Source organism: Pseudooceanicola sp. HF7 (assembly GCF_011806405.1).
Lineage (GTDB): Bacteria > Pseudomonadota > Alphaproteobacteria > Rhodobacterales > Rhodobacteraceae > Pseudooceanicola.
In genome coordinates, this window is sequence record NZ_JAATOW010000022.1 from 1 (window position 1) to 82,638 (window position 82,638).

Here is an 82,638-nt window from a genome sequence, read left to right on the forward strand (position 1 = left end):
GGCCTGCGTGGGGGGCAGAGCCCCCCGGCGCCATCGGACAGGACGTGCCCGGGAAGGCTGTTCAGGGGGGCGGCTGGATCCGTTGCTAAGATCCGCGGCCCAGAGCCGGTACTTGTCAGCAGCGACGGGCCCCCGCGCCTCAGGCCGGCCGAAGAGCGGCGGTCACGTAGTTCACGCTCAGGTCCCGGTCGCTGATCTTCCACTGCCAGGACACCGGGTTGAAGACATAGCCCTTGCGGTCCACCGGCTCCATGCCGGCCTTGCGGATCAGCCCGTAAAGCTCATCCGGCGTGATGAACTTCTGCCAGTCATGGGTGCCCTTGGGCAGCCAGCGCATGACCCATTCCGCTCCGACGATCGCCATGGCGAAGCTCTTGGGGTTGCGGTTGATGGTGGAACACAGGTGCAGCCCGCCGGGCTTGAGCAGGTCATGGCAGGCGGTCAGGTAGGCCTGCGGATCCGCGACATGTTCCACGACCTCCATGTTGAGCACCACGTCGAAGGACTCGCCGTCAGCCGCCATGCCCTCTGCGGTGCCATGGCGGTAATCGATCTCAAGACCGGATTGCTCTGCATGGATGCGGGCGACGGGCAGGTTGCCGGCGGCGGCATCCACCCCCACCACCGTGGCCCCCAGCCGCGCCATGGGTTCGCACAGCAAGCCCCCGCCACAGCCGATATCCAGGATGCGCAGCCCCACGAAGGGGGTCTTGGAGGACAGGTCGCGATCGAACTCCGCCGCGATCTGGCGCGTGATGTAATCCAGCCGCACCGGGTTCATCATGTGCAGCGGTTTGAACTTGCCGGTGGGGTCCCACCATTCGGCGGCCATGGCCTCGAACTTGGCAACCTCGGCCGGATCGATGGTGTTTATGTCGGTTTGCATTCCGCGCTCCTTGCAGTCATGGTGCCCAGTGCCTGTAAGCCGGACCTGTCACATGCGGGGCCCGGTGGACAAGAGGCCGGCACGCTCCGGTCCAAGATATAGGGACGGCGATGGACAAAAACTCGGGCCAAAAGAGCGCAGGGCAAGTCTTGTTTCCCCCGATCGACCCTTTCGATCAGCGGATGCTGGAGGCCGGCGAGGGGCACAGCATCTACGTCGAACAGACCGGCAACCCCGATGGTATCCCCGTCGTGGTGCTGCACGGCGGCCCCGGAGGCGGCTGTTCCCCGGCCATGCGGCGTTATTTCGATCCCGAGCGGTTTCGCGTCATCCTTTTCGATCAGCGGGGCTGCGGGCGTTCGCGTCCCCATGCCTCCGTCACGGACAATACCACCTGGCACCTAGTCCGCGATATAGAACTTATCCGCCAGACCCTGGGGATCGAGCGCTGGGTCGTCTTCGGCGGCAGCTGGGGCGCGACCCTGTCGATGGTCTATGCCCAGGAACACCCCGAACGGGTCACCCACCTGGTGCTGCGCGGCGTCTTCCTGATGACCACGCCGGAACTGCAATGGTTCTACGGCGGTGGCGCCGGGGCCTTCTGGCCCGAGGCCTGGGCCCGTTTCGCAGAGCCGATCCCGCAAGAGGAACGCGACGACATGATCGCGGCCTACCACCGCCGGCTGTTCAGCGGCGACCAGGTGGAAGAGGTGCGCTTTGCCAAGACCTGGTCGGCCTGGGAAAACGCCCTGGCCTCCATGCGCTCCGCCGGGTTCGGGGGCGATCCGCCCGGCCAGTACGCCCGCGCCTTCGCCCGGCTGGAGAACCACTATTTCACCAACCTCGGCTGGCTCGAGGAAGGGCAGATCCTGGCCCGCGTGCCGCGCATCGCCCATATTCCCGGCCATATCGTCCAGGGCCGCTACGACATGATCTGCCCGCCGCGCACCGCCTGGGCGCTCTCCCAGGCCTGGGCCAATTCAGAGCTGCACATGATCGGGGACGCGGGCCATGCGCTGTCCGAGCCCGGGATCTCTGCCAAGCTGGTGGAGATCATGTGCGGCATCGCCGCCGCGGAAGACTGACGGCAGATCACGGTGCCAAATTACGGGCGCCAGATCACGGGCACAGGCCCCATCGAGGGGCCCGCGCCCGTTGTCGGCTGCGCCTCCCGTCCCGGCGGCATGGCCCCGCACGGATTTTCAAACCTGCGCGATCCGCGCCCTCTTGCGCGCGACCGGATGGCCTTGGGCATTTACCGGTCCGGCTTGCCGAAAACAGCCCATTTCCGTGCGCCAGCGCACATTACCAAAGTCCTGCTCTCCCGTGCGCTGCGCACCGACGTGATACCGACGCGATACCGACACGAAACAGACGTGGCACAGACGCCGAAAAAGCCCCGTTTTCGCCCCTGCAAGGATGCACAGCCAAAGCCCCGCGCCGCCCCGCCCAGCCGCCGCGAAGCACCCCCGGCCCCACCGCCAGCGGGCCTGGCAAAGGGTCGGCAAGCCCCCCTTGCCCCCGGGCGCACAACCGGCAAACGACGACCCCCCTTGCGATTCGCTGCAACCCGGCGTATATGCCCTTCAACAGCGGCGCGTCGGCTCCTCGGGAACCGAAGCCCCACCGGAATATCGACGGGCCGCGCGCCCGTTTTTTTGTGCCCGGAGTCCCCATGGACCTCATCGCCAAGACCGCCATTGACCGCCGCCTCGCGGAGATCGTCACCCCTGTCATCGAAGACATGGGGTTCGAGCTTGTCCGCATCAGGCTGCTGGGCGGCAACAGTAACACCAAGACGCTCCAGATCATGGCCGAACGCGCCGAGGGCGGTATTGAAGTCGACGAATGCGCCGACATCTCCAATGCCGTCTCCGCCGTTCTGGACGTGGAGGATCCCGTCACCGATCCCTACAACCTCGAGGTTTCCTCGCCCGGTATCGACAGGCCTTTGACACGGCTGAAGGATTTCGACACCTACGAGGGCTACGATGCCCGGATCGAAACCCAGGAACTGGTCGGTGGCCGCAAGCGCTTCAAGGGCGTGCTGGCCGGGGTCGAGGGGGGCGAGGTCCTGATCAACATCGAGGACCAGGGCGAAGACGTGACCGTCGGGCTGCACTTCGACTGGCTCGCCGATGCCAAGCTTGTCCTGACGGATGAGCTGATCAAGCAGATGCTGAAGGCCCGCAAGGATGCGGGCACACTGAACGAAGACCAATTTGACGAGATCGAGACCGATCCGGGTTCCGAGGAGAACTGAACAATGGCCATCACCTCAGCCAACCAGCTGGAACTGCTGCAGACTGCCGAAGCCGTCGCACGCGAAAAGATGATCGACCCCGGTCTCGTGGTCGAGGCGATGGAAGAAAGCCTCGCCCGGGCCGCCAAGTCGCGCTACGGCTCCGAAATGGACATCCGCGTGGCCATCGACCGCAAGACCGGTCGCGCCACCTTCACCCGCGTCCGCACCGTGGTCGAGGATGAAGAGCTTGAGAACTACCAGGCGGAGATGACCGTCAAGCAGGCCAAGCAATACATGGCCGACCCCCAGATCGGTGACACTTTCGTCGAGGAAGTGCCCCCCGTGGAAATGGGCCGGATCGCCGCCCAGTCCGCCAAGCAGGTCATCCTGCAGAAGGTCCGCGAAGCAGAGCGTGACCGTCAGTATGACGAATTCAAGGACCGCGCCGGCACCATCATCAACGGCGTCGTCAAGCGCGAGGAATACGGCAACGTCATCGTCGACGTGGGCCGTGGCGAAGCCATCCTGCGCCGCAACGAGAAGATCGGCCGCGAGGCATACCGCCCGAACGACCGCATCCGCTGCTACATCAAGGACGTGCGCCGCGAAGCCCGTGGCCCGCAGATCTTCCTGTCGCGCACCGCGCCGGAGTTCATGGCCGAACTGTTCAAGATGGAAGTGCCGGAGATCTACGACGGCATCATCGAGATCAAGGCCGTGGCCCGTGACCCCGGTTCGCGCGCCAAGATCGCCGTGATCAGCTACGACAACTCCATCGACCCCGTCGGCGCCTGCGTCGGTATGCGTGGCTCGCGTGTGCAGGCTGTCGTGAACGAGCTTCAGGGCGAAAAGATCGACATCATTCCCTGGTCCGAAGACGTGCCCACCTTCCTGGTGAACGCGCTGCAACCGGCTGAAGTCTCCAAGGTTGTCCTGGACGAGGAAGCAGAGCGGATCGAGGTCGTCGTGCCCGAAGAGCAGCTCTCGCTGGCCATCGGCCGCCGTGGTCAGAACGTGCGCCTGGCGTCCCAGCTGACCGCGCTCGACATCGACATCATGACCGAGGAAGAAGAGTCCGCACGTCGCCAGAAGGAATTCGAGAGCCGCACCAAGCTCTTCATGGACACGCTCGACGTGGACGAATTCTTCGCGCAACTGCTCGTTTCGGAAGGCTTCACCAACCTCGAGGAAGTGGCCTACGTCGAACAGGACGAGCTTCTGGTCATCGATGGCGTGGATTCCGATACGGCCGACGAACTGCAGGCGCGGGCCCGCGACTTCCTGGAAGCCCAGGCCAAGGCCGCGATCGAACATGCCCGTGAACTGGGTGCCGAAGACAGCCTTATTGACTTCGAGGGTCTCACACCCCAGATGGTAGAGGCACTCGCTGAGGATGGCGTCAAAACCCTTGAGGACTTCGCCACCTGCGCAGACTGGGAACTGGCCGGCGGCTGGACCACGGTCGACGGCGAGCGCGTCAAGGACGATGGCCTGCTCGAGAAATTCGACATGTCCCTCGAAGAGGCGCAGAATCTGATCATGACCGCCCGCGTCCTGCTTGGCTGGGTTGCTCCGGAAGAGCTTGAGCCCGAGGTCGAGGAAGCAGACGACGCTGACGGCGAGGAGGCCGAGGTCTAAGGGCCGCGGTCGGAGGCGCCGGGATGACGCGCGGTGGAAAAGACAAGGACCGCGAAGACGGTCCGGAACGCAAATGTATCGTGACGGGAGAGGTCGCGCCGAAAGGCGGCCTCGTCCGTTTCGTTGTCGGGCCTGATGGTTCCATCGTGCCGGACATTCTTGAGAAACTGCCCGGACGGGGCATCTGGGTCTCTGCCAGCCGCGAGGCGCTTGAGACCGCGGTGAAGAAGAAGCTCTTCACCAAGGCCGCCCGGACCAAGGTGACCGTGCCCGAGGATCTCCCCGGACTGGTCGAACAGCTTCTGGTGCGCCGGGTGACCGATCTCCTGGCGCTGGCCCGCAAATCCGGTGACGCGGTGGCAGGCTTCGAAAAGGTGAAGGACTGGCTGGGCAAGGATGAAGCCGACGTGCTGATCCAGGCCTCTGACGGATCGGGCCGGGGCAAGTCGAAACTGTCCACGCCATACATGGGCAGTTTCATCGGCTGGCTGACCGCGGATGAGCTGGGCTTGGCCTTTGGCCGGGAAACTGTCATACACGCCGCCTTAGGAACTGGCGGTTTGAGCAAACGTGTTGTAGAGGAGGCCGCAAGACTCAAGGGTCTGCGGGTCTGACGACGCAGAGGCGGGAGGGTCCCGCCCGAAAGGAAGAATGAGCCATATGAGCGATAGTGACGGCAAAAAGACATTGGGTGTACGTGGTGGCGGGTCCCGTCCGGGGAACGTGAAGCAGAGCTTCAGCCATGGCCGTACCAAGAATGTCGTGGTTGAGACCAAGCGCAAACGCGTTGTCGTGCCGAAGCAGGGCTCGGGCAAATCCGGTGGCGGCACCGTGGGGGATCCCTCCCGCCGCCCGGCCGGTATCACCGATTCCGAGATGGAGCGCCGCCTGAAGGCCGTGCAGGCCGCCAAGGCCCGTGAGGTCGAAGAGACCGCGCAGCGCGAACGCGAAGAGCGTCAGCGCGAAGAAGAGCGTATGCGCCGCCGTGAAGAGGCGGAGCAGAAGGAACGCGAACAGCGCGAAGCGGAAGAAAAAGCCAAGGCCAAGGCCGAGGAAGAAGAGCGCAAGCGTCGTGAGGAAGCAGAGGCCGCCAAGCGTGCCGCTGCCCAGGCTGCTGCTCCGGCTGCTGCCGTTGCCGAAGAGGCCCCCGCTGCGCGCGGCCCCGGCAAGGCGGCTCCGAAAGCCAAGCCCGGCCCCGAACGCGCCAACGATCGTGATGATCGCTCCGGGCGCAAGAACCGCAGCGACGATGGTCGCCGTTCCGGGAAACTGACGCTAAATCAAGCACTTAACGGTGGTGAAGGCGGTCGTCAGAAATCCATGGCCGCGATGAAGCGGAAGCAGGAGCGTGCGCGCCAGAAAGCGATGGGCGGCCCCGTCCAGCGTGAAAAGGTCGTGCGTGACGTGCAGGTCCCTGACGCGATCACCGTGGGCGAACTGGCCAACCGTATGGCCGAACGTTCCGCTGACGTGGTCAAGGCGCTCATGAACATGGGCATGATGGTCACGCAGAACCAGACCATCGACCAGGACACCGCTGAAGTCATCGTCGAGGAATTTGGCCACCGCATGGTCCGCGTCTCTGACGCCGACGTGGAAGACGTGATCAAGAGCGCCGAAGACAGCGCCGATCAACTGAAGCCGCGTCCCCCGGTCGTCACGATCATGGGCCACGTCGACCACGGCAAGACCTCTCTGCTGGATGCGATCCGCAAGACCAAGGTCGTCTCCGGCGAAGCCGGCGGCATCACCCAGCACATCGGCGCCTACCAGGTGACGACGGACAGCGGCGCTGTCCTGAGCTTCCTGGATACGCCCGGCCACGCGGCCTTCACCTCCATGCGCTCCCGTGGTGCACAGGTGACGGACATCGTGGTGCTGGTTGTCGCGGCCGATGATTCGGTCATGCCGCAGACCATCGAAGCCATCAACCACGCGAAAGCGGCCGGCGTGCCGATGATCGTGGCGATCAACAAGATCGACCGCCCGGCCGCCATGCCCGACAAGGTGCGCGCAGAGCTTCTGCAGCACGAAGTCGTCGTGGAGAAGATGTCCGGTGAAGTGCAGGACGTGGAAGTTTCTGCGATCAACGGCACCGGCCTGGATGAACTGCTGGAAGCCATTGCGCTGCAGGCAGAGATCCTGGAACTGAAAGCCAACCCCGATCGTGCCGCCGAAGGTGCCGTGATCGAGGCGCAGCTTGACGTAGGTCGCGGCCCCGTTGCCACGGTTCTGGTCCAACGCGGTACGCTGCGCCAGGGCGACATCTTCGTCGTGGGCGAGCAGTACGGCAAGGTCCGTGCGCTGGTGAACGACAAGGGCGAACGCGTTCAGGAAGCTGGCCCCTCGGTTCCCGTGGAGGTCCTTGGCCTCAACGGTACGCCGGAAGCCGGTGACGTTCTGAACGTCGTGGAAACCGATGCCCAGGCCCGCGAGATCGCGGAGTACCGTTCCAACCTGGCGCGTGAGAAACGCGCGGCAGCAGGTGCGGCAACGACGCTTGAACAGCTGATGGCCAAGGCCAAGGAAGACAAGAACGTCACGGAGCTGCCGATCATCGTCAAGGCGGACGTGCAGGGTTCTGCGGAAGCCATCGTTCAGGCGATGGAAAAGATCGGCAACGACGAGGTCCGTGTGCGGGTTCTGCACTCCGGTGTGGGCGCGATCACGGAAAGCGACATCGGCCTGGCAGAAGCCTCCGGTGCACCGGTCTTCGGCTTCAACGTCCGGGCCAACGCGCCGGCACGTAACAGCGCCAACCAGAAGGGCGTGGAGATCCGGTATTACTCGGTGATCTATGACCTGGTGGATGACGTGAAAGCCGCGGCCTCCGGTCTGTTGTCCAACGAGATCCGTGAGCACTTCATCGGCTATGCCAACATCAAGGAGGTCTTCAAGGTCTCCAACGTGGGCAAGGTCGCGGGCTGCCTGGTCACCGAAGGTGTGGCACGCCGCTCCGCCGGTGTTCGCCTGCTGCGCGACGATGTCGTGATCCACGAAGGTACGCTGAAGACCCTCAAGCGCTTCAAGGACGAGGTTGCCGAAGTGCAATCCGGCCAGGAATGCGGCATGGCCTTCGAGAACTACGAAGATATCCGCCCCGGCGATGTCATCGAGATCTTCGAACGCGAAGAGGTCACCCGGACGCTCTGATCCGGTCAGTGAAATTGCGAAAGGCCCGGCCATAGTGCCGGGCCTTTTCGTTTGGGGCTGAACGATCTGGCGTGGGGGCAAAGAAAAAGGGCAGCCAAGGCTGCCCCGTTCCCGATTGATCTGGCCCGATTGAGATCAGGCTGCGGCGGTCTGGTTTACCGGCGACCCGGCAAAAAGTTTCTGACCGACACGAACTTCAACTTTTCCGTTCGGGAGCGCACGCACGAACGTGCCCTGAACGGAAACACAGGTACCAAGAGTGATGGTCTTAAGCATGTCGCGCTTCCCCAATGACTGACTGTCTTCAAATATATCCGAGGATTCGTTAACAGAGCATCCAAAAATTACGCTTTCTTCATATTTACGATACGTAAATCGCATAAATACCCGCCGCGCTGCAGAAACCGCGCTGCGGCACAGCAAAAATGCTTGCGTCAAAAATTGGTATACACGCGAAAAATTGGCCATTGATTAGGCAGTTGCCCAATCTTTGTGGATTTCTCAAGGAAATAACCCTGCGGATCCGTATGGGCCGAACCGTTCCCTAATCGCTGGAATCCCAACGGCTTGCGAAGTGATTCGGCCTTACAGCCAGTCGCGGAGGATGGGGATCAGGGGAATATCTGCCGGCGGCATGGGGTAATCACGCAGATCGGCCGGGCGCACCCACTTCAGCACCTGGCCCTCTTGCGCCTGGGGAATGCCCTCCCAGCGGCGGCAGGCGAAGAGCGGCATGAGCAGGTGGAAGTCATCGTAGCCATGGCTGGCGAAGGTCAGCGGCGCGAGGCAGGAGTTCCAGGTCTCGATCCCCAGCTCCTCGTGCAGCTCGCGCACCAGGGCGGTTTCCGGGCTTTCGCCCGGTTCCACCTTGCCGCCGGGAAACTCCCACAGGCCGGCCATGGATTTGCCTTCAGGCCGCTGTGCCAGAAGCACCCGCCCGTCCACGTCGATCAGCGCAACCGCCGAAACCAGCAGAACCTTCACGAGCGGTAATCCGCGTTGATGGAGATGTAGCCATGGGTCAGGTCGCAGGTCCAGACGGTGGCGGTGCCCCCGCCAAGGCCCAGGTCGACAGAGATGTTGATCTCTTGTTCCTTCATGACGGCCGCGCCCTGTTCCTCGCGGTAGTCGGGCGAGACCCAGCCATTCTCGGCCACAAGGATATCGCCGAACCGGATGGTCAGCAGGTCACGATCCGCCGCCGCGCCGCTCTTGCCGATGGCCATGACGACGCGCCCCCAGTTGGGATCCTCGCCAGCGATGGCGGTCTTGATCAGCGGGGAATTGGCGATGGCCATGGCATGGGTGCGCGCGTCCGCATCGGAGGCCGCGCCTGAGACATGGACCTCTACGAACTTGGTGGCACCTTCGCCGTCCTTCACCACCTGGTGGCTCAGGTCCAGCATTACGCCGCGCAGGGCCTCGATAAAGGCGGTGCTTTCCGCCGTGACCTCGACCCCGGAAGCGCCCGTGGCACCCATCAGCAGCGTGTCGGAGGTCGATGTATCGCTGTCCACCGTGATGCAGTTGAAAGTCACGTCAGTCAGTGCGCTCAGCATGGCCTGCAGGGCGCTGCGTTCCACCTTCGCATCGGTGAAGATATAGACCAGCATCGTCGCCATGTCGGGCGCGATCATGCCGGACCCCTTGGCAATCCCAGCGATCTTCACCGTGCCGCCCGGAAGCTCCACCGTGGCGGAAGCGCCCTTGGGGAAGGTGTCCGTTGTCATGATGGCCAGCGCGGCCTCTTCGATCTTGCCGCCGTCCTGCGCCGCGATCAGCTCATCGACCTTGGCGATGATCCGGTCGTGGGGCAGTCTTTCGCCGATCACGCCAGTAGAGCTGGTGAAGACGCGGGTGGCGGGCAGGCCGGTGGCACCTGCCACGGCCTCGCAGATGGCAGAGACCGAGCCGTCGCCGGCTCGGCCTGTGAAGGCATTGGAATTGCCCGAGTTCACGATGATGGCCGCGCCTTCCGAGGCGTCGCCCCCGACTTTCGCCTGGCAGTCCAGCACGTTGGCGGACCGGGTCTTGGACCGGGTGAAAACCCCCGCGACGCTGCTTCCTGCATCAAGCATCGCCAGCATGACGTCACGTCGTCCCTGGTAGCGTACCCCGGCCTCGGCGGTGGCGAAACGCACACCGTCGATCACGGGAAGGTCAGGAAAGGCGGCGGGCGCCAAGGGGGATGTCGGGATCTTGCCGGCCATCAGTGGGTCACTCCAACATGGTCATGGTGTCGAGCACGGAGGGATCGATCGCCTCGGCACCGGATTTGTCCACATCACCATTTGCAGCGAGCTCGTCAATATATTCAGAGGTCACCTGCTCCTGAAGTTGGGCGCGCAGTTCCTCCGCGACATCTTCGAATGCCGGGGCCTGCTTGCGGGTGTCCATCAGCTTGATGACATGCCAGCCGAAGTTGGATTGGACCGGCTCAGAGATTTCGCCGGGCTCCAGGGCGCGCATGGCTTCGTCGAAGGGCTGAACCGTCATGCCTTCGGTCATCCAGCCCAGATCGCCGCCGTTCGGGGCGCTCGGACCGGTGGAATTGTCACGCGCCAGCTTGGCGAAGTCTGTACCGGCTTGATACTGCTCGATAATATCCTTCGCCTCTTCCTCAGTTTCCACAAGGATATGGGCGGCGTTGTATTCTTCCTGGGGCTCGTAGCCATCGCCGTATTGGTCGTTGTATGCCTGTTTCAGCATGTCTTCGGTGATGGTGTTTTCCAGGTGATGGGACAGCGACACGGCTGCCATCAGGGACCGCTGGGAGTTCTCCAGGGTCACCGCGACAGAGGGCGGGACCTCTCCGTCATAAGCCTGTTGCAGAAGCTCCTGGTTCACCAGCTGGTCAAGGAGACCGGGGAAAAGGACGCCCACGGGCATCTGAGCATATTGCTCCGGCAGGGAGGCCCGTGCAGCGATCAGGTTGCCGACCGTGATTTCCGTGTCGCCGACGGTCGCAAGCACGGTGCCCACGTCGACATCGGCCGGGGCCTCTGCGGTTGTTTCGGCGGGTGCGTTGGTCTGGTCCTGGGCAAAGGCAGCGACAGGCAGGGCGGCCGCGACAAGCGCGACACGAGCAAGACGATGCAACATTGATTTTCCTTCCCTTGGCCGCGTTGGGGCGCGGCGTTGACACTTCAGGGTACGCCCACTACATCGCCTTATGGCAAAGGGCCGGGCGGCCCGTTCGGGCCCTGTCTACGGGTCTTGGACCCTCCGCACAAGCTGGCCTGACTCACGATGGCGTCACAAAGCGGAAAGTAGAGCATGCTGGGTATCGGAACACTCGCCAAGAAGGTCTTCGGGACCCCGAACGACCGTAAAGTCAAGGCGACCCGGCCTTTGGTCGAGAAGATCAACGAACTGGAACAGGAGTTCCAGGCGCTCTCTGACGAGGGTCTTCGGGACAAGACGGAAGAGTTCCGCAAGCGCGTGGCAGAGGGCGAAAGCCTTGATGCTATCTTGCCGGAAGCATTCGCAAATTGCCGCGAAGGCGCACGCCGGGCCCTTGGTCTGCGCGCGTTTGACGTGCAGCTGCTGGGCGGGATTTTCCTGCACCAGGGCAACATCGCGGAAATGAAGACGGGTGAGGGCAAGACCCTTGTCGCCACCTTCCCCGCCTACCTCAACGCGCTCTCCGGCAAGGGCGTGCACGTGGTCACCGTGAACGATTACCTGGCCAAGCGGGACGCCGAATGGATGTCCAAGGTCTACGGTTTCCTGGGTCTCAGCACCGGTGTCGTGCACCCCGGCCAGGGCGACGCGGAAAAGCGCGCGGCCTACCAGTGCGACGTCACCTATGCCACCAACAACGAGCTGGGCTTCGACTACCTGCGCGACAACATGAAGTCCGAACTCACGGACCTCTACCAGCGTGAGCACAACTTCGCGATCGTGGATGAGGTCGACTCGATCCTGATCGACGAAGCCCGGACCCCGCTGATCATCTCCGGTCCCGCGCAGGACCGATCAGAGCTTTATACCGCCATCGACAAGCTGATCCCCGAACTGGGCGACGATTGCTTCACGACGGATGAGAAGCAGCGCTCCGTGACCTTCACCGAAGAGGGCAACGAGAAGCTGGAAGAGCTGCTGCATGCCGCCGGTCTGCTGGAAGAGGGCCAGACCCTTTATGACCCGGAAAGCACCACCATCGTGCACCACGTCAACCAGGGCCTCCGCGCGCACAAGCTGTTCCTGAAGGACCAGCATTACATCGTCCGCAACGACGAAGTTGTACTGATCGACGAATTCACCGGGCGCATGATGGCCGGTCGCCGCCTGTCCGAAGGCCTGCACCAGGCCATCGAGGCCAAGGAAGGCGTGAAGATCCAGCCGGAAAACGTGACGCTGGCGCAGGTGACCTTCCAGAACTACTTCCGTCTCTATAACCGCCTGGGCGGCATGACCGGCACTGCGATGACCGAGGCCGAGGAATTCGCAGAGATCTACGGGCTGGGTGTCGTGGAGATCCCCACCAACCGTCCCATCGCCCGGATCGACGAAGACGATGCGATCTACCGGACCCAGCGTGAGAAATACGATGCCATCGTGGAAGAGATCCGCGAAGCGCACGACAAGGGCCAGCCGGTACTCGTGGGGACAACCTCAATCGAGAAATCCGAACAGCTCAGCCAGCTTCTGACCTCGGCAAAGCTGCCGCACAACGTTCTGAACGCCCGCCACCACGAGCAGGAAGCGCAGATCGTCGGCGATGCCGGCAAGCTGGGCGCGATCACCATCGCGACCAACATGGCCGGCCGCGGGACGGACATCAAACTGGGCGGCAACGTCGAGTTCAAGGTAATGGATGCACTGGCCGCCGACCCGGAGGCCAACCCCGATGAACTGCGCGCCCGGATCGAGGCAGAGCACGAGAAGGACGAGCAGGCCGTCAAGGACGCCGGCGGTCTTTTCGTCCTGGCCACCGAACGCCATGAAAGCCGCCGGATCGACAACCAGCTGCGGGGCCGTTCGGGCCGCCAGGGGGATCCGGGGCGCTCCAGTTTCTTCCTGAGCCTGGAAGACGACCTGATGCGCATCTTCGGCTCTGAACGGCTGGACAAGGTCCTGTCCGGTCTGGGCATGAAAGAGGGCGAGGCCATCGTTCACCCCTGGGTGAACAAGTCGCTTGAACGCGCCCAGGCCAAGGTCGAAGGCCGCAACTTCGACATGCGCAAGAACGTGCTGAAATTCGACGACGTGATGAATGACCAGCGGAAACTGGTCTTCTCCCAACGTCGTGAGATCATGGAAGCCGAAGAGATCGCGGAGATCGCGCAGGACATGCGCTACGAGGTGATCCAGGACCTGGTCACCAAGCATATTCCGCCGAAAACCTATGCCGATCAGTGGGATACCGAAGGCCTGCAAGAGGCTTGCCGGGAAACGCTGGGCATCGATGTGCCGGTCGTGGACTGGGCGGCGGAAGAGGGCGTCGATGATGAGACCATCATCGAACGGCTCGAAACCGCCAGCGATGAGGCCATGGCGCGCAAGGCGTCCGCCTTCGGCCCTGAGAACATGCGCACCATCGAAAAGCAGATCCTTCTGCAAAGTATCGATGGCAAATGGCGTGAACACCTTCTGACGCTGGAGCACCTGCGCTCCGTCGTGGGCTTCCGGGGCTATGCGCAGCGCGATCCGCTGAACGAATACAAGAACGAGGCCTTCGCGCTGTTCGAATCCATGCTGGATTCCCTGCGCCAGGACGTGACGCAGACACTGGCCCGTGTCCGCCCGATGACCGAAGAAGAGCGCAACGCCCAGCTTCAGGCCCTTCAGGACCGGATGCAGCAGGAACAGGCGGAAGTTGATGCCGCTTATCACCGTGCCGAAGGCGATGCGCCTGGGCCGGAAGGGGCACTCGAGGGCTTCGATGAGAACGATCCGGCGACCTGGGGCAACCCGGGGCGGAACTCTCTCTGCCCCTGCGGGTCGGGCAAGAAGTTCAAGCATTGTCACGGCGCCATCGCCTGATGTGATGGCAACTTGCTTGGCGGCGGTGGCGGTGCATTGCCGCCCCGCGCGTGCCGGGTTGTAAATCCCTCTGCAGCCGCCAAGACTTGCTGCGGAAGGATCTGACGGGGGCATTCATGTGGTATCTTCGTGCGGCACTGGGTGCCGCACTCTCTTTCTTCTGTGCCACGATTGCCCTTGCGCAGGACGTGACGCTGACCTCCCGCGACGGGTCGGTCGAGGTGGCGGGAAACCTGCTGGGGTTCGATGGTGAATTCTACCGGGTGGTTACGGACTTTGGCGTCCTTACGCTGGATGGCTCAGGCGTGCTTTGTGACGGCCCGGGCTGTCCGAACCTAGAGGATTTCGTGGCGCAGCTGACCATCTCGGGGGCGGCGACCATCGGAACGGTGCTCATGCCCGCGCTGGTCGAAGGCTTTGCGCTGCGCCATGGCTACGGGATCGAGCGCAGCGACCTGTCGGACCAGGAGGTGCTTTATGCACTCAGCGATTCCGAACGGCGCATCGGGGCTTTCACGATCCGCAGCTCCGACACCGATGACGGGTTTCTTGACCTCCTGAATGAGGAAACGGACCTGGTCATGGCCCAGCGGGAGATCCGTGGCGCAGAGCTTCTGGCGGCGCGGCAGGCGGGCTTGGGGGATCTGAACCGGCCTGGCCGTCAAAGGGTTCTGGCGTTGGACGCCGTGGTGCCCATTGTCTGGCCCGGCAACCGGGTCGAACAGATCACCATGCCGCAGTTGGCTGGATTGCTGATCGGGCAGATCACCAACTGGCAAGAGCTGGGCGGCCCGGATGCGCCCATTGCCGTTCATATGCGCAGCCTGTCCTCCGGCCTTGGGCAATCGGTGCAGGACAAGTTCCTGGGCCCGGACCAGAGCATCGCCGAAGGCGTCATCCAGCATGACAGCGATACGGAGCTTCTGCGCGCGGTGCTTGACGATCCATTCGCCATCGGTCTGGCCAGTTCCAGCAGCGTGGGCTCTGCTGTCGGGCTTGGGATCGGCGGGGAATGCGGCTTTGCCCTGACTGCCAGCCGCCGCAATGCCAAGACAGAGGATTACCCCCTGACCGCGCCGCTGTTCCTGTATCAGCCGGCGCGCCGTCTGCCCAAGCTGGCGCGGGAGTTTCTGGCCTATACGGCCTCCCCCCAGGCGCAATACGTGATCCGTCGCGCCGGTTTCACGGACCAGCTGCCCGAAGAGGTCCCGATCACGGATCAGGGGGATCGCTTTGCCAATGCCATCGCCCGCGCCGGGGAAGAGGTGAGCCTGCCCCAGCTTCAGGAAATGGTAGAGACCCTGCGCCCCATGAAGCGCCTGACATTGTCCTTCCGTTTCGCGCCGGGCTCCATCCAGCTGGATGCACAGTCGCGCTCCAACATTCGCCTGCTTGCCGAGGCGCTGGAAAGCGGCCTTTACGATGGGCGAGAGGTCCTGCTTGCCGGGTTCTCCGACGGGGCCGGAACTGCCGAGGTCAACAGGGATATCTCTGCCCGCCGCGCACAGGCGGTGGAGCGGGCCCTTCTGGCGACCATGCAGACCTTCGATTCCGCCCGGATCACGCTGGGGACCACCGCCTTTGGTGAGGCGATGCCGATGGCCTGCGATGACAGTGAATGGGGCCGCGGCGTGAACCGCAGGGTCGAGGTCTGGGTGCGCTAGGGGGCTTTCCCGCCCATTGCCTGAGTAAGCTCCGTTGCGATCCGCGTTACCACCTCTGCACAGCGCAGGACCTTCTCCGGTGTCATCCGTGCTGCCAGCCCAGAGACGGAAATCGCGCAGGCTGGTTCCCCTTCCGGTCCCCAGACCACGGCCGCGACGCAACGCAGGCCGATCACGTATTCCTCGTCATCCAATGCCCAGCCCTGCTGGCGGATGCGCGCCATCTCTGCCTGGACGGCCTCTGGCCGGGTCAGGCTATGGGCCGTGGCCGCGCGGAAACCGTGGCGGCGGATCATGCGATCCACGTCCTCGTCGGACCGTGTGGCCAGGATCGCCTTGCCCATGCCGGAGCACAGCACAGGAACGCGTCCGCCCGGGGGAGAGATCGCGCGCATGATCTCCCGGCTCTCTGCCTGCGAGATGGTGATGACCTCTCCGTCCTCGATGACGCCAAGGTTCGCGGTTTCGCGGGTGGCGTCGCGCAGGCGGCGCAGGAAGGGCACGGCCGGGGCCACCAGGTTGCGCGACAGGACGTAGGCCGCGCCAACCGCATGGGCCTTGCGCCCCACGTGCCAGGTCCCGGTGGCGGCGTCGCATTGCAGGAAACCGCGTTGCTCCAGCGTGGTCAGCAGGCGGTGCGTGGTAGAGGGTGCCAGCCCGGCGCGCCGCGCGACCTCTGACAAGCGCAGGCCATCTGCCTCTGCCGCGACAAGCTCCAGCAGGCGCAGGGCTCTGTCCACCGATTGCACGACCTGCCCATCCGACACCGCCACCCCTTTCCACTTTACGCGTTTCCATTTTGCGGAGTCACCTTTCCACATCGTGGAAATCCATGCAAATGGCGGTCGCCAGGCCTGGGTAAGCGGATATAGTGCGGGCAACAGAATGATGAGAGTTGCCATGACCCAATACGTGACCCGCGCCGGTCTTTCGGTTGCACAAGAGCTGGCCGCGCTGGTGGAAGAACAGGTCCTGCCCGGCCTCGACATCACGGCAGAGGCCTTCTGGGGCGGTTTCGCCCGCCTGCTCAGCACCCTTGCGCCGGAAAACCTGAGGCTGCTGGAAGTCCGTGAGACCATGCAGGCAGAGATCGACGCCTGGCTCACTGCCCGCAAGGGCCAGCCCTGGGATGCGGAGGCCTATCGCGCTTTCCTGGAAAAGATCGGTTACATCGTGCCCGAGGGCCCGGATTTCCAGATCGGCACCGAATCCGTCGACCCGGAGATCGCCACCATCGCGGGGCCGCAGCTTGTGGTGCCGGTGATGAACGCCCGTTTCGCGCTGAACGCCGCCAACGCTCGCTGGGGCTCTCTCTATGACGCGCTTTACGGTACTGATGCCATCCCCGGCGCGCCGGAGGGCAAGGGATATGACCAAGCCCGCGGCAAGCAGGTGATGGCCTGGGCCGCGGAGTTCCTAGACCTGGCCGTGCCGCTGAAAAGCGCCAGCCATGCCGAGGTGACCGCCTACCGCCGCGAGGGCGAGGCGCTGGTGGCCGAAGTCGATGGGGCCCTCCATGGCTTCAAGACTCCGTCGGTCTTCGTGGGCTACACGGAAGAGGGCGATACGGCTTCTTACCTGTTGCAGCAAAACGGGCTGCACATCGTTCTGGAAATCGACCCCTCCCACCCGGTCGGCCGGGACAGTGCCTCTGGCCTGCGGGATGTACGCATGGAAGCGGCCCTGACCGCGATCCAGGATTGCGAGGATTCCGTTGCCGCCGTGGACGCCCAGGACAAGACTGAGGTCTATGCCAACTGGCTGGGCCTGATGAAAGGCGACCTGACGGAGACCTTCGAAAAGGGCGGCCAGTCGATGACCCGCTGCCTGACCCCCGACGTGACCTTCACGGCCCCCGGTGGGGAAGAGATCACCCTGCAGGGCCGGTCCCTTCAGCTGGTGCGCAACGTCGGTCACCTCATGACCACCGATGCGGTGCTGTTCGAGGGCGAAGAAGTGCCCGAAGGGATGCTGGATGCCCTGGTGACCGTTGCCTGCGCGATGCATGATCTGAAAAAGACCGAAGGCCCGCGCAATTCCCGCTGCGGTTCCGTCTACGTGGTGAAGCCCAAGATGCACGGCCCCGAGGAAGTGGCCTTTGCAGAGGCGCTCTATGCCGGGGTGGAGGACATCCTCAAGCTGCCGCGCAACACCGTGAAGCTGGGCGTCATGGACGAGGAACGCCGGACGTCCGTGAACCTCAAGGAATGCATCCGGGCCGTGAAAGACCGGCTGGTCTTCATCAACACCGGCTTCCTCGATCGCACCGGGGACGAGATCCATACCTCCATGCAGGCCGGGGCCTTCATTCCCAAGGGCGAGATGAAAGATGCCGCCTGGCTGACGGCCTATGAGAACGGCAACGTGGATACCGGCCTTGCGCTTGGCCTCAAGGGCAAGGCGCAGATCGGCAAGGGCATGTGGGCCAAGCCCGATGTCATGTCGGAAATGCTGGTGGCCAAGCTTGGTCATCCGATGGCCGGCGCCAACACGGCATGGGTGCCTTCGCCCACCGCGGCCGTGCTGCACGCGACCCATTATCACGAGGTCGACGTGCACGCCCGCCAGGAAGAGCTGAAATCCCGTGCCAAGGCCAGCCTGGACGATCTGCTGACCCCGCCGCTTCTGTCCGGTCGCAACCTGACAGAGGAGGAGGTCGCCAACGATCTGGACAACAATTGCCAGGGCATCCTGGGCTATGTCGTCCGCTGGATCGACCAGGGTGTGGGCTGCTCCAAGGTGCCGGACATTCACGATGTGGGCCTGATGGAAGACCGGGCGACGCTGCGGATCTCCTCTCAGTACCTTGCGAACTGGCTGCTGCACGGGCTGGTGACGCGCGAACAGGTGGAAGACGCCCTGCGCCGCATGGCGGTGAAGGTCGATGGCCAGAACGCCGGCGATCCAAGCTACAGGCCGATGGCGCCCGACTTCGACGGTGTGGCCTTCAAGGCTGCGCATGACCTGATCTTCAAGGGGATTGCCCAGCCATCGGGGTACACGGAGCCGCTGCTTCATGCGCGCCGCCGGGAAGCAAAGGCACTGAACCGCTGAAGACGGTGCAACGGCTGGACAATGCGGATGCGCAGGTCCTCAAAGGGGGCGGAAGCCGGGCTTTCCGCCTTCCCGCCACCCCGTGATCAAAGGTAGCCGTCCGAGCGGAAGCTGAGCTCGCGCGATTTGCCGATGATGATATGATCATGCAGGACGAGGCCGAGCGCATGCGCTGCGGCCTCGATCTGGTGCGTCATGTCGATATCCGCCTGTGAGGGTGTGGGATCGCCCGATGGGTGGTTGTGCACCAGGATCATGGCAGAGGCGTTGACCTGCAGCGCCCGTTTCATGACCTCTCTGGGGTAGACAGGCACGTGATCGATCGTGCCTTCGCCCTGTTCCTCGTCCGCGATCAGAACGTTGCGGCGGTCCAGGTAGAGAACCCGGAACTGCTCTGTCTCACGGTGGGACATGGCGGTGTGGCAGTAATCCAGCAGAGCATCCCATGAGGACAGTACCTGCCGGTCCATGACCTTGGCCCGCGCAAGACGGCGCGCGGCGGCTTCGATCAGCTTCAATTCGCAGACGATGGCATCCCCGACTTCTTCGACCTCCCGCAGGCGGTCGGGCGGGGCGGTGAGCACGCCGTTGAAATCCCCGAACCGGTCCAACAGGCGCCTTGCCAGGGGCTTCATGTCCCGGCGGGCGTTGGCCCGGAACAGTACCAGCTCAAGCATCTCGTAGTCGGGCAGGGCTGTCGCGCCGCCCTGCATGAAGCGGTCCCGCAGGCGCTTGCGGTGGTCGCGGATGTAGGATGGCAGGCGCCCCTGCGGTAGCGGTTCTTCCGGTGCCTCGTCAGCGCCGAAGAGAGACAGGGGGATTTCGCGGAAACCATCGTTCATCCGGCAAGGATGGGATGTCCAGGTTAGCAGACGGTTAACGCGGTTAAGGCGCAATCCGTCGAGTCGGGCACACCGCCAAAAGAAAGGGGCGACCCGAAGGCCGCCCCTGATGGTCTGAAGATGATCAAAAACCGGAACACCGGGACCCGATCACCATGTCATCCCTTCATCGAATCCCAGAAGTTCTTCACCGACTTGAAGAAGCCTTCGCTTTCGGGGTTGTTCTCTTCCGAGAGATCCTCGAACTCGCGCAGGAGCTCCTTCTGGCGCCCGGTAAGGTTTACCGGGGTTTCAACGGCCAGCTCGATGAACATGTCGCCGGAGCCACCGCCGCGCAGGGCCGGCATGCCCTTGCCACGCAGGCGCATCTGGCGGCCGGACTGGCTGCCTTCGGGGATCTTCACCCGGCTGCGGCCACCGTCGATCGTGGGCACTTCGATGTCGCCGCCAAGTGCCGCCGCCGTCATGGAAACAGGCACACGACAGAAGAGGTTCACACCTTCGCGCTCGAAGATCGGATGGGCTGCGACCTCTATGAAGATATAGAGATCGCCGGAGGGACCGCCGCGCATCCCGGCTTCGCCTGCGCCGGAATGGCGGATGCGGGTGCCGGTTTCAACGCCTGCGGGGATGTTCACCGAAAGCGAGCGTTCCCGTTCCACACGGCCCTGGCCATGGCATTCGGAACACGGGTTCTTGATGATCTGCCCAAGGCCCGAACAGGTGGGGCAGGTGCGCTCCACCGTGAAGAAACCCTGCTGAGCGCGAACCTTGCCCATACCCGAACAGGTCGGGCAGGTCGTCGGTTCGGCCCCGCCCTCGGCACCGGAGCCTTCACATTTCGTGCAGGTCACGGAGGTGGGGATGTTGATGGATTTCTTGAGACCGGAGTAGGCCTCTTCCAGCGTCACGCGCATGTTGTAGCGCAGGTCTGCGCCGCGGGTCGCACGCTGGCGACCACCCGGTTGCCGGCCGCCCATGAAATCGCCGAAGAGGTCGTCGAACACGTCCGAGAAGGCAGAGGCGAAATCGCCCTGGCCACCAGCACCGGGGCGCGGGCCACCACCGCCCATGCCGCCTTCAAAGGCCGCATGGCCGTAGCGGTCATAGGCCGCCTTCTTGTCGCCGTCCTTCAGGACTTCGTAAGCCTCGTTGGCTTCCTTGAACTGCTCTTCGGCTTTCGGATTGTCGGCGTTCCGGTCGGGATGCAGCTCTTTAGCCTTCTTGCGATAGGCTTTCTTGATCTCCTCCGCGCTGGCCCCCTTCTGGAGGCCGAGAACGTCGTAGTAATCGCGTTTTGCCACGTCTGGTCACCCTTCCTTGGAACGTGAAGGCCGGCCCGCCCGATGGGAGGACCGGCCCCAGAGGTTCCTAGCGGCGGCTAAGCTTAGCCACGCTTGTTGTCATCCAGGTCCTCGAAATCGGCGTCGACGATATCGTCGTCGTCCGAGGTGCTCTTGGCAGCGTCATCCGCAGCAGAGGGCTCTTCTTCCGAATCGTCGCTCTGTGCCTTGTAGATCGCTTCACCCAGCTTCATGGCCGCTTCGGTCACGTTCTGGATGCCGGAGCGGATCTTCTCGGCATTGTCGGTTTCAAGCTCGTCCTTGAGCGCCGCGATGGCCAGTTCGATCGCCTCGATGGTGGTCGGGTCGACCTTGTCGGAATGCTCTTCCATCGACTTCTCGGTCGAATGGATGAGGCTTTCCGCCTGGTTCTTCGCCTCGACCAGCTCCTTGCGGGCCTTGTCGGCCTCGGCGTTGGCTTCGGCGTCCTTGACCATCTGATCGATGTCCGCGTCGGACAGACCGCCAGAGGCCTGGATCGTGATGGTCTGTTCCTTGTTGGTCGCCTTGTCCTTGGCGCCAACAGACACGATGCCGTTGGCGTCGATGTCGAAGGTCACCTCGATCTGGGGCATGCCACGGGGTGCGGGCGGGATGTCTTCAAGGTTGAATTGGCCGAGCATCTTGTTGTCGGCAGCCATCTCGCGCTCACCCTGGAACACGCGGATCGTCACGGCGTTCTGGTTGTCTTCCGCGGTGGAGAAGACCTGGCTCTTCTTGGTCGGGATCGTCGTGTTGCGGTCGATCAGGCGGGTGAAGACACCACCCAGCGTCTCGATACCCAGCGACAGCGGCGTCACGTCCAGCAGGACCACGTCCTTGACGTCACCTTGCAGAACACCGGCCTGAATGGCGGCGCCAAGGGCAACGACTTCGTCCGGGTTCACGCCCTTGTGGGGCTCTTTGCCGAAGAACTTGGTCACTTCTTCCACGACCTTGGGCATACGGGTCATACCGCCGACCAGGACGACTTCGTCCACTTCGGAGGTGGAGATCCCGGCATCCTTCAGCGCTGCCTGGCAGGGCTTCATGGAGGCTTTGATCAGGTCGCCGACCAGGCTTTCCAGCTTGGCACGGGTCAGTTTCATGACCATGTGCAGCGGCTGGCCGTTGGACCCCATGGAGATGAACGGCTGGTTGATCTCGGTCTGGGAAGAGCTGGAGAGCTCGATCTTGGCCTTTTCAGCGGCTTCCTTCAGACGCTGCAGGGCCATCTTGTCCTGGGTCAGGTCGACGTTGTGCTCTTTCTTGAACTCGCCGGCCAGGTAGTTGACGATCCGCATGTCGAAGTCTTCACCGCCCAGGAACGTGTCCCCGTTGGTGGATTTCACTTCGAACAGGCCGTCGTCGATTTCCAGGATCGTGACGTCGAAGGTACCACCGCCAAGGTCATAGACCGCGATCGTGTGGCTTTCCTGCTTGTCCAAGCCGTAGGCAAGGGCGGCAGCCGTCGGTTCGTTGATGATCCGCAGCACTTCCAGGCCGGCGATCTTGCCGGCGTCCTTGGTTGCCTGACGCTGGGCGTCGTTGAAGTAGGCGGGAACGGTGATGACGGCTTGCGTCACTTCTTCGCCGAGGTAGCTTTCGGCGGTTTCCTTCATCTTCCCGAGGATGAAGGCGGAAATCTGGGAGGGAGAGTACTTTTCGCCCTTGGATTCGACCCATGCGTCGCCGTTGCCACCGTTGATGACGTTGTACGGCAGGTTCTTCTTGTCCTTCGCCAGGTGCTCGTCGTCGAAACGACGGCCGATCAGGCGCTTGACGCCGAAGATCGTGTTGGAGGCGTTGGTCACGGCCTGACGCTTGGCGGCCTGGCCGACAAGGCGTTCGTCTTCCGCGAATGCGACGATGGATGGGGTGGTGCGAGCACCTTCGGAGTTTTCAATGACCTTGGGCTGTGCACCATCCATGATGGCGACGCAGCTGTTGGTGGTGCCGAGGTCGATACCGATCACTTTCGACATGTTTTCTTATCCCTTCTACTTAAGGCGATGTTCCGGGGCGCGGACCCAAAGCGGCATCAGTCCCCGTTCTTCAGCCGACAGCGGAGGCCCACTGCCGCGCTTCTCGGCGTATATAAGGAGGGGGCCTTAGCCCTGCAAGCCGCTCACAAGTGCGGGAGCCGCAAAAAATCCCGGGTTTTTTCGCGAATCTGCGCTCGTGATGCCATTGGGGGCCTCTCCGTGCACCCGGCTAAACTGCGCGGGCTTGGGAAATGGCCGGAATCCGCCGTCTGGAGATTGCGACGCCTGAGCGGGCCTGGACGTGGCGTCGGGCGGGGCCTTTTTACCGTCGCGACGGATGCCGTGGCCGCAAAGCGCCCCTGAGCCGGGACCGAAGCCTGGTGCCGCGGGCTACCCTGGGGGTTTCCGATAAGGGTATGTTGCCCCATCTGGACAAAAGGGACATCCTGCCAGAACCTTCAGCGGGCAATGGATCAAGCCGGACAGGAGGAAGCCGATGCTGCCGGAGCCGCTCGATATCCGTGGTGTGAAACTGTTCAAAGAGGCGCTGGCGCCCGCACAGCAGGCGGCGCTGGTTGAGGATCTGCGGGCTGTCCAGGCGCAGGCCCCGCTGTTTTCGCCCGAAACGCGGTTCGGCAAGAAGATGTCCGTGCGCATGACCTCTGCCGGGAAATACGGCTGGTACACGGACCGGCGAGGCTATCGCTATGAGCCCCGTCACCCGGATGGCCAGCCCTGGCCGCCGATCCCTGAGCCGGTGCTGGACCTCTGGCGCGCGACCACGGGACTGGGACGGGATCCAGATTGCTGCCTGATCAACTACTACGGTGAAGGCGCACGCATGGGGCTGCACCAGGACCGGGATGAGGCCGATTTCAACTGGCCGGTCATGTCCGTCTCCCTGGGGGACGAAGGCCTGTTCCGGATCGGCAACGCGGAGCGCGGCGGCAAGACGGAGTCGATCTGGCTGAAATCCGGCGACGTGCTGCTGCTGACCGGTCCCTCCCGGCTGTTGTTCCACGGCGTGGACCGGATCCGCTTCGGGTCGTCTTCCCTGCTGGCAAGAGGCGGGCGGATCAACCTGACCTGCCGTGTGGTGGATTAACGACGGGCTTCCCAGGAAAGAGAGGCGTGGCGGGTGGTATAGAACTCTGCGATCAGACCAAGGCAGAAGATCCCGATGCCCAAGTAAAGCGCGTAGCTGAGCGACGTGAAATGCGGGTTGTAGTTGATGAAGACGTAGCCGCGCGCCTGGTCGATGATGTGGAACAGCGGGTTCCAGTCGAACATGTCACGCATCTGCGGTTGCAGGTTGTTGGCCAGGAACATCTTGCCAGAGGCGATCATGTTCATGCGGCGATAGACCGTCACGGTGATCGTGGTGAATTCCGGGGCCCAGGGCTTCATCGCCAGGAAGACAAGGCCCACGGCCAGTCCGGTGAACCAGGCGACCAGGAAACACATGAAGGCGCCCACCGGATCCTCGATCATGAAGTGGCGGATCGCCACGTAGTAGAGGAACAGGATCACCAGCAGGGACAGGAACTGGATGTAGAGCGTGGACAGCGCGGCGGACGCGATGGCGATGAAGGGGTTCATCGGCGCGTGCAGCATCATGGGAGAGGCCGGACCCTGCGCGCCTGCCACGGAAGAGACCGTCTTGACGTGCAGAAGGTACAGGAAAACCCCGGACAGCATGAACAGCAGGAAATCACCGCGCACGGCACTGCGACGCAGGCCCAGCAGCTGGTAAAGAAGCAGGAAGATCGCCACAACGATGACGACCTGAATGACGTTGTTCACGATGGACATGATCGCGAACCGGTGCCGTTCTCGCACGTTGTGGGCTGCAGAATGAAAGATCAGATCCGCCATAGAAATGGCCGATTGCAACCGGTTCTGGTTGGTTCTCTGCTGGAACATCTGACCCTGCCCTTGCCTCAGGCGGAAGACTGGGCGGGAAAGCTTGCCGTCCCGTTACCGCCTTGATTTGCATAGCATAGGCCCGATACCGGGCAGGATCAATCGTTGCAACCACGGGCATTGCTGTAGGGGGAGCGCACCGCGTAGACTTCGCCTGTCACCGCGGCATCGGCGTCGCGGGACATGACCGGGGAGGGGTAGGGTGGCCAGGCCATCATTCAGCATCATCGTCGTCAGCCGGGGCAGGCCCGCATCCCTGGTGCATTGCCTGACCTCCCTGGTGCGGCTGGCCTATGCGCCCTATGAAATCATCGTTGTCGCCGATCCTGAGGGGCTGACCGCGCTGGAGGGCCGGGCAGAGTTCGCATTGATCCGGCGCATCCCCTGCGACACGCCAAATATCTCCCGCGCCCGCAATCTGGGTGTCTCCGCCGCCGGCGGAGAGGTGCTGGCCTTCATCGATGACGACGCCGTCGCAGAGCCCGGTTGGCTGGCCCATCTTGCCCGGGCGTTCGAAGTGCCTTCGGTCGCGGCGGCAACGGGCTTTACCCGTGGCCCGGACGGAATTCGCTTTCAGTCCCGCGCGGCAGAGGTGCTTGGCACCGGGCAGGAACGCGCTTTGCAGGTCGATCCCCGGCGGATCACCTTCCTGCATGCTCGTCCGGGCAGGGCGATCAAGACCGAGGGGACGAACATGGCGTTCCGGCGCGGGGTGCTTGAGGCCCTCGGCGGATTCGATCCCGCTTTTGCCTTCTACATGGATGAGACGGACCTGAACCTGCGCCTGTCGCGTCATCACGCGGTGACGGCGATCGCCCCCCTGGCTGAGGTCCACCATGCGCGCGCGCCCGGCCCTTTGCGGGCGGCGGATCGCGCGCCGCTGCACCTGGCACGGGTCGGGGTCAGTACGGCCCGTTTCCTGGCGCGCCATTGCCCGGCCGCGGACTTCGAAAGCGCCTTGGCCGGCCTGCGGGCCGAGCGCAGGCGCGGGCTTCTGGGGCATATGGTCGCCGGGCGGCTTGAGCCGGGGGATGTCCTGCGCCTGCTGTCCCAATTCGACAGTGGCGCGCGTGAGGGTCAGGCCGATCCGCGCCTCCCGGTACCGGGCTGGAGCTGGCTGGCCGAGGTCGCCGCTGAAAAGGCTGCGGTCGCGGGTGAGTTCCGCGCCTATCCGACCCTGCGCACCGCAGAGCCGGTGGTCATTGCCACGCGCAGGCTCTTCCTGCGCCGCAACCTGGCACTGGCCGAGGCGCTGGCCGCGCGTGGGCGGCCCGTGTCCCTCTTTGCCTTTTCGCCGACATGTTTAGCTCATAAGGTGCGCATGACAGAAGCTGGCGTCTGGCTGCAGGAGGGGGGAACTTTCGGCAATAGCCCGCGAACTGACCGCGGCGCGAAATTTTGGCACATGAACGGCAGATTCTCGCACGAATTGGCAAGAATCTCTGAACAGCGGTGGCAGGGCGACGTGGGTTAGGTCATGCTCTTACCGAAGCGGACCGGGACATTTTTCCGGTTTTTTCGGCAAGAGGCTCGTCGCATTCGGGAGCCAAGCTAGCTGTGTTTTAAAATTGTCTAAGCGACACTCCTGATTGAGGGTAATATTGTGAAGAACAAAGTCACCAAAGCCATTTTTCCGGTCGCGGGTCTGGGCACCCGGTTCCTTCCGGCGACGAAGTCCGTCCCGAAAGAGATCATGACGCTGGTGGACCGGCCGTTGATCCAATACGCGATCGACGAAGCGCGCGCTGCAGGCATCAAGGAGTTCATCTTTGTCACCTCGCGCGGCAAGTCGGCACTGGAAGACTACTTCGACCATTCCCCGGTCCTCGAAGAGGAGCTGGAGCGCAAGGGCAAGACAGAGCTTCTGGACGTGCTCAAGCAAACCTACATGGACTCTGGTGCCATCGCCTACATCCGCCAGCACAAGGCCCTTGGCCTGGGCCACGCGGTCTGGTGCGCCCGTCGCCTGATCGGGGATGAGCCCTTTGCGGTGATCCTGCCCGATGACGTCATCGCGGCAGAGAAACCCTGCCTTCAGCAGATGATCGAAGCCTTCGAGGAAAGCCCTGCCTCCATGGTTGCCGCCATGGAAGTGCCGCCCGAGAAGGCCAGCGCCTATGGTGTCCTGGACGTGAAAGAGGACATGGGTTCTGTCGTGTCCGTCAAGGGCATGGTCGAGAAGCCCAAGCCCGGCACGGCACCGTCCAACCTGGCGGTGATCGGTCGTTACGTGCTGCAGAACAGCGTGATGGAAAACCTGGACCAGATGAAAAGCGGTGCCGGCGGAGAGATCCAGCTGACCGATGCGATCGCGGATGAGATCACCGCAGGCCGCCCGGTGCATGGGTTCCGCTTCAAGGGCCAGCGCTTCGACTGCGGGTCCAAGGCCGGTTTCCTTCAGGCAACGGTGTCCTTCGGCCTTGGCCGCCCGGATCTGCGCGAGGAACTGTTGAACTACCTCGAAGACGTCATGCATATCGAGCACGCCGCGCAGTAAGGCTATGAACCCGTCGCCGTCTTGCATTTCCCGGCCCTTTTACAGGTCAGGGAAAGCATGACGGCGATGGGACTTTACTGGCACCACAACGTCGTGGGCGCGCGATCAACCTCGGCAGCGGCATGGGTTTTCCCGCGCAACAGCTGTTAGACCTGCCGCGCGCGATTACAGACAGGACGGTGACTTGCGAAGAGGGCCCGCGCCGTCCGGGAGATGCAACCAAGCTTGCGTCAGGTTCGACCCGTGCAGAGACAGGGCTTGGCTGGACGCCACGACGGTCGACCATGTATCAGATGATCGAAGATGCATGGAAATGGCATAGAACAGGACATTACGAGGGCTGATGCCCCACCCCCTGCGCGGCTTTTGGACGTAACGCGTCTGACCAGCCGGGCGGGGCGCGTCCTGACAGGCATCGACCGGGTAGAGGCCGCCTGGCTGGATGCCCTTCTGGTGGAAAAGACGCCCCTTTTTGGACTTGCGCGTGTTGCGGGGGCCTATGTTCTGCTGGACAAGTTCGGCCTGTCGACCTTGCGCGACCGGCTGGTGGGGGGCGCCCCCTGGGGTCCGGTCCATCCGCTCTTTAGGCTGGCCCGCAAGCTGGCCCCTCTGCAACGCCGCGCGCAATCGGATCTCTGGCGTGCGGCCCGCGCCCGCGTGCCCCGACCGACACTGCCGCTGTTGCTGGGGCGCCTTCCCGCTGGCTTCGTCTACATCAACCTGGGTCATACGAACCTCACGCCACGGGTCCTTGGGGCGGTCCGCAAGCGTCCGGGCGCGCGGGTCACGGTCTTTCTGCATGACACGATCCCACTGGATTTCCCGCACTTCCAGGCAGAAGGCGTGCCTGCGCGGTTCCGCGCCCTGCTGGACACAGCCGCCCAGGCGGACCTGATCCTGTGCAACTCAACGGTCACGGCGGATGATCTGCGCCGCCACATCCCTGCACCGCCGCCGATCCAGGTCGTGCCGCTTGGCGTGACGCGGACACGACCGGATCCCGCAGCGCTGCGGCCCAACCTGCCGCCGGACCGGCCCTATTTTCTGGTCACCGGAACGATCGAGCCGCGCAAGAACCACGCGACCCTGGTCTCCACCTGGGAGTTGTTGGCAAGTCGTCTTCCGCCGGCCGAGATGCCCGTGCTTGTCATCGCGGGTAGTCGCGGCTGGCGGAACACGGATGTCTTCGAACGGCTTGATAGTTCCGCCCTGCGCGGCACGCACATCCTGGAATGCGAGGGGCTCTCAGACGGCGCGCTTGCCGCGCTGACCGAGGGCGCCAGAGCCTGCCTCTTTCCCAGTCTCGCCGAAGGCTACGGGCTTCCCGCTGCGGAAGCTGCTGCTGCGGGCCGCCCGCTGGCCTGTTCGGATCTGCCGGTTCTGCGAGAGATTCTGGGGGATTACCCAGTTTACCTACCCGCTAGGGATGTTTATTGCTGGGCTGCTTACATTGAGAGGATGATTGCGCCGGGGTCGGAAAGTGTTTCTACTTCAGCGCGCTCCGGTCAGTATCGCCCGATGACATGGCAAGGCCATTTCAAGGCGGCGTTAAAGCTAAGCTGATAGGGCGGTCACCCGGAACATCCTGGCCTGGCCAGAATGGGCGTCGAAGAGGTATTGAGTGCGCATTGCTGAGCGATACCGGCTGAGGACCGAGCGTCGGAGGCTCCTGCTGCGCGCTTTGCGCAAGGGCGCCTCCCTGCGCACGGTTGCCGATCGAACCCGCAAGATCACTCAGGGCGATATCCTGTTGTTCTGCACCCTGCGCAATGAACAGGTCCGGCTGCCCTATTTCTTGGAATACTATCGGCAGATGGGAGTTCAGCACTTCCTCTTTGTCGATAACGACAGCGACGACGGATCCCGCGAATACCTCTCTGCCCAGCCCGACTGCAGCGTCTGGCACACGCTGGCGGGCTACAAGCGGTCGCGCTTCGGGATGGACTGGATCACGCGGCTCCAGATTGCCTATGCCCATGGACACTGGTGCCTGACGGTCGATCCGGATGAGTTCTTCGTCTATCCCTTCTGCGACGCGCGGCCGCTTTCTGCGCTGACCGACTGGCTGGACGACAGTTCAATCAAGAGCTTCTCCGCCATGCTGTTGGACATGTATCCCAAGGGGCCCATCGGGGCGCAGCCCTATCGGCCCGGACAGGATCCGCTTGAGATCGCCTCCTGGTTCGATGCCGGGAACTACACGATCGAGCGCAACGGGAAGTATGCCAACCTGTGGATACAGGGCGGCCCGCGCATGCGCATCTTCTTTGCAGATCAGCCGCAAAACGCCCCGGCCCTGAACAAGATTCCATTGGTGAAATGGGATCGGGCCTATGCCTACGTCAGCTCCACACATATGCTTCTGCCAAGGGGCCTCAATCTGGTTTACGACGAATGGGGCGGGGAGAAGGCGAGCGGCGTGCTGCTACATACGAAATTCCTGGACACGTTTTCCGCCAAGGCGGAAGAGGAGCTTGCGCGACGCCAGCACTATGGCGCGAGCCGGGAATACATCGCATATCACCACATGCTGAAGGAGCGCCCAGAGCTGTGGTGCAAGTGGTCCGAGAAATACATCAACTGGCGACAACTTGAGATCCTTGGGCTCATGTCCAAGGGCAACTGGGCATGACGATCGGCATCGTCATGCTGGTGCACACCGCGCTCGACAGGGCAGAGCTGGTGGTGCGACACTGGTCCGCGGGGGGCTGCCCTGTCGTGATCCATTGCGACCGAAAGGTACCCAAGCGCGAATACGAGGACTTCCGCAACAAGCTGTCGGATGTGCCCGGCGTGGCCTTCGCGACACGGCATCGTTGTGAATGGGGGGCATGGGGCATTGTCGCGGCCACCCAGACCGCCTGTGAGATGCTGCTGGCGGAACATGCGGATGTGCAGCACATCTACCTGACCTCCGGCTCCTGCCTGCCCCTGCGCCCCGTGCAGGAGCTGATCGACTACCTGGCGGCCCGGCCCCGCACCGATTTCATCGAAAGTGCCACGACCGCCGATGTCCCCTGGACCGTCGGCGGGCTGGATGCGGAACGGTTCACCCTGCGGTTTCCCTTTTCATGGAAGAAGAACCGCCGGGCGTTTGATGCCTATGTCCGCCTGCAACGCCGGATCCGCTTTCGCCGCCGGATCCCCTTCGGGCTGGTGCCGCACATGGGCAGCCAGTGGTGGTGCCTGTCGCGCCGCACGCTGGAAAAGATCCTCAACGATCCGCGCCGCTCGGTCTACGACCGCTACTTCCGCAAGGTCTGGATCCCGGACGAAAGCTATTTCCAGTCCCTTGCCCGGATCCATTCGATCCAGGTGGAAAGCCGGTCCCTGACGCTGTCGAAGTTCGATTTCCAGGGCAAGCCCTACATCTTCTACGATGACCACCTGCAGCTTCTGCGCCGTTCGGATTGCTTCGTGGCCCGCAAGATCTGGCCGAAGGCAGAGCGGGTCTACCGGGCCTTCCTGACCGATGCGGAAGGGGCCATGAACCGGACCGAACCCAACCCCGGCAAGATCGACCGCATCTTCTCCAAGGCGGTCGAGCGGCGCACCCGTGGACGGCCCGGCCTGTACATGCAAAGCCGTTATCCGAACGACGGGTGGGAAAACGGGCTGACCGGGGCCAAGTACTCTGTCTTCCAGGGGTTCACCGAACTTTTCGTGGAGTTCGAGCTTTGGTTGTCCCGCACAACGGGCTGCCGGGTCCACGGGCATATCTTCGGGCCGGGGAACGCCCAGTTCGCGAATGAGCAGTTCGAAATCAACGGGGCGCTGACCGCCTCTGCCGCGATGCGAGATTATGCGCCGCGTGACTTCCTGACCAACCTCAACTGGAACACCCGGGGCGAACGCCAGTGTTTCCAGTATTCCCCGCGGGCCAACCAGGCCGTGGCCTGGGACATGGCCAAGGACACCAATGCGCAGATCTCCGTCATCTCTGGGGCCTGGGCCGTGCCGCTGTTCCAGACCGGCGGCGATTTCGTGGAAATCCGAAGAGAGGCCGCGCGCCTGCAAAAGGTCGAGAACGAGTTCCTTGCCACCCTGCGCTCCTCTTACGCGAAGGCGCGGATCAAGGTCTGGACCATGGCGGATTTCGTGGAAAACCCCGCTGAACCGCTTCAGAGCGTGATCGACGAAATCGGCAGCCGCTCGGTGCGGCGTCTGTCCGAAATGCCCAAGATGGTGGATCTGACCGGCTTCGGCGAGTTCCTCCAGAACCTCAAGAACCAGGGAATGCATCCCTATCTCATGGGGGATTTCCCCGCCCACCCGATGGCGTCGCCGGTGATCGAGAAACCCCGCAAGCCTTACCTAATCCAGAAGTAAATCCCGATGCCGGACTACGACTATTTCATCGTCTTTGCAGAGATGCGGACAGGCTCCAACTTCCTTGAGGCCAACCTGAACGCGCTCGACGGCGTCGCTTGCCTCGGAGAGGTGTTTAACCCGCATTTCATCGGATACCCGAACCGCAGCGAATGCCTGGGTATCGGGAAGGCTGAGCGGGATGCCGACCCTGCCGTGATGCTGGACGCGCTGCGTGCGGCACCGGGGCTGAACGGCTTTCGCTATTTCCATGACCATGACCCGCGTGTCTTCGAGCTGGTCATGCAGGATCCGCGGTGTGCCAAGGTGGTGCTGATCCGCAATCCGCTGGACAGCTACGTCAGCTGGAAGATCGCGCGGGCCACGGACCAGTGGAAGCTGACCGATGTCCGCCGGCGCCGGGCCGAAAAGGTGACGTTCGACGCGGCAGAGTTCACCCGCTTCCTGACCCGCCTGCAGGATTTCCAGGTACAGCTCACGCGGGGGCTGCAACATGCGGGGCAGGCGGCCTTCCATCTTGCCTACGAGGATCTGCAGGATCTTGAGATGTTCAACGGCCTCGCGGCCTACCTGGGGGCAGAGGCGCGTCTGCCGGCGCTGGACCAGTCGCTGAAGATCCAGAACCCCGGTCCCGTCGATGACAAGGTCACCAACCCCGAGGACATGCAGGCGGCGCTGGCGAAGCTGGATCGTTTCAACCTGAACCGCACCCCGAACTTCGAGCCCCGCCGCGGCCCCCAGGTGCCCAGTTTCGTCGCGGCGTCTGATCTGCCGCTGCTCTACATGCCGATGCGGGGCGGGCCGGAAGACCAGGTTGCCGCATGGCTGGCCTCCATCGGTCCGAAGGGGGGCGAGCCACTGCGCGACTTCTCGCAGAAGGAACTCCGGAAATGGAAGCGGGCCAACCCCGGGCATCGTAGCTTTACCGTGCTGCGCCATCCGTTGGCCCGCGCCCATGCTGTGTTCTGTCAGAAGATCCTGGCGACCGGGCCGGGCACCTTTTCAGAAATCCGCAAGACCCTGATCCAGCGCTACAAGGTCCCGCTTCCCAAGCCGGGCGAGCTTCCCGCCAGCGCGGCAGAGCACCGGGCCGCCTTCCTGGGCTTCCTTGATTTCCTGGGCGCGAACCTGGCCGGGCAGACAGAGATCCGCGTCGATGCCCATTGGGCGACCCAAAGCGCGGTGCTGGAGGGGATGGCCCAGTTTGCCCTGCCCGATGTCCTGGTCCGGGAGGATGACATGCAGAGCGTCCTGCCAGCGCTTTCAACGGCCCTTGGCGGGCTGAACAGCGGGCCCTCTCCGACCGGGCCAGAGCAGCCCTACGCGCTGGCGGATATCTATTCCCCCGAAGTGGAGGCCAAGGCCGCCGAGGTCTACCAGCGCGACTACGTGATGTTCGGCTTCGGCCCCTGGAAGGGCTAGCCGCGATCCAAGAAGCGCTTGAACACGAAAAGGGGCCCCTCAGGGCCCCTTGTTGTCTCATGCGAGCGGCGGTGCCGTCTCAGGCGGCCTTCATGTCCTGTTCGGCAATCAGGATGGCATGAAGGGTCGCGGGGTCCGCATTGGCCCTCAGCTTCTTGCACAGCGTGGAGTCGCGCAGGGTGCGGGACACCAGTGCCAGCGCCTTGAGGTGTTCAACCCCGGCCTCTTCGGGTGCGAAGAGCGCAAAGACGATATCCACCGGCTGCCGGTCGACCGAGGAGAAATCCACGGGCTTTTCCAGCCGCAGGAAGATGCCGGAGACCTGTTCGATCCCCTTCATCCTTGCGTGGGGCAAAGCGACACCATGGCCGACACCCGTCGGACCAAGGCTTTCGCGGTCCAGCAGGGCTTCAACCACCAGATCCTGCTCCAGGTCGTAGGCCGAATGCGCCAGATCCCCGACATCCTGCAAGAGTCGCTTCTTGCTGGATGCCGACGAGATCACCTTGATCGCATCGGGCTTGATAATCTGTGACAGTTTCATACCGCTCTCGACTGTTCTTCGATTGGGATTTCAGTTCCTTGGATCGATCCAGCCAATGTTCCCGTCGTCACGCCGATAGACCACGTTCACCCCGTCCTTGCCTTCATTGCGAAAGACCAGCACAGGCGCCCCGGCGAGCTCCATCTGCATGACGGCCTCTCCGACCGAAAGCGACGGGATCTGTGTTTCCATCTCTGCAACGATAACCGGCTGCAGCGTATCGGGTTCCGATTCCTCGCCTTCCTGATCCGAGGCGAGGATATAAGAGGAGGCTCCCAGAAGTTCAACAGGCTCCGCCCGTGTTTTGTGGTGATCTTTCAACCGACGCTTGTATCGGCGGATCTGCTTCTCCATCTTTTCACAGCTGTCGTCTAGGGCGGCGTAGATCTCGGGGGCGCGTCCCTTGGACTGGGCGGTCAGCCCAGAGGATAGATGCACCGTGGTTTCACAAATGAACTCATGCGCGGACTTGGAAAATGTCACGTTCGCATCGGTCGGCCGTTGGGCGTATTTCTCCATCACGGCATCGAGCTCCGTTCTCACGTGCTCCTGCAGGGCATCACCGATATCGATCTGTTTTCCGGCAATCTGGTAGCGCATTCCGTCTCCTTTCATGACAATTCGGGCGTCTCCCGGCGACTGGTCGCCGGAACGTCAGATCCGAATGCTGCGGAAGTATGACAGGGTCGCAGCATCTTCACGCTCGAAACCGCCGAGGCGGGGAGTGAAAGCTTCATGAGGGTGCCGCGAAACTGTCATGACTCCATTTGATCGGGAGTCGGGCGCAACTGTCAACGAATTCCGGTGCTCAGCCTTTCCAAAGACTAACTTCGCCGATTGTCGGCGGAATACCGCTTTTTGTTTTCATATCAACGGGATAGGCTGTGGCGTCATACCCGCCCTGGGTGAGCTTCCGCTGGGAAACATAAGCGTTACAAGAGCAAGATGTCGCATGACGCAGCCAGCGATCGCGCTGCGGTGTGACGGCGCGGCGGGGGCGGGCCCCTCAGCTGATGCGGAAGTTATCGCCCAGGTAGACGCGGCGGACGTTGTCGTTCATCACCACCTCGTCCGGGGTGCCGGACATCAGCACCTTGCCGTCATGAAGGATATAGGCGCGGTCCACGATGGCCAGGGTCTCGCGGACGTTGTGATCGGTGATCAGCACCCCGATACCGCGCTTCTTCAGATCAGCGACCAGGTGCCGGATATCCGCGACAGAGATCGGATCGACCCCCGCGAAGGGCTCATCCAGCAGCAGGTACTTGGGATCGGCCGCAAGACAGCGCGCGATCTCCACCCGCCGCCGTTCGCCGCCGGACAGGGCAAGGGCAGGCGCGCGCCGCAGGTGTTCGATGGAGAATTCCGACAGCAGCTCTTCCAGGCGCTCGCGGCGCTTGTGGCGGTCCGAATGCGTGATGTCGAGGATCGCGGCGATGTTGTCTTCGACGTTCAGGCCCCGGAAAATCGACATTTCCTGCGGCAGGTAGCCGATTCCCAGCTTCGCGCGGCGGTACATCGGCAGGCCGGTCACATCTGTCCCGTCCAGCTTGACGCGTCCACCTTCGTTCCGCACCAGCCCGGCGATGGCGTAAAAGGTCGTGGTCTTGCCGGAGCCATTGGGCCCCAGCAGCGCAACGACCTCTCCCCGGTCCAGCGTCATGGAGACATCCCGGATCACGACGCGCTTCTTGTAGGCCTTGCGCAGGCCTTCGATCTGCAGGCCATGCGCGCTTTCGGTGACAGAGAGATCCGCCATGGATCAGTCTTTCCCTTGCTGAAGCACGGTGCGCACATTGCCGTCCAGCCGCGCGGTGCCAGAGGTCAGGTCCACCTGCATCCGGTCAGAGGTGACCACGGCCGGACCGCGCAAAAGCATGACATTGCCCCGCATCATGATCGTGCCGCTGACCACGTCGTAATCGGCGGCCTCTGCCTCTGCGGTGTCCTCACCGCTGACCAGCAGGACCTGTCCGGTGGCTTCAAGGCGGCTGATCTGCTCGCCGGCCTCATCGTAGTGAACCTTCACCTGGGTGGCGGAGAGGCGCATCTCGTTCTGGGCGATGCGGACATTGCCGTCGAAAACGGCCGATCCATCGGCCTGATCGACCGAAAGCTGATCCGAGTTGACCTCGATCGGGGCAGAGGTGTCACCCGCCGCGCCAAAGCCAAGCTGCGTCTGGGCAGAGGCAATGGTGGCGACAAGAAGGAGCGGCGCAAGGCGCAGGCTGCGCGCGAAAATCTTCAGGGTCTTCACGGTCACTCCTCGTCGGGCAAGTCATCTTGGATCGCGGCGGGGGCGTTGCCGTCTTCGGACCCCTGTGCGGGTTCATATATCAGGTGCACGCCCTCCGTGAAAAGAAGATAGGCGTTGTCCTCTTCTCCGCGAGAGGTCAGCGCCATCTGTCCGGCGGTGAAGATGCCAAGCGGACCGTTGCCGCGGATCTCGCCTTCGGAACTGGCGCGGATCTCTGTCAGGCCGGCGTTCAGCACCTCTGTCTCGATCCGGTAGCCGGTGGAAGAGGTGATCGTGACGCCGCCGCTCAGGTGGGCATTGTCCACCTTGCGGTCGATCTCTCCGCCATCCGCGCGGAAGGTGATCTGCTGGCCGGAGGTCAGGTCGATCCTGGCCGAAAGCGTCTCTGCCGCCATCTGCTGATCCCCGGTGGGCGTGGCCGTTTCCGCGGTAAAGGCAATCAGGTCCCCGGCTTCCGTCGCCCCGGCGAAAGAGGGCGCGACGATGCGTTCGCTGCGGGCGGCATCCTGCAGGTCGATGGTCGTGAAGGGGATGGTGGAGACCGGGTCCGTGCGCTTGGACAACAGGAACAGGGTCGAGAGGATCCCGATCGCCGCCAGGGGCAGCACCACCTTGAGGATGGAGACAAGGCGGGAGAGGGATCGTTCGCTCAGGGCCATGACGGGTCAGCTATGGGCGAAGATGTCGGTATCCGGCCATCCGGCCAGGTCGAGCTTGGCGCGCGTGGGCAGGAAATCGAAACAGGCCTGGGCGATCTCGGTCCGGCCCTCGCGCTCCAGCCGCTTGTCCAGTGCCTCGCGCAGGCGGTGCAGGTAAAGAACGTCGCTGGCCGCGTAATCAAGCTGGGCGTCGGTCAGTTTCTCAGCGCCCCAGTCGCTCATCTGCTGCTGCTTGGACAGGTCCACGCCGATCAGCTCCTGGGTCAGGTTCTTCAGCCCGTGCCGGTCCGTGTAGGTCCTCACGAGCCGAGAGGCGATCTTGGTGCAATAGACCGGGGCGGCCAGCGCGCCGAAGGCGTTGTACATGGCCGCGATATCGAAGCGCCCGTAGTGGAAAAGCTTCAGGACCTTCGGGTCTTCCAGCATTCGGCACAGGTTCGGCGCCTCTGTCTGGCCCTTCTCGATCTGAACGATATGGGCATTGCCGTCACCGCCGGACATCTGCACCACGCAAAGCCGGTCGCGCTGCGGGTTCAAGCCCATGGTCTCGCAATCGATCGCCACGAATGGACCAAGGTCCAGCCCGTCCGGCAGGTCGTTCTTGTAAAGATGGTTGGTCACGGCCGCGCTTTCCTGCTGTCTTTCCCTGAATTAGTGCCTCCCCGTGCCGGATGCAAATGGCGCGGCACCTGCACAGAGGGAACTGTATCGGGGGAACGGGCGCAGCCCGCATCGAGCGGCCTGCGCCCGTGGGCGTGCAGGGCACGCCCGGCGCAAGGGCCGATGGCGCACCCGAAGCAGGGAAGACTGTGCAGAAAAAGGGCCCCGAAGGGCCCTCTCACGTCTCACCGGATCTGCATCACGCCGCCTGCTTCAGGCGCTTTCGAAAAGCCCTTCGGCCTTCACCTTTTCCATCGCCTCGTCCAGCGACAGGCGGGCCCGTTCGATCAGCAGGTCGATCTCCGCCTTAGTGATCGTCAGCGGCGGAGAGATGATCATCCGGTCGCCCACGTGGCGCATCACCAGGTTGTTGGCAAAGCAGCGTTCGCGGACCATGTAGCCCACCGTGCCGCCGGGGGCCTTGAAGGCCGCGCGGCTGGCCTTGTCCGGGGTCAGCGCGATGGAGCCCATGGCCCCCACGATCTTTGCCTCGCCCACCATCGGATGATCGGCCAGCTCTTCGAACCTGGCTTTCAGGTAGGGGCCGGTGTCCTCCCGCAGGGTGTCGACGATCTTTTCTTCTTCCAGGATGCGCAGGTTTTCCAGCGCCACGGCCGCCGCAACCGGGTGCCCGGAGTAGGTGTAGCCGTGGTTGAACTCGGTCGCGCCGACGACCGCGGCGACCTCGTCCGACAGGATCGAGCCGCCGATGGGCTGATAGCCAGAGGACAGGCCCTTGGCGATGGTCATGATGTCGGGGCGGATGCCCACGGTTTCAGAGCCGAACCAGTTGCCGGTGCGCCCGAAGCCGCAGATGACCTCATCCGCGATCAGCAGGATCTCGTACTTGTCACAGATGCGCTGGATCTCGGGCCAGTAGGTCGCGGGGGGCACGATCACGCCGCCAGCACCCTGGATCGGCTCTGCGATGAAGGCCGCGACCTTGTCCTCGCCCAGCTCCAGGATGGCCTTTTCCAGCTGCTGTGCGCGCTCCAGGCCGAAGTCCTCGGGCGACAAGTCGCCGCCTTCGTTCCACCAGTCGGGCTGGTCGATGTGGTGGATGCCGGGGATCGGCAGACCGCCCTGGGCATGCATCCCCTTCATTCCGCCAAGGGAGCCGGAGCCCACGGAAGAGCCGTGATAGGCGTTCCAGCGCGAGATGATCACCTGTTTCTCGGGCTTGCCCTTTTCCGCCCAGTAGGTGCGCACCAGCCGCAGGTTGGTGTCATTCGCCTCAGACCCGGAAGAGGAATACATCACGTGGTTCAAATCGCCCGGCGCCAGCTCTGCCAGCTTGGCGGACAGCGCGATCACCGGCGTGTGGGTCGTCATGAAGAAGGTGTTATAATAGGGCAGTTCGCGCATCTGGCGGGCGGCGGCCTCGACCAGTTCTTCGCGGCCATAGCCGACGTTGACGCACCACAGGCCCGCCATGGCATCCAGGATATCCTGGCCTTCGCTGTCCTTCAGCCAGACCCCATTGGCAGAGGTGATGACGCGCACGCCACGTTCCTTCAGCTCCGTCTGGGTCGAGAAGGGATGGAAATGGTGCGCCGCGTCCAGAGCCTGAAGCTCTTCCGTGGGCATGTGGTTGGTGATCGTCGCCATTGCGTCATCCTTTCTGTGTCCGGTCGTCGGAAGGCGGGGATAAAGAACCGCGCGCCGGGCGGTAGCCGATTCGACCGGAATCCGCCCCCTGGGGGCGACTTTTCAATCCTGCTCGCAGAATATGATCAAATTATGGGCTGTCAATCGAATCGCGGTGTCATGGCATGATCCGGGCAACGCCGGCGCGATGCGGGTGCCCGATCCCTGCGCTCAGAGAGACTGCGCGATCATGTCCATGCCCTGGTTGAGATCGCCGACCATCGCGGCCGCCGCCATGTCAGCATCCCGGGCCTTCATCGCGCCGATCAGATCCTTGTGCATGTCCGGCAGGTTACGGGTGCCGAACTGGCCGCAGACCACCCGCAGGGAGGGGCCGAAACGCAGCCAGAGTCCTTCGACGATGCCGGCAAGGATGGGGGCATCGGCGACGTGGTTCAGGCGCGCGTGGAAGTGATGGTTCTGTACCAGGTAGTCATGCACGTTGCCGCGCCGGATCGCCTCGTCCAAATGTGTATCTGCCTCTTCCAGCGCGGAAATATCGGCGGTGGTCGCCTTGCGGCAAGCGCGCCGCGCCAGTTCCGGCTCTAGCGCGAGGCGGGCGAATCGCAGCTCTTCCACGTCCTCCGGACCCAGCACCGGGACGGAAATCCGGCGGTTGCCGCGGAACTCCAGCGCACCTTCGGCCATCATCCGCCGCAGGGCTTCGCGCACCGGGGTCATGCCCGCGCCCAGCTCTGCCACGAGGCCCTGGATAGTGATGGCCTGACCCGGTTCGAACTGACCGAACAGCACGCGTTCACGCAATGCGCGATACACAACCTCGTGGGCTGGCAGCCGCGCGGCGGCCTCGCCCTGCGCTTCGGTCTCCTGCACTGCCTGCAAATTCATCATCTCACTCAGCGTCATCCTCGTCATGAGTACATCTTGCACGGTTGAATGCCCCGTGAAAACATCTGGACATTGCCATCGTCCCTGTCTTTTGATCAAATTCAGGTCAATTGAGGCCCAAAGAGCCCAAATTCCAACGGGAGCAAATGATGAAGAAACCAATCCTGTCGCTGACTGCCCTGCTCAGCCTGACCGCCGCCGCGGTTCAGGCGGAAGAGGTCCATGTCTACAACTGGTCCGACTACATCGACGAAGAGCTGCTGACGAAGTTCGAGGAAGAGACCGGCATCGAGCTGATCTACGACGTCTTCGACAGCAACGAGATCCTGGAAACCAAGATGCTGGCCGGCGGCTCCGGCTATGACGTCGTGGTGCCGACCGGCACCTTCCTGCAGCGCCAGATCATGGCGGGCTCCTTCCAGCCGCTCGACATGTCCAAGCTGCCCAACCACGAAAACATGTGGGACGTGATCCAGACCCGCACTGAACCATATGATCCCGGTGGGGAGTATTCCATCAACTACATGTGGGGGACCACCGGCCTTGGCGTGAACGTGGGCAAGGTGACCGAAGTGCTGGGTGAAGATGCGCCCATGACCTCTCTGTCGCTGATCTTCGATCCGGCCAACATGGAAAAACTGGCCTCTTGCGGCGTGCACTTCCTGGATGCGCCGACGGAAATGATCCCGGCCGCGCTGACCTATCTTGGCATGGACCCGGACGCCAAGGATGCCGACAGCCTGGCCAAGGCCGAAGAAGTGCTGATGGCCGTGCGCCCCTACGTGCAGAAGTTCGACAGCTCCGATTACATCAACGCGCTGGCCAACGGCGATGTCTGCGTGGCCTTCGGCTGGTCGGGTGACGTGCTTCAATCGCGTGACCGTGCGGCGGAAGCCGACAACGGGGTCGAGATCGCCTACAACATCCCCGAAGAAGGGGCGCTGATGTGGTTCGACCAGATGGCGATTCCCGTGGATGCCCCGAACCCGGAAGCTGCGCATGTCTTCCTGAACTTCATCATGGATGCGCAGAACATGGCGGCGGCGTCGAACTACGTCTACTACGCCAACGGCAACCTCGCGTCCCAGGAATACCTGATCGAGGACGTGATCGGGGATACCGCGATCTACCCGGATCAATCCACGCTGGATAACCTCTACACGGTGACCCCCTTCGGCCCGAAAGAGCAGCGGACGCTGACGCGTCTGTGGACCAAGATCAAGTCGGGGATCTGATTTCCCCAATCGACGCCCGTGCCGTATCCCGGCGCGGGCGCAACCCGTCGAACAACGGAAAGCCTCATGCCTCAGACCGTATTCGCGCCGTGGGAAGACCCCGGTGAGAAGCCCCTGATCCAATTCAGGAACGTCACCAAAAAGTTCGGCGATTTTACCGCGATCGCGAATATAGACCTGGATATCTACGGCCAGGAGTTCTTTGCCCTGCTCGGGCCATCGGGGTGTGGCAAGACCACGCTGATGCGGATGCTTGCCGGGTTCGAGAAGCCCACCTCCGGCCAGATCCTGCTGGGCGGAGAGGACATCGTCGACACGCCGCCCAACAAGCGCCCGGTGAACATGATGTTCCAGAGCTACGCGCTGTTCCCGCACCTGTCGGTCTGGGACAACATCGCCTTCGGTCTGCGCCGGGAAGGCGCCGACAAGGCCACGATCGAAACCCGCGTGGCCGACATGATCCGCCTGACCCGGCTGGACAAGTTCGCCCGCCGCAAGCCGCACCAGCTGTCCGGCGGCCAGCGCCAGCGCGTGGCGCTTGCCCGGTCGCTGGCCAAGGCGCCCAAGCTGCTTCTGCTGGACGAACCCCTTGGCGCGCTTGACCGCAAGCTGCGCGAGGAAACCCAGTTCGAGCTGATGGACATCCAGGAAAAGACCGGCACCACCTTCGTCATCGTCACCCACGACCAGGAAGAGGCGATGACCGTTGCCTCCCGCGTGGCGGTCATGGACGAAGGGCAGCTTGTGCAGGTCGCCACCCCGGATCGCATCTACGAAACGCCCAATTCCGTCTACGTGGCCGATTTCATCGGGGACGTGAACATCATCGAGGGGGCTGCCTCCCAGACCGGTGACAAGGTGCTTGTCTCCTGGGCCGAGGGGGCCTCTCCGCTGGTCGCCACGACCCAGGCGCTGCTTCAGAAGGACCAGAAGTGCTTCCTGGCCATCCGCCCGGAAAAGATCACCATTTCCGCCGAAGAGCCCGAGGTCGCCAACAAGGTGCAGGGCGAAATCCTGGATATCGGCTACCTTGGCAATATCTCCACCTACCACGTGAAGCTGCCCACGGGCCATGTGATCAAGGCCTCTGCCACCAACACCCGCCGCATCGGTCGCCGCGCCTTTACCTGGGAAGACAAGGTCTGGTTGTCCTGGACCGATACCGCCGCCATCGTGCTGGAGCGCTGATCATGGGAGAGGCTGCTTTTTCCCGTCCAAGCACCCCTGAACGCGCCGTTCCGATCCAGGGGAGGACCGCATGCGCCGCCTGATCCTGATCGCGCTGCCCTACCTGTGGCTGCTGGCGCTGTTCCTGGTGCCCTTCCTGATCGTCATCAAGATCTCTCTTTCGGACGTGGCGCTGGCCCGGCCGCCCTACATGCCGCAGCTTGACCTGTCGGCGGGGCTGGCGGGGATCAAGGCGTTCTTCTCCGAACTCGATTTCGAGAACTTCTTCTTCCTGACCACGGACGAGCTGTACTGGCGCGCTTACCTGTCGTCGCTCAAGATCGCGCTGGTCTCGACCCTGTTCACCCTGGCGATCGGCTTTCCGATTGCCTACGGCATGGCCTCTGCCCCGCGTGAATGGCGCCCGACGCTGATGATGCTGGTGATCCTGCCGTTCTGGACCTCCTTCCTGATCCGCGTCTATTCCTGGATGGGGATCCTGTCGAACACGGGGCTGCTGAACAATTTCCTGATGTGGACAGGGATAATCAACGAACCTCTCCAGATCATGAACACGGAGATCGCGGTCTATATCGGGATCGTCTACACCTACCTGCCCTTCATGATCCTGCCGGTCTATTCGACGCTGGAAAAGCTGGACGATTCCCTGCTGGAAGCGGCCGAGGACCTGGGCTGCACGCGCACCTCTGCCTTCTGGCGGGTGACCGTGCCGCTGTCCAAACCCGGCATCATCGCGGGCTGCTTCCTGGTCTTCATCCCGGCGCTTGGCGAATTCGTCATCCCGTCGCTGCTGGGCGGATCGCAGACGCTGATGATCGGCAAGGTCCTGTGGGAGGAATTCTTCAACAACCGCGACTGGCCCGTGGCCTCGGCCGTGGCCGTGGTGCTGCTGGCGATCCTGATCATTCCGATCATCCTGTTCCAGCGCAATGAGCAGAAACAGCGGGAGGCCGAACAATGAGACGCATGTCCGGTTTCAACCTGGTCTCGCTGACGTTCGGGCTGGCCTTCCTGTACCTGCCGATGGTCATCCTGGTCTTCTACAGCTTCAACGCCTCAAAGCTGGTGACGGTCTGGGCGGGGTTCTCGACCAAGTGGTACGGAGAGCTGTTCCGCAACGAGGCCTTCCTGGATGCGGCCCTTGTGACGCTGAAGGTCGCGGTGATCTCTTCCACGCTGGCAACGGTGCTGGGCACCATGGCGGCCTTCGTGCTGATCCGGCTGGGCCGCTTCCTGGGCCGGACGGTGTTTTCCGGCATGATCTACGCGCCGCTGGTGATGCCGGACGTGATCACCGGCCTGTCGCTGCTGCTGCTCTTCATCGGGCTGGGCGTGGATCGCGGGGTCTTCACCATCGTGCTGGCCCATACGACCTTCTGCATGTGCTATGTCTCTGTCGTCGTGTCCTCGCGCCTGTCCAGCTTCGACACCTCGCTGGAGGAAGCCGCGCTGGACTTGGGCTGCACGCCCTGGCAGGCTTTCCGCCTTGTGACCCTACCGATCATCGCGCCGGCGGTCATTTCCGGTTGGTTGCTGGCCTTCACGCTGTCGCTGGATGACCTGGTGATCTCCAGCTTCGCGGCGGGGCCGTCCTCCACCACCTTGCCGATGAAGATCTTCTCTGCGGTGCGGCTTGGGGTTTCCCCGGAAATCAACGCCTTGTCGACGATCATGATCGGGATCGTGGCTTTCGGGGTGGTGATCTTCTCCATCATGTCGAAACGGGCTACGGTGCGCCAACAGCAGGAAGAAAGGGACGCCTTCCACGGCTGACCTGAGCAATCGAAAGACCCAATTCCGTGACTGATACCCGCACATCCCCCCGCCGCATCTACGGCGATTTCGCCTATACCCGCGGCCCGATCGAACATTGCTACTGGGCAGAGGCGGTGCCGGAAGCGGCGCTGGCCCATGCGCCGGTGCAGGGGCGGGCCGCTTGCCGGGTGGCGGTGGTCGGCGGGGGCTACACCGGGCTCAACGCCGCGCTGGCACTGGCAGAGGCGGGCCAGGACGTGATGCTGCTGGATGCGGAGTTCCCGGGCTTCGGTGCCTCCGGGCGCAACGGGGGGTTCTGCTGCCTTGGCTCGCACCGTGCCAGCGATGCCCGCTTGCGCCGCTTCGGGCCCGATGGCCCGTCAGAGGTGCGCCAGGCCGAAGCCGCCGCCATCGCCCATGTGGAGGCCCTGATTGGGCGCTTCGGCATCGATGTCGACCGCCATTCCGAGGGCGAGGTCGTGCTGGCCCATTCGCCCCGCGCCATGGAGGCCCTGCGCCGCCATGCCGATGAATTTACGCGTGATTTCGGCGCAGAGGCACGGATCATCGAACGCGCGGACCTGGCGGCAGAGGGGCTGTATTCCCCCGGCTGGTACGGGGGGCTGCACACGCCGCTGGGCTTTGCCCTGCACCCGCGCAAGTACCTGGCCGGGCTGGTGGCTGCCGCCCATGGCGCCGGGGCGCGGATCCACGGCGCCAGCCCGGTGCTTTCGCTTTCCCAAGAGGGGGGCAAGCAGGTGCTGGTCACCCCCTCTGCCCGGATCGAGGCCGACCGGGTGATCGTCGCCACCAACGGCTACACGGCAGAGACGCTTCTGCCCTGGCTGCGGGGGCGCTTCCTGCCTGCGCAAAGCTCTGTCCTGACCACCCGGCGGATGACCGAGGATGAGCTGAAGGCGCAGAATTATACTTCGCGGCAAATGGCTTACGAAGATCGCAAGCTGCTGCATTACTTCCACCTGACGCCCGATGGCCGCATGGTCTTTGGCCAGCGCGGGGCGCTTCTGTCATCTGCGGCGAACGAAGCCAAGGTGGCGGCCACGGTGCGTGCCGATTTCGAGGCGGCCTTCCCCGCCTGGCGGCACGTGGAAAGCCCGCATCACTGGTCCGGGATGGTCTGCCTGACGGCGTCTCTGACGCCCTTTTGCGGGCCGGTGCCGGGGATGGAGGGGGTCTTTGCGGGCTTCGGCTACCACGGCAACGGCGTGGCCATGGGCAGCTATACCGGCGCGATCCTGGCGGACCTGGCGCTTGGCCGGGCCCCGCAGGCCCTGCTGCCAAAGGCCTTTGCCGCGCCGCCGCCGCGCTTCCCCTTCGCGCCGCTCCGGCGGGGCTACCTGATGGCGGAATATGCCGGGGCGAAGATCCTGAACAACTGACGAGTCCGGGTTGCAGGGTCCGGGTTGCGGGTCTGGGCCGCAGAGGCGGTTCAGGGCGATTTCGCGGCTTGCGCGCGGGCCCGTTGCAGGCCCAGGTGGCGTTCGCGCAGCAGGATGATGACCCCGGCGGTGATGATGATCGCGGCACCGGCAAGCATTTGAACTGTCGGCACTTCTCCGAAGGCGAAATAGCCGATGAGCAGGGCGAAGATCATCGAGGCATAGTCGAAGGGCGCCACCAGGCTGGCATCCGCGAAGCGGTAGGAGGAGGTCAGGAAGATCTGCCCCACGCCGCCGAGCAGGCCGGCCAGGATGAGGGCTGTTGCCTCCCAGGGGGTGGGCAGGACCCAGCCGAAGGGGATGGTGAAGAGCGACATCACCGTGGCGGTGACGGAGAACCAGAAGACGATCGCCGAAGTTTGCTCTGTTTTCACCATATTGCGGATGTGGACCTGGGCCAGGGCGCCGCAGGTGGCCCCGAAGAGCACCAGGAAGGCGCCGATGGCCTGGGTGGCCTGGACGGGGTCGCCGCCGAAAGTGGTGACACGCGGTTCCAGCACCACGGTCACGCCGAAAAGGCCAAGCGCCACCGCGCCGATGCGTAAGACGCCGACCTTTTCGCCAAGGAACATCGCGGCGAAGACCACCACCAGCAGCGGCATGGTGTAATTGAGCGCCGTGACCTCGGGCAGGGGCAGGAAGGCCAGGGCCGCGAAGCCGCAACCCATTGAGGTGGTTCCGATAAATCCGCGCCAGACATGGGCCATGGGATTGGCCACCTTCATGCCGGTGGAGAGGTCTCCGCGGGCGGCGAGCCAGCCGAAGATGATCGGCAGGGCAAAGATGGAGCGGAAGAAGACCGCCTCTCCCGGGGGGACATGGGGGGTGGAGGCCTTGATGAGGGAACTCATGCCGATGAAGCAGATGACGGCGATGAGCTTGTAGGCGATGCCTTTGAGCGGCTGCATTGAATCCTCGGGCGGCCTGGGGTCGCGGCAGCCTCCGGCATGGATGGACAAAGGTCAATTGCAGGGGCGTGGTTGCAAGGCGCGCCTGTGCGCTCATGCAGAGGGGGAATCCGGGGCAAAAGCACCGTCGGTGCGGCGTCTGTTTCGCGTCGGTATGACGTCGGTATCACGTCGGTGCGCAGCGCGCGGGGGGGTAGGGGTTTGTTATGTGCAGTCTTGCAGAGGTGCGCCTTCGCCGCTTGCCGGGGCAGGAGACCGATCGCAGGCGTGGCGTCCCTTGGCGGGTGGGGGCCTCCGGCGGGAGTTTTTCGGCAAGAAGAAAGGGGAAGGGGAGAGAAAGGGGGCCGGTGGGGGCCCCCTTTCGGGTCTGGATCAGAGGCCGGGGCCCTTGGGGTCGAGGGTGATGGACCAGAGTTCCTGGTCGGCGCGGTCCATCAGGCGGACGGTCATCTGCTGGGTGGCGCCGTCGATGTCGACGATGCCGAAGAACTGCATGCCCGAGGAGGGCGGCAGGTTGACCTGGCCTTCCGGCGGGGCCTTCACGAAGCGCTCTTCCGGGCCGAAGGTGGCATCCAGCTTGTTGGGGCCGAAGGTGCCGGCGTGCAGCGGGCCGGAGACGAATTCCCAGAAGGGGTCGAAGTCCTGGAACTGGGCCTTGTCCGGGTTGTAGTAATGCGCCGCGGTATAGTGGACATCGGCGGTGAACCAGACGGTGTTCTCGATGCCAGCGGTCTTGATGAAGCGCAGCAGCTCCGCGAATTCGAGCTCGCGACCCTTGGGGGCGCCGTTGTCCCCGTTGGAGACGGCTTCGACGCGCATCTCGTCCTTGACCTTGTCCCAGACGACCAGGCCGATGGGCATGTCGCAGGCGATGGCCTTCCAGGTGGCGGTGGACTTGGCCAGTTCCCGTTTCAGCCATTCCAGCTGGGCGGCGCCCAGGATCTGGCTTTCGGGCGTGATCTGGTCCTGCATGCCATCGGTGTTCGGGCCGCGGTAGCTGCGCAGGTCGAGGAAGAAGATGTCCAGCATCGGGCCGTAGGACATCTTGCGATAGATCCGGCCGGGCTCTGCCGGGGTGTAGGAGATCGGCGTCATCTCATGGAAGGCGCGGGCGGAGCGGGCGGCCAGGGTCCAGACGTTCCGTTCGGTATAGGCATCCGGCAGGATCTCGTTGGCGGCCCAGTTGTTGGTCACCTCGTGATCGTCCCATTGGTAGAAGGTGGGCACGGCGGCGTTCATGGCCAGCACGTGTTCGTCCAGCATGTTGTATTTCCACTGGCCGCGGAATTCGTCCAGGGTTTCGGCGACCTTTGATTTCTCTTCGGTCAGGATCCGGTTCTTCCAGGTCATGCCATCGGCTGCGGTCACCTCTTCGGTGTGCAGCGGGCCGTCGGCATAGATCGTGTCGCCGGAGTGGATGAAGAAGTCCGGCTCATGCTGGGTCATGGTGGCATAGGTGCGCATGCCCTCGTCATCGATGCCGTAGCCCTGGCCCACGGTGTCGCCGGACCAGACGAAGCGCACGTCGCGGCGCCCGGCGGGAGCGGTGCGGAACTTGCCCGTGATCGGTTCGGAGACCGCGTTGGTGTCGGTCAGGTCGGTGGCGATGAAGCGGTAGAAGACCTCCTGGTCCGCGGGCAACCCCTCGACCAGGCGCTTGATCGTGAAATCGCCGGTGGGATCGGCATAGAGCGGGGCCAGGGCGCGGGCGTTCTTGAAGCTTTCGGTGGTCGAAACCTCCATCGCGACGCGGGCGGGGCGGTCCGTGCGGGTCCAGATCATGCCGGAGCTGGCAGAGACATCGCCCGATTGCACGCCGTGGGTGAAGGCCGGGCGGGTGGCCGCGCGCGAGATCGCGGGCATAGCAAGGGAGGCAGCAGCCGCTGCAGAGCTGGCGAGCAGCGTGCGGCGGGTGAGCCGCGGCTGGATTAGCTTGGCCATGGGGGATCCTTGGAACATGTGAATGGTGGCGCTGACATGCCCGGTGAATGCGACGATCCCCTGTCTGTTTGATGAAGCTTAGGTCACGGTTTCGTAACCGGCGGTGCGCTGCCATCCCGCTGAAATCGCGGGAAAAGCCAAGGGTGGCTTGCGCTGGGCGGGGTCTTGTCCGGTTCCGGGGGCTCTGCTACCTCTGGCGGACCGTCAGCCAGATCCAGCCAGACAGCCCCGCAAGGAGAAACCCATGTCTCTTACGCGCCGTGCCGTGCTGGCCGGTGGTGCTGCCCTGCTGGCCAGCCCCGCGTTGTCCCAATCGTCGTCCCAATCTTCGCGCCCCTCCCGCAAGGCGACCCCGGCGGAGGTGATCCGCGATCCCCGCGTCAGCCGCTTCGACATCGGCCCGGCGGAGGCCCCCTGGCGCATCCAGGTCGGCCTGCCGGAAGGGCCGCCGCCGCCCCAGGGCTATTCGGCGATCTTCGCGCTGGATGGCAATGCCAGCTTTCCGATGTTCTGGCACCGTTTGCCAAAGGCGGCCCCGGTGGTGCTGGTGGGGATCGGTTATCCGACCAAGGCGCGGCTGGACCTGGCGCGGCGCTGGCGTGATCTGACCTCTCCGGCGCTGGTGGCGCCGGGCAGCGAGGCGCAGATGTGGGGCCGGCATGAGACCGGCGGGCGGGAGGACTTCGCCGACATGATCCTGACGGCGTTGCTGCCGCGCCTGCAGGAGGAGCTGCCGCTCGACCCCGGTGCGCGCACGCTGCATGGCCATTCGCTGGGCGGGCTGTTCGGGCTGCACCTGCTGTTTACCGCGCCGGGGGCCTTCCGGGCGCTGGCGCTGGCGGATCCGTCGACCTGGTGGAACGGCGGAGAGGCCTACCGCGAGGCAGGGGCCTTTGCCGGGGGCGTGCGCGCCGGGGGGCATGGTCTGGAGCGCCCGGTCGAGCTGTTGCTGATGAGCGGCGGGGCCAGCAGCCGCCCTGGCAGTTCGTCCCGGCGCAGTGTCACGCCGCGGGTGGCCGCGCAGTTACAGGGCCTGCGGGGGCTGTCGGTCCGTCACAAGGTCTTTCCCGAGCTCACCCATGGCGGGCTGATCTCCCCCTCTGTCGATGAGGCCCTGGCGCTGCATCAGCGGGTGACCGGCTAAGGGGCACCGACGGGGCCGTTGCGCAGGTGCGGGCTGGATCCGGGCGGCTTTGGCTTGATCGTGGCGGAGGCCCGGCCCAGAGTTGGCAGACAGCAAGAAAGGCCAGCCTCATGAGTGATACCCGTCGTTTCCAGCCCGTTTCGGGCATGGACCTGCCCCGTTTCGCCGGGATTCCCAGTTTCATGCGCCTGCCTGTGATCGCTCCGGAACAGGCGGGGGCAGAGGGGGTGCAGATCGGGCTGATCGGCGTGCCTTGGGACACCGGCACCACCAACCGCCCCGGCGCCCGTCACGGCCCGCGCCAGATGCGGGACCTGTCGACCATGATCCGCTCGACCCATCCGGTGAGCCGGGTGAAACCCTTCGAGGCCTGCAATTGCGCGGACCTGGGCGATGTGCCGGTGAACCCGACGGATGTGCAGGCAACACTGGGCCGGGTGGAGCGGTTCTACGACGGGATCGTCGCCCAGGGGATCCGGCCGCTGACGGCGGGGGGCGATCACCTGATCAGCCTGCCGGTGCTGCGCGCCCTGGCCAGGAAGGGGCCGCTGGGCATGGTGCATTTCGACAGCCACACGGATCTGAACGACAGCTATTTCGACGGCGACAAGTACACCCATGGCACCCCCTTCCGCCGCGCGATCGAGGAAGGGCTGCTGGACCCCGCCCGGGTCATCCAGATCGGCATCCGCGGGCCGGTCTACGGCGATTTCGAGGACGTCGAATGGGGCCGCGCCCAGGGCGTGACGATCGTCACGATAGACGAGTTGTTCGACCGTGGCATCGCGGATGTCATGGCCCAGGCCCGCGCGGTGGTGGGCGACGCGCCGACCTACGTGTCCTACGACATCGATTTCGTCGACCCGGCCTTTGCGCCGGGCACGGGCACGCCGGAGGTCGGTGGGCCGAACAGCTACCAGGCGCAGCAGGTGGTGCGGGCGCTCTCGGGGCTGGACATCGTGGGCGCGGACCTGGTCGAGGTCTCTCCGCCCTTCGATGCGAGCGGCGGAACGGCCTGGCTGGCGGTGAGCTTGATGTTCGAACTTCTCTGCGTCATGGCGGAGGGGCGGTAGGGCGATGGGGGCGGTTTGTTCTGTTCGGCCCATTGCGGACCTTCACGCCAGGGGCGGCGGATGGCTGGCTTACAGCCCACGGCTACCTGTCGCGCCTGGTCAAGGCGAGCCCCCACATCCAGGCTTTAGTAGCATAGTAAGGCAGGCTTTCACTCAGCGACCGGTTTTTGCACTATCCGCAACATCGCATCGTAGTGCTTTTTATCACGCTCCCGAATATACTTCATTGCACCATTTGCGGCGCGGTGGCTCTCCTCCACGGTAAGCGCGGGAAGCGAATTCACTGCCTCAATGTCACCATGCGACTCGATTTGGCACACTCGCTCGAGCTGGTTCATTTCCGCCTGATTTAACCCTTTTATCTTCCCGGAGTCGTCGAATAATGCCTCGGCGAAACTAGCTTTGTCCGGTGCAGCAAATGCCGTGAATATCTCCAGCAGCTTCCGGATCGCGTTTGGCAAAAGATATAGATAGTCGGCGCTCTGCTTGTCCGAAGCCTCGAATACGACTGAGAAAAGGTATTGGTATTCCGAATCGTACTTCGCCAAGTGCGATGGCATCTTCACCAACGCTGATTCTCGACTGCCTTTTTCATCGTCACGGCAATCCACGAAAAGCAGCCCTTGAGGCACCGTATCCGCGAAATTGACACCTCGGAAAAAGGATCGCTTCGCCATGTGCATGAACTTGAGGTTATGGGTCAGCAAGATGACCTGTGCGACACGTTTCGTGTGCTTCTTAATCAGGCCGAACGCATAGGTCTGGGCATTGCCGTCAAGGCTCGATATCGGGTCGTCGATTACAACAACGAGACTCTTCTTATCCCGACCTTCGGCACTAAATTGAGTTAGAAAGAAGCAGAATGTTAGCGCGGTTTTCTCGCCCTCGCTGAGGTTCTGTGCAATCGAGCCATCCGCGCGAACCAATTGGTAGCCTTCTTCTTTGGATTCTAACAGAATGGAGTTGTGGCCGAGGTACTCGTGAAGCAGTTTGTTGAGTTCGCCGGCCGCAACTCCATGCTTACGAATTTCCTTGCGCAACGCTTCCGCCTTGTCCTCCAAGGTCTTCGCCGCTTCTCGTGTTTTTTGAACATCTTCCTCGGCATCTGCCGCGTTTCGTTTCAGCTGGCGGTATGAAGCTTGTTCGGCCAAGAGCACATGGGCCTTCAGTGCATTTGCGGCGTCATCCTTGCGTTGCTTGAACTGATCATTGATGGAATTGTGCTCGCTGATAACTGTGAGCAAAGGGCGTGTGGCATCAATGAACTTGGCTGACCAGTCATGGCCTAGGAGCTTTGTCACGTTGTCGGGAATGCTTTGACTTGCCATAGGGTTCCGTTGGCGTTCCTCAAGTGCTTCTTGTAGCTCCTTGATTGCTCTACCGCTAGCAAGGACCTCAGACCGGAAGCCGTTTTCGACCTCGCTGAAACCTTTGGCGAGAGTGGGTTGAACGGCTGACTGTGATGGCAGGTCCTCTAGCCATCCTCTCAGCAGCGAGCGTGACCGCTCGCACCATTCAATAGCCGCTGTGACTGCGTTTGTTTGCTCCTGCCAGCTCTCGCTGAACATTGCCGCCAAGGTCTTCCTTCGTTGGTCTGATATCTCGTTGCCACAATGAAGGCATGACGCGAGCTGGTTTTCTTCGTGATAGTGATGACCCTCAGCTACCCACGCCAACATGTTGGGATGGGTCGTGAGGTCAGACGAAAGCTGCGCGGAAAAGTCCCGCTGAATCAGGTCACAAGCAGATTTCACCTCGTCCCGAAATCCCTCGGGCAGTTCGAGGGCTAGGTTAATTTTCGGGAGTGGGTCGGACTGACGAATGATTGTACGACATTCGCCAATACTGTCCTCCGTGAGTTTGTCTTGATCCGTGAACTGCTTTTCGGAGTACTCACGGTCGACATTTCCTCTATTGAATTGCTGAGTATAGCCAGTACCTCTGGCGTCGCGTACGCGTCCGCCTATTTCTGTGCCTTTGTCCTTATATTTTTTCTCTGCAGATTCCTGACTTGTCTTGGCAGTGCGAGCCACGGATTCGGCAGTTTTCAGGTCGGCTTCTAGCTGGCGAAGCTCGTTAACCTTTTCGATGTTTTCTTCGTCAATATGGAAGATCGGCAACGCCGAACCGTCGTCCCATTGAAAGTTGCGGGAAACGAAGTCAGAGTTGAAGACTAGGAGTTGGTTTCCAAGCGGATGTACTAAACTGGCATTGGTTGCTGTAGTTTCGTCGGAAAACTTGACCTGAAATTTTGCACGTTCATCGATTCCGTTGGCTAGAGAATCTGCTTCCAGAGAGGCAAAAATGCGGGATAGGCTAGTCTTTCCAGACCCATTGAAGCCATAAATAATTGTTTTTCTTGTGAAATCGGTGTCAGGACTATGAGACTTGTGGTCGCGCCAAATGCCTAAACCGCTGATCTGAACAAGCTTCTCTACAAAGATGGTTTCTGGCATTTCCCTACCGTCATAATTTCTTGCGATCATAATGCAGGAAGATGCTTGCACATATTACGATCGGTTGCCAACTGATCCATTTTGGCGACAAATCCTGACAGCACTGTGTAAAGCCCGGCCCGAGGCCACAAGCGCCGTGTCTGCAAGCTTACGCACTGCTGCCGTTCGTGACATGCGCAGCGAAGGTCTGCTTCCCGCCCAACCAACCACCCCCCGCCACCCCGATCCACGGGGATCTCATCCCGTGATCAGGGCGGCAGGGGGGCTTGGCCTTCCGGGGTCAGAGGGCGAAGAGGTCCTGTTCGACGCCGGCTGTCTCGAACAGGTAGTCTCGGCTGGCCGTCAGTTCGGAGCGCAGGCGGGCGATGTCGAAGCCGACGACCTGGCCCTGCCACTTGCGGGGGCGGCCCGCGACCAGGACCGTGTCGACGTTGGTACGCTCCATCAGGGTGACAACCGCGCCGGCCGCGTTGTTCAGGGGCGCGACGTTCAGCGCCTCTGCGTCCAGCAGGACGATATCGGCGGCCTTGCCGGGGGTCAGGCTGCCGGTCACGCGGTCCAGCTTCAGGCCCTTCGCACCGTCGATCGTGGCGTGGCGCAGGGCGTCTGCGCATTGCATCAGCGCGGGGTAGTCCTGGGCGCCGGAGAGCGCGGCCTCGTTCACGAACATGCGCTGCAGGGTGATGAGGCCCCGCATCTGGGTGAAGGGATCCGCCGTCATCGTGCATTCCACGTCCGAGGACAGCGAGGTCGTCATGCCAAGGTCCAGCGCCTTCTGGATCGGCGGGGTGCCGTGGCGCATGTGCATCTCGATCGGCACGGCAAGGGAGACATGCGCGCCGGCGTCCGCGGCCCGTTGCCAGGCCATGTCTGACATGCCGGTCATGTGGATGAAGATGTTGTCCTCTCCGAACTCGCCGGCCTCTGCCAGCTGGTCGAAGGTGCCGGCCATGCCGAAGGTGCCCACGACATGCAGCGCGATGGGCAGGCCAAGTTCGCGCCCGATGGCCCAGGAGGTCTCGTACCCCGGCAGGTAGATTTCGCCGCCCATGACCATGGTCAGCAGCTGGTCATCGGACGAGAAGTACTGCTGCTTGATGCGCCGGGCGTCCTGCGGGTACTGGGAGCGGTCGCCGTGGCCCTCGAAATAGCCGAAGACGGCGCGGCGGCCTGCATCGGCCAGCCCTTCGATCGCGGCATCGGAATGTTCCGGGCTGTGGTGGATCTGGCTGACATCCATCACCGTGGTGACCCCGGCGTCGATCTGTGAGATGCCGGCGAAGAGCTCGTTGATGTAGACGTCCTCGGGGCGGTAGGCCATCGAGAACTGCTGCAGGATGGTTTCGTAGTAGTTGGTCGCGTTCACCTCGCGGCCGTCGTTCACCAGGATGCCATGGGCCAGCTGGCTGCGCAGGGCGGTTTCGAACTGGTGGTGGTGGGTGTCGATGAAGCCGGGCATGACGATCTTGCCGGCGGCGTCGATCACGGTGGCGTCCGGGGCGTCGATGCTGGCGGCCACCTGGACGATCCGGTCGCCTTCGATCAGCACGTCGCCGCTGGCGAAGTTGCCGACCGCGTCATCCATCGACAGGATCACCCCGCCGCGGATCAGGGTGCGGCGACCGGGCTCTCCCATGCCCTCGGGGATGGTGCTTTCGGCCACCTGCTGGGCCCTGGCACTGGTGCCAAAGGTCGCGGTGGCGGCCATGGCGGCACCGCCGATGGCGCTGGTTTTCAGGAAGTCGCGCCGTGACGGGCATGGCGCCTTGGGGCGGCGGGGATCGCAGAGTCTGCACATGTTTTCTCTCCTCCAGAAACGGTGTGTCAGGTCGTTGGTGTCTCCGGCATCGCTCCCGGATCAGGGGGCCAGCACCGATCCGAGTACCGGGTAGCGCGTCAGCTGATGTGCGATATGCGAGGCCGTGGTGCGCAGCTCCGGCAGGCGTTCCTCTACCAGTTTCTCTGGCGTGACGAGGCCGGTGTAGCCGGAGCTGTTCAGGGCCGCGATAGTGCGCCCCTCGGCATTCCTGATGGGCACCGCGATGGCGGTGATCCCGTAGTCAAGCTGGTCGACGGTGGTGGCGTAGCCGTTCCGGCAGACCTCCTCTATTTCCCTGGCAAAGTGATCGGGGTCGATGCAGGTCTTGGCTGTCAGCGCCTCCGGCTTCAGTTCGGCCAGCCAGGCTTCGCGTTCGGCATCCGGCAGGCCCGCGACCAGGACGCGGCCCATGGAGGTCGCGAAGGCGGGGTAGCGCACCCCGACATTCGCGGCCGCCCGCCGCGCCCGCTGGACGGAGACATGGGCGATGTAGATCACGTCATGCCCGTCCAGCGTCGCGATGGAGGACGCGTCGCCGAAGGTGTCCACCAGGCTGCGCAGCTCCGGTTGCAGGACTTCCTCGATCCCCGTGGCGCCGTAGAAGGCAGAGCCCAGGGTCAGGATCCGCGGCGTCAGGTGAAACCGTTTCCCGCTGCGTCCTATGAACCCGAGGTGCTCCAGCGTGATCAGGCTGCGCCTGGCGGCGGCGGGGGACAGGTTCACTGTCTTGGCCACCTCGCTCAGGGTCATCTCTGGGCGGGATCCGTCGAGGCTTTGCAGGATCGCGAGACCCTTTGCCAGGCTGTCGACGAATTCGGACGGTTTGTCAGCGGGATTGGTCAATCGGTTCAGCCTTCCGGTGCGAGAATGAAGTCGAACTCGAAAACCGCATCGGGCTTGACGTCAAGCGCGTAGTCGAACTGGTCGGCCTTGCGCAGGGGCTGCACCTTGGCGATGAGCGATTTGCGCACACCGAAGACGGCGTCGTTGTCGATGTATTCCGTGTTCTCGAAGAAGACTTCGGTGGTGATGTCCGCCATGCCCTTGGCGCGGATGATGTAATGCAGGTGCGCGGCGCGCCAGGCGTGGCGGTTGCCGGCGCGCAGCAGCTCGCCCACGGGGCCGTCGTAGGGCACGGTATAGGGCTTGGGCAGCACGGTCGTGTAGTAGTAGCGCCCCTCGGAATCGGTGGTGAACTTGGCGCGCAGGTCCATCTTGTCCTGGCCCTGAGCCTGTTCCTGGATGGGGTAGGTGCCCGCGCCGTCGGCCTGCCAGGTGTCGATGATCGCGCCCGGCAGGGGCTTGTGCAGCGTGTCGGTGACCTTGCCATGAACCAGCACGATGGCGCCGTCGCGCCCTTCGGACAGGTCGGCGCCCAGTTTCTTTTCCGGGGCATCGTCCAGGTAGAAGGGGCCCAGGTTCGACCCCTCTGTCGCGCCGCCCCGGGTGTTGATCATGTCGACCAGCGCAGAGAAGCCGAGCACGTCGGACAGCAGGATGAACTCATGCCGTTCGGGGGTGGATATCTGCCCGCAATCATAGAGAAAATTCAGGACGCGCATCCATTCGTCATGGGTCACGCCCTGTTCCCGCGTGTAGTCGTGCAGGTGCTCGATCAGGCCGTGCAGAAGCTGTTCGAAGCGGCTGCCCGGCTCTGTCGCGAAGCTTTCCTTCACGGCGTCTGTGATCTTGTACTGGTTGATGTCGCGCATGTCTCTCTCCCTTTGCGAACATCGCGAGGCCTCTCTCCTGCCCCCGACAATGATGCTTGACGGGACCGTAATCTGCCTCCTACACTTTCGGCAAGAGCAAATAATTTCGGTATGCGAAAAAGGGAAGCGTAATGCGCATCGGAAAACAGGATCAGTCCTTTACAGCCATCGCGACGTCAGACGCGGAAAGCATCACCGTGCGGGGCAAGGATCTGTGCGACGAGCTGATCGGGAAGATCGACTTTACCGATTACTTCTGGCTGCTGGTACTGGGGGAACATCCCACGGCGAAGCAGCGCCGCATGATGGATGCCTGCCTTGTGGCGATTGCCGAACATGGGCTGGTGCCCTCTGTCCAGGCCGCGCGGATGACGCTGGCGGCCGGGCCGGACGCCTGGCAGGGGGCCATGTCCGCCGGGCTGCTGGGCATGGGCAGCGTGGTCGCCGGGTCGTCAGAGGCCGCCGCCTATTTCCTGCAGGAGGTGCTGGACAAGGCCGAGGCCGATGACACGGACGTGGAAACCGCGGCGATTGCCAGCCTGAAGGCCTGTGCCGCAGCGAAGAAGAAGGTGCCCGGCCTGGGCCACCCGCAGCATGATTCCGGCGATCCCCGCGCCAATGTCCTGCTGGAGATCGCGGATGATATCGAGGTCAGCGGGCGCTACGTCGACTGCCTGCGCCTCCTTGGCAAACACGCGCCCGAGATCACGGGACGGCCTCTGCCGATCAACGTGTCCGGCGCGATCCCGGCCACGATCCTGGACGCAGGCTTCCCGTTGCAGGCCGTGAAGGCCGTGCCGCTGCTGGCCCGTGCCGCCGGTCTTTCCGCGCATCTCTACGAAGAGAGCCTGCGGTCCATCGGCTTCATCATGTCCAACGAGGCCGACAAGGCCATCACCTATGACGGCCCCAAGTCGTCGAAAAACAAGGGCTGAGGAGAGCGTCCATGGTCAAGATTCTGAAAGGCGTGCGCGTCGTCGAACTGGGCACCTATATCACCGGTCCGGCCTGCGGCATGCATCTGGCGGATCTGGGCGCGGATGTCGTCAAGGTCGAACGCCCCGGCACCGGGGATCCCTTCCGGGCCTTCAAGGGCGGGCTCTATTCGCCCCATTACCAGACCTACAACCGCAACAAGCGCTCGATCGCGCTGGATACCAAGGATCCCGAGGACCTTGCCGTCTTCCACGGGCTGATCGAGACGGCGGACATCTTCGTGCAGAACTTCCGCCCCGGCGTGGCCGAGCGCCTGGGCGCGGGCGAAGAGGAGCTGCGCAAGCTGAACCCCAAGCTGATCTATTGCGCCATTTCCGGCCTTGGGCCATCGGGGCCGGCAAAGGATCGGCCGGTCTATGACTCGGTCGCGCAGGCCGCCAGCGGCTACCTGCGGCTGCTGACCCCGCCGGAGAACCCGCGCGTGATCGGCCCGGCCATCGCCGATGCGGTCACCGGGCAATATGCTTCCATGGCCTGTATCGCGGCGCTGTTTGACCGTGAGCGGGGCGGGAAGGGGCGGCGCATCGACATCTCCATGCTGGAGGCGATGTGCCATTTCAACCTGGACAGCTTCACCCATTACTATTCGGTCGGAGAGGTCATGGGCCCGCTGTCGCGCCCCACGGTGTCGCAAAGCTACACCTTTAAATGTGCGGACGGAAAGTGGATCGCCTTCCATCTTTCCAGCCCCGAGAAGTTCTGGGAAGGCCTGCTGGAGGCCACCGGCCAGGAGCAGCTGAAGGAGGATCCGCGCTTTGCCGAGCGGCTGCAGCGGATCGAGCACCAGGATGATCTGATTGCCCATTTCACGCCTGTCTTCGCCAGCGAGCCGCGGGATGTCTGGTGCGATCGGCTGCGCGCGGCCGAGGTGCCCTATTCCCCGGCTTACGAAAGCTCCGAAGCGCTGGAGGATCCGCAGGCACAGCACCTGGGCATCAAGGTCAGCGCCCCAAGTGCCGAGATCGGCACCTTCACCACGGTGCGCCCGCCCTACAACTTCGACGGCGCCGCCGAGACCGAGGTGATGGCGCCGCCGCAACTGGACGAACACGGCGCGGAACTGCGCGCCGAGGTCGCCCGGCGCAAGGCCGGCTAGGCGGCAGACCTTCGGGAGGGGGACATATGACAGAGATCATCAAGGCGGTTCCGGCCGCGGACGTGAAAGAGGCCAGCAAGGAGATGCTGCAAAAGCAGCTCTTCGCCATCTTCACCAGCCCGGTCAACGGGATGGGTCCGGTCTTTGACCACCTGGAAGAGCACCTGGCCTTCCAGGTGCAGCTGGAAAAGGACGGCATCCTCTATGCCGCCGGGCCGATGTGGACCGACGACGAGGAAAGCTGGGAAGGCGAGGGGCTTGTCGTGATCCGCGCGCAGTCGCGGGCAGAGGCAATGCGGATCGCGCAGGGCGATCCGATGCACAAGGCGGGCGCGCGGGAATTCCGCGTGCGCCCGTGGATGATCAACGAAGGCACCGTGACGGTCCGGCTCGACATGTCCAGCCAGAGCTTCGCGATCGTCTGAACTTTCTTTGGGAGGAGAAAACCATGAACTACTTGCTTCGCACCGCGCTTGTCGGCGCGCTTGTCATGCCCGGCGCGGCCTTCGCGCAGGAAACGATCAGCCTTACGGTGGCCTCCAGCCACCCGACGGTCATTCCCTGGGTGGGCATGATCAAGACCCACTTCATGGCCCGCACGGATGAGATCCTGGCGGAGTCCGGCGAGTACCAGATCGACTGGAACGAGGCCTTCGGCGGCCAGCTTTACAAGGCCAACGCCACGCTGGATTCGGTCGAGCAGGGCATCACGGATGTCGGCTGGGTCTTCTCCATGCTGGAGCCAGCCAAGCTGCCGATGAGCCAGGCGTCTTCCTACGCGCCCTTCACCACCGCCGATGCGGCGCTGCAGCTGGAGGTCATGCAGGAGCTCTTTGAAACCAACGAGGCCTTCCGAGAGGAATGGGAGCAGTACAACCTCAAGGTGCTCGGCTTCACCGGGACGGACAGCTACGATGTCTACACGTCAGAGCCGATCGATGGCTTTGCCGATCTCGACGGGATGAAACTGTCTGCGCCGGGCGTGCTGGGCAACTGGCTGCGCGGCACCGGGGCGAATGCCGTGGATGGGTCGCTGACCAGCTTCTACACCGATATCCAGACCGGCGTCTCCGATGGCGTGCTGTCCCTTGCGCTGGGGGTTCTGCCCGCGAAGATCTACGAGGTCGCGCCGCATGTGACCAAGGTCGACATGGGCGTCGCCTTCTCCGGGGCCGTCGCGATCAACCGCGACAGCTGGGATGCGCTGCCCGAACCCGTGCAGAAGGCCATGATCGAGGCCGGGGCCTATTACACGGAATCCCACGGGCGTGACCTGAACGAACGCCATGCCGCCGCGCTTGAGATGATGCTTGAAGCCGGCGCGGACCAGTCCACCCCGGTGGAGATCACCCCGATGAGCGAAGAAGACCGCAAGGCCTGGGTGACCGCGATGCCCAATATCGCCAAGGAATGGGCCGATGGGCTGGAAGAGCGTGGCATGCCCGCGCGGGAGTTCATGCAGTCCTACATCAACGGCGTGCGGGAGCGTGGCGGAGAGCCGGTGCGCGCCTGGGACGACGAGCTTTGATCGCGAGTCCCTGACGTGACCCAGTCGAAAAATGAACAAACCTGTGCCGGAGGATCCCGGCACAGCGCTCTTGCCGGTCGCCTCTGGGGCGGCGTGGTGAATGCGCTGGCGGCCTTCGGGACCGCGCTGATCGCCGGCCTGATGCTGCTGATCTGCGCGGATATCGTGGCGCGCAACGGCATGGGGGCCTCTTTGCCCCTGGTGTCAGAGCTGGGCGCGCTGCTGCTGGTGATGATCGTCTGCCTGCAGTTCGGGGCCACCATCCGCGCCGACCGCCTTGCGCGGGCGGGGCTTTTCCTTGATCCCCTTCGCCAGCGCCGGCCCCGCGTCAGCGCGGCGCTCGAGGCGCTCTTCTGCCTGGTCGGCGCCTGGATGATCGGCCTGATGGCCTGGGCCACCTGGGGCGTGCTGACCAAGGACTGGGACCGGCGCGAGTTCATCGGCACCCCCGGCCTGGGCACGCTGCCCACATGGCCCTTCCGGGTCTTCATCCTGCTGGGCCTGACGGTCGCGGCAGTGGAATTCGCGGTGCGCGCCGTGCGGAATATCCGCGCCGCCGCAGGCTATGCAGAGGTAACACGATGACTCCGCTGGAGATTGGCTATTACGCCGTCGGTGGCCTTCTGGTCCTGATCTACCTTGGCATGCCCATCGGCATCGGGATGCTTGGCGTATCCTTCCTGGGGGTGACCCTTATCCGCAACGATGACGTCGCCCTGCGGATGCTGGGCGCGGCGGGCAACGACAGCCTGCGCGAATACCTTTACGCGGTGGTGCCGCTTTTCGTGCTGATGGGCTTGCTGGTCACCGTGTCCAACGTGGGCAAGGATACCTTTGACGTCTTCCAGAGGATGCTGCGCCGGATGATGGCGGGCCTGGGCATCGCGACGGTCTTTGCCAATGCGGTCTTTGCCTCCATCACCGGGATCTCCATCGCCTCTGCCACCGTGTTCAGCCGGGTCGCCGTGCCGGAGATGACGCGCCACGGCTATTCCAAGCGGTTCGCCACCGGGGTGGTCGCGGGATCCTCTGTCCTGGGCATGATGATCCCGCCCTCGCTTCTGATGATCGTCTACGCGGTGCTGGCAGAGGAATCCGTGGGCCGCATGTTCCTGGCCGGGATCGGCCCGGGCATCCTGCTGGCGCTGGTCTTTTCCGCGACGATCCTGCTGATGGCCGGCTGGCGCAAGGAGCTGGTCTATGCCCGCCCCGATGACGCGCCCGAGTCCGAGGATTTCACCTTTGGAGAAATCGTCAGGAAGGCGCTGCCGATCCTGGCGCTGATGCTGGTGGTCCTGGGCGGTCTTTACGGCGGTTTCCTGAACCCGACCGAGGCCGGGGCCGCCGGTGCCGCCGGGGCGCTGGTGATCGCCCTGATGCGCCGCGCCCTTCCGGCGCGCACGCTCTGGAACCTGATGGTGGAGACCGGGCAGATCACCGTTTCGGTGCTGTTCCTGATCCTCGCCGCGACCTTCTTCAGCCGGATGCTGGCGCTGTCCGGCGTGCCGCGCGAACTGGCGGCGCTGTTCCTGGACAGCTCCATCGGGCCCTTCGGCTTCCTGCTGGTCTACCTGGTGCTGATCGTGCTGCTGGGCTGCCTGATCGATTCCATCTCGATCATGCTGATCGTCCTTCCGATCGCCCTGCCGGTGGCAGAGGCCGCCGGGTTTGACCTGATCTGGTTCGGGGTTCTGACCGTCGTCGCGGTGGAGATGGGGTTGCTGACACCGCCCTTCGGCCTATCAGTCTATACCATCAAGTCCGCCATCGACGATCCGGAGCTTTCGGTCGGCGACATCTTCCGCGGCGCCTTTCCCTTCGTCCTGGCGATGGTGGTGGCGCTGGCGATCCTTATTGCCTTCCCGTCGATCTCGACGTGGCTGGCACGACTTTGAAACGAAAGAGGCCCCATGGCACATATCCTTTTCATCCCCGGCAGCCTGCGAGAGGCCTCCTCTTCCCGGGCGACGGCCCGCGCCCTGGCGGCGCGGCTGCCGGCGGGGACCACCCATGACACCGTCGATCCCGGCCGCCTGCCGCATTACAACGCGGACATAAAGGACGACCCGGAGGTCGCGGCCTTCCTGGAGAAGCTGAAAGGGGCGGACGGCGTGGTCTTCGTGTCGCCGGAGTACAATTACAGCATTCCCGGCCTGCTGAAGAACGCGATCGACTGGGGGTCGCGCCCGGCCTTCGAGTCCCCCTTCAAGGACAAGCTCTGCCTGATCGTCTCGACCTCGGGCGGGGCGCTTGGCGGGGTGCGGGCGCAATCGCACCTGAAGTACGTGCTGAACGGCATGCTGGCGCGGGTCCATCCCTGCAAGGAGATCGTCGTGCCGATGGCCAACGGCAAGGTCGTCGACGGCATGCTGGAAGATGACGCGATCCTGGAGTTCGCCGAAGAGGTGATGGGCGACTTCCTTTCCGCCTGCAAGGGCGGCGCGGCGGCGGGCTGACCGCTTACTGGCGGGCGAAAAGCTGCAGGCCGTCTGGCCGGTGTGATCTTCTTTTCCGCCGGAGCCCGCGCTCTGATCGGGCAGGCTCCGGCCAAGACCATCGCACTTTCTGCGTGACTTATATTGTGGTGGGGTGCGTCCCTGCCACAATATCTGTCCTCTTCCCGCCCTCAGCTCAGGCCTTTTGCCGCCGGATCCGCCCGAGGTGCCAGCGGGCTCAGCCCCAGGTCCAAACGAAAAGGGCCCACCGCGATGCGGCAGGCCCCTCTGTCTCTGTCCGAAGTCCGCTCTTAGGCGCGGACGAGCTTTTCGTAGCTCAGGGAGATATCCTTGGTGATCTCGCCCACTTCGAAGTTGTAATCGCCGATCTGGCCCACCGGGGTGACCTCGGCCGCGGTGCCGGTCAGCCAGCATTGCTGGAAGCTTTCCAGCTCTTCCGGCATGATGTGGCGCTCGTGCACGGTCAGGCCCTTTTCCTTCAGCATCTCGATCACCGTGCGGCGGGTGATGCCGTTCAGAAAGCAATCGGCCAGGGGCGTGTGCACTTCACCGTCCTTGACGAAGAAGATGTTCGCGCCGGTGCATTCGGCCACGTAGCCGCGGTAATCCATGAACAGCGCGTCAGAGCAGCCCTTGGCCTCTGCCGCGTGCTTGGACATGGTGCAGATCATGTAGAGACCGGCAGCCTTGGCATGAACGGGGATCGTTTCGGGCGAGGGGCGCTTCCACTTGGCGATGTCGAGCTTGGCGCCCTTCATCTTGGCGTCGCCGTAGTAGTTGCCCCATTCCCAGCCCGCGACGGCCATCCGCACGGGGTTCTTGAGGGAGGAAACGCCCATGTCTTCGCCCGCGCCGCGCCAAGCGACGGCGCGCACATAGGCGTCCTTCCAGCCGTTGGCTTCCAGCATCGCGTATTTGGCCGCTTCGATCTCTTCCACGGAGTAGGGGATCTCGAAGTCCAGCATGTTGGCAGAGGCGCGCAGGCGTTCGGAATGTTCCACGCCCTTGAAGATCTTGCCGTTGTAGCACCGCTCACCTTCGAAGACCGAAGAGGCGTAGTGCATGGCATGGGTCAGGATGTGTACATTCGCATCGCGCCACTCTACCAGCTTGCCATCCATCCAGATCTTGCCGTCGCGGTCATCATAAGCAGCCATTGCGAACCTCCTGACATTCCAGTCAATTTTTCATAAGTTGCGTCAGTGCCGGGTCATTCATGCTGAATATTACGCTGACGCAGGGCTGATGTAACTTTTGATTCTTGGAAAGTCAACAAGCCTGACGTATTTTACCCACAGGGTTGAAACGGGCGGGTGATCCGGGCCAAGGTCCAAAGCCGCCGCCGGGTGACGACAGGGACCGCGGACCATGGGGCCCCCGCAACCGCTCGCGCGGGGGGATGGTCCGCTAAGACTGGCCGGGAAACCGGCCCGGGAAATGGAAGGAACGTGCATGTCGGATACGCAACTGGGGGACAACCTGCTTTTCCTGACGGACGAGCAATTGCGCCAGGGGATCGAGGCGATGTTCTTCGCCTACCGCGGCTTTACCGCCGCCCCGGACCAGCTGCTTGAGGGCACGGAGTACGGCCGGGCGCATCACCGGGCGCTGCACTTCATCGCGCGGGTGCCGGGGATGAAGGTCTCTCGCCTGCTGACCATCCTGGGCGTGACCAAGCAAAGCCTGAACCGCGTGCTGCGCAGCCTGATCGACGATGGGCTGGTGGAAAGCCGGGTGGGCCTGGCGGACAAGCGCGAACGCAACCTCTACCTGACGGAAAAGGGCAGCGCCCTTGAGGCAGAGCTGTCTGAATCGCAGCGCAAATGGGTGCGCAGCGCCTATCGCAAGGCCGGGCCGGAAGCCGTCGCAGGCTTTCGCCAGGTGCTGGAAGCGATGATGGATGGCGAAATGCGCCGCGTGTATGGTACGCTCAGGGACGGAGGCACATGAGCGACCCATTTCCGCATCTGCTGATCGTCGATGACGACGAACGTATCCGGGATCTTCTGGCGAAGTTCCTGAAGCGCAACAATTTCCTGATTTCCACGGCCCGCGATGCCGCCCATGCGCGCCGCCTGCTGACGGGGCTGGAATTCGACCTGATCGTGCTGGACGTGATGATGCCGGGCGAAGACGGGATTTCCCTGACCGAAAGCCTGCGCCAGGAGATCACGACTCCGATCCTTCTGCTGACCGCGCGCGGGGAAACCGAAGACCGCATTCGCGGGCTTGAGGCCGGGGCGGACGATTACCTGACCAAGCCCTTCGAGCCGCGCGAACTGCTGCTGCGCATCAATGCCATCCTGCGCCGCATGCCGGAACTGCCCAGCCAGGCCACCGTGCCCAAGGTGCTGCACATGGGCGACGTGCGCTACGACATGGAGCGCGCAGAGCTTTGGCGGGGCGATGCGCCGGTGCGGCTGACCGCGACAGAGGTTCAACTGATGCGCGTCTTCTCTGCCCACCCCGGAGAGCCCCTGACCCGCCTGCAACTGGTTGAGGAACTGGGCCGTGGCGGTTCCGGCGAACATACCGGGGCGCAAGAACGCGCCGTGGATGTCCAGATCACCCGGCTGCGCCGCAAGATCGAAAACGATCCGCGCCAGCCGCGCTACCTTCAGACGGTGCGCGGGGCGGGCTACCTGCTGGCCCCGGACTGAGCGGGCTCAGCTGCCCAGCAGCGCTTCCAGGTCCGCGATCATCGCTTCGGTCATGCGCCGGGCCAGGCGGATGCGGCGCGGCGGCAGGCTTGCGTCTTCCACCCGCACCAGGGTTTCGTAGCACAGGAAATAGGGCAGGAAGACCTTCTGCTCGATCTCCGTCAGCTCGAAGGCCCGGGTGAAGGCTGCGATCTGGCCTGCGTCCACGCCAAGGGATTGCCTGCCCGATGGCAGCATGTCCCGGCGGGCGCTATGCACCAGGTAGCGCGCCATGTCGCGGTAGATCGGCGCGATCCCGGCGGCGCTGATGTCGATTCCCCACAGCAACTCCCGCCCCGGCGACCAGATCAGGTTGTTGGGATGGTAATCGCCATGGGCCAGCGACACGCGCCAGTCGCCCTCTACCTGGCGGGCCAGTGTCAGCATCAGCTCAAGCAGGCGGGATTCCGGTCCGACCAGCTCCGGATAGGGTTGCTTGGGGGCCTGTTGCAGCGCCCAGCGGCGCCAGGGCCCCTTGTTGGCGCCGCGCCAGATCAGCGAGGGGGCGGCCTGGGTGGCCAGCCAGCCGGCAACACGGGGGGCCATGGCAGGGCGCTCTGCCTCAGGCATGGTCTTCAGGAACTCCAGCAGCGGGGTGCCGCCGACGCGGGCGGTGACGCACATGGCGCCCTCTTCCAGCAGGGCCAGCGGTTCGGGCACGCGGTAGGGCCCCTGCGACATGTAGCTGCGCAACCGCTGGGATTCCTCTGCCCCGCGTGCAAAGGCCCGCGCGGCGGCGGGGGCCAGCGCCATGTGAAACACCGCCGCGCGCCCGTCGTACTGGCCAGAAAAGACCGCCCGCCGGCCCGGCAGCAGTCGCAACAGGTTCGACAGCTCTGCCGGGTGGCCGCGCAGCAGGGTCTCTGCCTGCTCCGTGGCGGCGAGGGCCTGTTCGGTCGGCGGTTCCGGGGTGGAGGGGCTGTCTGTCATGCGGGCTAGGATTGCGGCCCCCGCGCCCCGGCGTCAATTGCCAGGCGTGCCTGCAAGCCCGATTGAACCTGCCGGAGTCGCCGGATAAGCTCAGGCGCAACAGAGTTCGACGAACCAGCCAAGACCGGAGCCCGCGATGAGCGACACCCCGACCCAGGACATGTCCTTCGAAGCCGCCATGAAGGAGCTTGAGAGCGTCGTCTCCAAGCTGGAACGCGGCGACGTGGAGCTTGAAGCCTCCATCAAGCTTTACGAACGCGGGGCAGAGCTGAAGAAGCATTGCGAAAAGAAGCTGGCCGAGGCGCAAGAAAAGGTCGCCGCGATCACGCTGGACAGCGACGGCAACCCGGCAGGGCTGACCCCGGTCGAGGGTCTCTGACTTGTTCAAGCCAGCCCTGGATGGCGCGGCAGAGGCGATCTCTGCCCATTTCACGCAGCTGCTCGCCGGATACGAAGGCAAGACGGGCGACGCGATGCTTTACGCCGTGGGCGGGGGTAAGCGGCTGCGCGGCTTCATGGTGCTGGAAGGCGCGCGCCTGCATGGCGTGGCCGATGGCCCGGCGCTGAACGCCGCCGCCGCGATCGAGGCGATGCACGCCTATTCGCTGGTGCATGACGATCTGCCGGCCATGGATGATGACGACCTGCGCCGGGGCCTGCCCACCACCCATGTGAAATGGGACGAGGCGACCGCGATCCTGGCCGGTGACGCCCTGCAGACCTTGGCCTTCGAGCTGCTTGCCAATTGCGATCTGCCGGCCGATCGCCGGGTCGCGCTGGTCGCGGACATGGCGCGCGCCGCGGGCGGGCAGGGCATGGTCCTGGGCCAGGCGCTGGACATCGCCGCGGAAACCGCCGCCACCCCGCTGACGCTTGAGCAGATCAAGCGGTTGCAGGCGCTCAAGACCGGGGCGCTGTTCCATTGGTCCGCCACCGCCGGCGCGGTCATGGCCGGGGCCGATCCCGAGCCGCTGGCGCGCTATGCCGCGGCCCTGGGCCTGGCCTTCCAGATCGCCGATGACATCCTGGATGTCGAAGGGGACGAGGCATTGGCAGGAAAACGCCTGAACAAGGACAGCGCGGCGGGCAAGGCCACTTTCGTGTCCCTGATGGGCCTTGAAGCCGCCCGGACAGAGGCGCAGACCCTGATCGAGGCCGCTTGCGATGCCTTAACCATATACGGTGAAGATGCGGAAAACTTGCGGCAGGCCGCCCGCTTCGTTATCTCGCGTCAAAGCTGAGGGACCGAAGGGGGGGACCGCAGCCCGCCAGGAACCGGAGCCAGAATGACCCAAAGACCCGATACCCCGCTGCTCGACAGGGTCGTGACCCCGGCCGACATGAAATCGCTCTCCGATGCGGAGCTGCGCCGCCTGGCCGATGAGCTGCGGGCAGAGACGATTTCCGCAGTCTCCGAAACCGGCGGCCACCTGGGCGCCGGCCTGGGCGTGGTGGAGCTGACTGTGGCGCTGCATGCGATCTTCGAGGCCCCGCGCGACAAGATCATCTGGGATGTCTCCCACCAGTCCTATCCGCACAAGATCCTGACCGGCCGGCGGGACCGCATCCGCACCCTGCGCCAGAAGGACGGCCTGTCCGGTTTCACCAAGCGCAGCGAAAGCCCCTTTGATCCCTTCGGCGCGGCACACAGCTCCACCTCCATTTCCGCGGCGCTCGGCTTTTCCGTGGCGCGCGACCTTGGCGGCCAGGTGCCGGAGGGGCTGGGCGATGCGATCGCGGTGATCGGCGATGGCGCGATGAGCGCCGGCATGGCCTTCGAGGCGTTGAACAACGCCGGCCACCTGGGCAAGCGGCTGATCGTGATCCTGAACGACAACGAGATGTCGATCGCGCCCCCTGTCGGCGCGCTCTCGTCCTACCTCACGCGGCTTTATGCCGGCGATCCCTTCCACCAGTTCCGCGCCGCGGCCAAGGGCGCTGCCAGCTTCCTGCCGCCGCCCTTCAAGGAAGGCGCCAAGCGCGCCAAGGAGATCCTGAAGGGCATCGCCGTTGGCGGCACGCTGTTCGAAGAGCTGGGCTTTTCCTACATCGGCCCGCTGGATGGCCATGACATGAGCCAGCTTCTGCCGGTGCTGCGCACGGTCAAGGCCCGCGCCACAGGGCCGGTGCTGATCCACATGGTCACCAAGAAGGGCAAGGGCTACGCGCCCGCAGAGCGCGCCTCTGACAAGGGCCATGCCACCGCCAAGTTCGAGGTGGAGAGCTTCAAGCAGAAGAAGGCCCCCTCCAACGCGCCCAGCTATACCTCTGTCTTCGCCCAGGAGCTGGTGCGCCTGGCGGCAGAGGACAGCCGCGTCTGCGCCGTCACCGCCGCCATGCCCGATGGCACCGGCCTTGGGCTGATGGCGGAACGCTTCCCCTCGCGCACCTTCGACGTGGGCATTGCCGAACAGCATGGTGTGACCTTTGCCGCCGCCCTGGCGGCCGGGGGCATGCGGCCGTTCTGCGCGATGTATTCGACCTTCCTGCAACGGGGTTACGACCAGGTGGTGCATGATGTCGCCATCCAGCGCCTGCCGGTGCGCTTCGCAATCGACCGCGCGGGGCTTGTCGGCGCGGATGGCGCGACCCACGCTGGCAGCTACGACGTGGCCTACATGGCCAACCTGCCCGGCATGGTGGTCATGGCCGCCGCGGATGAGGCAGAGCTTAAGCACATGGTTGCCACCGCCGCCGAACATGACGAGGGCCCCATCGCCTTCCGCTACCCGCGCGGAGAGGGGCTTGGCGTTGAAATGCCCGAGGTCGGCGTGCCGCTGGAAATCGGCAAGGGCCGCATGATCCGCGAAGGCAGCCGCGTGGCGATCCTGTCCTTCGGCACCCGCCTGGGCGAGGTGCTGAAAACCTGCGAGGCGCTCGCGGCGCGCGGCATCACCCCCACGGTGGCCGATGCCCGTTTCGCCAAGCCGCTGGACCGTGACCTGATCCTGCGCCTGGTCGCAGAACACGAGGCGCTGATCACCATCGAAGAGGGTGCGATCGGCGGTTTCGGCAGCCATGTCGCCCAGCTTCTGGCCGAAGAGGGCTGCTTTGACGGCGGGCTCAAGTTCCGCTCCATGGTGCTGCCCGATACCTTCATCGACCAGTCCAGCCCCGAGGACATGTATGCCACAGCCGGGCTGAATGCCTCGGACATCGAACGCAAGGTGCTTGAGGTGCTGGGCGTCGACTCCCTTGAGAAACGCGCCTGAGGGTACCTACCCAAGGGCCGCCTGACCGGGCGGCCCGGCAGGCCCCCCGCTAGACCGCCACGCCGAACAGCGCGCCGACCCCGGCGGTGACGGCCATGGCCATGGCCCCCCAGAACAGCACCCGGAATGTGCCGCGCAGCATCGGCGCGCCGCCGGTCTTCGCGCCAAGTGCGCCCAGCCCGGCCAGCGCGACCAGCGTGGCGATCACCACCGCCGGCAGGATCGCGCCCTCCGGCGCCAGCATCGCAGCCGCCACGGGCACCGCCGCCGCCGCGGTGAAGGTCAGGCCGGAGGCCGCAGCGGCCTGAAGCGGATTGGCGGCATTGACCTCGTGCAGGCCCAGCTCTTCGCGGACATGGGCCTGAAGCGCGTCCTTCTCCGTCAGCTCCCGTGCCACCAGCGCCGCCGTCTGGGCCGACAGACCCCTGTCCTGGAAGATCTGGGCCAGCTCGCGTTCTTCTTCATCGGGCATGGTTTCCAGCGCCTCGGCTTCGCGCGCGATATCGGCCTTTTCGCTGTCCGCCTGCGAGGAAACAGAGACATATTCCCCCGCCGCCATGGACATCGCCCCGGCTGCCAGCCCGGCCGCCCCGGCCACCAGGATCGCCCCGCGCCCCGGATCGGCCGCCGCCACGCCCACGATCAGCGAGGAGACGGACACGATTCCGTCATTGGCCCCCAGCACGGCGGCGCGCAGCCACCCGGTGCGAGTGGTGTAATGATGTTCGGGATGGATCTGGGGCGTCTCGGTCATCGGGCTGGTCCGTCTGGAGTTGCTGTCCCCAGATTACCTGGCCTGCGCCGCTTTGCCAGCCCTTGGCTGGCGCGCGCCCGCCGCGGGCGGCCTCCAAGCGCGGCGCGGGCTAGGGAAGATACTGGAAATTCACGGGAAATCGCGGCTCTACCTGCGTCCGCTCGCCGCAGGCCCAAGGAAGCTGCCCGGCCCTTGACCCAGATCAAGGAAGCGTGAGCGGAGCGGGCGCATGACCGGGCTCACGAAAGTCTGAAAGGAATACGACATGAAGACCCGGACCATTCTGCTGACGGCGACGGCCCTTGCGGCCCTGACGGCAACCGGTGCGGCCGCCCAGCAAAAGGGCGACATCACCCTGGGCGTCGGCCTGGGATACGTGGCGCCGAAGGACGACAACGGCACCCTCGCCAATAACCGCCTGGAGATCGGCGAAGACACGCAGCTAACGCTGACCCTGGAATACTTCCTGACCGACCAGATCGGGATCGAGCTTCTGGCCGCGACGCCCTTCACCCATGACCTGACCCTGGGCGGCAACAATATCGGCACGGTGAAGCATCTGCCGCCGACCGTCTCGGTCAACTACCACCTGAACACCAACACCAACTTCACGCCCTTCGCCGGCCTTGGCCTGAACTACACCACGGCGCTCGACGTCGACTCGCCGCTGGGCAACGTGACGCTGGATGACAGCTGGGGCATGGCCGCCCACCTGGGCGTGGACATGAAGATCAGCGAACACGGCCAGCTGCGCGCTGACGTGCGCTGGATGGACATCGACATGGATGCCAAGCTGAACGGCGCCGCCATCGGCACCGCAGAGGTCGATCCCTGGGTCCTGGGCGTCTCCTACATCCACCGGTTCTGAGGGCCGCCCTTCGGAAACGGACCCCGGACTCGAAATCCGGAAAACACAAACGGGCGCATCCCAGCGATGCGCCCGTTAAACTATCTCTGGGAACTTTGCAGCCTCTGGGAACTCTGCAGCGGGGAAATCCTCGCTGAGCCGCCGGAGCTTACCAGCCGCCCACGCCGGAGCTGACCAGCCACCAGATGGCGCCGCCCGCGCAGCCCAGCCAGATATAGCCCAGCAGGGTGAACAGCCCGTCGCGCGCCAGAAGGGCGATGGCGAAGAAGCTGATCGCGGTGGCGAACAGCGATGTCACCATCGGCAGGATCTCAAGCGCTGGGATGATCAGGCAGATCGCGCAGATCACCAGCAGCGTCACCAGCCGCGCAGGTCGGCTGACCAGCACCGTCAGGCGCTTGTGGGTCTGGCGATCCACCCAGGCACAGGGGCGGCGCAGCCAGTCGATCGCCTTGCCCAGCTTTTCGCGGGTGACCTTCCGGCGACGGATCATGCCGGGCATCCAGACATGGGGGCGGCCCAGCAGCTTTTGCACCGTGATCAGCAGGATGAAGATCGCGCCGATGGTCGGCAGCCCGAAGATCCCCGAGATCGGAGAGATCAGGATCAGCGAGGGCACAAGGATGATCGGGGCGAAACTGCGGGTGCCCACCTCTGTCAGGACTTCCTCGACCGAGACTTCGCTGTCCTCGCCCTCGTCACCGACGTTGGAAAGCGCGTCAAGAATGTCTTCCAGCGAGCGCAGCTCCGGATCGGGGCCGGATTTGTCGGGCTCACCCGTGTTTGTTTCTGCCATTGTCATGCAGGCACAACGCCCGGCCCCCCATTCGGTTCAATCCACTGACCGATTCAATCGGCCCCCTCAATCAGGCTCCAGCGCGTGCAGGGCCGACAGCCCCTCCCGGTAGGTGGGATAGCGCAGGCGCACCCCCAGTTCCTTCTTGATGCGGTCGTTCCGCACCCGCTTGCTTTCGGCGTAGAAGCTGCGCACCATCGGGCTCATCTCGGCCGTTTCGAAATCCACCTCCGGCGGCGGGGGGGCACCCAGAAGCTCTGCGGCGTAAAGCAGCACATCTTGTGGCGGGGCCGGGTCATCATCGCACAGGTTGTAGATCGCGCCGGGATTGGGCGCGGCGATAGAGGCCGCGAGCACCTGGGCGATATCCTCCACGTGGATGCGGGAAAAGACCTGGCCGGGCTTCAGGATGCGCCGGGCCGTGCCCTTGCGCACCTTGGAAAACGGGCCGCGCCCGGGGCCGTAGATGCCCGCCAGGCGGAAGATATGCAGCGGCAGACCGGGGATGGCGGACCAGGCGGCCTCTGCATCCCTGCGCCACTGCCCGCGCCGGGTAGAGGGGGTCAGGGGCGTCTCTTCATCGACCCAGCCGCCCTGGTGATCGCCGTAGACACCCGTGGTGGACAGGTAGCCGACCCACTCCAGATGCGGCGCGCGGGCGGCAGTCTCAGGGCCCAGCTCGCGCAGCACCGGGTCGCCATCGGCATCCGGCCCGGCGGAAATCAGCAGGTGGCTGGCCTGCTCCAGCAGGGGGCGCAGGTCATCGCCCGTCGCCTCGTTTGCGGGAAAGACGTGGGGCGTCACGCCCGTGGCGCCGATCGCGGCGGTCTTTTCCGGGCTGCGGGTGGTGCCGTGAAGCGTGAAACCGCTTTCCAGCAGCAGCGGAGTGGTGGCGCGGGCGGTGTAGCCGTGGCCAAAGGAAATCATCAGCTTGTTCATGGGCTCACAATTGCCGCGCGGGCAGGGGGTGGCAAGTAAAGATCCCCTGAGCGGGTTTCCCTGCAACGACGCCCCGTCAAGACGCCCCGATCACGCGCCGGGGCAGGCCAGCGCTTGCACCTTCCGTCCGCGCGGGACAGAAAGGGCTGAAAAGGAGATTCCGATGCACGAAGGCGTTCTGACCCCGGATGTTCCGCCGACAGAAAGCTTCACCGATGCCGATGCGGCGGTGGACCGGCTGATCGCGCTCTATGACGGGGCTGCCAGCTTCCTGCAGGAACACTTCATGACGGCCATGCTGACCGCCACCCGGCCAGAGGGACGCATCCGCGCCTTCTATCCAGAGGTCCGCATCACCACGACCAGCTTTGCCAAGATCGACAGCCGGCTCAGCTTCGGACATGTGGCGGCACCGGGCACCCATGCGGCCACGATCACTCGACCGGACCTGTTCCGGAACTACCTGGTCCAGCAGATCGGCCAGCTGATCCGCAACTACGACACCCATGTAGAGGTCGGCCCCTCCGATACGCCCATGCCGGTGCATTTCGCCGTGGCGCGCGACCCTTCGGTCACCGTGCCCCATGAAGGCGCCGCCGCCTTTACCCTGCGCGATGTCTTCGACGTGCCGGACCTGACCACGACGAACGACGATATCGTCAACGGCACCAATGTGCCCCGTGCGGACGGGGTCGAACCGCTGGCCCCCTTTACCGCGCAACGGGTGGATTATTCGCTGGCGCGTCTCAGCCACTACACGGCCACGGATCCGGAGCATTTCCAGAACCACGTTCTGTTCACCAACTACCAGTTCTACGTGTCGGAATTCGAAGCCTTCGCGCGCCAGATGCTGGCCGATCCCGACAGCGGCTACACCAGCTTCGTCACCACCGGCAATGTTGAGATCACCGGCCCGGAGGCGCCCATCCCGCCGGCCACGAAGATGCCGCAGATGCCCTCCTACCACCTGAAGCGCGAGGGCGCGCAGGGCATCACGCTGGTCAACATCGGCGTCGGCCCCTCCAACGCCAAGACGGCAACGGACCACATCGCGGTGCTGCGCCCCCATGCCTGGATCATGGTCGGCCATTGCGCCGGGCTGCGCAACTCGCAGACCCTGGGCGATTTCGTCCTGGCCCATGCCTACCTGCGCGAGGACAAGGTGCTGGATGACGACCTGCCCGTCTGGGTGCCGATTCCGGCGCTGGCAGAGATCCAGGTCGCCCTGGAAGAGGCGGTCGAGGCCGAAACCCAGCTGGAAGGCTACGACCTGAAGCGGATCATGCGCACCGGCACCGTCGCCAGCCTGGACAACCGCAACTGGGAGTTGCGCGACCAGCGCGGCCCGGTGCAGCGCCTGTCGCAATCCCGCGCCGTGGCCCTGGACATGGAAAGCGCCACCATCGCCGCCAACGGTTTCCGATTCCGCGTGCCCTACGGAACGCTGCTTTGTGTCTCCGACAAGCCCTTGCATGGTGAGCTGAAGCTGCCCGGCATGGCCTCGGATTTCTACAAGACGCAGGTTTCCCGTCACCTGATGATCGGGATCCGCGCGATGGAAAGCCTGCGCGACATGCCACTGGAACGTTTGCACAGCCGGAAGTTGCGCAGCTTCGAGGAAACCGCCTTCCTCTGATTGAAACACGGCAGAAATCGGCAGGGTCCCGCCATAGCAAGCCTATGCAGGCAAAAAAGGCAGGAAAACATACTCAATTTGTTGTGTCGCTCCCCCACATCCGGTTATATGCCCGGCACGAGGCCCAAGAGATCGGGCAGTGAAAGGAGACCATCGTATGGCAAAGCCGATGACCAAGACCCAACTCGTGGCCGCACTGGCCGAGGAAATGGGCGAAGACAAGAAAACCGCGTCCACCGCGCTTGATGCCGTGGTGGCAATCATCACCAAGGAAGTGTCCGAAGGCGGCGCTGTGACCCTGCCCGGCGTTGGCAAGATCTACTGCCGCGAACGCCCCGAGCGGATGGTGCGCAACCCGGCAACCGGCGCGCAGATCAAGAAGGAAGCCGACAAGGTGGTCAAGATGACCATCGCGAAGGCCCTGAAAGACAGCGTCAACGCCTGATCCCCTGGCGGGATCGCCATGGATTGTCGCTGACGCATAGCTGCCATGGTACGAAAAGCCGAAAGGCCGCCCCGGGGTGGCCTTTTTGCATATCAAGGCATTGAGTTTCTTGCGAAACCTGCCCTGACCAGCCCTTTGGCCCTACGCGGCCGCATCCGCGTCCTTGCGCGGCTCTGGGGGTTTTCCTTCCGCTCACGCTCTGGTTATCTCCGCCCAAGGGATCAGGTCGCCGGGGCCTGAGGATACCGGAAAGGGACGGAATGGATCTTCGCGCCATCGCAATGGGGCTCAGCTTTGCGCTGATGTGGTCCTCCGCCTTTACCTCTGCCCGGATCATCGTCGCCCATGCGCCGCCCATGGCCTCGCTCTCCCTGCGCTTCCTGATTTCCGGCGTGATCGCCCTGGCGCTGGCGCGGATGATGGGCCAGAGCTGGCGCCTGACCCGGGCGCAGTGGAAGGCCACGGTGATCTTCGGGATCTGCCAGAACGCGCTTTACCTTGGCCTGTTCTTCATCGCCATGCAGTGGATCGAGGCCGGCCTGGCCTCCATCATCGCCTCGACGATGCCGCTGATGGTGGGACTTTTCGGCTGGATCGCCCTGGGCGAACGCCTGCGCCCGCTGGCGATCGGCGGACTTGTGCTGGGCGTGATCGGCGCGGCCCTGATAATGGGCACGCGGATTTCCGGCGGCGCGGACCTGACCGGGATCGCGATCTGCATCCTTGGCACGGCGGCGCTGGCGGTGGCCACGCTCTCGGCGCGCGGGGCCTCCGGCGGGGGCAACGTGATGACGGTCGTGGGCTACCAGATGCTGATTGGCGCCGCGGCGCTGGCCATCGCCGCCGGCATCTTCGAGGACTGGCAGGTCAGCTGGAGCCCCTCGCTGCTCTATGCCTTTGCCTATACGGTGCTGGTGCCCGGCGTCGCGGCCACCTGGATCTGGTTCCTGCTGGTCAACCGCATCGGCGCGGTCAAGGCGGCGACCTTCCACTTCCTCAACCCCTTCTTCGGCGTGCTCGTCGCCGCCATCATCCTGGGAGAGGCCATCGGCCCGCTGGACCTGGTCGGCGTGGCCATCGTGGCCGCGGGCATCCTGGCGGTGCAATTGTCCCGCCAGAAAACCGTTGCCGTGACGCGGGAGCCGGTGAAACCGGCGGCCTGACCGCCAGTTCCGGGGGGCTCAGCTGGGGGCCATCGCCGCCTGGTCCTGTTCCGCCGCCCAGGCCATGGACGGGCGCGCGCCGCAACGCTTGAACCAGTCCTGCAGGGCAGGGGTATCGGGCAGGGCTTCCGGGAAATAGCCGAAGGGCGATTGCACCAGCAGGTCCACGGCGGTGTAACGATCCCCCATCAGGTAGGGCCGCCCACCGGCCAGCGCGGCCTCAAGCCGGGCGATGACCGCATCCGCGTCGCGGAAGGTGCTGTAGAAGATCGGGTGATCTGCCCCGGAAGCCAGCACCACATAGGCGGGCTCCATCATGTTGCCGTACCAGGCCAGCCAGCTCAGGTAGGTGCCGCGCTGCGGATCGCCGACGGACGCGCCAAGGCCGGCTTCGGGGAACATGTCCGTCAGGTACAGCATGATGGCATTGGTTTCCGTGATCAGCGTCTCACCGTCCAGCAGCGCGGGTACCTTGCCATCGGGATGGGGGTTGACCGGATCGCTCTGGCCGGTGCCATCCACGCGCAGGATATCGGTCAGCCGGATCTGCACCTGGTCCTGGATGCCCAGCTCATGCAGCAGCGAAAGCATGCGGGTCGAGCGGGAGAAGGGGGAATGATAGAGCGTCAGCATTGGCGCGGTCCTTTGGTTTGAAACTTTCCGTGGGCCGGTTATGCTCTGCCTGTCCTGCCAAAACCTGTCAGTTGTTGAATGGCCCGCTCCGATCGTCTTTTCCGCCTGCTCGATGCCTTCCGTCGCCTGCCCGCGCCGGTCACCGCCGCGCGGCTGGCAGAGGAAACCGGCGTCTCCGAACGCACGCTCTATCGCGATATCGACACGCTGCGCGCGGGCGGCGCGCTGATCGACGGCGCGCGCGGCTATGGCTACACCCTGACAGAGGATCCGGCCCTGCCGCCCCAGATGTTCGACCGGACAGAGATCGAGGCCCTGGTGCTGGGCCTTGGCTGGCTGCGCGGGCAGGGGGATGACGCCCTGGCCCGGGCCGCTGAAGGGGCGCTGGCCAAGATCGCGGCCAGCCTGCCGGGGCGCAAGCAGGCGGAACTAGCCCATGCGGTGATGATGTCCTACGCCTACGAAGACCGCCCGCCGGTGCCGGATCACACCGCGCTTCTGCGCCAGTGCTGCTGGGACGAGGTCGCGGTGGACATCACCTACCGCGATGCCGGTGGGGCCGAAACGCAGCGCCGGGTCTGGCCGCTGTCGCTGGTCTTCACCGATCGCGCGCCGATCCTTCTGGCCTGGTGCTGCCTGCGCCGGGACTTCCGCCGTTTCATCGTCACCCGCATGACCGGCGCGACCCGCAGCGGCGAAAGCTTCCGCCCCCGCCGCGTGCCGCTGTTGAGAGAGGTCATCGCCCAGATGGAGGACCAGCGCCCCGCAGGCCAGGCCCCGGCAGGCTGAGATGCACCGAGGCGCGCGCATCAAGCCGACGCGCCTGACGCGATCTTGATCCCGCGCGTGCAATCGTCAGGTGACAGGGGCGCCTATGCGGGCAAACATGTCCCATGGACATGCTCTTTGCCTATCTTGCCGGGCTGCTGACCCTGATCAACCCCTGCGTGCTGCCGGTGCTGCCCATCGTGCTGGGCTCTGCCCTGCAGGCCAGTCCGCGCGGTCCGCTGGCCCTGGCGGCGGGCATGTCGGTCTCTTTCGTGGTGCTCGGGCTGGTGGTCAGCTCCTTCGGTTACCTGATCGGCCTGACGGAAGAGGTCGTGGCCCGCATCGGTGCCGTGCTGATGCTGGGCTTCGGGGCGGTGCTGCTGGTGCCGCGTTTCAACATGGCCTTCCAGACCGCCACGGCGGGGATCTCTGCCGGGGCGGATGCGCGGATCTCGCGCCAGGGGGCCGAGGGCTGGCAGGGCCAGTTCCTGGGCGGCCTGCTTCTGGGCGCGGTCTGGAGCCCCTGCATCGGCCCCACGCTGGGCGGGGCGATCTCTCTGGCCGCCTCCGGGCAGGGGCTGGGTCGGGCGGCGCTGATCATGATCTTCTTTGCTGCGGGTGTCTCCACGCTGATCATCGGGATCGGCTACGGCGCGCGCGGCCTGCTGACCCGGCATCGCGCCGGGATGCAGCGTTTCGCCCGCATCGCCCGCCCGGTGCTGGGTGCGCTTTTCATCGCCGTAGGCCTGGCGATCCTCTTCCGCCTGCATCACGCGGCAGAGGCCTGGGCCCTGCAGACCCTTCCCGACTGGCTTGTCGACCTGTCGGTCCGCTTCTGAAAGGAACCCTCACATGCCCCCGATCCTGACACGCCGCCATTTCATCGCCGCCGCCGGCACGGCTAGCCTGCTTCTGCCCCTCGCCGCCCGCGCCGCCCCGCTGGACTACACCCCCGGCCTCGTGCAGGAAAAGCTTGCCGCCGGAGAGACGGTCTTCCTGGATTTCAAGGCAAGCTGGTGCACGACCTGCGCCGCGCAGGAACGGGTTCTGGACGCGCTGAAGGCCGAAAACCCCGATTACGAGGCCCATGTGACCTTCGTCGACGTCGACTGGGATGACTATGCCCGCGCCGATTTCACCAAGTCCCTGCGCATTCCGCGCCGGTCTACCCTGGTGGTGCTGAAAGGCGATGAGGAACTGGGGCGCATTGTCGCCGGCACCGGCCGGGACCAGATCAAGGCCCTGATGGACACCGCCCTCTCCGCCGCGCAGACGTCCTGACAGCGGCGCGGGGTGCCCGCGTGCGCCGCGTTTGCGGCCCGGCCTGAGCAACCTGTTGCCCGACCCGGGCAGCAGCTCAGGCCTGTCGTGCGCAAAGCATCAGCCTTGGCCTTCGGTATCTACCGCGACACGTCCCGCAGAAGCACCACACGAGCCTCTCCCGTAGCCCGCGCCACGCTCCGTCCGCGCAAGATACCCCTGCCCCACCGCGAAAACCGCCGGGGCCCCCGCCACCTGTCCCTGGCAAACGGGGGCCCCGGCTCTGCTCTGCCTGCGTCGCTGGCCTTCGGGGGGTGGCCCCCTGGCCCGCGCCTGCCCGTGAGTGATGCCTCCCCTGCCGCTCCTCCTGCCGCGCCCCTCCGACCCGGCAGCCTTGCCTCTCATCTTGCCGTCAATGCGGGGCTCAATGGGCCTGCGGTGCGGCCTCTGCCACTATGGTCCCGCCTGTCCCGTCCTGCGCGACGACCCCCTCAGCTCCATGTCCCGCCGATTTCCCCGACCGGAGCGCGGCCTGCACCCCAGGCAGATCCGCTTGCCCCTCCGCATCTCCGGCATTGGCGGGCAATTCGCCGAACCAGCCCGAAAGCAGCCCGATCCCGCCCGCCATCAGCGCCACGCAGCCCAGGCTGATCCCCATCAGCCGGTCCTCGCGGTGATCATGATCCAGCCGGACCGGGGCCGGCAGGCTGAACCCCGTCGCGGCCCGATCCGCAGCGCCACGGCTGCCTGTCCCGGATGGTATGCTGTACTGGCCTGGCGTCACCGAAGGGCTCCTGTACCTGCGATCCGCCTTGGGCCGACCGCGCCGCAGAGATGTCGTCTCTCTGCCTGCAGGCTCCGGCCAAATAGTTAATAATTCGCAAAAACCGCCACAGTTCACCGGCACCGCGCTGTCAGAGCATGACCGCGACCAGAACCGTCAGCGTCACGAAGGCCGCGATGGTCGATACCATCACCGCCAGAGAGGCCGCGCCGGCATGCCCGGTGTCCTTCGCCAGAAGCGGGAACACCCCGAAGATCGGCATGGCAGCGGAGAGGATAAGCGCATGTTCCCAATCGGCATTCGGCAGGCCCAGCCCGACCAGCCCGATCACCCCGATCCACAGGAAGGCCATCAGCGGATGCACCAGCAGCTTGAAGGCGGTGATCGTGCCGGCCAGCGGCAGGTTGCCCCGCAGCGGCAGCCCCACCAGCGATCCGCCGATGAAGAACAGCGCCAGCGGAGAGGCCGCCTGGCTCAGCAGGGTCAGCGTGCGCTCCATCGCGACTGGCAGATGCAGGCCGGAAATCGAAACGACAGCGCCCAGGATCAGCCCGATCACGAAGGGCCGCCGCAATACCGACAGCACCAGCGTGCCCAGCCGCGCCCAGGCGCTTTGCGAGCGCTGCGGCGTGGCCGCCCCGACCAGCATCAGTCCGACCGGACTCAGCACGAAGTTCTCCACCAGCAGGCACATCGCCAGGATCTGCGGCGCGTAGTCCGGAAACAGGATGATCATCATGGGAAAGGCCAGGAAGGCCGAGTTGGGCGTGGCCGCGCCCAGAACCCCGATGGCCCGCCGCGCCGGCCCGATCCGCCCCAGCTTCAGCACCAGCCAGATCAGCGCTTGCGTGCTCAGCCCGGCCAGCGCCAGGAGCCCGAAGAAGACGGGATCGACCAGCTCGCCGAAGGGGCGCGTGGCGGTGGTCTGGAAGAGCAGGGCGGGCAGGGCCACCGACATGACGAAATTGCCCAGCACCGCCATGTCGCGGGGGGCAAAGACCCGTCGGTAGGTCAGGATGTAGCCCAGGCCGACCAGCGCGAAGATCGGCAAGGTGATCGACAGGACAGAGAGCATCTAGCCGATCCGGCCGCCGGCATCTCCGATCTGGCCGCGGTGCAGCAGCAGGTGATCCAGCAGGACCAACGCCATCATCGCCTCGCCCACCGGCACGGCGCGAATGCCCACGCAGGGGTCATGGCGCCCCTTGGTGATGATCTCCGCCGCGGCCCCGGCCTTGGTGATGGTCTGGCGCGTCTTCAGGATGGAAGAGGTCGGCTTGACCGCGAAACGCACCACGATCTCCTGCCCGGTGGAAATCCCACCCAGGATCCCCCCCGCGTGGTTTGAGGAATAGACCGGCTGGCCGTCATTGCCCGGAAAGATCTCGTCGGCGTTCTCTTCGCCGGTCAGGCAGGCGGCGGCCATGCCCTCGCCGATCTCCACGCCCTTGACGGCGTTGATCGACATCATCGCGGCGGCCAGGTCGGTGTCCAGCTTGCCGTAGATCGGCGCGCCCAGTCCCGCCGGCACGCCCCGCGCCACGATCTCGCAGATCGCGCCCACGGAATTGCCGCTCTTGCGCAGCCCGTCGAGGTAGCCGGCCCATTGCTCTGCCGCCCCCGCATCGGGGCACCAGAAGGGGTTTTCCTCGATCTGGCCCTCGTCGAAGCGGCTACGGTCGATGCCATGGGGGCCGACCTGGGTCATGTAGCCCCGGATCTCGATCCCCGGCGCCAGGGCCTCCAGCGCGGCGCGCGCCAGGCCCCCGGCGGCCACCCGCGCCGCCGTCTCCCGGGCCGAGGACCGCCCGCCACCGCGGTAATCCCGGATGCCGTACTTCTGCCAATAGGTGATATCGGCATGGCCGGGGCGGAATTTCTCGGCGATATCGCCGTAATCCTTGGACCGCTGATCGGTATTGCGGATCATCATCTGCACCGGGGTGCCGGTCGTCTTGCCCTCGAAGACACCGGACAGGATCTCCACCGCGTCGGGCTCGCGCCGCTGGGTGGTGTACTTGCTCTGCCCGGGCTTGCGCCGGTCCAGCCAATGCTGCAGCTGCGCCGCGTCCACCTCGATCCCCGGCGGGCAGCCATCCACCGTGGCGCCAAGCGCAGGCCCGTGGCTTTCGCCCCAGGTGGTGACGCGAAAGAGATGACCGAAGGAATTGAGGGACATGGGCGCGCTCCGCAGATGATCGCCCCCGGTTACCCCAAAGCGCTGTCCTGTGCAATTCCGCGCCGCGCAGCGCCTCCGTCCCCCATTGCACACCCGCCCCAAGCACCCCCGCCCACAAATCCGCGCGCCCCCACCTGCTTCTTCTTGCCGAAAAACTCCCGCCGGAGGCCCCCACCAGCCCCGCGCACCCCCTCGCCCTTCCGGGCACACCGCCGGAAGCAGGCCCCGGAAACAGACCCCGGAAATCCGGCCCCCAAACACCCCCCGGCGCCTCTCCCGTCTCCCCTTGTCGCCCCCCTGTCCCGGCACTATGCTCCCCCTCACCTCGGGGTGCCTTCGGGCTGAGATGCAGGACGCGAACCCGTTGAACCTGATCCGGTTAAAACCGGCGGAGGGAAGGTCCGGCCCCATGCCAATGCCGGTGCCAATCTTTCTCCGCCCGCAGCTCCAGGAGGATGCCATGAAGCATCTTGCACTCGCCGCGGGTTGTCTGATCGCAGGCCAGGCGGCCGCCCAGACACCCGTCCTCACCGTCTATACCTACGACAGCTTCACCCCGGACTGGGGCCCCGGCCCGGCGATCGAGTCGGCCTTTGAAAAGGTCTGCGACTGCGACCTCGTCTTCACGCCGGCGGGCGATGGCGCGGCGCTGCTGTCGCGCCTGCGGCTGGAAGGGGAGCGTACCCCGGCGGATGTGGTGCTGGGGCTGGATACCGCGCTGATGGGCCAGGCCCGCGCCACCGGGCTTTTCGCGCCGACCTCCGTCAGCGCGGAGTACGACCTGCCCGTCGCCTGGGAAGACAACACCTTCGTGCCCTTCGACTGGGGCTATTTCGCCTTTGTCGGCAATGCGGATGCGGATCTGCCCAGCTCCTTCACCGCGCTGGCGGAAAGCGACACCACCGTGGTGATCCAGGATCCTCGCAGCTCCACCCCCGGCCTCGGCCTGCTGCTCTGGGTCAAGGCGGCCTATGGCGACGAATCCGGCGCAATCTGGGAGTCGCTGGCGGACAATATCGTCACCGTCACCCCCGGCTGGTCCGAAGCCTACGGCATGTTCCTTGAGGGCGAAGCGGACATGGTGCTCAGCTACACGACCTCGCCCGCCTACCACGTCATCGCCGAGGACGACGAAAGCAAGCGCGCCGTGCCCTTCGAGGAAGGCAATTACATGCAGGTCGAGGTCGCCGCGAAGCTTGCCTCCAGCCAGCATCCCGAGCTTGCCGATCGCTTCCTGCAGT

75 protein-coding genes and 1 riboswitch are annotated in these 82,638 nt (G+C 64.3%); of the genes, 42 read left to right on the forward strand and 33 right to left on the reverse strand.

The window, feature by feature from the left end:
- Nucleotides 1-139: 139 nt before the first annotated feature.
- Nucleotides 140-886: a bifunctional 2-polyprenyl-6-hydroxyphenol methylase/3-demethylubiquinol 3-O-methyltransferase UbiG gene (gene ubiG, locus HCZ97_RS13090; RefSeq protein WP_167689163.1), complete on the reverse strand. Its 747-nt coding sequence runs from the start codon at nt 884-886 to the stop codon at nt 140-142.
- A 110-nt stretch (nt 887-996) separates the two neighbouring features.
- Here ubiG and pip point away from each other — a divergent pair, with 110 nt between their 5' ends.
- The 5 genes from pip (at nt 997) to infB (ending at nt 7,922) form a co-directional block, all read left to right on the forward strand.
- Nucleotides 997-1,971, forward strand: coding sequence for a prolyl aminopeptidase (gene pip / locus HCZ97_RS13095; RefSeq protein WP_167689164.1), 975 nt, complete (start codon nt 997-999; stop codon nt 1,969-1,971).
- A 590-nt stretch (nt 1,972-2,561) separates the two neighbouring features.
- A complete protein-coding gene (rimP, locus tag HCZ97_RS13100) occupies nt 2,562-3,149 on the forward strand; it encodes a ribosome maturation factor RimP (protein WP_254871519.1) in 588 nt (195 codons plus the stop codon).
- Nucleotides 3,150-3,152: 3 nt separating this feature from the next.
- Nucleotides 3,153-4,769 (forward strand): transcription termination factor NusA, encoded by a 1,617-nt coding sequence (nusA, locus tag HCZ97_RS13105; protein ID WP_167689166.1) that lies wholly within the window; start codon nt 3,153-3,155, stop codon nt 4,767-4,769.
- 23 nt (nt 4,770-4,792) lie between these two features.
- Complete coding sequence (locus HCZ97_RS13110) at nt 4,793-5,383, forward strand: RNA-binding protein (RefSeq protein WP_167689167.1); 591 nt, start codon at nt 4,793-4,795, stop codon at nt 5,381-5,383.
- A gap of 46 nt (nt 5,384-5,429) precedes the next feature.
- Nucleotides 5,430-7,922: a translation initiation factor IF-2 gene (gene infB, locus HCZ97_RS13115; RefSeq protein ID WP_167689168.1), complete on the forward strand. Its 2,493-nt coding sequence runs from the start codon at nt 5,430-5,432 to the stop codon at nt 7,920-7,922.
- Between the two features lie 135 nt (nt 7,923-8,057).
- Here infB and HCZ97_RS20470 read toward each other — a convergent pair whose 3' ends face one another.
- From HCZ97_RS20470 to HCZ97_RS13135, 4 genes are all read right to left on the reverse strand, one after another.
- Nucleotides 8,058-8,390, reverse strand: a complete 333-nt coding sequence (locus tag HCZ97_RS20470) for a hypothetical protein (protein WP_217701785.1) — start codon at nt 8,388-8,390, stop codon at nt 8,058-8,060.
- A gap of 117 nt (nt 8,391-8,507) precedes the next feature.
- Nucleotides 8,508-8,906, reverse strand: a complete 399-nt coding sequence (locus HCZ97_RS13125; RefSeq protein WP_167689170.1) for a (deoxy)nucleoside triphosphate pyrophosphohydrolase — start codon at nt 8,904-8,906, stop codon at nt 8,508-8,510.
- Nucleotides 8,903-10,132: a bifunctional glutamate N-acetyltransferase/amino-acid acetyltransferase ArgJ gene (gene argJ, locus HCZ97_RS13130; protein WP_167689171.1), complete on the reverse strand. Its 1,230-nt coding sequence runs from the start codon at nt 10,130-10,132 to the stop codon at nt 8,903-8,905. Before argJ ends, HCZ97_RS13125 begins: the two co-directional genes overlap by 4 nt.
- 7 nt (nt 10,133-10,139) lie before the next feature.
- Nucleotides 10,140-11,024 carry a peptidylprolyl isomerase gene (locus HCZ97_RS13135; RefSeq protein ID WP_167689172.1) on the reverse strand — a complete coding sequence of 295 codons (885 nt, stop codon included), beginning with the start codon at nt 11,022-11,024 and terminating at the stop codon, nt 10,140-10,142.
- Nucleotides 11,025-11,198: 174 nt separating this feature from the next.
- On the opposite strand from HCZ97_RS13135, the gene secA reads away from it, so the two are divergent.
- Complete coding sequence (gene secA, locus HCZ97_RS13140) at nt 11,199-13,910, forward strand: preprotein translocase subunit SecA (protein ID WP_167689173.1); 2,712 nt, start codon at nt 11,199-11,201, stop codon at nt 13,908-13,910.
- Between the two features lie 116 nt (nt 13,911-14,026).
- Nucleotides 14,027-15,574, forward strand: a complete 1,548-nt coding sequence (locus tag HCZ97_RS13145; RefSeq protein WP_167689174.1) for a phosphate ABC transporter substrate-binding/OmpA family protein — start codon at nt 14,027-14,029, stop codon at nt 15,572-15,574.
- On the opposite strand, the gene HCZ97_RS13150 is transcribed toward HCZ97_RS13145, so the two are convergent.
- On the reverse strand, nt 15,571-16,341 hold the full coding sequence (locus tag HCZ97_RS13150; protein WP_368484374.1) for an IclR family transcriptional regulator: 771 nt from the start codon (nt 16,339-16,341) through the stop codon (nt 15,571-15,573). The genes HCZ97_RS13145 and HCZ97_RS13150 overlap by 4 nt on opposite strands.
- Nucleotides 16,342-16,474: 133 nt before the next feature.
- Here HCZ97_RS13150 and HCZ97_RS13155 point away from each other — a divergent pair, with 133 nt between their 5' ends.
- Complete coding sequence (locus HCZ97_RS13155) at nt 16,475-18,628, forward strand: malate synthase G (protein ID WP_167689176.1); 2,154 nt, start codon at nt 16,475-16,477, stop codon at nt 18,626-18,628.
- Between the two features lie 86 nt (nt 18,629-18,714).
- Here HCZ97_RS13155 and radC read toward each other — a convergent pair whose 3' ends face one another.
- The 3 genes from radC to dnaK all read right to left on the reverse strand — a co-directional run bounded on the left by radC (nt 18,715) and on the right by dnaK (nt 22,777).
- The gene (gene radC, locus HCZ97_RS13160) at nt 18,715-19,470 is read right to left on the reverse strand and encodes a DNA repair protein RadC (protein WP_167689177.1); all 756 of its coding nucleotides are present in this window, start codon (nt 19,468-19,470) and stop codon (nt 18,715-18,717) included.
- Nucleotides 19,471-19,628: 158 nt separating this feature from the next.
- Nucleotides 19,629-20,774: a molecular chaperone DnaJ gene (gene dnaJ, locus HCZ97_RS13165; protein ID WP_167689178.1), complete on the reverse strand. Its 1,146-nt coding sequence runs from the start codon at nt 20,772-20,774 to the stop codon at nt 19,629-19,631.
- 83 nt (nt 20,775-20,857) lie between these two features.
- On the reverse strand, nt 20,858-22,777 hold the full coding sequence (gene dnaK / locus HCZ97_RS13170; RefSeq protein ID WP_167689179.1) for a molecular chaperone DnaK: 1,920 nt from the start codon (nt 22,775-22,777) through the stop codon (nt 20,858-20,860).
- Between the two features lie 496 nt (nt 22,778-23,273).
- Between dnaK and HCZ97_RS13175 the strand changes: the two genes are divergently transcribed.
- Complete coding sequence (locus HCZ97_RS13175) at nt 23,274-23,882, forward strand: alpha-ketoglutarate-dependent dioxygenase AlkB (RefSeq protein WP_167689180.1); 609 nt, start codon at nt 23,274-23,276, stop codon at nt 23,880-23,882.
- Here HCZ97_RS13175 and HCZ97_RS13180 read toward each other — a convergent pair.
- On the reverse strand, nt 23,879-24,700 hold the full coding sequence (locus tag HCZ97_RS13180; RefSeq protein ID WP_167689181.1) for an ABC transporter permease: 822 nt from the start codon (nt 24,698-24,700) through the stop codon (nt 23,879-23,881). The two genes, HCZ97_RS13175 and HCZ97_RS13180, sit on opposite strands and share 4 nt — an antisense overlap.
- A gap of 202 nt (nt 24,701-24,902) precedes the next feature.
- Here HCZ97_RS13180 and HCZ97_RS13185 point away from each other — a divergent pair, with 202 nt between their 5' ends.
- The 6 genes from HCZ97_RS13185 (at nt 24,903) to HCZ97_RS13210 (ending at nt 32,948) form a co-directional block, all read left to right on the forward strand.
- A complete protein-coding gene (locus tag HCZ97_RS13185; protein ID WP_167689182.1) occupies nt 24,903-26,174 on the forward strand; it encodes a glycosyltransferase in 1,272 nt (423 codons plus the stop codon).
- 129 nt (nt 26,175-26,303) lie between these two features.
- Nucleotides 26,304-27,197 carry a UTP--glucose-1-phosphate uridylyltransferase GalU gene (gene galU, locus HCZ97_RS13190; RefSeq protein WP_167689183.1) on the forward strand — a complete coding sequence of 298 codons (894 nt, stop codon included), beginning with the start codon at nt 26,304-26,306 and terminating at the stop codon, nt 27,195-27,197.
- Between the two features lie 366 nt (nt 27,198-27,563).
- On the forward strand, nt 27,564-28,760 hold the full coding sequence (locus HCZ97_RS13195; protein WP_254871520.1) for a glycosyltransferase family 1 protein: 1,197 nt from the start codon (nt 27,564-27,566) through the stop codon (nt 28,758-28,760).
- 58 nt (nt 28,761-28,818) lie between these two features.
- A complete protein-coding gene (locus HCZ97_RS13200) occupies nt 28,819-29,829 on the forward strand; it encodes a glycosyltransferase family 2 protein (RefSeq protein ID WP_167689185.1) in 1,011 nt (336 codons plus the stop codon).
- Nucleotides 29,826-31,526: a beta-1,6-N-acetylglucosaminyltransferase gene (locus HCZ97_RS13205; RefSeq protein ID WP_167689186.1), complete on the forward strand. Its 1,701-nt coding sequence runs from the start codon at nt 29,826-29,828 to the stop codon at nt 31,524-31,526. The genes HCZ97_RS13200 and HCZ97_RS13205 overlap by 4 nt, the downstream gene beginning before the upstream one ends.
- A 6-nt stretch (nt 31,527-31,532) precedes the next feature.
- A complete protein-coding gene (locus tag HCZ97_RS13210; protein ID WP_167689187.1) occupies nt 31,533-32,948 on the forward strand; it encodes a sulfotransferase domain-containing protein in 1,416 nt (471 codons plus the stop codon).
- Between the two features lie 79 nt (nt 32,949-33,027).
- Here the strand turns inward: HCZ97_RS13210 and HCZ97_RS13215 are convergent, their stop codons facing one another.
- The 8 genes from HCZ97_RS13215 to HCZ97_RS13250 all read right to left on the reverse strand — a co-directional run bounded on the left by HCZ97_RS13215 (nt 33,028) and on the right by HCZ97_RS13250 (nt 39,564).
- Nucleotides 33,028-33,492: a PTS sugar transporter subunit IIA gene (locus tag HCZ97_RS13215; RefSeq protein ID WP_167689188.1), complete on the reverse strand. Its 465-nt coding sequence runs from the start codon at nt 33,490-33,492 to the stop codon at nt 33,028-33,030.
- Nucleotides 33,493-33,522: 30 nt separating this feature from the next.
- Nucleotides 33,523-34,092 carry a ribosome-associated translation inhibitor RaiA gene (raiA, locus tag HCZ97_RS13220; protein WP_167689189.1) on the reverse strand — a complete coding sequence of 190 codons (570 nt, stop codon included), beginning with the start codon at nt 34,090-34,092 and terminating at the stop codon, nt 33,523-33,525.
- 406 nt (nt 34,093-34,498) lie between these two features.
- Nucleotides 34,499-35,251 (reverse strand): LPS export ABC transporter ATP-binding protein, encoded by a 753-nt coding sequence (gene lptB, locus HCZ97_RS13225; protein WP_167689190.1) that lies wholly within the window; start codon nt 35,249-35,251, stop codon nt 34,499-34,501.
- Nucleotides 35,252-35,254: 3 nt separating this feature from the next.
- Nucleotides 35,255-35,755 carry an LptA/OstA family protein gene (locus tag HCZ97_RS13230; protein WP_368484375.1) on the reverse strand — a complete coding sequence of 167 codons (501 nt, stop codon included), beginning with the start codon at nt 35,753-35,755 and terminating at the stop codon, nt 35,255-35,257.
- A complete protein-coding gene (locus HCZ97_RS13235; RefSeq protein WP_167689191.1) occupies nt 35,752-36,408 on the reverse strand; it encodes a hypothetical protein in 657 nt (218 codons plus the stop codon). The genes HCZ97_RS13230 and HCZ97_RS13235 overlap by 4 nt, the downstream gene beginning before the upstream one ends.
- Nucleotides 36,409-36,414: 6 nt before the next feature.
- Nucleotides 36,415-37,029: a ribonuclease D gene (locus HCZ97_RS13240; RefSeq protein WP_167689192.1), complete on the reverse strand. Its 615-nt coding sequence runs from the start codon at nt 37,027-37,029 to the stop codon at nt 36,415-36,417.
- A 252-nt stretch (nt 37,030-37,281) separates the two neighbouring features.
- Complete coding sequence (locus HCZ97_RS13245) at nt 37,282-38,676, reverse strand: aspartate aminotransferase family protein (protein ID WP_167689193.1); 1,395 nt, start codon at nt 38,674-38,676, stop codon at nt 37,282-37,284.
- A gap of 210 nt (nt 38,677-38,886) precedes the next feature.
- Nucleotides 38,887-39,564: a GntR family transcriptional regulator gene (locus HCZ97_RS13250; RefSeq protein ID WP_167689235.1), complete on the reverse strand. Its 678-nt coding sequence runs from the start codon at nt 39,562-39,564 to the stop codon at nt 38,887-38,889.
- Nucleotides 39,565-39,713: 149 nt separating this feature from the next.
- On the opposite strand from HCZ97_RS13250, the gene HCZ97_RS13255 reads away from it, so the two are divergent.
- The 5 genes from HCZ97_RS13255 (at nt 39,714) to HCZ97_RS13275 (ending at nt 45,142) form a co-directional block, all read left to right on the forward strand.
- Entirely contained in the window at nt 39,714-40,799 is a 1,086-nt protein-coding gene (locus tag HCZ97_RS13255) for a polyamine ABC transporter substrate-binding protein (RefSeq protein ID WP_167689194.1), read from the forward strand.
- Nucleotides 40,800-40,865: 66 nt separating this feature from the next.
- Nucleotides 40,866-41,987: an ABC transporter ATP-binding protein gene (locus tag HCZ97_RS13260; RefSeq protein WP_167689195.1), complete on the forward strand. Its 1,122-nt coding sequence runs from the start codon at nt 40,866-40,868 to the stop codon at nt 41,985-41,987.
- 70 nt (nt 41,988-42,057) lie between these two features.
- Nucleotides 42,058-42,948, forward strand: a complete 891-nt coding sequence (locus tag HCZ97_RS13265; RefSeq protein WP_167689196.1) for an ABC transporter permease subunit — start codon at nt 42,058-42,060, stop codon at nt 42,946-42,948.
- Nucleotides 42,945-43,760, forward strand: a complete 816-nt coding sequence (locus HCZ97_RS13270) for an ABC transporter permease subunit (protein WP_167689197.1) — start codon at nt 42,945-42,947, stop codon at nt 43,758-43,760. Before HCZ97_RS13265 ends, HCZ97_RS13270 begins: the two co-directional genes overlap by 4 nt.
- A gap of 26 nt (nt 43,761-43,786) precedes the next feature.
- The gene (locus tag HCZ97_RS13275) at nt 43,787-45,142 is read left to right on the forward strand and encodes an FAD-dependent oxidoreductase (protein ID WP_167689198.1); all 1,356 of its coding nucleotides are present in this window, start codon (nt 43,787-43,789) and stop codon (nt 45,140-45,142) included.
- Between the two features lie 50 nt (nt 45,143-45,192).
- Here HCZ97_RS13275 and HCZ97_RS13280 read toward each other — a convergent pair whose 3' ends face one another.
- Nucleotides 45,193-46,110: a DMT family transporter gene (locus HCZ97_RS13280; RefSeq protein ID WP_167689199.1), complete on the reverse strand. Its 918-nt coding sequence runs from the start codon at nt 46,108-46,110 to the stop codon at nt 45,193-45,195.
- 372 nt (nt 46,111-46,482) lie between these two features.
- Nucleotides 46,483-48,051, reverse strand: a complete 1,569-nt coding sequence (locus HCZ97_RS13285) for an alkaline phosphatase (RefSeq protein ID WP_167689200.1) — start codon at nt 48,049-48,051, stop codon at nt 46,483-46,485.
- 244 nt (nt 48,052-48,295) lie between these two features.
- Between HCZ97_RS13285 and HCZ97_RS13290 the strand changes: the two genes are divergently transcribed.
- Complete coding sequence (locus HCZ97_RS13290; RefSeq protein WP_167689201.1) at nt 48,296-49,195, forward strand: alpha/beta hydrolase; 900 nt, start codon at nt 48,296-48,298, stop codon at nt 49,193-49,195.
- Between the two features lie 110 nt (nt 49,196-49,305).
- Nucleotides 49,306-50,268: an agmatinase gene (gene speB, locus HCZ97_RS13295; RefSeq protein WP_167689202.1), complete on the forward strand. Its 963-nt coding sequence runs from the start codon at nt 49,306-49,308 to the stop codon at nt 50,266-50,268.
- Between the two features lie 149 nt (nt 50,269-50,417).
- Here speB and HCZ97_RS13300 read toward each other — a convergent pair whose 3' ends face one another.
- The 4 genes from HCZ97_RS13300 to HCZ97_RS13315 all read right to left on the reverse strand — a co-directional run bounded on the left by HCZ97_RS13300 (nt 50,418) and on the right by HCZ97_RS13315 (nt 56,255).
- Complete coding sequence (locus HCZ97_RS13300; protein ID WP_167689203.1) at nt 50,418-52,724, reverse strand: AAA family ATPase; 2,307 nt, start codon at nt 52,722-52,724, stop codon at nt 50,418-50,420.
- Between the two features lie 280 nt (nt 52,725-53,004).
- Nucleotides 53,005-54,522, reverse strand: coding sequence for an amidohydrolase family protein (locus tag HCZ97_RS13305; protein WP_167689204.1), 1,518 nt, complete (start codon nt 54,520-54,522; stop codon nt 53,005-53,007).
- Nucleotides 54,523-54,582: 60 nt separating this feature from the next.
- Nucleotides 54,583-55,386 (reverse strand): IclR family transcriptional regulator C-terminal domain-containing protein, encoded by an 804-nt coding sequence (locus HCZ97_RS13310; protein ID WP_167689205.1) that lies wholly within the window; start codon nt 55,384-55,386, stop codon nt 54,583-54,585.
- Between the two features lie 5 nt (nt 55,387-55,391).
- Nucleotides 55,392-56,255, reverse strand: coding sequence for a dioxygenase (locus HCZ97_RS13315; RefSeq protein ID WP_167689206.1), 864 nt, complete (start codon nt 56,253-56,255; stop codon nt 55,392-55,394).
- 131 nt (nt 56,256-56,386) lie between these two features.
- Here HCZ97_RS13315 and HCZ97_RS13320 point away from each other — a divergent pair, with 131 nt between their 5' ends.
- The 7 genes from HCZ97_RS13320 to HCZ97_RS13350 are packed head-to-tail and all read left to right on the forward strand — an operon-like array spanning nt 56,387 to nt 62,331.
- On the forward strand, nt 56,387-57,190 hold the full coding sequence (locus tag HCZ97_RS13320) for a citryl-CoA lyase (RefSeq protein ID WP_167689207.1): 804 nt from the start codon (nt 56,387-56,389) through the stop codon (nt 57,188-57,190).
- Nucleotides 57,191-57,201: 11 nt separating this feature from the next.
- Complete coding sequence (locus HCZ97_RS13325) at nt 57,202-58,347, forward strand: CaiB/BaiF CoA-transferase family protein (protein WP_167689208.1); 1,146 nt, start codon at nt 57,202-57,204, stop codon at nt 58,345-58,347.
- A 26-nt stretch (nt 58,348-58,373) separates the two neighbouring features.
- Nucleotides 58,374-58,772, forward strand: a complete 399-nt coding sequence (locus HCZ97_RS13330) for a YciI family protein (protein ID WP_167689209.1) — start codon at nt 58,374-58,376, stop codon at nt 58,770-58,772.
- Nucleotides 58,773-58,795: 23 nt separating this feature from the next.
- A complete protein-coding gene (locus tag HCZ97_RS13335; RefSeq protein ID WP_167689210.1) occupies nt 58,796-59,875 on the forward strand; it encodes a C4-dicarboxylate TRAP transporter substrate-binding protein in 1,080 nt (359 codons plus the stop codon).
- Nucleotides 59,876-59,890: 15 nt separating this feature from the next.
- A complete protein-coding gene (locus HCZ97_RS13340; RefSeq protein WP_167689211.1) occupies nt 59,891-60,460 on the forward strand; it encodes a TRAP transporter small permease subunit in 570 nt (189 codons plus the stop codon).
- The gene (locus HCZ97_RS13345) at nt 60,457-61,770 is read left to right on the forward strand and encodes a TRAP transporter large permease (RefSeq protein WP_167689212.1); all 1,314 of its coding nucleotides are present in this window, start codon (nt 60,457-60,459) and stop codon (nt 61,768-61,770) included. Before HCZ97_RS13340 ends, HCZ97_RS13345 begins: the two co-directional genes overlap by 4 nt.
- A 15-nt stretch (nt 61,771-61,785) precedes the next feature.
- On the forward strand, nt 61,786-62,331 hold the full coding sequence (locus HCZ97_RS13350; protein WP_167689213.1) for an NADPH-dependent FMN reductase: 546 nt from the start codon (nt 61,786-61,788) through the stop codon (nt 62,329-62,331).
- Nucleotides 62,332-62,621: 290 nt separating this feature from the next.
- Here the strand turns inward: HCZ97_RS13350 and HCZ97_RS13355 are convergent, their stop codons facing one another.
- Nucleotides 62,622-63,488, reverse strand: coding sequence for a branched-chain amino acid aminotransferase (locus HCZ97_RS13355; protein WP_167689214.1), 867 nt, complete (start codon nt 63,486-63,488; stop codon nt 62,622-62,624).
- A gap of 295 nt (nt 63,489-63,783) precedes the next feature.
- Here HCZ97_RS13355 and HCZ97_RS13360 point away from each other — a divergent pair, with 295 nt between their 5' ends.
- Together HCZ97_RS13360 and HCZ97_RS13365 are read left to right on the forward strand one after the other, a co-directional pair.
- Nucleotides 63,784-64,281 carry a MarR family winged helix-turn-helix transcriptional regulator gene (locus tag HCZ97_RS13360; RefSeq protein WP_167689215.1) on the forward strand — a complete coding sequence of 166 codons (498 nt, stop codon included), beginning with the start codon at nt 63,784-63,786 and terminating at the stop codon, nt 64,279-64,281.
- Nucleotides 64,278-64,991 (forward strand): response regulator, encoded by a 714-nt coding sequence (locus HCZ97_RS13365; RefSeq protein WP_167689216.1) that lies wholly within the window; start codon nt 64,278-64,280, stop codon nt 64,989-64,991. The genes HCZ97_RS13360 and HCZ97_RS13365 overlap by 4 nt, the downstream gene beginning before the upstream one ends.
- Before the next feature lie 6 nt (nt 64,992-64,997).
- On the opposite strand, the gene HCZ97_RS13370 is transcribed toward HCZ97_RS13365, so the two are convergent.
- On the reverse strand, nt 64,998-65,960 hold the full coding sequence (locus HCZ97_RS13370) for a phosphotransferase family protein (RefSeq protein ID WP_167689217.1): 963 nt from the start codon (nt 65,958-65,960) through the stop codon (nt 64,998-65,000).
- A gap of 136 nt (nt 65,961-66,096) precedes the next feature.
- On the opposite strand from HCZ97_RS13370, the gene HCZ97_RS13375 reads away from it, so the two are divergent.
- The 3 genes from HCZ97_RS13375 to dxs are packed head-to-tail and all read left to right on the forward strand — an operon-like array spanning nt 66,097 to nt 69,172.
- On the forward strand, nt 66,097-66,339 hold the full coding sequence (locus tag HCZ97_RS13375) for an exodeoxyribonuclease VII small subunit (protein ID WP_167689218.1): 243 nt from the start codon (nt 66,097-66,099) through the stop codon (nt 66,337-66,339).
- A 37-nt stretch (nt 66,340-66,376) separates the two neighbouring features.
- Nucleotides 66,377-67,201 (forward strand): polyprenyl synthetase family protein, encoded by an 825-nt coding sequence (locus HCZ97_RS13380; protein WP_368484376.1) that lies wholly within the window; start codon nt 66,377-66,379, stop codon nt 67,199-67,201.
- 45 nt (nt 67,202-67,246) lie between these two features.
- Nucleotides 67,247-69,172: a 1-deoxy-D-xylulose-5-phosphate synthase gene (gene dxs / locus HCZ97_RS13385; RefSeq protein WP_167689219.1), complete on the forward strand. Its 1,926-nt coding sequence runs from the start codon at nt 67,247-67,249 to the stop codon at nt 69,170-69,172.
- 49 nt (nt 69,173-69,221) lie between these two features.
- On the opposite strand, the gene HCZ97_RS13390 is transcribed toward dxs, so the two are convergent.
- On the reverse strand, nt 69,222-69,926 hold the full coding sequence (locus HCZ97_RS13390; RefSeq protein WP_167689220.1) for a VIT family protein: 705 nt from the start codon (nt 69,924-69,926) through the stop codon (nt 69,222-69,224).
- A gap of 265 nt (nt 69,927-70,191) precedes the next feature.
- Here HCZ97_RS13390 and HCZ97_RS13395 point away from each other — a divergent pair, with 265 nt between their 5' ends.
- Entirely contained in the window at nt 70,192-70,794 is a 603-nt protein-coding gene (locus HCZ97_RS13395; protein ID WP_167689221.1) for an OmpW family protein, read from the forward strand.
- Nucleotides 70,795-70,942: 148 nt separating this feature from the next.
- Here HCZ97_RS13395 and HCZ97_RS13400 read toward each other — a convergent pair whose 3' ends face one another.
- Both HCZ97_RS13400 and HCZ97_RS13405 read right to left on the reverse strand, forming a co-directional pair.
- Nucleotides 70,943-71,596, reverse strand: coding sequence for an exopolysaccharide biosynthesis protein (locus HCZ97_RS13400; protein WP_254871522.1), 654 nt, complete (start codon nt 71,594-71,596; stop codon nt 70,943-70,945).
- Between the two features lie 60 nt (nt 71,597-71,656).
- On the reverse strand, nt 71,657-72,529 hold the full coding sequence (locus HCZ97_RS13405) for an SDR family oxidoreductase (RefSeq protein ID WP_167689223.1): 873 nt from the start codon (nt 72,527-72,529) through the stop codon (nt 71,657-71,659).
- A 163-nt stretch (nt 72,530-72,692) separates the two neighbouring features.
- Here HCZ97_RS13405 and HCZ97_RS13410 point away from each other — a divergent pair, with 163 nt between their 5' ends.
- The 3 genes from HCZ97_RS13410 to HCZ97_RS13420 all read left to right on the forward strand — a co-directional run bounded on the left by HCZ97_RS13410 (nt 72,693) and on the right by HCZ97_RS13420 (nt 75,773).
- Nucleotides 72,693-74,165, forward strand: coding sequence for an AMP nucleosidase (locus HCZ97_RS13410; RefSeq protein WP_167689224.1), 1,473 nt, complete (start codon nt 72,693-72,695; stop codon nt 74,163-74,165).
- Nucleotides 74,166-74,322: 157 nt separating this feature from the next.
- Nucleotides 74,323-74,610 (forward strand): HU family DNA-binding protein, encoded by a 288-nt coding sequence (locus HCZ97_RS13415; RefSeq protein ID WP_167689225.1) that lies wholly within the window; start codon nt 74,323-74,325, stop codon nt 74,608-74,610.
- Nucleotides 74,611-74,870: 260 nt separating this feature from the next.
- Nucleotides 74,871-75,773 (forward strand): DMT family transporter, encoded by a 903-nt coding sequence (locus HCZ97_RS13420; RefSeq protein WP_167689226.1) that lies wholly within the window; start codon nt 74,871-74,873, stop codon nt 75,771-75,773.
- Nucleotides 75,774-75,791: 18 nt separating this feature from the next.
- Here HCZ97_RS13420 and HCZ97_RS13425 read toward each other — a convergent pair whose 3' ends face one another.
- Nucleotides 75,792-76,406: a glutathione S-transferase family protein gene (locus HCZ97_RS13425; protein ID WP_167689227.1), complete on the reverse strand. Its 615-nt coding sequence runs from the start codon at nt 76,404-76,406 to the stop codon at nt 75,792-75,794.
- A 78-nt stretch (nt 76,407-76,484) separates the two neighbouring features.
- Between HCZ97_RS13425 and HCZ97_RS13430 the strand changes: the two genes are divergently transcribed.
- The 3 genes from HCZ97_RS13430 to HCZ97_RS13440 all read left to right on the forward strand — a co-directional run bounded on the left by HCZ97_RS13430 (nt 76,485) and on the right by HCZ97_RS13440 (nt 78,455).
- Nucleotides 76,485-77,195, forward strand: a complete 711-nt coding sequence (locus HCZ97_RS13430) for a YafY family protein (RefSeq protein WP_167689228.1) — start codon at nt 76,485-76,487, stop codon at nt 77,193-77,195.
- 104 nt (nt 77,196-77,299) lie between these two features.
- Nucleotides 77,300-78,013 (forward strand): cytochrome c biogenesis CcdA family protein, encoded by a 714-nt coding sequence (locus HCZ97_RS13435; RefSeq protein ID WP_167689229.1) that lies wholly within the window; start codon nt 77,300-77,302, stop codon nt 78,011-78,013.
- A 13-nt stretch (nt 78,014-78,026) separates the two neighbouring features.
- Nucleotides 78,027-78,455, forward strand: coding sequence for a thioredoxin family protein (locus HCZ97_RS13440; protein ID WP_254871523.1), 429 nt, complete (start codon nt 78,027-78,029; stop codon nt 78,453-78,455).
- 403 nt (nt 78,456-78,858) lie between these two features.
- Here the strand turns inward: HCZ97_RS13440 and HCZ97_RS13445 are convergent, their stop codons facing one another.
- From HCZ97_RS13445 to aroC, 3 genes are all read right to left on the reverse strand, one after another.
- Entirely contained in the window at nt 78,859-79,218 is a 360-nt protein-coding gene (locus tag HCZ97_RS13445) for a hypothetical protein (protein ID WP_167689230.1), read from the reverse strand.
- Nucleotides 79,219-79,348: 130 nt separating this feature from the next.
- Entirely contained in the window at nt 79,349-80,293 is a 945-nt protein-coding gene (locus HCZ97_RS13450) for an AEC family transporter (RefSeq protein WP_167689231.1), read from the reverse strand.
- Nucleotides 80,294-81,397 (reverse strand): chorismate synthase, encoded by a 1,104-nt coding sequence (gene aroC, locus HCZ97_RS13455; RefSeq protein WP_167689232.1) that lies wholly within the window; start codon nt 81,395-81,397, stop codon nt 80,294-80,296.
- Nucleotides 81,398-81,713: 316 nt separating this feature from the next.
- A riboswitch (TPP riboswitch) is annotated at nt 81,714-81,811 on the forward strand.
- Between the two features lie 46 nt (nt 81,812-81,857).
- Between aroC and HCZ97_RS13460 the strand changes: the two genes are divergently transcribed.
- On the forward strand, nt 81,858-82,638 hold a 781-nt coding region (locus tag HCZ97_RS13460; protein ID WP_167689233.1), incomplete at its 3' end, for a thiamine ABC transporter substrate binding subunit.

Coding starts and splice junctions, on each gene's coding strand:
- ubiG (WP_167689163.1), bottom strand. CDS start 886: ATGCAAACCGACATAAACACCATCGATCCGGCCGAGGTTGCCAAGTTC.
- pip (WP_167689164.1), top strand. CDS start 997: ATGGACAAAAACTCGGGCCAAAAGAGCGCAGGGCAAGTCTTGTTTCCC.
- rimP (WP_254871519.1), top strand. CDS start 2,562: ATGGACCTCATCGCCAAGACCGCCATTGACCGCCGCCTCGCGGAGATC.
- nusA (WP_167689166.1), top strand. CDS start 3,153: ATGGCCATCACCTCAGCCAACCAGCTGGAACTGCTGCAGACTGCCGAA.
- HCZ97_RS13110 (WP_167689167.1), top strand. CDS start 4,793: ATGACGCGCGGTGGAAAAGACAAGGACCGCGAAGACGGTCCGGAACGC.
- infB (WP_167689168.1), top strand. CDS start 5,430: ATGAGCGATAGTGACGGCAAAAAGACATTGGGTGTACGTGGTGGCGGG.
- HCZ97_RS20470 (WP_217701785.1), bottom strand. CDS start 8,390: ATGGCCAATTTTTCGCGTGTATACCAATTTTTGACGCAAGCATTTTTG.
- argJ (WP_167689171.1), bottom strand. CDS start 10,132: ATGGCCGGCAAGATCCCGACATCCCCCTTGGCGCCCGCCGCCTTTCCT.
- HCZ97_RS13135 (WP_167689172.1), bottom strand. CDS start 11,024: ATGTTGCATCGTCTTGCTCGTGTCGCGCTTGTCGCGGCCGCCCTGCCT.
- secA (WP_167689173.1), top strand. CDS start 11,199: ATGCTGGGTATCGGAACACTCGCCAAGAAGGTCTTCGGGACCCCGAAC.
- HCZ97_RS13145 (WP_167689174.1), top strand. CDS start 14,027: ATGTGGTATCTTCGTGCGGCACTGGGTGCCGCACTCTCTTTCTTCTGT.
- HCZ97_RS13155 (WP_167689176.1), top strand. CDS start 16,475: ATGACCCAATACGTGACCCGCGCCGGTCTTTCGGTTGCACAAGAGCTG.
- radC (WP_167689177.1), bottom strand. CDS start 19,470: ATGAACGATGGTTTCCGCGAAATCCCCCTGTCTCTCTTCGGCGCTGAC.
- dnaK (WP_167689179.1), bottom strand. CDS start 22,777: ATGTCGAAAGTGATCGGTATCGACCTCGGCACCACCAACAGCTGCGTC.
- HCZ97_RS13175 (WP_167689180.1), top strand. CDS start 23,274: ATGCTGCCGGAGCCGCTCGATATCCGTGGTGTGAAACTGTTCAAAGAG.
- HCZ97_RS13180 (WP_167689181.1), bottom strand. CDS start 24,700: ATGTTCCAGCAGAGAACCAACCAGAACCGGTTGCAATCGGCCATTTCT.
- HCZ97_RS13205 (WP_167689186.1), top strand. CDS start 29,826: ATGACGATCGGCATCGTCATGCTGGTGCACACCGCGCTCGACAGGGCA.
- HCZ97_RS13210 (WP_167689187.1), top strand. CDS start 31,533: ATGCCGGACTACGACTATTTCATCGTCTTTGCAGAGATGCGGACAGGC.
- HCZ97_RS13215 (WP_167689188.1), bottom strand. CDS start 33,492: ATGAAACTGTCACAGATTATCAAGCCCGATGCGATCAAGGTGATCTCG.
- raiA (WP_167689189.1), bottom strand. CDS start 34,092: ATGCGCTACCAGATTGCCGGAAAACAGATCGATATCGGTGATGCCCTG.
- lptB (WP_167689190.1), bottom strand. CDS start 35,251: ATGGCGGATCTCTCTGTCACCGAAAGCGCGCATGGCCTGCAGATCGAA.
- HCZ97_RS13235 (WP_167689191.1), bottom strand. CDS start 36,408: ATGGCCCTGAGCGAACGATCCCTCTCCCGCCTTGTCTCCATCCTCAAG.
- HCZ97_RS13245 (WP_167689193.1), bottom strand. CDS start 38,676: ATGGCGACGATCACCAACCACATGCCCACGGAAGAGCTTCAGGCTCTG.
- HCZ97_RS13250 (WP_167689235.1), bottom strand. CDS start 39,564: ATGAATTTGCAGGCAGTGCAGGAGACCGAAGCGCAGGGCGAGGCCGCC.
- HCZ97_RS13255 (WP_167689194.1), top strand. CDS start 39,714: ATGAAGAAACCAATCCTGTCGCTGACTGCCCTGCTCAGCCTGACCGCC.
- HCZ97_RS13260 (WP_167689195.1), top strand. CDS start 40,866: ATGCCTCAGACCGTATTCGCGCCGTGGGAAGACCCCGGTGAGAAGCCC.
- HCZ97_RS13265 (WP_167689196.1), top strand. CDS start 42,058: ATGCGCCGCCTGATCCTGATCGCGCTGCCCTACCTGTGGCTGCTGGCG.
- HCZ97_RS13270 (WP_167689197.1), top strand. CDS start 42,945: ATGAGACGCATGTCCGGTTTCAACCTGGTCTCGCTGACGTTCGGGCTG.
- HCZ97_RS13280 (WP_167689199.1), bottom strand. CDS start 46,110: ATGCAGCCGCTCAAAGGCATCGCCTACAAGCTCATCGCCGTCATCTGC.
- HCZ97_RS13285 (WP_167689200.1), bottom strand. CDS start 48,051: ATGGCCAAGCTAATCCAGCCGCGGCTCACCCGCCGCACGCTGCTCGCC.
- HCZ97_RS13290 (WP_167689201.1), top strand. CDS start 48,296: ATGTCTCTTACGCGCCGTGCCGTGCTGGCCGGTGGTGCTGCCCTGCTG.
- speB (WP_167689202.1), top strand. CDS start 49,306: ATGAGTGATACCCGTCGTTTCCAGCCCGTTTCGGGCATGGACCTGCCC.
- HCZ97_RS13300 (WP_167689203.1), bottom strand. CDS start 52,724: ATGCCAGAAACCATCTTTGTAGAGAAGCTTGTTCAGATCAGCGGTTTA.
- HCZ97_RS13305 (WP_167689204.1), bottom strand. CDS start 54,522: ATGTGCAGACTCTGCGATCCCCGCCGCCCCAAGGCGCCATGCCCGTCA.
- HCZ97_RS13315 (WP_167689206.1), bottom strand. CDS start 56,255: ATGCGCGACATCAACCAGTACAAGATCACAGACGCCGTGAAGGAAAGC.
- HCZ97_RS13320 (WP_167689207.1), top strand. CDS start 56,387: ATGCGCATCGGAAAACAGGATCAGTCCTTTACAGCCATCGCGACGTCA.
- HCZ97_RS13325 (WP_167689208.1), top strand. CDS start 57,202: ATGGTCAAGATTCTGAAAGGCGTGCGCGTCGTCGAACTGGGCACCTAT.
- HCZ97_RS13330 (WP_167689209.1), top strand. CDS start 58,374: ATGACAGAGATCATCAAGGCGGTTCCGGCCGCGGACGTGAAAGAGGCC.
- HCZ97_RS13335 (WP_167689210.1), top strand. CDS start 58,796: ATGAACTACTTGCTTCGCACCGCGCTTGTCGGCGCGCTTGTCATGCCC.
- HCZ97_RS13345 (WP_167689212.1), top strand. CDS start 60,457: ATGACTCCGCTGGAGATTGGCTATTACGCCGTCGGTGGCCTTCTGGTC.
- HCZ97_RS13350 (WP_167689213.1), top strand. CDS start 61,786: ATGGCACATATCCTTTTCATCCCCGGCAGCCTGCGAGAGGCCTCCTCT.
- HCZ97_RS13355 (WP_167689214.1), bottom strand. CDS start 63,488: ATGGCTGCTTATGATGACCGCGACGGCAAGATCTGGATGGATGGCAAG.
- HCZ97_RS13360 (WP_167689215.1), top strand. CDS start 63,784: ATGTCGGATACGCAACTGGGGGACAACCTGCTTTTCCTGACGGACGAG.
- HCZ97_RS13365 (WP_167689216.1), top strand. CDS start 64,278: ATGAGCGACCCATTTCCGCATCTGCTGATCGTCGATGACGACGAACGT.
- HCZ97_RS13370 (WP_167689217.1), bottom strand. CDS start 65,960: ATGACAGACAGCCCCTCCACCCCGGAACCGCCGACCGAACAGGCCCTC.
- HCZ97_RS13375 (WP_167689218.1), top strand. CDS start 66,097: ATGAGCGACACCCCGACCCAGGACATGTCCTTCGAAGCCGCCATGAAG.
- dxs (WP_167689219.1), top strand. CDS start 67,247: ATGACCCAAAGACCCGATACCCCGCTGCTCGACAGGGTCGTGACCCCG.
- HCZ97_RS13390 (WP_167689220.1), bottom strand. CDS start 69,926: ATGACCGAGACGCCCCAGATCCATCCCGAACATCATTACACCACTCGC.
- HCZ97_RS13395 (WP_167689221.1), top strand. CDS start 70,192: ATGAAGACCCGGACCATTCTGCTGACGGCGACGGCCCTTGCGGCCCTG.
- HCZ97_RS13400 (WP_254871522.1), bottom strand. CDS start 71,596: ATGACAATGGCAGAAACAAACACGGGTGAGCCCGACAAATCCGGCCCC.
- HCZ97_RS13405 (WP_167689223.1), bottom strand. CDS start 72,529: ATGAACAAGCTGATGATTTCCTTTGGCCACGGCTACACCGCCCGCGCC.
- HCZ97_RS13410 (WP_167689224.1), top strand. CDS start 72,693: ATGCACGAAGGCGTTCTGACCCCGGATGTTCCGCCGACAGAAAGCTTC.
- HCZ97_RS13415 (WP_167689225.1), top strand. CDS start 74,323: ATGGCAAAGCCGATGACCAAGACCCAACTCGTGGCCGCACTGGCCGAG.
- HCZ97_RS13420 (WP_167689226.1), top strand. CDS start 74,871: ATGGATCTTCGCGCCATCGCAATGGGGCTCAGCTTTGCGCTGATGTGG.
- HCZ97_RS13425 (WP_167689227.1), bottom strand. CDS start 76,406: ATGCTGACGCTCTATCATTCCCCCTTCTCCCGCTCGACCCGCATGCTT.
- HCZ97_RS13430 (WP_167689228.1), top strand. CDS start 76,485: ATGGCCCGCTCCGATCGTCTTTTCCGCCTGCTCGATGCCTTCCGTCGC.
- HCZ97_RS13435 (WP_167689229.1), top strand. CDS start 77,300: ATGGACATGCTCTTTGCCTATCTTGCCGGGCTGCTGACCCTGATCAAC.
- HCZ97_RS13440 (WP_254871523.1), top strand. CDS start 78,027: ATGCCCCCGATCCTGACACGCCGCCATTTCATCGCCGCCGCCGGCACG.
- HCZ97_RS13450 (WP_167689231.1), bottom strand. CDS start 80,293: ATGCTCTCTGTCCTGTCGATCACCTTGCCGATCTTCGCGCTGGTCGGC.
- aroC (WP_167689232.1), bottom strand. CDS start 81,397: ATGTCCCTCAATTCCTTCGGTCATCTCTTTCGCGTCACCACCTGGGGC.